This window comes from Streptomyces sp. NPDC001220 (assembly GCF_053597895.1).
Genome location: NZ_JBSFJE010000005.1, coordinates 242508 through 355135 on the forward strand (window position 1 = coordinate 242508; position 112628 = coordinate 355135).

Below are 112628 nucleotides of genomic sequence, written 5' to 3' on the forward strand. Positions count from 1 at the left end.
GGATCGCCGTCGCCCCCGCCACCGGCTGCGCCGACGCCTTCGACCCGCTGCTGCGCAAGGCGCTCGCCCCGGTCGGCTGCCAGCGTCTGATCCGGGCCACCTACACCGACGCCACCCAGAGCTATGTGACGACCGTGGGGCTGCTGTTCACCAAGGCCGAACCGGCCGGGATGACCGCCCTCGCCAAGCGGTTCAAGAACGAGCACCTGGACCGCCGTACCGACCTGATGCCCCTCCCGTACGCCGCCAAGGGCACCGCCGCCGAACGCTTCGGCCGGCACCAGCGCGCCTCCTGGACGATCTCCGTGCTCACCGACGCCCCGGTCGTCGCCTACGCCGTCTCCGGCTGGGCCGACGGCCGCACCGTCGACACCCCGCAGTCCGCCGCCGACGCGGAGGCGTCCGGCGCCACCACGGCCGCGGCCCAGGCCGGCCTCGGCAACGAGGCCCAGGGCCTGGCCGACCGCATCGAACGGCGACTGCGTCAGAACACCGCAGGCCCGGCAACGGAGAAGCCCTCATGAAGCGCCGCGCAACCGGGGCCGCGCTGAGCCTGCTGCTCGCCGGCTCGCTCGCCCTGCTGCCGTCCACGACCGCCTACGCCGACAGCATCCGCGCCCAGCAGTGGGGCCTGTCCGCCCTGCACCTCGACGAGGCCTGGAGGACCACCAAGGGCAAGGGCGTCACCGTCGCCGTCCTGGACACCGGTGTCGAGGCCGACCACCCCGACCTGGTCGGCAATGTCCTCACCGCCAAGGACATGATCGGCTTCGGCGCCAGGCCCGGCGATCGCACCTGGGCCCGGCACGGCACCGCCATGGCCGGCATCATCGCCGGTCACGGCCACGGGGCCGGCGACGGAGAGGGCGTGATGGGGGTCGCCCCGGAGGCCAAGATCCAGCCCGTCCGGGTCATCCTCGAAGACGGCGACAGCGCCCGTGGCAAGGCCCGTTCCACCCGGGGCAACGCCCTCGCCGAGGGCATCCGCTGGGCCGCGGACCACGGTGCCGACGTCATCAACCTCTCCCTCGGCGACGACTCCGACTCCGCGCACCCCGAGCCCAGCGAGGACGAGGCCATCCAGTACGCCCTGAAGAAGGACGTCGTGGTGGTGGCCTCGGCCGGCAACGGCGGCGACAAGGGCGACCACATCTCCTACCCGGCCGCGTACCCGGGCGTCATCGCCGCCACCGCGGTGGACAAGTTCGGCACCCGTGCCGCCTTCTCCACCCGCCGCTGGTACGCGACGATCAGCGCACCCGGCGTCGACATCGTCATCGCCGACCCGGACCACAAGTACTACGAGGGCTGGGGCACGAGCGCCGCCTCGGCCTTCGTGTCGGGTGCCGTGGCCCTGATCAAGGCCGCCCATCCCGGCCTCACCCCGGCCCAGATCAAGAAGCTCCTGGAGTACACGGCCCGCGACGCCCCGTCCGGCGGCCGCGACGACTCCCGGGGCTTCGGCATGATCGACCCGGCGGCGGCGATCAAGGACGCGGCCAGGCTGAGGACACAGAGCCTGACGTCGGCGTCGTACGGCAAGAAGTACTTCGGCCCGGGCCCGGACACGGAGAAGGAGTCGACCAGCGCGACGGACTGGGCGGCCCCCCTGGCAGGCGGCGCGGGCGGCGTGCTGCTGGTGGCGGCGGGAGTGCTGTGGCGAAACCGCCGCCGGTCCGTCTGAATCGCCCTGATCTCTTTGACATACCTCAGAGGAGACGCGCCCCAAAGGGGCGCGGGGAACCGCGCGATCAACCCCCACCGGCCCGCAGCCGCCCACGAACCGCTCGCCCCTCCCCCTACTGCGAAGCCGAAGCCGAAGTGGACGAGTCGGCCGCCGTGAAGGAGCTCACCGCCGCCTTCGCCGCCGCCTCCACCAGCGAGATCCCCCTCGCCTGACTCACCGTCCCCTTGGACAGCACCGCGACCAGATAGGCGGTCCCGTCCACCGTCACCCGCCCGATGCTGTTGACGTCCCACAGCCCGGTCGAACTCCGCGCCAGCCACCCGTTCTTCAGCGCGCACTCCGAACCGTCGGCGGCGGCCGAGACCCCCCACCGCTGGTCGGACTCGACCGTCTTCATCAGGCCCTGGAGATAGGCCTGCGAAGCCGAGCTCAGCTTCGAGTCGTCCCCGAACACCTGCTGCAGCAGGGTGATCTGGTCCGCCGCCGTGGTCTGGGTCAGCCCCCACAGCGGCCCGTCACCGCCCTCGGTGTCCGTCAGTCCGAAGCGCTTGTTCGCCGCGTTCAGACCCGCCGCCTCGCCGATGACGTCCCACAGCTCCGACGCGGACGTGTTGTCGCTGTTCTCGATCATCTTCGTGGCGTACGCCTTCTCCGTCGCCGTCAGATGCCGTCCCGCGTCCTGCGCCTGGAGCAACAGCGTCGCCAGGATGTCGACCTTGACGATGCTCGCGGTGTCGAACGCGGTGTCGCCGTGGACCGCGCTGTCGCCGGAGTCCAGATCGAGGACGGCCGCCGACACCTTCGCCCCGGACGGCACGGTCACCGCCTTCATCGCCGTGCTCAGCAGCGCGTCCCGGTCCACGGCCGGCTCCGTCACGGGTTCCACCGATGCCTCCCCGCTCGCCGAGGCCGAAGTAGGGGAAGAAGAGGAAGAAGAGGAGGGGGGCGTCGGCGGCGCAGCCGAGGATACGGGGCCGCCGTCGCGGGCGTGCGCCTTCACGTACACGGTCCCCGCCGCGGTGACGCCGAGGACGGCGACCGTGGCGAGGGAGACGGAGAGAAGAGCCCGGCGCCGGGGCCGGGCGCGGCGGCGGGCCCGCCGGGATCCTGGGGTGGCTCTGGGGGACTCCATGCCCGCGATGCTCGGGGCGGGGACTGTGCGCTCCGTTTGCCGGACGTTAGAAGGAGGTCAGGGATATCTGAGAATCCCGTGAAAGCGGTGTCGAACCGGTTTCGGGGGCCGCACAACCGCAGCAGCATCCCCCCGATAGGGTCGGGGACCGTGGCGAACAAGAACATTCCCGACTCCGGCTACTCCGCCGACGACGGTTCCGCGGACCCCCGGCTGGCCGCCGCGCTGGCCGCCTGGGCCGAGGACCGTACGGCCGTGGAACCCGTCCTGGCGGCCCTGAAGGGCGCCCGGCTGCTCGTCCCGGTGGTCGCCGTTCTCGGCGAGGTCGAGGAGGACGAGAACGGGCTGCGCCGCGAGAAGACCAGCGACATGGCCGTCCCCACCCTCAAGGCGGGTGCCCGCACCGCCCTGCCCGCCTTCACCTCCACCGAGTCGCTGGCCCGCTGGGACCCGGCGGCACGGCCCGTCGCCGTACCCCTGCACCAGGCGCTCCAGGCCGCCGCGCACGAGAAGGCGGACACGGTGGTGCTGGACCTGTCGGGGCCGGTGCCGTTCGAACTGACCGGGCCGGTGCTGCTCGCGCTCGCGGAGGGGCGGACGACGGCCGATCCGCTCGCCGACCCGGCCGTGATCGAGGCCGTCCGCAAGGTGGTGGCCGCCGAGCCCGCCGTGCGCCGTGCCCACCTCGGACCGGGCCGCACCGACGGCACCCTCGCCCTGGTCCTCGACCCGGCCGCGCCGCCCGCCGAGACCGCCCAGGCCGTCGCCGGGCGGCTCGCCGCCGACGAGACACTGCGGGCCCGCCTGGTACGCGGCGTCGACCTGGCACTGCTGCCGGCCGGGGCCACGCCGCCGGGCGAGCCCTTGTACGTGAGGAACTGACCGCTAGCCGTAGACCGGCCCGGTGTACTTCTCGCCGGGGCCCTGGCCCGGTTCGTCGGGGACGATCGAGGCCTCGCGGAAGGCCAGCTGGAGCGACTTCAGGCCGTCCCGCAGCGGGGCCGCGTGGAAGGAGCTGATCTCGGTCGCGGACGCGTCGAGCAGCCCGGCGAGGGCGGTGACCAGCTTGCGGGCCTCGTCCAGGTCCTTGTACTTGTCGCCCTCCTCGGTCAGACCGAGCTTCACGGCCGCGGCGCTCATCAGGTTGACGGCGACCGTCACGATCACCTCGACCGCGGGGACCTCGGCGATGTCGCGGGTCATCTCGTCGAAGTCGGGCTGACCGGCGTCACCGGTGCCAGGAAGGGGCGTTTCACTCATGACGCACACGATAGGCGCAGCGGGCGCGGGGCTCCGACCTAACCCCGGGACGCCCCAATTGGTCCTCTCTCGGCTTTGCTGCTAACCTTGTGTGACGACCGGCCGAACAGGTATGCCTCACGGCTCACCGACCCGGCCCACAAGTGGAGGCTTCGAACTCCCACCTGACCGCCCTGCCGGGCGGCGGGTCACCGGTCAGACGGTCGCTTTCGCCGCTACGGCGACGGCGTTCCGTCCGATAGTGCGCCCCGCGATCCCCGCGGCGGTGCTCCGGTAGTTCGAGGAGCCCTGCCTGTGATCGTCCGGGGCATTTTTTGTGCTTCGGTGCGGTTAGGTCTTACGAAAAGAGACGTTACGCGGCTGTCCGCCAGACCGTCGCGTGGTGCTACCGAGGAGGATCCATCAGCACCGAGCCCCGCATCAACGACCGGATTCGCGTTCCCGAGGTGCGACTTGTCGGTCCCAGTGGCGAGCAGGTGGGCATCGTCCCCCTGGCCAAGGCACTGGAGCTTGCGCAGGAGTACGACCTCGACCTGGTCGAGGTGGCGGCGAGCGCACGCCCGCCGGTCTGCAAGCTCATGGACTACGGCAAGTTCAAGTACGAGTCGGCCATGAAGGCCCGTGAGGCGCGCAAGAACCAGGCGCACACGGTCATCAAGGAAATGAAGCTCCGGCCGAAGATCGACCCGCACGACTATGACACCAAGAAGGGTCACGTCGTACGGTTCCTCAAGCAGGGCGACAAGGTCAAGATCACGATCATGTTCCGTGGTCGCGAGCAGTCCCGGCCCGAACTGGGCTACCGGCTGCTGCAGCGTCTCGCGGAGGACGTCCAGGACCTCGGTTTCGTCGAGTCGAACCCGAAGCAGGACGGCCGGAACATGATCATGGTTCTCGGTCCGCACAAGAAGAAGACCGAGGCGATGGCCGAGGCCCGGCAGGCGCAGGAAGCCCGCAAGGCCGAAGCCAAGGCCAACCCCGGCAAGTCGCAGAACGCCGCCGAGCTGGAGGCCGACGCCGAGGTCGAGGCCGAGGCGCCCGCCGAGGAGCCTGCCGAGGCGTGATCCCGGGGCAACCGCCCCAGGTCAGCACCCAGGGGCGCAAGCCTCAGGATGTAACCGATACAAGAGCGACGTTCCACCGTGCCCGGTTTCGCGACCGGGCACCGGAGCGCCATCGACGAGGAGATAACGGCGCTATGCCGAAGAACAAGACGCACAGCGGTGCCAGCAAGCGCTTCAAGGTCACCGGCTCCGGCAAGGTCCTGCGTGAGCGCGCCGGCAAGCGCCACCTGCTCGAGCACAAGTCGTCCCGCGTGACGCGTCGCCTCACCGGCACCGCCGAGATGGCCCCGGGCGACACCGCGAAGATCAAGAAGCTTCTCGGCAAGTGACGCACGGGCGCCGGCCGGCGCCCTGAAGTCAAGATCCGGGACCCAGTCGTTTCCGGGCCGCGTGAGTCCAACCGCGGCCCCGCTACAAGGAGTTAACAAGTGGCACGCGTCAAGCGGGCAGTCAACGCCCACAAGAAGCGCCGGGCGATCCTCGAGGCGGCCTCCGGCTACCGCGGTCAGCGTTCGCGCCTGTACCGCAAGGCCAAGGAGCAGGTCACCCACTCGCTGGTCTACAACTACAACGACCGCAAGAAGCGCAAGGGCGACTTCCGTCAGCTGTGGATCCAGCGCATCAACGCCGCTGCCCGCGCCAACGGCATCACGTACAACCGCTTCATCCAGGGTCTGAAGGCCGCGAACGTCGAGGTCGACCGCAAGATCCTGGCCGAGCTGGCGGTCAACGACGCCGGCGCGTTCGCCGCGCTCGTCGAGGTCGCGCAGAAGGCGCTGCCGGCGGACGTCAACGCGCCGAAGGCCGCGTGACGCTGACGCTGGCCTTGGCCGACGTGACTGAGGGACCCGCAGGCTGAATGGCTTGCGGGTCCTGTTGTTGCCGTCGCGAGTTCTTTGTTCGGCTGCGGGCCGGTGGGGGCTTGTCGCGCAGTTCCCCGCGCCCCTTACGAGGGCGCCTTTCGCCGCGTTTCTCGGAAAGTGATCCAGACATGCCCAGCCCCGAGCTGATCTCTCCCCGTTCCGTGCGTGTTGCCGCTGCTCGGCGGCTTGGCAAGCGGAACTTCCGGGGGAAGGACCGGCTGTTCCTCGCCGAGGGGCCGCAGGCCGTCCGGGAGGCGGCCGGGCATCGGGTCGACGGGGCGGCGACCCTCGTCGAGCTGTTCGCGACCGTCGAGGCCGCGGAGCGGTACGCCGACATCGTCGGGGCGGCCCGAGACGTCGGCGCCCGGATCCACCTCGCCTCCGAAGAGGTCATCGCCGACATCTCCACCACCGTCACCCCGCAGGGACTGGTCGGTGTCTGCCGCTTCCTGGACACCCCGTTCGAGGACGTCCTCGCCGCCCGCCCGAAGCTCGTCGCCGTCCTCGCCAACGTCCGCGACCCCGGCAACGCCGGGACCGTGCTGCGGTGCGCCGACGCGGCCGGGGCCGAAGCGGTCGTACTGACCGACGCGTCCGTGGACCTGTACAACCCGAAGGCCGTGCGCGCCTCCGTCGGGTCGCACTTCCATCTGCCGGTCGCCGTCGGGGTGCCCGTCGAGCAGGCCGTCGCCGGGCTGAAGGGCGTCGGTGTGCGCATCCTCGCCGCCGACGGCGCCGGAACGGACGACCTCGACGACGAGCTGGACAAGGGCACCATGGGCGGGCCCACGGCCTGGGTGTTCGGGAACGAGGCCTGGGGGCTCCCCGAGGAGACCCGCGCGCTGGCCGACGCCGTCGTGCGCGTTCCGATCCACGGGAAGGCCGAAAGCCTGAACCTCGCCACCGCCGCCGCCGTATGTCTCTACGCAACGGCCCGTGCACAGCGTGCCTCCGGAGGGTGCCGTTCCGTCACCGAGAGCTAGTAGGGTGACCAGCTCGGGGGCCTGCTGCGCCGTCTGAGAGGTGGAGTACGGGGATGAGTGTCGGCACCAGCAACGCGCCGGGCGGCCGTGGTACCGGACGTGTGCCCGCACCCCGGCAGGGCGACCTCACCGGGCTCGGCATCGACCCCGACGAACTGCCCGACGGCCTGGTGGTCGCCGACGAGCACGGCATCGTCGTCTGCTTCAACGCCGCCGCCGCCCGGATCACCGCCACCGCCCCCGCGGACGCCCTCGGGCAGCGGCTGGAGAAGGCCCTGCCCTTAGAGGACCTGGAGGGCAGGCGCTGGTGGCAGCTCACCGATCCCTACGGCGGCCTCGCCATCCGGGTCGGCCAGCCGGAGCGGAACCTCCTGCTGCCCGGCGGCCGGGAGGTGCTGGTGTCCGCCACGTACGTACGCGCCGAGCCGACCGGTCCGGTCCGCCGGGTCGTCGTGTCGCTGCGGGACACCGAGGCCCGCCGCCGCACCGAACGCAGCCACGCCGAGCTGATCGCCACCGTCGCCCATGAGCTGCGCTCCCCGCTGACCTCCGTCAAGGGGTTCACCGCCACCCTGCTCGCCAAATGGGAGCGTTTCACCGACGACCAGAAACGGCTGATGCTGGAGACGGTCGACGCGGACGCCGACCGGGTCACCCGGCTCATCGCCGAACTGCTGGACATCTCCAGGATCGACAGCGGACGCCTTGAGCTGCGCCGGCAGCCCGTCGACATAGGCGCCGCCGTCGGACGGCACATCCAGGCGTACGTCACCGCCGGTCAGCCCGCCGACCGCTTCCTGCTCCGCATCGAGCAGCCGCTGCCCGACCTGTGGGCCGATCCCGACAAGGTCGACCAGGTCCTCAGCAACCTCATCGAAAATGCCGTGCGGCACGGCGAGGGAACCGTCACCATTGACGTCACGCCGTCGGCTTCCCCCCGCGAAGGGGAAGACCTCGACAACACGGCCACGTCGGTCACCGTGAGCGACGAGGGGCCAGGCATCCCGGAGGAGTCCATGAACCGCGTCTTCACCCGCTTCTGGCGGGGCAGCAAGCGCGGTGGCACCGGCCTCGGGCTGTACATCGTCAAGGGCATCGTCGAGGCCCACGGCGGCACCATCACCGTCGGACGCGCCGCGAGCGGCGGCGCCGAGTTCCGATTTACGTTGCCCGTGAGCGCGCCGGCGTATCTCGCCTGACGGCCCACGGGCTCTTCGTATACCTCCACCCCGTTAGACTCGGCCTTTGGCACCTTTGTGTCCTTCTCACGGCCCACCAACGGTCTCGGGGACCATCCGCCAGCCAATCGGAAGCACGGGAAGAGATGTCGGCACCCAATAAGTCGTACGACCCTGTCGAGGTCGAGGCGTTGAAACCGGACGAGATCGAGCGCATGCGGGACGAGGCGCTCGCCGCCTTCGCCGCCGCGGACTCCCTCGACGCGCTCCAGGAGGCGAAGGTCGCCCACACCGGCGGCACGTCCCCGCTGGCCCTCGCCAACCGCGAGATCGGCGCCCTGCCCCCGCATGCCAAGGCCGCCGCCGGGAAGCTGGTCGGTCAGGCCCGTGGCGCCGTGAACAAGGCCCTCGCGGGCCGCCAGGAGGAACTGGAGGCCGAGCGTGACGCCCGGGTGCTGGTCGAGGAGGCGGTGGACGTCACACTGCCCTACGACCGTGTCCCGGCCGGCGCCCGCCACCCGCTGACCACCCTGTCCGACCGCATCGAGGACATCTTCGTGGCCATGGGCTACGAGGTCGCCGAGGGCCCACAGGTCGAGGCGGAGTGGTTCAACTTCGACGCCCTCAACATCGGCCCGGACCACCCGGCCCGCGGCGAGGCGGACACCTTCTTCGTACAGGGCCCCGAGGGCGGCACCGAGTCCGGCGTGGTGCTGCGCACCCACACCTCCCCGGTCCAGATCCGCTCGCTGCTCGACCGCGAGCTGCCGGTCTACGTGATCTGCCCGGGACGCGTCTACCGCACCGACGAGCTGGACGCCACCCACACCCCGGTCTTCCACCAGGTGGAGCTGCTCGCCGTCGACGAGGGCCTGACCATGTCCGACCTCAAGGGCACCCTGGACCACATGGTCCAGTCGCTGTTCGGCGAGGGCATGAAGACCCGGCTGCGGCCGAACTTCTTCCCCTTCACCGAGCCCAGCGCCGAGATGGACATGCTGTGCTACGTCTGCAAGGGCGAGTCCGTCGGCAACCCCGACCGGCCCTGCCGTACCTGCTCCTCCGAGGGCTGGATCGAGCTGGGCGGCTGCGGCATGGTCAACCCGCGGGTGCTCACGGCCTGCGGTGTCGACCCGGAGAAGTACAGCGGCTTCGCCTTCGGGTTCGGCATCGAGCGGATGCTGATGTTCCGCCACAACGTCGAGGACATGCGAGACATGGTCGAGGGTGACGTCCGGTTCACCCGGCCGTTCGGGATGGAGATCTGATGCGGGTCCCGCTTTCCTGGCTGCGGGAGTACGTCGACCTGCCGGCCACCGAGACCGGCCGTGACGTGCAGGCCAAGCTGATTTCGGGCGGTCTCGAGGTCGAGACCGTCGAGCAGCTCGGCGACGGCCTCAAGGGCCCCCTGGTCGTCGGCCGGGTGCTCACCATCGAGGAGCTGGAGGGCTTCAAGAAGCCGATCCGCTTCTGCACCGTCGACGTCGGCACGGCCAACGGCACGGGTGAGCCCCAGGAGATCGTCTGCGGCGCCCGCAACTTCGCCGTCGGCGACAAGGTCGTCGTCGTCCTGCCGGGGGCCGTGCTCCCCGGCGGCTTCTCGATCGCCGCGCGCAAGACGTACGGCAAGACCTCCCACGGCATGATCTGCTCCAGCGACGAGCTGGGGATGGGCTCCGACGGCACCCACGGCATCATCGTGCTGCCGCCGGAGACCGAGGTCGGCAAGGACGCCATCGAGCTGCTCGAACTGGTCGACGAGGTCCTGGACATCGCCGTCACCGCCAACCGCGGCGACTGCCTGTCGCTCCGCGGTGTGGCCCGCGAGACCGCCATCGCCTACGGCCTGCCGCTGCGCGACCCGGCGCTGATCGACGTGCCGGGACCGAACGCCTTCGGCTACCCGGTCCAGGTCGCCGACCCGCTCGGCTGCGACCGCTTCACCGCGCGCACCGTCACCGGGCTGAGCCCCGAGGCCCGCTCCCCGATCTGGCTGCAGCGCCGGCTCCAGAAGGTCGGCATGCGCCCGATCTCGCTCGCCGTCGACGTCACCAACTACGTGATGATGGAGCTCGGCCAGCCGCTGCACGCCTATGACCGCTCCCTGGTCCAGGGCACCATCGGGGTCCGCCGCGCGGCCGAGGGCGAGAAGATCGTCACCCTCGACGGCGTCGAGCGGAAGCTGCACGCCGAGGACCTGGTGATCACCGACGACCGCGGTCCGATCGGCCTCGCGGGTGTCATGGGCGGCGCCAACACCGAGATCGCCGACCACGAGGACACCGAGAACGCCACCTCCGACGTGGTGATCGAGGCGGCCCACTTCGACGCCGTCGCCATCGCGCGTACGGCCCGCCGTCACAAGCTGTCCTCCGAGGCCTCCCGCCGCTTCGAGCGCGGGGTCGACCCGCAGGCCGCGGCCGCCGCCGCGCAGCGCACGGTCGACCTGCTGGTGCTGCTCGCCGGCGGCACCGCCGAGGCCGGCGTCACCGAGGTCATCGCGCCCTCCGCGCCGCACACCATCACCGTCGCGGCGAACCACCCGGACAAGGTCGCGGGTGTCGAGTACGGCCGGGAGACCGTCGTCCGCCGTCTCCAGGAGGTGGGCTGCGACGTCTACGGGCAGGACGAGCTGATCGTCTCCGTGCCGTCCTGGCGGCCCGACCTCCTCGAACAGAACGACCTGGCCGAAGAGGTCATCCGCCTGGAGGGCTACGAGAACCTGCCCTCCACGCTGCCCAGGCCGCGGTCCGGCCGGGGCCTGACCCACCGTCAGCGACTGCACCGCCGGGTCGGCCGCGCGCTGGCCGGCGCCGGCTATGTCGAGGCGCTGAACTACCCGTTCGTCAGCGAGCAGGTCTTCGACCAGCTGGGTCTGGCCGCCGACGACCCGGCCCGCCGCGTCGTCCGGCTCACCAACCCGCTCAACGACGAGGAGCCCGCGCTGCGCACCTCGCTGCTGCCGGGGCTGCTCGGCGCGCTGCGGCGCAACGACGGGCGGGGCGTCCACGACCTGGCGCTGTTCGAGACCGGCCTGGTCTTCCTCCCGCGTGAGGAGCAGGGCGTCGCCGGTCATCTGCCGGTCGACCGCCGCCCGACCGACGAGGAGATCGCCGCGCTGGACGCCGTGCTGCCGGAGCAGCCCCGGCATGTGGCCGCCGTCCTCGCGGGCGCCCGCGAGCAGGCCGGCTGGTGGGGCGACGGCCGTCCGGCCGACTGGGCCGACGCGGTCGAGGCGGCCCGTGCGGTGGCCCGGGAGACCGGCACCGAGCTGATCGTGCGCTCCGGCCAGTACGGGCCGTGGCACCCCGGCCGGTGCGCCGAGCTGCTGGTCGTCGCCGACGGCACCGAGCGGGTCGTGGGCCACGCCGGTGAGCTGCACCCGCGGGTGGTCAAGACGTTGGGGCTGCCCGCGCGCACCTGCGCGATGGAGCTGGACCTGGACGCGCTGGAGCAGGCCGGCGACGGCACGCCGCAGGCGCCGAGCATCTCGACCTTCCCGGTGGCCACGCAGGACGTCGCCCTCGTGGTGGACAAGCCGGTACCGGCCGTCGAGGTCGAGGCCGCGCTGCGCGACGGCGCCGGTGAACTGCTCGAAGGCATCCGGCTGTTCGACGTGTATGTCAACGACGAGCAGCTCGGTGACGGGAAGAAGTCGCTGGCGTACGCGCTGCGGTTCCGGGCCGCTGACCGGACGCTGACCGTGGACGAGGCGTCGGCCGCGCGGGACGCGGCGGTCGCCCTGGCCGGGGAGCGTACCGGAGCGGTGCTGCGCGGCTAGGCGCCGTGGGGACTGCGCGTTTCGGCCGGGTGCGGGTTCCGTCGTGGCTGGTCGCGCAGTTCCTCCCCCAGCCTTCGGCCGGGGGTACCCCCAGCGCCCCTGAAGGGGCGCGTCCATGAGGGCGTTCACACGTCCTGCTACCTGCATAAATGCGGGTGTCCTGTGGATGGTCACTCATTTGGGTGAGATCCAACCCGGACATGGCCCTGTCGGGGCATGCCGTCGACAGAATCGGACCGGCCTTTCGGGGTCGGTCCGTCTGTTCTGTCAGGGCCTACTTGGGGGCCATCGGCATGATCCGCATCAAGGCTGGGGTTCCCCACAGAAGGCGGCCCCGGACCAGCTCTCGGCCCTCGCGCTGCGCGCTCACCATGGGGTTGCCCACGGTGTGGGGCGCCGTCGCGGTCTCGTACAAGTTCGGATGCCCGCTGGCCGAGCAGAACGGGCTCGGCGCGCGCATCGTCACCAGCGCCGTGTTCTTCGCGGTCGGCACCGGGCTGATACTCCATGTCCGGCGGGCCCTGCTCCGGGAGCTACGGCAGGTCCGCAAGGTGGCCGGCGCCGCGCAGAGCGTGCTGCTGCGGCCGCTGCCGCCCCGTCTCGCCGGGCTGAACGTCGCCGCCGCCCAGCTCTCCGCCGACCGGGGCGCGGCCATCGGCGGTGACCTCTACGAGGCGGTCGCCACCGAGCACGGCGTACGGGTCGTGATGGGCGACGTACGCGGGCACGGACTGGCCGCCATCGGCACCGTCGCCGCCGTCCTCGGCAGCTTCCGCGAGGCCGCCCACGACGAACCCGAACTCGGCCGGGTCCTCGGCCGGCTGGACCGCGCCCTGGCCAGACACCTACGAGAACGAGCCAGGGCGGAACACCCCGCCGGCGGCCAGGACCCGGACAACCCGGTCGCCGAGGAGTTCGTCACCGTACTTCTTCTGGAGATCACGGGAGACGGCGAGCTTCGGGCGATCAACTGTGGCCATCCATGGCCGTATCTGCTGAGCGGGCAACGGGTCACGCCGGTGTCCCGAGCCGAACCGCTGCCACCTCTCGGCCCGTTCCCCCTCCCGACGGATCTGGCCACCACCGACTGCGGCCACCTGCGCCCCGACGATTCCCTGGTCCTCTACACGGACGGCGCGGAGGACGCGAGAGACACGAAAGGCCGCTTCTTCTCCCTGCCGCAGGCCCTGACAGAGGCGGTACGAGACCGCCCGGTCTCCCCGCAGGCCATCCTCCGCACTGTCTTCACCGCTCTGCTCCACCACACCAACGGCCGCCCGACGGACGACATCGCACTCCTTGTGCTGAACAACGGACGCGCACAGCAACGCACCTGTCTGGGGGCGCGGGGAACTGCGCGAGCAACCACGACGCACCCGCAGCCGACGACGCACGGCTAGCCCCCGACGTCGGCCGAGCCGACGGCCAGGCCACCGCACTGTACGAGGGGGGAGCCGGCGGCCCGGCCGGCCTCTTGCGAGGCAGTTCAGTCAACCGGCCCGACACACTCCGCAACAGCGCGCGTACGCTGCGGATTCGCGCACTCCGTTCACACCCCGTGTGAACACCCACGCACTACGCTGACGGCACCAGGCCACTCGGGGGGCATCCATGCAGCCCAACTCTCTGCTCGACGCGATCCTGGACGAGGCGGGGATCTCGCACGCCGGGCTCGCCGCCCACGTCAACCAGGCGGGCCGGGCCCGCGGACTCTCGCTCCGTTACGAACACACCGCCGTGGCCCGCTGGTTGAAGGGCCAGCGGCCGCGCGGCCAGGTGCCCGACCTGATCTGCGAGGTGCTCGCCGCCCGGCTGCACCGCACGGTCACCCTCGACGACATCGGCCTCGGGGTGCCCGGCGAGCCCAGCGTCCCGCACACCACCTCGCTCTCCGGGTTCGTCGAACGGGCCACCGCGCTGTGGCGGTCCGACGAACAGCAGCGCCCGCACATACTCGGCGCCCCCGCCGTCACCGGCACACCCGCCGTGATGCCGGTGTGGGAGTGGGAGAACCCCCCTGAGGACGTGGACGTCTCGCGCGGCGGCCGGCACCGGGTCACCCCGGCCGATCTGGAGATGCTGCGGGCCGCCCGCGCCCACTACGAGCAGATGTACCGCAAGGCCGGCGGCATGGCGACCCGCACCCGGGTCGTCGGCTTCCTCAACGCCGAGGCGGCTCCGCTGCTGCGCGGCAGCTACACGGACGCGACGGGGCGTCAACTGCACCGGGCGACCGGTGGGTTGGTCGCCATCGTGGGGATCTGCGCCTACGACTCCGATGCGCACGGCCTCGCGCAGCGCTACTTCCATCAGGCCCTGCGTCTTGCGAAGGCGAGCGGCGACCGGGGGCTCGGTGCTTATGTCATCGCGCTCCTCGTCAACCAGGCGCTGTTCATGCGGGAGTTCCGGCAGGCCGTCGCGTTCGCGGAGGCCGCCCTGCGCGCCGCCGGCAAGCACATCACCCCGGCGCTCGCCTCCGACCTCTATGCGATGCAGTCCAAGGCGTACGCCCACCTCGGCGACGGTACGAGCGCGCTGTCCTGCATCCGGCGGGCGGAGGCGGCCGCCGAACGCATCCGGCGGGGCTATGAACCCGACGAGACCGGCTATGTCCAACCCGGTCTGGTCAACGTGCAGGTGGCCGAGGCGCTGCTCAGTCTCGGCGAGCTCGCCGCCGCCCGGGAGCACGCCGCGGCCGCCGTCGACAACCCGGCCCACGACCGGGGGCGGGTGCACCGGCTGGCCATGCTCAGCACCATCGAACTGCGCCAGGGAAACGCGGACAACGCGGTGGCCACGGCCGTGCAGATGGCCGAACAGGCCCGCGGAATGGAGTCCCAGCGACTGCGCGACAGACTCCGCGCGGTGCGCGAGCACCTGGTGCGCAGCGGTTCGGCCGGTACCGCCGAGGCCGCGGAACTCATCGACAGCGCACTGCGCGTACCGCTGTAGACCACACCCCCGTCGAGCGAGGCGCACTGTAGGCCTGAGGAGTCCCTGCTGCGATATTGCCACTTACTCGGCGGAAGGTGGCAGAACCGTGCAGTGGACGAAACTGAACGAACAAACTGTGTATGAAAACCGCTGGTTCAGCGTCAATCTCGCAGATGTCGAGCTGCCGGACGGCCGGCACCTCGACCACTTCCTGATACGGCTGCGGCCCGTGGCCGTGGCCACGGTGGTCAACGAGGCGGGTGAGGTCCTGCTCCTGTGGCGCCACCGTTTCATCACCGACAGCTGGGGGTGGGAACTCCCGGCCGGGGTGGTCGAGGACGGCGAGGACATCGCCGTCGCGGCCGCCAGGGAGCTGGAGGAGGAGACCGGCTGGCGGCCGGGAACCCTGCACCACCTCATGACCGTGGAGCCGTCCAACGGCCTCACCGACGCCCGGCACCACATCTACTGGTCCGACGAGGGCGAGTACCTCGGACACCCCGTGGACGACTTCGAGTCGGACCGCCGGGAGTGGGTCCCGCTCAAGCTCGTCCCGGACATGATCGCCCGCGGGGAGGTCCCGGCCGCCAACATGGCGGCCGCGTTACTCCTGCTGCATCACATGCGCCTCACCGGCGACTAGTGGGCCAGTGCCTGCCAGACGGTGACGACGAGGGCGCCCAGCGCGGTGAGCGCGGCGATCGAGGGCAGGGGCCAGCGGGCGTTCTCCAGCAGGGCGAGGCGGGTGTTCAGGTCGTCCAGCTCCTTGGCCGTCTCCTTGGTGCGGTGACTGAGCAGGTTCAGCCCGCCCTCGACCCGGGCGTAGGCCACATCGAGGCGGCGACGTAACTCTGCGAGTTCTCCTTGGACCACGGGATGCTCTGGTTCGGTGGCCACGGGTCCACTCCTTTGCGTAGTCGAAGATGTCGTTCCGCATCCCTTTGCATGCGCATGAAGAGTGAACTCGCCTGGTGAGCGCGTGGGGAGAGTGTGCGCAGGGCATATGCGTGCCCGGAGTGCACACGGTGTGTGAAAGACGCGGGCCCGGCACCGATGCCGGTGCCGGGCCCGTGGAGCATCGCTCCCTGTAGTCAGCGGGGGTGTGTTCAGCCGTACGTGTAGAAGCCCGAGTTGGTCTTCCGGCCCAGCCGGCCCGCCTCGACCATGCGCTGGAGCAGCGGGGGAGCGGCGTACAGCGGCTCCTTGTACTCGGCGTACATGCTGTTGGCGATGGAGACGATGGTGTCCAGGCCGATCAGGTCGGACAGCTTCAGCGGACCCATCGGGTGGGCGCAGCCCATCTCCATGCCGTTGTCGATGTCCTCGCGGCTCGCGATGCCGGACTCGAACATCCGGATGGACGAGAGCAGGTACGGCACCAGCAGCGCGTTGACCACGAAGCCGGAGCGGTCCTGGGCGCGGATCGCGTGCTTGCCGAGCACCTTCTCGGCGAAGACCTGGGCGCGGCTGATGGTGCCCTCGGAGGTGGTGAGCGCCGGGATCAGCTCGACCAGCTTCTGCACCGGGGCCGGGTTGAAGAAGTGGATGCCGATCACATGGTCGGGGCGGGAGGTCGAGACCGCCAGCTTCACCAGCGGGATCGAGGAGGTGTTGGAGGCCAGGATCGCGTCCGGGCGGCTCACCACCTGGTCGAGCACCTGGAAGATCTCCGTCTTCACCTGCTCGTTCTCGACGACGGCCTCGATCACCAGGTCGCGGTCGGCGAACTCGCCGAGGTCCGTGGTGAAGCTCAGCCGGGCCAGCGTGGCGTCCCGCTCCTCCTCGCTGATCTTGCCGCGCTCGGCGGCCTTGGCCAGGGAGTTGAACAGCCGGGTACGGCCGATCTCCAGTGCCTCGCCGGTGGTCTCGGCGACCTTCACGTCCAGGCCGGAGCGGGCGCACACCTCGGCGATGCCCGCTCCCATCTGGCCGCAGCCCACGACTCCGACCTTCTCGATGTCGGTCACATCGTCCCCTTCGCTGATCTACGGGCGGGCGGCAGCACCTCCGGATCCGGTGCCTGCTCCGTTCGTGCACGTTACCCGTAAGTATCGATGATCGATCGTGCGGGTGCGGGCATCCTGTGGCGCGGAGGCGATCCGTGACCGCGCGGATCCGGAGAGTTAGAGGGTCTCACGATGGCACAGGTGTCTCGCAGGGCGTTCGCGGTGGCGGCGCTGTCGACGCTGACCCTGGCGGCACCGGGGGTGACGGCCACGGCCCGGCCCCGGCGCGCGGCCACCGAGATGCGGGGCATGTGGCTGGCGACCGTCTCCAACCGTGACTGGCCCTCGCGGACCGGGCTGTCGGCCTCCGCTCAGCGCAAGGAACTGACCACTCTCCTCGACAAGGCGGTCGACTACCGGCTCAACACGGTGATGTTCCAGGTGCGGCCCACCGCCGACGCGTTCTGGCCCTCGTCCCACGAGCCCTGGTCCCAGTACCTCACCGGCACCCAGGGCAAGAACCCCGGCTGGGACCCGCTCGGGGTGGCCGTCCAGGAGGCGCACGCCCGGGGCCTGCACCTGCACGCCTGGTTCAACCCCTACCGGATCGCCAACAACACCGACCCGGGCAGGCTGGTCGCCTCGCACCCCGCCCGCAAGCACCCGGACTGGGTGGTGGCGTACGGCGGCAAGCTCTACTACAACCCGGGCATCCCGGCCGTGCGCGCCTTCGTACAGGAGGCGATCCTGGACGCGGTCGCCAAGTACCCCGTGGACGCCGTCCACTTCGACGACTACTTCTACCCGTACCCGGTGGCCGGCCAGACCTTCGACGACGACGACGCCTACGACACCCACGGCGCCGACTTCTCCTCCCGGGCGGCCTGGCGCCGGGACAACATCGACAAGCTGGTGACCGAGACCGCCGCCGGGATCAGGAAGCTCCGGCCCGGCACCCGGTTCGGGATCAGCCCGTTCGCGGTGTGGCGCAACGCCACCACCGACTCCCGGGGCTCGGACACCGAGGCGGGCGTGGAGACGTACGACGACCTGTACGCGGACACCCGGAAGTGGGTGCAGAAGAACTGGATCGACTACATCGTCCCGCAGGTGTACTGGCAGATCGGCAACACGGCCGCCGACTACACCAAGGTCGTCGACTGGTGGGCGGGGGTGGCCAAGGGGTCCGGCACCCGGCTCTACATCGGTGAGGCGCTGTACCGGGCCGGAGCCAAAGGCGAGCCCTCGGCCTGGCAGAACCCGGCCGAGCTGTCCAAGCACCTGACCCTGGCCGCCCAGTACCCGCAGGTCGGCGGGCACGTGTACTTCGCGGCCCAGGACGTGGCCGCCGATCCGGTCGGGGCGCTGTCACGGGTGGTCGCCGACCATTACCGGCAGCCGGCACTCCCGCCGAGCTGACCGGCACGCGGCCGGCGACCCCTCGCCGCGGCCTACAGTTGCGGATGGGTCTCCTGGTGCCTGACCTGGCAGTCGGGACCGGGGGACATGATGGCCTCGTGGCCGTCCTCGAAGCGGACCCGGTAGGGCGGATTGCCCTCGGGACCCAGTACCTGGACGACTTCCGAGACCTGGTCGTGCTGGCCGACCACCCTGCCGTGCTGGACAAGCTGGTCGCCCTCGGATGCACGCATCTCCAGGGCCTCCTCACGATCGCGATCGTTGGGTGACGGCGATGCACACGAGCACGGCGGCGGCCGTGAGTGGAGCGGCCGCGGTGAGGTGCTCGCCCAGCAGCAGCACCGACCACACCAGTGTGAGCAGCGGCTGGGCCAACTGCAACTGGCTGGCCTTCGGAATGCCGACCGCCGCCATGCCCCGGTACCAGACCACCAGACCCAGGAACTGCGAGCCCACCGCCACCCACAGCACACCGGCCACACCGTGGATGTTCCAGATGACCGGCTCGTACGACAGCGCGAGCACGGCGGCCGGCACGGTCAGCGGCAGGCAGCCCACCAGCGCCCAGCCGATGACCTGCCAGCCCGGCATGACCCGGGCCAGCCGGCCGCCCTCGGTGTAGCCGGCCGCGCACACCACCAGCGCCGCGAACAGATAACCGTCGGCGGTGGTGAGCGCCCCGCCGCTCTGGGCGACGGTGAAGGCCAGCACGGCCGCGGCACCCGCCAGGGCCGCCGCCCAGAAGGTGCGGGAGGGGCGGATGCCCGTGCGCAGGGCCGAGAAGAGGGCGGTGGTCAGCGGGAGCAGGCCCACCACGACGGCCGCGTGCGAGGTGGTGGAGGTCTCCAGGGCGAGCGTCGTCAGCATCGGGAAGCCGAGCACGACGCCGGCCGCGACGACCGCCAGCCCCGCCCAGTGCCGGCGCTCGGGCAGTCGTACCCGAAGGAACAGCAGGCAGCCGCCAGCCAGGGCCGCCGCGAGGACGCTGCGCACCGCCACCAGCGCCCAGGGCCCGAAACCCTCCAGGCCCCAGGCGGTGGCCGGGAAGGTGAGGGAGAAGGCGACGACACCGAGCGCGGCCTGCAGGGTGCCGGCCCGGTGGGAGGCGGGGGCGGCCGGGGGAGTGCCGACCGCTATCGAAGTCGGCTCGATAGCGCTACTCTGTACTCTCATGCAAGAGCGTAGCAGTGTCCTTGAGCTGGCGGAACAGCTGCGGCGAGACCTCGACCGCTACTCTCCGGGAGGAAAGCTCCCGTCGAGCCGGGCGCTCGTCGAGCGGTTCCGGGTGAGCCCGGTGACGGTCTCCCGGGCGCTGGCCCAGCTGGTCGCGGAGGGGCTGGTCGTCACCCGGCCCGGCGCCGGCGCCTTCAAGGCCAGGCCGCGTGCCACGGCCGAGCCCATCGGGGACACCTCCTGGCAGGAGGTGGCGCTCAGCGCCGACGGCGCCCTCGACGTCGTCCCGCGCACGGTCGACGCGTCCGGGGTCACGGTCTGTCTCGCCGTCCCGCCGCCCGGTGTGCTGGAACTCAGCGGCGGCTACCTGCACGCCTCCCTGGAACCCGAACGTGCGATGGCGGCGGCCCTGGCGAGGGCCGGCCGGCGGCCCGGCGCCTGGGGGCGGCCGCCCCTGGACGGGCTGCCGGAGCTGCGCGAATGGTTCGCGAGGGACATCGGCGGCGCGGTGACCGCCGCCGAGGTGCTGATCGCGAACGGCGGCCAGTCCGCCCTCGCCACCGCCCTGCGCGCGCTCGCGCCGCCCGGCGCCCCGGTCCTCGTCGAGTCCCCCACCTACCCCGGAATGCTCGCCATCGCCCGCGCCGCCGGACTGCGGCCGGTCCCGGTCCCGGTCGACCCCGACGGGGTGCGCCCCGCCCTCCTCGCCGACGCGTTCCGCGCCACGGGCGCACGGGTCTTCGTCTGCCAGCCCCTCTTCCAGAACCCGACCGGCGCCGTCCTCGCGCCCGACCGCCGCGCGGAGGTGGTGCGCATCGCGCGCGAGGCCGGCGCGTTCGTGATCGAGGACGACTACGTACGACGGCTGGTCCACGCCGACGCGGGCCCGCTGCCCCGCCCGCTCGCCGCCGACGACCCCGACGGAGTCGTGGTCCACGTCGGCTCACTGACCAAGGCCACCTCGCCGAGTTTCCGGGTGGCCGCACTCGCCGCCCGCGGACCGGTCCTCGAACGCCTGCGTGCCATCCAGATCGTCGACACCTTCTTCGTCCCCCGCCCCCTCCAGGAGGCAGCCCTCGAACTCGTCGGCGCCCCCGCCTGGCCACGCCACCTGCGCGCCCTGTCGGCCGCGTTGAAGACCCGCCGGGACACCCTCACCGGCGCCCTCTCCCACCACCTGCCCGAACTGGCCCTCCCGCACATCCCCTCCGGCGGCTACCACCTCTGGCTCCGCCTCCCCGAGGGCGTCGACGACGCGACCCTGACCGCCGCCGCCCTGCGCGCGGGCGTCGCCGTCACCCCCGGCCGCCCCTACTTCAGCGCCGAACCCCCGGCCGCGCACATCCGCCTGAGCTTCGCGGCGGTCGCCGGGACGGGGGAGCTCCTGGAGGGCGTACGACGACTGCGGACGGCCTGCGACGAGGTGCTGCGGCCCGGACCCTGAAAGCCCGACCCCGAGATCCAGGATCTGAAACCCGATCGACGCCGGTGCGGCCGACCGGCGAGGATCCCCCCATGAACGACGCACCCAGCCTCCCCGAGGGCTACGAGTTCTCCGCCGAAACCGACCGGCTGGACGTCGAACGCGTCCACCACTGGCTGTCCACCGACGCCTACTGGGCGACCGGCCGCCCGCTGGAGCAGCACCGGCGGGCGATGGCGGGCTCCCTCAACTTCGGGATGTACGACACGGTCACCGGGGCGCAGGTGGCCTACGCGCGCGTGGTGACCGACCAGGCGCTGTTCGCCTGGCTCGCCGATGTGTACGTCGACCCGTCGGTGCGCGGCAAGGGTGTCGGCACGGCGATGGTCGGGGCGATCCGCGAGCACCTGCGGCCGTACGGGATCCGGCGGGTACTGCTCGCCACGCACGACGCCCACGGGGTCTACGAGAAGCTCGGATTTGCCCCGCTCGAACACCCGGACCAGTGGATGGCGCTCTACTACGAAGCGGCGAAGTGACATTCCGGTTGACTTGTCGGACACCTCCTGACCATTGGGTAACGTTTCCCCCACCTCGCGCAATTCACGTATCAAGAGCCCTTGACCTGCGCACTTGAGCGTCACACCATCGCCGCATGTCACTTCGGGTCACGTTCGTCGCGGCCGCGCGCAGCTCACCGTTGCTCGCGGAGCGCTTCGAGGACGCCCGCCCCCTGGACCAGGCGGGCTGGGACGAGGTGCAGCGCGTCGCCGCCGACCTGCTACCGCTCGCGGCGGCCGAGCTGCGCTACTGTTCGCCGACTCCGCGCAGCCGCGCGACCGGCGAGGGTCTGGGGTACGCTCCGCTGGTCCAGCTCGCCCTGCGCGACTGCGACATGGGCCGCTGGCGCGGACTGACGCTGGGCGAGGCGATGGCCAGGGAACCGGACCAGGTGGACGCCTGGCTCTCGGACCCGCGCGCCACCCCGCACGGCGGCGAGTCGCTGCTGTCGTTCATCTCCCGGGTCGGCGGCTGGCTCGACACCCGCCCGGTGGACGACGGCGGCCGGATCGTCGCCGTCGCCGAGCCGTCGGTGATCCGCGCCGCGCTCGTCTACGCCCTCAAGGCGCCGCCGTCGACCTACTGGAACATCGACGTGCGCCCGCTGTCCACGACCACGGTCACGGGCCGCGGAGGCCGCTGGAACCTGCGGTTCGACGTGTCACCGGCTCAGGCCACACGCACCTGAGCGCTCCGCCGCAACCGCCGGACCACGCGGCCGGTCGTGCGTCGCGCTGTGGTGGCCGGTCGTGCGTCGCGCTGTGGTGGCCGGTCGTGCGTCGCGCTGTGGTGGCCGGTCGTGCGTCGCGCTGTGGTGGCCGGTCGTGCGTCGTGCCGTGGTGGCCGGTCGTGCGTCGCGCTGTGGTGGCCGGCCGTGAGCCATGCCGTGCCCATGTGACGATGGGCCGGTGCCGGTGCCGGTGCCGGTGCCCGTGCCCGTGTCGGATCCGCTTGTCCGGTCTCAGGCCCGGCGTACGTAGTCGGTGGTCAGGAGCAGGTCCTTCGCCGGGCCGCCGACCCGCCAGACCGTGCGCCAGTGGTCGGCGTCCCGGACGGTGAACTCGCCCCGGTAGAGGTCGGCCGCGCACGGGTGGTCGGCGACATACCGCCCCGAGGCCAGGTCCAGCTCGTGGAAGGGCCGCCCGTCGGCGAACCGCACGTCCGCCGTCCCGGGCCGCGACCCCGGCAGGAACCGCAGCGTGCGCTCGGCCGGCCGCGCCACCCCCTGCCAGGTGAACGTCCCCGACTCCTCGTGCAGCAGCCCGCCCCCCTCCAGCGCCCGGAACACGGTGGCCCCCTCGAACCACCCTTCGTCCCCGCTCGTCAGGTCCCGCACGGTCCGCTCGACACGCCACCGCCCGGCCAGATGCGCGAGCACATCCGCCACCGGCCAGAAATCATCCACGGTCATGTCTTCGGTCATGCCTTCGGTCATGGCTTCTTCGGGCGCGGGGAACCGGTCGGCGCCTTGCGCTCGGCCTGCTGCCGGATCTCGTAGTGCGAGGCGTGGCCGGTCGCCCGGAACGCCTCCTCGTACGCGGCCAGCGCCCCGCCCAGCCCGCCCCCCGCCGTGCCCCGGCGCCGGATGTACCGCGCGAGAGCGGTGAAAGCCGTGAGGACGACGGCCAGTCCGGCGATCACGAACAGGTACGGCAGCAGCGTCTGCATGCCCCGACCATACGCCCGCCGTGTCACCCGGCCCGGGGCCGGCCGGCGTCCGCCCCATTGACGCGCTCATGCCCCGTACCTATCTTTCCGTTCGAAGTGCTGACAGCTGCCCGATATTTCGAACCTGATTGACCTCGGTTGCGCCTGGCCCCTCCAGGCCAACCCCTCCACGAGCCGCGGAGTATCCATGTCACGCACCAACCGCACCCGGCTGAGACTCGGCCTCGGAGCAAGCGCTTTCCTGCTCGCGGCGGGCCTGATCCCGGCCCCCGCCCACGCCGAGGACGTCACCGACTACGCGATCACCGTCGACCCCGCGGCCCAGGGCGCCAGGATCGACAAGACGATGTACGGCGTCTTCTTCGAGGACATCAACCGCGCCGCCGACGGCGGCCTCTACGCTGAACTCGTCCAGAACCGGTCCTTCGAGTACACGGCCGACGACAACACGTCGTACACCCCGCTCACCGCCTGGACGGTCACCGGCACCGCCCGGGTCGTCGACGACTCCGGCCGTCTCGACGACCGCAACCGCGACTACCTCTCCCTGTCCGCCGGTTCTGCCGTCACCAACTCCGGCTACAACACCGGCATCCGGGTCGAGGACGGCAAGAAGTACGACTTCTCGGTCTGGGCCCGCGCGGCGGGCCGCACGACCCTCACCGTCGGCCTGTCGGACGCCGGCGGCACACTCGCCACCGCCCGCCGGGTGGCCGTGCGGAAGAACGGCTGGGCCCGGTACAGGGCGACCTTCACCGCGACCCGTACCAGCTCCGCCGGCCGCCTCACCGTGGCCACCCCGGACGCGGCCGCGCTCGACATGGTCTCCCTCTTCCCGCGCGACACCTACCGGCACGAGCCCAACGGCCTGCGCAGGGACCTCGCGGAGAAGATCGCCGCCCTGCACCCGGGCTTCGTCCGCTTCCCCGGCGGCTGCCTGGTCAACACCGGCTCGATGCAGGACTACAGCGCGGCCTCCGGCTACCAGCGCAAGCGGTCGTACCAGTGGAAGGACACCGTCGGCCCGGTCGAGACGCGCGCCACGAACGCGAACTTCTGGGGCTACAACCAGTCGTACGGCCTCGGCTACTACGAGTACTTCCGCTTCGCCGAGGACATCGGCGCCATGCCGCTGCCCGTCGTCCCCGCCCTGGTGACCGGCTGCGGCCAGAACAAGGCCGTCGACGACGACGCGCTGCTGAAGCGGCACATCCAGGACACCCTCGACCTCGTCGAGTTCGCCAACGGCCCGGTGACCAGCGAGTGGGGCCGGAAGCGGGCCGAGATGGGCCACCCCAGGCCCTTCCACCTCACCCACATCGAAGTCGGCAACGAGGAGAACCTCCCCACCGAGTTCTTCGCCCGCTTCACGCGGTTCCGGGCCGCCATCCAGGCCGCGTACCCGTACATGCAGGTCATCTCCAACGCCGGCCCGGACGACTCCGGCACCACCTTCGACACGGCGTGGCAGCTCAACAAGGACGCCAAGGTCGACATGGTCGACGAGCACTACTACAACAGCCCGCAGTGGTTCCTGCAGAACAACGACCGCTACGACTCCTACGACAGGAGCGGACCCAAGGTGTTCCTGGGCGAGTACGCCTCGGGCGGCAACGCATTCAAGAACGGACTCGCCGAAGCCGCCTACATGACCGGCCTCGAACGCAACGCGGACGTCGTCAGGCTCGCCTCCTACGCGCCGCTGTTCGCCAACGAGGACTACGTCCAGTGGAGCCCGGACATGGTGTGGTTCAACAACCACGCCTCCTGGGACTCGGCGAACTACGAGGTCCAGAAGCTCTTCATGAACAACGTCGGCGACCGGGTCGTCCCCTCCACGGCCACCGGCACCCCCTCCCTGCTCGCCCCGATCAGCGGAGCCGTCGGCCTGTCGACCTGGAACACCAGCGCCGCCTACGACGACGTCAAGGTGACCGACGCCGACGGGAACACCCTGCTCAGCGACGACTTCTCCGGTGACGCCTCCCGGTGGACCCACTCCGGCACCGGCAGCTGGAGCGTCGAGGACGGGCAGTACGTGGAGAGCTCGGACACGGCCGAGAACACCATGGTCTCGGCCGGCGACCCCTCCTGGCACGACTACGACCTGCACGTGAAGGCCACCAAGAAGTCCGGCAAGGAGGGCTTCCTCGTCGCCTTCGGCGTCAAGGACACCGGCACCTACTACTGGTGGAACATCGGCGGCTGGAACAACACCCAGACCGCGGTCGAGCAGGCCGTGGACGGCGGCAAGTCGACACTGGTCGCCAAGCCGGGGTCGGTGCAGACCGGCCGGACCTACGACGTCGACATCAAGGTGCGGGGGAGGCGGGTCACCCTCTCCCTCGACGGGCAGGAGTGGGGCGGCTTCACCGACGACAAGCCTGCCGAGCCGTTCCGGCAGGTCGTCACCAGGGACGAGAAGACCGGCGACCTGATCGTCAAGGTCGTCAACGCCCAGTCCGCGGCGGCCCGTACGGCCGTCGACCTCGGAGGTGCCGAGGTGTCGAGGAAGGCGAAGGTGATCACGCTCGCGGCGGCGCCGGACGCGGTGAACACCGAGACGTCCACCGCGGTCGCCCCGGTCACGTCCACCTTCACCGGAGTCGCCGACCGGTTCACGTACACCTTCCCGGCGAACTCCGTCACCTTCCTGCGGATCAGGCAGAGGTAGCCCCCTGCGCGGGCTGCTGCCCGACCGGCAGCAGCCCACGCTCGGCGAAGACCTTCTTGGCGACCAGGGTGGCGTTGAGCGCCTTGGGGAAGCCGCAGTACCCGGCGGAGTGCAGCAGCGCCTCGACGATCTCCTGGGGAGTGAGTCCCGCGTTCAGGGAGAAGTTGATGTGCACCTCCAGCTGGGGCTCGCAGCCGCCCAGCGCGGTGAGCATGCCCAGGGTCACCAACTGCCGGTCACGCGGCACCAGTTCGGGCCGGGAGTAGATCTCCCCGAAGCCCCAGGCGACGACCTGGTGGCCCAGCTCGGGGCTGATGTCGGCCAGCGACTCCAGGACCCGCTCCCGGAGCCCGCCGTCGACCTGGCTCATGACCTCCAGACCGCGGGCGAAACGCTCGTCACGGGTGGTGCTCTCGCTCGTGTCAGCTCGTGCGTCCATGGGGAGAACGCTAGGAGTTGGAGCGTGCTCCAGGTCAAGCCCGCTTCGCGATCAGCCCCTGACGCGGATGGTCTCCGCCGCGGCCCGCAGCTCGCCGAGCACGGTCCGTACCGCCCTGCGGGCCGTGCGCTCGGGGCGGTGGAGCGCGTCGATGTGGCGGTGGGCCTCGATGCCGGCGAGGGGCCTGAGGGTGACGCCCGGGTGCGGGCGGGACGTCCAGCGGGGCATCAGGGCGATCCCGCCGCCCGCGGCGACCAGCTCGGCGACGACCGAGATCTCGTTGACGCGATGGACGATGTCGAGCCGGTGCCCGGCCGCGGCGGCGATCGCCTCGACGGTCGCGAGCAGCGGAAAGCCGTCGTGCACGGTGATCCAGGGCTCGCCGGACACGTCCCGCGCGGTCAGGGCGGTCCGCGCGGCCAGCGGGTGGCCGGCCGGCAGGGCGATGTCGAGGGGTTCGCGCAGCAGCGGGGTGGCCGCGGCGGTCCGCGGCCAGGGCGGCGCGTGGTCGAGACGGTGGGCGAGGACCAGGTCGTAGGCGCGGGTCAGGGGCGGGAAGTCGGCCTGGGCCACGTCCTCGTCGTGCAGGGTGATCCTCGGGGAGCCCGGGCCGCGCACCTGCCGCAGCAGCAGCGGATAGAACGCGGCGGCCCCGCTGTGGAAGGCCGCCACCGACACCGTGCCCTCGGGCTCGTCGACGTACTCCTCGACGGTGTGGCGGGCCCGGGCCAGTGCCGTCTCCACCCCGATCGCCGCGTCGGCCAGGGCCTGCCCGGCCGCCGTGAGCACCAGCCGGCGCCCGGCACGCTCGGTGAGCGGTACCGGCAGGGACCGCTGGAGCAGGCGCAGCTGCTGCGAGATCGCCGAGGGCGTCACCCGCAGCGCCTCCGCGACCGCCGTGACGCTGCCCAGTTCGCCCAGCTCCCGCAGGACGCGCAGCTGCCGTTCGTCCATGGCGTGAGTGTAGCTCTACTACAGGGTTGGTTGAGCAGGTCGTCGTTTACTTCAAAGTCCTGGCCAGGGATCGTGAACGGCATGCCGCACACCCGTCGTACCGATGGGGTGCTCCTGGCTCTCGCCGTCGTCTGGGGCTCCAGTTACCTGACGGCGAAGACGGCCACGGACACCCTCCCCGTGCTGATCGTCCTGTTCCTGCGCTACGCCATCGGCGCCGTCGTCTGCCTCGTCGCACTGCGCGGGTTCGGCTCGCTCACCCGGGACGAGAGGCGGTACGGGTCGCTCCTCGGCCTCACCCAGGCCGCCGTCCTCGTCCTGGAGACCTACGGTGTCGCCCACACCAGCGCCGGGAACGCGGGCCTGATCATCAGCCTGACCCTCGTCCTCACCCCTGTCCTGGACCGCGGGCGGCTGCCGGGGAGGTTCTTCCTCGCCGTCGGAGTGTGCGTCGTCGGCGTCGGGCTGCTGGTGTCCGGCAACGGGCTGCGCGCCCCCGGCGCCGGTGATCTGCTGATGCTCGGGGCCGCGGTGGTCCGGGCCGGTCATGTGGTGCTGGTCGGGCGGGTGACCGCGGGCCGGGCCGTGCGCCCGTTCCCGCTGACGGCCGTGCAGACCGCCGTCGGCGCGGTCCTCTTCCTGGGGCCGGCGGTGCCCGGACTGCCGGCGCTCGCCAGGACCGGCGCCGTCACCTGGGCCGAGCTGGTCTACCTCGCCCTGTGCTGCGGCCTGCTCGCGTTCCTCGCCCAGACCTGGGCGGTGCAGCGCACCTCCGCCACCCGGGCCAGTCTGCTGCTGGGCACCGAACCGGTGTGGGCCCTCCTGGTCGGCGTCGGCCTCGGCGGCGAACGCCTCACCGCCCTCGGAGTGCTGGGGGCCGTGCTGATCGTCTCGGGGACGTACTGGGGCCAATCCGTCGAACGCGCCCATCGGGCGGACTCCCCGGAGGCGGTGCGCGATACGGCCCTTCCTCACGCCGACACAGGCCTGCCACAGGCGCGTTAACCAGAAAAACATCTTCCAGAAATCTTTAGTTCCCTTTGAAGTCGCGAATTCTTTCCGCACTCGCACGCGGATTCGGAATTCGACGTATTACTTCATAGGTGAGGCACAACCATCAGGTACATCTACCCGTCTAAGTCGGCGAAACACCGACCAGCGGGGAGTAACACCCCCCGTTTTTCTCTGGGGGCCGCACACAATGAATCGCACGACCCTGACCGGGCGCGAACAGGGGGTGAAACCGGCGGGGGGCGAAGAGCGGGAGTCCGGACCCGCGCGACGGCCCGACGCCGATCCGCGCCGGGCGGCAGCCCTGCTCGCGGCGCTCCTCACCGCCGTCACCCTCTGCGCGGCCGACGTCGTGGCCCGCAGCTACCCCTTCGGCGCCCACACCCGCGACGTCAACGACCTCGGCAACCAGTACGTGCCCTTCCACGCGCACCTGTGGGACCTGCTGCACGGCAGGGCCGACGGCGGGATCGTCTTCAACTGGCAGTCCGGTTACGGCTCCAGCTTCCTGCCGGACATCGGCACCTATGTCAGCAGCCCGTTCGCCCTGCTGGTCGGGGTGTTCCCGCGCGACGAGATCGACCTCGCGGTGTATGTGATCACCGTGCTGAAGACGGCGGTCGCCGGTGCCGCCATGGCCTGGCTGCTGCTCACTCTGCGCCGGGGCCGCTGGTGGGGAGCCGGGATCCTGGGCGCCTCCTACGCCCTGTGCGGCTGGAGCCTCGCGCTCGCCTCCTTCAACCCGATGTGGCTCGACGGGCTGATCGCACTGCCGCTGCTCTGCCTGGTCGGCGAGTGGGCCACGGCCGGCCGGCGCCCGCTGCTCAGCGTGCTGATCGTGGCACTCGCCTGGACCGCCAACTTCTACACCGCCTACATGGCCACCCTCGGTGCCGCCCTGGTGCTGCTGCTCCGGCTGGTCCTCGCCGAACTGCCGTGGCGGCGGGCACTGGCGGTGGTCGGCCGGGCCGCGGTCGTGGTCGGGCTCGGGGTCGGTCTGGCCGCGCCGCTGGTGATCGTCGTCTACTCCGGCACCAAGCACGCCTACCCGGGCCGCGAGGGCCACTTCGCCCCGGTGGGGGCCGACGACCTGTTCGCCCGGCTGCTGCCGACCACCTACAGCTACAGCTCCCCGGCCCTCTACGTCGGCATCACCGCGCTGGTGCTCGCCCTGGCCCTGCCCTTCCACCGGAAGGTGCCGGTCCGGGTGCGGGCGGGCTGGACGGTGCTGGTGCTCGCCGTGGGCCTGTCCCTGCAGTGGGCGCCGACCAGCCTGGCCTGGCACGCCTTCGCCGCCCCCAACGGCAGCTCCTACCGGCAGGCCTTCGTGTTCTGCGCCCTGCTGGTCATAGCGGCTTGGCACGCCCTTGCCTACGGGCTGCCGGACCGGCGTGCCCTGGGTGCGGCCGCCGTGCTCCTGGCCCTGGTCGGCGCCGTCGCCAGCCGCAGCGCCCTGACCCAGCAGCACTCCCACCACACCTGGCCGGTGGTGCTGCTCGCGGTCGCCGGTGCCCTCGGCGGACTCGCGCTCCTGAGTCTCAGGGACGGCCGGCCCGTCCTCGCCGCACTCGCCGCGGTGCTGCTGGTCGGCGCCCAGTTCGGCGAGGCCGCCGCCACCTCCGCCGTGGCCACCCACATGCGCCTCAGCCAGATGGACGACTACGCGCCCTGGGGAGACCGCCAGCAGCGGGAGGCGGACGCCGTGGCCGAGGCCGACGCCTGGCCGAAGTACCGCACCGAACCCGGCCGCGAACAGACCGTCGCCAACGACCCGATGATGGTCGGCGGCCAGGGCTCCCAGTACTACAGCAGCCTCACCTCCGACGTCCTCAGCCGTACCCTCACCGCGCTCGGCGGCGGCTGGACCTCGCGCGGCCGCAGCCTGCAGAGCCTCGACAACCCGGTCACCGACGCGGTCTTCTCGGTGGGCGCCCGGGTGCACAACCCGCCGGACCCGCACCAGAAGTGGCTGCCCCAGGGCGGCGGCCCGTCGACCGTCACCCGCGAGGACGTCCCGCCGCTGGTGACCGTACGGCCCACCGCCCCGCGCACCACCCCGGCCTCGTTCGGCCCCTCGCCGTACCGCAACCAGGAACTGCTGCTCGGCACCCGTGTCTACACCCTGCCCCGCACCACCCTCAGCGGTGCGCGCAAGGGCGACGAGGCGCGCGGGCTGCTGGTCGACGGAGCGCAGACGCTCACCGCGCGCTGCCAGGCCGGCACCGAGGCGTTCCTGTGGGCGCCGCACTACTCCGGTACGGCACAACTGGCCAGCGGCGGGGAGCGGCGGCTCTACCGGTCCGACGCCCAGGGCACGAAGATCGCCGCGATGCAGCCGCTCGGCACGGTACGCGCCTCGGGGCAGGTGCGGATCGACCTGAAGCCCGACCGGCTCGGCCGGGTCCCGGCGCAGGGCGCGGTCGGCTGCCTCGACACCGGCGAACTACGCGCCGCCGTACAGCGGTTGAAGGCCACGGGGGCGACCGAGGTGACCGTCTCCGGCGGCACCCTGCACGCCCGCCTCCCCGCGGGCAGCACGGGAACCGCCGTCGTGGCCGCCCCGCGCATCGCCGGCTGGCGCTGCTCCGCCGGGGGCGACGAGGTCGCGGCGGGCGAGTTCCACGGCCTGATCGCCGTCCCGCTGGGCGCCTCGGCCACCAGTCTCACCTGCACGTTCCACCCGCCCGGCCTGCGCCTGGGCACGGCCGTCGGCGGCGCCTCGCTGCTGACCCTGATCCTGCTCGGCATCTTCTCGGCCGTGCGCCGCAGAACCGCCGTCCGCTCCGGCGAGCGCACGACCACCGCCCACTGACCCGTCCCCAGGGGAGAAACCCATGCTGATATCGATCGTCGCGCCCTGTTACAACGAGGAAGACGTCATCGAGCGCTTCCACGAGCAGGTCCAGAAGATCGCCAACGAGCTTCTGCCGCTCGGTCACGACATGGAGTTCGTGTACGTCGACGACGGCAGCCGGGACAGGACGCTGTCCCTGCTCAGCCAGATCGCCGACGGCGACTCGCGCGTCCGGTACGTCTCCTTCAGCCGCAACTTCGGCAAGGAGGCCGCCCTGCTCGCCGGCCTGAAGCACGCCACCGGCGACGCCGTGATCGTCATGGACGCCGACCTCCAGCACCCGCCGTCGCTCATCAAGCGCATGGTCGAACTGCGCGGCGAGGGCTACGACCAGGTCATCGCCAAGCGCACCCGGCAGGGCGACCGCTTCACCCGCACCTTCACCGCCCGCCTCTACTACCGGCTGATCAACCGGCTCGTCGACGTCGAACTCGTCGACGGCGTGGGCGACTTCCGGCTGATGTCGCGCCGGGTGGTGGACGCGATCGTGGACCTCACCGAGTACAACCGGTTCTCCAAGGGCCTGTTCGCCTGGGTCGGCTTCCCCAGCACCACCTTCGAGTACGAGAACGCGGTGCGCGAACACGGCTCCAGCTCCTGGTCGTTCCGCAGCCTGCTCAACTACGGCCTCGACGGGCTGCTCTCCTTCAACAACCGCCCGCTGCGCGCAGCGCTCTACCTCGGCATGACCCTGCTGGCCCTGGCCGGCGTGTACACGGCGTGGATCGTGGGCGGAGCGATGATCAACGGCGTCCAGACGCCGGGCTATGTCACCATCATCACAGCCGTCACCGCCCTGGCCGGCGTACAGATGATCATGCTCGGGGTCATCGGGGAGTACACCGGCCGGATCTACTACGAGGTCAAGGGGCGCCCGCACTTCCTGGTGAAGGCGACGAACGTGCACCGAACGGAAGACCGCACCCGCGGCACGACGAAGGACCTCATCCCCTGATGCCGAACGCCCTGACGACCACCGGACCCACCCGCCCGATATCGGGCCAGATCATCACCTTCGCGGTGATCGGGGTCATCAACACGGCGACGTACTACGGCCTCTACCTGCTGTTCCTGATGTATTTGCCGTACCTCGCCGCGCATATTCTCGCGTTTCTGCTGAGCATGATCGGTTCGTTCTTTCTCAATGCGAAGTTCACTTACCGAATACGGCCCACCTGGCGTAAGTTCCTGCTGTTCCCGCTGACCAACGCGACGAATTTCGTGATCACCACGGTGGGGGTGTACGTGATCGTCGACGTCCTGCACGCCGGCAGCAGGTTCGCTCCGCTGATGGCGTCGGCGGCGGCGATTCCGGTGACTTTCGTGGTGTCGCGCTGGGTCATGCTCCCGAAGGTGGAGGCGGCATAGGGAGGGCGAGCGCCTCCTCGACGAGGACGCCGAGACCGCGGGTATGCGGTGGCTCCGTTGCATAAAAGTGCAGAGAACCGTATAGTCATGCCATCCAGAGGAGGATGGACATGGCGGTACGTGCGGCGGTTGCCGGAGCGAGCGGATACGCGGGCGGAGAGGTCCTGCGACTGCTCCTCGCACACCCCGAGGTCGAGATCGGTGCCCTGACCGGCAACTCCAACGCCGGGCAGCGCCTGGGCGGGCTCCAGCCGCACCTGCTGCCGCTGGCCGACCGCGTGCTGGCGGAGACGACCCCCGAGGCCCTCGCCGGGCACGATGTCGTCTTCCTCGCCCTGCCGCACGGCCAGTCCGCCGCCGTCGCCGAGCAGCTCGGCCCCGACGTCCTCGTCGTCGACATGGGCGCCGACTTCCGCCTCGAGGACCCGGCCGACTGGGAGCGCTTCTACGGCTCCCCGCACGCCGGTACCTGGCCCTACGGCCTTCCCGAACTGCCGGGTGCCCGCGCCGCGCTGGAGGGGTCCAGGCGCATCGCGGTACCCGGTTGCTACCCCACCGCCGTCTCGCTCGCCCTGTATCCGGCCTACACGGCCCAGATCGCCGAGCCCGAGGCGGTGATCGTCGCCGCGTCCGGCACCTCCGGCGCCGGCAAGGCGGCCAAGCCGCACCTGCTGGGCAGCGAGGTCATGGGCTCCATGTCGCCGTACGGCGTCGGCGGCGGCCACCGGCACACCCCCGAGATGATCCAGAACCTCAGCGCGGTCGCGGGGGAGCGGATCGCCGTCTCCTTCACGCCGACCCTCGCGCCGATGCCCCGGGGCATCCTCGCCACCTGCAGCGCCGCGGCGAAGAGCGGCGTGACCGCCGAGTCCGTCCGGGCCGCCTACGAGAAGGCCTACGCCGACGAGCCCTTCGTCCACCTGCTCCCCGAGGGGCAGTGGCCCGCCACGGCGTCCGTCTACGGTTCCAACGCCGTTCAGGTACAGGTCGCATACGACGAGGCCGTCGGCCGCATCATCGCGATCAGCGCCATCGACAACCTGACCAAGGGCACCGCGGGCGGTGCCGTCCAGAGCATGAACCTCGCCCTGGGTCTCCCCGAGACCACCGGGCTGACCACGATCGGAGTTGCGCCGTGAGCGTGACGGCAGCGAAGGGATTCACGGCCGCGGGCATCGCGGCCGGGATCAAGGAGAACGGCAACCCCGACCTGGCCCTCGTGGTCAACAACGGACCCCGCCGTGCCGCCGCGGGCGTCTTCACCTCCAACCGGGTGAAGGCCGCGCCGGTGCTGTGGTCCGAGCAGGTCCTCAAGAGCGGCCAGGTCTCGGCCGTCGTCCTCAACTCCGGCGGCGCCAACGCCTGTACCGGCCCCAAGGGCTTCCAGGACAGCCACGCGACGGCCGAGAAGGCCGCCGAGGCACTGGGGCGCGGTGCCATCGAGGTGGCCGTCTGCTCGACCGGTCTGATCGGCGTCCTGCTCCCCATGGACAAGCTGCTCCCCGGCATCGACACCGCCGCCGCCCAGCTGTCCGAGCACGGCGGCGAGAAGGCCGCCATCGCCATCAAGACCACCGACACCGTGCACAAGACGTCCGTGGTGACCGACGAGGAGGGCTGGACGGTCGGCGGCATGGCCAAGGGCGCCGGCATGCTCGCCCCCGGCCTCGCCACCATGCTGGTCGTGCTCACCACGGACGCCGTCGTCGACAGCGAGGTCCTGGACAAGGCGCTGCGGGCCGCCACCCGGACCACCTTCGACCGCGTCGACTCCGACGGCTGCATGTCCACCAACGACACCGTGCTGCTGCTCGCCTCCGGCTCCTCCGGGATCGCCCCGGGGTACGAGGAGTTCGCGGAGGCCGTACGGCAGGTCTGCGACGACCTCGGCCAGCAGCTGATCCGGGACGCCGAGGGCGCCAGCAAGGACATCAGGGTCGAGGTGGTCAACGCGGCCAGCGAGGACGACGCCGTCGAGGTGGGCCGCTCCATCGCCCGCAACAACCTCCTCAAGTGCGCCATCCACGGCGAGGACCCCAACTGGGGGCGGGTGCTCTCCGCCATCGGCACCACCAGGGCCGCCTTCGAGCCGGACCGGCTCAACGTCGCCATCAACGGCGTCTGGGTCTGCAAGAACGGCGGCGTCGGCGAGGACCGCGAGAAGGTCGACATGCGCTACCGCGAGGTGCACATCGTCGCCGACCTGGCGGCCGGCTCCGAGACCGCCACCATCTGGACCAACGACCTGACCGCCGACTACGTCCACGAGAACAGCGCTTATTCGTCATGAGTACTACGCGCAAGCACACCGCGCTGCCCAAGGCGCAGACCCTCATCGAGGCGCTGCCCTGGCTGGTCCGTCACAACGGCAGGACCGTCGTCATCAAGTTCGGCGGCAACGCCATGATCGACGAGGACCTGAAGGCCGCCTTCGCCCAGGACGTCGTCTTCCTGCACCACGCCGGCCTCAAGCCGGTCGTCGTGCACGGCGGCGGCCCGCAGATCAGCGCCGCCCTCGACAAGCACGGCATCGTCAGCGAGTTCAAGGCCGGGCTCCGGGTCACCACCGAGGACGCCATGGACGTCGTACGGATGGTGCTCGCCGGGCAGGTCCAGCGCGAGCTGGTCGGCCTGCTCAACCAGCACGGACCGCTGGCCGTCGGGCTCACCGGCGAGGACGCCCACACCATCACCGCCACCAGGCACCGGCCCGAGATCGACGGCGAGTTCGTCGACATCGGGCGGGTCGGCGAGATCACCGCGATCGACACGGGCGCGATCGAGGCCCTGCTCGCCGACGGCCGGATCCCGGTCGTCTCCTCGATCGCCCGCTCCCAGGACGACAGCGATTCGAGGCATGTCTACAACGTCAATGCTGATACGGCGGCTGCGGCACTCGCTGCTGCGCTGGGCGCCGAGACCCTCATGGTCCTCACCGACGTCGAGGGCCTTTACGAGGACTGGCCGAACTCCGACGAGGTGATCAGCCGTCTCACCGCTTCCCAACTGGAGAAGCTGCTGCCGGAGCTGAGCTCCGGCATGGTGCCGAAGATGGAGGGCTGCCTGCACGCCGTACGCAACGGCGTCACCACCGCCCGCGTCATCGACGGCCGGGTCCAGCACTCGATCCTGCTGGAGATCTTCACGGACGAAGGCATCGGCACGATGGTCGTGCCCGACGAGCAGGAGGGGAAGCAGTCGTGAGCAACCAGGAACTGGCCACCCGGTGGCAGGGCGCGCTCATGAACAACTACGGCACCCCGCGGCTGCCCCTGGTGCGCGGCGAGGGCGTCAAGGTGTGGGACACCGAGGACCGGCAGTACTACGACTTCGTCGGCGGTATCGCCACCAACGCGCTGGGCCACGCCCACCCGGCGATCGTGGAGGCCGTCAGCGGGCAGATCGCCGCCCTCGGCCACATCTCCAACTTCTTCATGGCCGAGCCCACCGTCACCCTCGCCGAACGGCTGCTGCAGCTCTTCGGGCGCGACGGCAGGGTCTTCTTCTGCAACTCCGGCGCCGAGGCCAACGAGGCCGCCTTCAAGATCGGCCGGCTGACCGGGCGGACCCACATGGTCGCCACCGACGGCGGCTTCCACGGCCGTACGATGGGCGCCCTCGCGCTCACCGGGCAGCCCGCCAAGCAGGACCCGTTCCGCCCGCTGCCCGCCGACGTCACGCACGTGCCCTACGGCGACGCGCAGGCGCTGGCCGCCGCCGTCACCGAGGACACCGCCCTGGTCGTCATCGAGCCCGTGCAGGGCGAGAACGGCGTGATCGTCCCCCCGGCCGGCTATCTCAAGGCGGCCCGCGCGATCACCGCCGCCACCGGCGCGCTGCTCGTCCTCGACGAGGTGCAGACCGGCATCGGCCGGACCGGCACCTGGTTCGAGTACCAGGCCCACGAGGGCGTGCTGCCCGACGTCGTCACCCTCGCCAAGCAGCTGGGCGGCGGACTGCCGCTCGGCGCGACGGTGGCCTTCGGCCGGGCCGCCGACCTCCTCCAGCCGGGCCACCACGGCACGACCTTCGGCGGCAACCCGGTCGCCTGCGCCGCCGGGCTCGCCGTTCTCGACACCATCGAGAACGAGGGATTGCTGGAGAACGTCAAGCGGCAGAGCGAGAAGTTGCGGGACGGAATCGAGGGCCTCGGCCACCGGTTGATCGATTATGTCCGGGGCGCGGGTCTCCTCCTGGGTATCGTGCTCACCGAGCCGCTGGCAGCGCAGGTGCAGCAGGCGGCTCAGGAGGCCGGGTTCCTGGTGAACGCGCCCGCCCCGGACGTCGTTCGGCTGATGCCCCCGCTGAACCTCCGCGACGACGAGGCGGACGCGCTGCTCAGTGCCCTGCCCGGCATCCTCGACGCAGCGAGCGGGGACGGACGATCCGGAGAATGAGACGACGATGAGCCACGCGCAGGAGTTCGACCAGTCCGGCGGGGCGGGGCCCGCGGTACCGCAGACCCGGACCGCCCGGCACCGCCGGATCGTGGACATCCTCAACCGGCAGCCGGTGCGCTCGCAGAGCCAGCTCGCGAAGCTGCTCGCCGACGACGGGCTGACGGTCACCCAGGCGACGCTCTCCCGGGACCTCGACGAGCTGAACGCGGTGAAGATCCGCAACACCGACGGGGAGCTGATCTACGCGGTGCCGAGCGAGGGCGGTTTCCGTACCCCGCGGGCGCCGCTGGGGGAGTCGGCGAAGGAGGAGCGGATGCGGCGCCTCTCCCAGGAACTCCTGATCTCCGCGGAGGCGTCGGCGAACCTGGTCGTCCTGCGGACCCCTCCGGGGGCGGCGCAGTTCCTCGCGTCCGCGATCGACCAGGCGGAGCTGCAGGACATCCTGGGGACCATCGCGGGAGACGACACACTGCTGCTCATCAGCCGTGAGCCCACCGGCGGACAGGCCCTCGCGGACCACCTGCTGCGCCTGGCCCAGAACGGCCACTGACCCGCGTGCGGGGCCCGGCCCGCCGACGGACAATGGGCATGTGATCTTCCGCGACGGGCGGACAGGCGGGAGAGCAATCCCCTGGCGGCCGTCGAACGTATACAGAGGTGTGTCGGGATTCCGGTTCCCTGTCGGCCGCCTCCCGGACGAGGCTCTGCTGTCCGGGCTGGCCACCGGAGATCCGGAGCTCGCTGTGATCTTCGTACGGAGGTTCCAGCACCGGGTCTTCGGCGTCGCCATGGCCGTCACCGGGGACCAGCAGCTCGCCGAGGACATCGCCCAGCAGACCTTCGAGCGCGCCTGGCGGCATGCCCAGATCTACGACTCGCGCCGCGGCTCGGTCGCGACCTGGCTGACCACCATCGCGCACAACCTCGCCGTCGACGCCGTCCGCGCACGGCGGACCGAACCGATGGCACCCGAGGACCTCGACCCCCTCCTCGACGCCGTCACCGAGACCCCCGAGCGGTGGGCGCTGGCCGACGAGGCCTCCACCCAGCTCCGGGCCGCACTGGCACGGCTGCCGCGGGAACAGGCCAGGGCCCTGATGATGGCAGGCATATACGGCATGACCGCCCAGCAGATCGCCGACGTGGAGAAGATCCCGCTGGGCACCGCCAAGACGCGGATCAGAGCGGCGATGGCCAAGCTCCGCACCGCACTCGCGTCTCCGAAGCGAGGCGACCATGTCCAGTGACGCGCACTGCGAGAAGCTGCGGGAGGTCGGCGCCGAGCTGGCGCTGGGCGTACTGCCCGGCCGCGAGCGGGCCGAAGCCGTCGCCCATCTGGACGGGTGCGCGGACTGCCGGGAGTACGTACGCCAACTGACCGGGATCGGCGACCGGTTGATCGGCCTGTTGCCGGACGGCACACCGCCGCCCGGCTTCGAGACCCGGGTGGCGCGCAGCCTCACCGAGCAGGCGGCGGGACCCGAGGGGCAGCGGCCGACCGCCCGCGCCCCCCGCAGCTGGCGCAGCCACGCCCGGCGGGCCAGGCTGCGGCTCGCGGCGGTCGCCGCCACCCTCGCCGTCGCGGTCGGGTTCGCGGGCTGGGCGATCGGCAGCGCGGTCGAGGGGGCCGTCACCGCTTCGCCCACCGTCGAGTCCGAGCCCGTACTGGTCGGGGACATGACCCCGGCCGGCGGCGGGCAGCCCGTCGGCGAGGTGTACGCCCACCCCGGCAGCCCCGGCTGGATCTTCATGTCCGTGGCCCTCACCGGCACCCCGTACACCGGCAAGGTCACCTGCCTCCTCGAACGTGCCGACGGCGCCACCGTCAGGGTCGGCGAGTTCCCGCTGCGCGCCGGACGCGGCAACTGGGGCGTGGCGGTACCCGTCGACCTCACCCAGTACACCGGCGCCCGTCTGACCTCCCCCGCCGGCACCGTCCTGGCCACCGCCGAGCTGCAGAAGGGCAAGGTGGTGGCCCCGCGGACGTGAACCGCCCGCCTCGAGTACGCACCGGAAGACCCGCACCGGTACTCGAGGCGCCGTGCATGCCGAGCCGGCCGGTGGGCGTGAGCTGCGCCGGCGCGAGGTGACCGGCGACCGGCCGGGCGCCCGGCACCGGCCGCGAAGCTCCGCCCGTGAAGGTTCATGTCAGCGCGGCGCCCGCGCAGTGCCCGCGGGGTTCACGGCAGCGCACCGCCCGTGCTCGTGTCCGCGGGGTTCACGGCAGCGCGCCGCCCGTGCTCGTGCCCGCGGGGTTCACGGCAGCGCGCCGCCCGTGCTCGTGCCCGCGGGGTTCACGGCAGCGCGGCGCCCGTGCTCGTGTCCGCGGGGTTCACGGCAGCGCGGCGCCCGCGCTCAGCCGGTGCAGCCGGGCGTATGCCCCCTCCCGTCCCAGCAGATCCGCGTGGGCGCCGTCCTCGACGACCCGGCCGCGGTCGAGCACCACGATGCGGGTGGCGTCGCGGACGGTCAGCAGGTTGTGGGAGATGACGACCGTCGTCCGTCCGGCCATCAGCCGGCGCAGCGGGTCCATGATCCGTCGGCCCGACCGCACGTCCAGCCCGGCCGTCGGTTCGTCGAGGAGGAGCACCGGCGCGTCCCGGATCATCGCCCGGGCGATCGCCAGCCGCTGGCACTGTCCGCCGGAGAGCGTCCGGCCGCGCTGCCCGACGAGCGTGTCGTAGCCCTCCGGCAGCCGCTCGACGAACTCGTGCGCGTCCGCGGCCCGCGCCGCCGCGACGATCTCCGCCTCCGTGGCCCCCGGCCGGCCGTAGGCGATGTTGTCCCGCACGGTGCCGTGGAAGACCAGCGTCTCCTGCAGCACCACCGCCACGCTCTCCCGCACGCCGGACAGACTGAGTTCGCGCAGGTCGGTCCCGTCCAGGCGGACCGCGCCCCGGTCGGGGTCGTAGAACCTCAACTGCAGCTTCGCGAGCGTGGACTTGCCCGCTCCGCTCGCCCCGACCAGCGCCAGCGTCTCCCCGGGCGCCACGTGGAAGGAGACGCCGGACAGCGCCCAGGCCGCCGTACCGGGATAGCGGAACCACACCCCGTCGAACTCGACGTCACCGTGCGCCCGGCGGATCCGCCGGGCCCCCGGCGCTTCGGTCACCTGGGGCCGCTGGTCCAGCAGTTCGATGATCCGTTCCGCCGATGCGGAGGCCGCGTAGAAGGTGGTGCCGAGCCCGGACAGGCCGTGCACCGGGCTGTACAGCTTGCCGATCAGGGCGAGGAACACCAGCAGGCCGCCGAGGGTGAGCTGGCCCTGCGCCAGCTTCCAGGTGCCGAGGCCCAGCACCGCGAGACTGCCCGCCACCTCGATGAACTCGACGACGGGTCCGTACACGGCACGGATCCGTGCCGAGGCCATCGCGGCCCGGAACCTGCCGACGTTCTCCCGGTCGAACCGGCGCCCCTCCCACTCCTGCCGGTTGTACGCCTGCACCAGCACCACGTTGCCCAGCGACTCCTCGGCGATCGCGCTGAGCGAGCCGCCGCGCCGCCTGCGCTCCCGTGACGCGTCCTTGATCAGCCGGGAGAAGTGCCGGGCGGAGCCCCAGAACAGCGGCACGATGACGAGGGCGAGCAGGGTCAGGTCCCAGCGCAGGTAGAACAGCAGACCGACGAAGACACCGAGGCGGATCACGTAGTACAGGGCGTCCGCCACGCCCGAGAGCAGGAACGTCTCCACGGCGTCGACGTCGCCCGTGACCCGGGAGAGCACGTCCCCGAGCCGCCGGCGCTCGAAGAAGCCCAGCGACAGCCCCTGGACGTGCCGGAAGACATCGGAGCGCAGCGACAGCAGAAACCGTTCGCCGACCCAGGTGGACGTCACGTCGTCGGCGAAGCCCAGCACGCCGGAGCAGACGACGAGACCGAGACAGGCCGGTACGACCCACAGGAACGGGCGCAGATCCCGGGGGACCAGCACGTCGTCCACGACGATCTTGAACAGCCAGAGTTCCGCCGCGTCGACGACCGGGGCGGTCAGGCTCAGCAGGACGACGGGCACCAGCCAGCGGCGGCCACCGCGGGTGTACGGCCAGAACCGCCGGAACACCTCGCGTGGGGAGACCGGGGGAGCGGCCGCGACCACGATGCCGGAGGGATCGCCGGCCGGCAGCGGACGCCGTGGCACGTGCGCCATGACAGGGTTCCTCGGAAACCGCCGGCGGAGCGGACCGGCTGACCCGGTTTCCGGTCCGCTCCGCCTTCAGGTGTGGTCAGTAGTGGTCGTGCCCGTGCCGGTCGCCGTGGTCGTGCCGGTCACCGTGGCGGTCGTGGCGGTCGCGATCGTGGTCGTGGTCGTGCCCGTGGTCGTGGCCGTGCCGGTCGTTGTGATCGTGGTCGCGGTCCCGATGGTTGAACGGCATGAGGTTGCTGAAGACGGCCATGGTGTTCCTCCTGAAACTTGCTTCACAGGGGGTACGGCCGGGAGGGGCGTTGGGATGGCGTTTTACGGGACGAATCTGAAATACCTCGCGGCGGAGTCCGACTGTCGATCGGCTGCGGGTGGTTCGTGGCTGGTCGCGCAGTTCCCCGCGTCCCTACGGGGCGCTGCCCAGTCGCCCCCTTCCCCGGCTGCTCGGCTGCCGGCGGGCGTGCCGCAGGGCGGCACGGGCGGGCGCGGCGGCACCCGGCAAGCGCCGGTGAGCGCCGGTGAGCGCCGGTGAGCGCCGCGGCGAGCGTCCCTACCCCCCACCTCAGCCCAGACGGGCGGCCAGCCCCCCGGTGCAGCGCACCTCATCGCCCGCGGTGATCAACAGCCCCTCCACACCCGGCAGCGACTCCAGCCAGGCCAACCCGGCCCGCGACCCCATCGCGAACGCCGCCGTGGCCCAGCAGTCCGCCCAGGTCAGACGGGGGCCGACCACCGTCACCGCCACCAGGTCGGTCACCGCCGACTTTCCGGTCCGCGGGTCGACGATATGGGCGCCCCGCTCCGCCGTACCGGACGTCGCCACCGCCAGCTCGTCCACCCCCGCCGCCGTGATCACCGCCGCCAGCCCGCCCGGCCTGAGCGGATCGGCGATGCCCACCCGCCATGCCCGGGTGGGCTCGGGTGCGCCGAACATCTGGACGTCGCCGCCCCCGTTCACGCTCACCCCGGTCACCCCGGGCACCCGCGCCAGCGCCCGCGCCGCCCGCTCGACGGACCAGCCCTTGACGATGCCGGTGGGGTCCAGGCTCCCCCGGTAGCGGGTGCTGAACCAGTCGTCGCTCACCCGCTCCGCCTCGGCGGCGAGCTCCAGCACCTCGGACACCGAGGGGTCGCACTCCGCGAGGCCGATCTCCTCCCGCGCCAGCCTGGAGACCTGGCTGTCCTCGCGGTAGGTGCTGAACACCTCGTCGACCCGGTGCAGTCCGGCGACCGCCTCGTCGAGGGCGGTCCGTACGGCATCGGGATTCCCGCCACGGACGTCGAAGGAGAAGACGGTCCCCATGACCTCCTCCGCATGACGTACCGCGGCGTGAGCCTCCGCGTCCGCCACCGTCTCAGCCACCGGCCTGGTCCAGCGCCGACTGCAGCGACTGCTTGTAGCCGGTGCTGGTGTAGGTGGCTCCGGAGACCGAGTCGATGTTCGCGTTCCCCGCCGCCACCGCCTCCTGGTTGAGCTTCGGTACGGACAGCGCGGTCTTCTGGTCGCTGGTGCCGCCCTTGGGCGCCTGGACGGCCTCCGCCTTGGTGATCTTTCCGCCGGAGACGGTGATCCGGACCTGCACCGGACCGTACTGGGTCTGCGCGACCTGCCCGGTCACCGTCCTGGCCTGCGCCTGCGCGGAGCCGGAGGAGCCCGACGAGGAGCCGGAGGAACCCGACGAGGAGCCGGTCGCGCCCGCCGTCGCCTTCATCCTGTCCAGCGCCGACTGCAGGGACTGCTTGTAGCCGGTGCTGGTGTAGGTCGCGCCGGAGACCGAGTCGATGTTCGCGCTCTGCGCGGCCACCGTCTCCTTGTTCAGCTGCGGCACCGACAGCGCGGTCTTCTGGTCGCTGGTGCCGCCCTTGGGCGCCTGGACCGCCTCGGCCTGCGTGATCTTGCCGCCCGCGACGGTCAGCCGCACCTGCACGACCCCGTACTGGGTCTGGGTCGCGTCACCGGTGACGGTGGTGGCGCCGGCGGCCCCGGTGCCGCCCTGCGGCGACTCCTGGCCCGCCGCCGCGGCCGAGGGGGCCGCGCCCGCCGCCGACGCGGACGCCGGGTCGGACGACGGCTTCAGCGACAGCAGCAGCACGACACCGGACACGGTCGCCGCGGTGGCCAGCACCACCCGCCGGATGGGGTGACTCTTCCTCATCGTTTCCGAACTCCCGATTCCCTGGATTCCGTGGTCCCGTCGCTCACATCTCGAACGACTCGTGATGGATGCGGCGGGCGGGAACCCCCGCGCCGCGCAGCGCTTCGTACACTCCCTGCGCGAACCCGGGCGGGCCGCACATGAAGACGTCGTGGTTGTCGATGTCGGGGATCTTCCGCTGGAGGTTCTCCGCGGAGATGTCCGGCCGCTCGCCCTCCGGGCTGTTGACCGCGTACATCAGCCGGGCCCCGCGCTCGTTGGCGATCTTGGCCAGTTCGTCCCAGAGCGCCAGGTCCTGCGTGGTGTTGGCACGGTAGAGCAGCGTCAGGTCGCCGGCGGCGCCGGGCAGCGTCTCGAACAGCGCCCGCATGGGCGTGATCCCGACGCCGCCCGCCACCAGCAGAACCTTGCCGCGGCTGCGCCGGGACGCGGTCATCGCCCCGTACGGCCCCTCGGCCCACACCTTGGTTCCGGGCCGAAGTTCGCGCAGCCGCGCGCTGTGGTCGCCGATCGCCTTGACGGTGATCCGCAGCATGTCGGGGCGGGGCGCCGCCGACAGCGAGTACGGGTGCGAACTGAACCGCATCCCGGGGGCCATGAACCGCCAGCGGAAGAACTGGCCGGACTGCGCGCCCATCCGGTGCAGCTTGCGCCCGCCGATCAGCACCGACACGATGCCCGGCGTCTCCTCGATGACCGCCTCGACCCGCATCCGGTGCCGCAGGTTGAGCCGGATCGGGGTGAGGATCCGGTACCAGACGACCAGCGCGGTGACGGCGCCGTACAGGCCGTACCAGAAGGTCTTGGCGATCGGCGTGAGGGCGAAGTCGTTGCCGGTGGTGATCTGGTGCCAGAAGGTCAGGAACACCGCCGCGTACGTGAGCAGGTGCACGTGGTACCAGGTGTCGTACGGCATCCTGCGCCGGACCGGGCCGACCGAGGTGAGGCCGATGACCACGAACAGGCCGGTGCCGATGGCCGCCTTGCCCATGTCGGGGAGCTGGTTGATGGAGTCGATGGTCTGCTGGACGATGTCGTTCAGCGTCTTGCCGGCCTGCAGGGCATAGCCCCACATGATGAGGAAGACGTGCGCGAAGACCAGGCAGAGGGTGTAGCGGCCGCTCATCGCGTGCCAGCGGGCGACGCGGTCGGAGCCGACCCGCCGCTCCAGCGCCGGCACCCGGGCCATCTGCAGCACGACGAGCGCCATCAGGTACCCGGCCAGCAGCCCGGTGATGCGGCCGGCGTTGAGGATCTTGCCGTTCTGGTCGGCGATGGACGGGGTGTTGTGCCACCACAGCCACAGCACGGCCGCCGCGCCCGCCCATACGGCGAGGAGCAGCGGTACGGCCGGGGAGCGGCGCGGGCGGATGCGGCGCATCGTCTGGCGGCGGGCGGCACGTCCGCCTGCGAGCGTGGTGGTCACGGTTCCTCCGTGGGGACTTGACCCTTGGCCCACAGATACGTGCGGCACAGCCTGAGTGTTCAGAGACCCGCCGAGTCCAGCGCGGACTGGAGTGACTGCTGGTAACCCTCGCTGGTGTAGGTGGCCCCGGAGACGGTGTCGATCCGCGCGCTCTGTGCCGTCAGCGCCTCGCTGCGCAGCTGCGGCAGGGCGTAGTCGTTGATCTGCTGGTCCCGGGGGTTGTCCTGCGGGTACTGGAGCGCGGTGACGTCGGTGATCTTCCCGCTCTTGATGGTCACCCGCACCTGGACGGGGCCCCAGCGGGTCTGGACGGTGTCCCCGGTGACCGTCCTGGTACCGGTGGCGCCGCCCGACCCGCCGGGTGCGGCGCTCGCACTGCTCGACGGGGCGGGCGCCGCCGACTCCGTGACCACGGTCGGGGCGGTGTGCGGCTTCAGCGCCAGCAGCATCACCATCCCGCAGACGGTGGCGGCGCTCGCCAGCGTGATGCGGCGCAGGGGCCGGTTCTTGCTCAGTGCGTGCACGGCGGGGGCCTCACAGCTCGAAGGACTCGTGGTGGATACGGCGGTCGGGCACCCCGGCGGCGCGCAGCGCCCCGTACAGCTCCTCGGCGAAGCCGTGCGGACCGCAGAGGTACACGTCGTGTCCGGCGAGACCGGGGACGGCCGCCCGCAGTGCCTGTGCCGTGAGGGCGGGGCGTTCCCCCTGCGGGCCGTTGAGGGCGTACAGCACCTGGGCCCCGCGCCATCGTGCGATCGCCTCCAGCTCGCCGCCCAGCGCGAGGTCCTGCGCGGTACGTGCCCGGTAGAGCAGCGTGACCTCGCCGGGCAGCGTCTCGAAGAGCGCCCGCAGCGGGGTCACGCCGACGCCGGCCGCGATCAGCAGGGTCCGGTGGCCGGTGGCCCGGTCGGCGGTGAGGGAGCCGTACGGGCCCTCCGCCCACACCCGGGTGCCGGGGCGCAGCAGCGACACGGCCGCGCTGTGGTCGCCGAGTGCCTTGACGGTGATCCGCAGCAGATCGCCGCGCGGCGGCGCCGAGAGCGAGTACGGCGTCGACGTCCAGCCCATGCCGTCGCCGCCGAGGAACCGCCAGCGGAAGAACTGCCCGGCCCGCGCCCCGAGTTCGTCGATCCGCCGGCCGCCCACCACGACGGAGTACACGCCCGGCGCCTCCTGCCGCACGGACTCCACCCGAAGCCGGTGCCGGAGGTTGAGCCGTACCGGAGCCAGGATCCGGAACCACCCGACCAGGCCCGCGACCCCCAGATACAGCGCGTACCACAGGGCGGTGGCGACCGGCTTGCCTTTGAGGTCGTTGCCGAGCGCGAGCTGGTGGCCGAAGGCCAGGAAGACGGCCGCGTAGGTGAGGAGGTGGACGTAGTACCAGAACTCGTGACTGGTACGGCGGCGCACCGCCCGCACCGAGGTGACCCCGACCGCGAAGAGGATCACCGTGCCGGCCGTGGCCTTGAGCATCTCCGGGTAGTGAAGGACGACATCCACCGTCTCGTGGACGAGCGAGGCGTGGTCCTGGGCGGCGTACCCGGTGAGGATCAGCGCGACGTGGACGACCAGCAGACAGACCGTGTACCGGCCGGCCATCGCATGCCAGCGGGCGACCCGGTCCGAGCCGATCCGCACCTCCAGCAACGGCACCCGGGCCATCAGGCCGACGAGCACCGCACAGGCGTACCCGCACAGCAGCCCGGCGATCCGGCCGGCCCCGGTCAGCCAGCCCGCCGCACCGACGACCGAGCCGGTGTCCGACCACCACAGCGCGAGCACGGCCGCCGCCCCCGCCCACACCACGGCGAGCACGGCGGCGGCGGGGGAGCGGCGCGTGGCCACGGGCACGGCCGGGGCCGTACGCCGTTCGTCCACGGTCGTCATGAGTCGGGTCCTTTCTCCGTCCGGTGCAGTCACTGTGCAGGCCGAACCTCTGAGCGACCTCTCAGTGGCCCCGGCTCAGCCGACTCAGAGCAAACTCAGAGGACCAGGGGTCACCGCTCCCCGTCCGCAGGGGTGATGCTGGTAGACGCGATGAACACCACCCGTTCCGGCCGCCCCGCCCTCACCCGACCCGACGGCACCCCGCTCCGCGTCCTCGTCGTCGACGACGACCCCGACCTGGCGGAGGTGCTCACCGGCGCCCTGCGCTACGAGGGCTGGGAGGTCCGCGAGGCCGGCGACGGCGCATCCGCGCTGGCCGCGGCCCGTGAGCTGCTGCCGGACGCGGTGGTCCTCGACGTGCTGCTCCCGGACACCGACGGCTTCGCCGTGCTCCGGTCGCTGCACCGGGTCAAACCGGACGTCTGTGTGCTCTTCCTCACCGCCCGGGACGCCGTGGAGGACCGGATCGCCGGTATCACCGCGGGTGGCGACGACTACGTCACCAAGCCCTTCAGCCTGGAGGAGGTCGTCGCCCGGCTGCGCGGACTGCTGCGCCGCGCCGGCATGGCCCGCCAGCCGGACGAGGGACCCCGGCTCGTCGTCGGTGACCTGACCATGGACGAGGAGGCCCGTGAGGTGAGCCGGGCCGGCGAACTGATCGAGCTCTCCCCGACCGAGTTCGAACTCCTCCGCTTCCTGATGCGCAACCCGCGCCGCGTCCTCAGCAAGGCACAGATCCTGGACCGGGTGTGGTCCTACGACTTCGGCGGCCGCGCCCATGTCGTGGAGCTGTACATCTCCTACCTGCGCAAGAAGGTGGACGCGGGCCGCGAGCCCATGATCCACACGGTCCGCGGCGCGGGCTACGTCCTCAAGCCGGTGACCAGGTGAGACTCGTACGACAGCTACGACAGCTACGACAGCTACGACAGCTACGGCAGCTACGACAGCTACGACAGCCAGGCCGGCTACGGCGCCTGCCCCGCCCCCGCACCCTGCGCGCCCGCCTCACCGCCGGCCTGGTCGTCCTGCTCGCGCTGAGCTGCGCGGCCGTGGGCGTCGCGGCCGTGGTCGAGCTGAACGGCTTTCTCACCGGGCGCCTGGACCAGCAGCTCCAGCAGACCGGGCCGAGTTTCCCGCAGTCCCTGGAACACGGCACGTACAAGCCCAGTGACCGCGACGGCGACGAGCACGGCGACACCCGGCGCCAGGCCGCCGGCACCTTCGGCGCCCGCCTCCTCAACGGCCGGGTCACCAACGCGGCCCTGATCCCGTCCGGCGCCGACCCCGACCTGACCGTCGGCCTCACCGCGGCGGACCGCGCGGCCCTCGCCCGGCTGCCGGTGGACGGCAGGGCGCACACGGTCCCGCTCGCCTCGATCCACGACTACCGGCTCCTGGCCTGGACCGGCCGCGACGGCGACGTCCTGATCACCGGGCTCCCCCTGGAACCGGTCCGGGCCACCGTGCACCGCCTGGAACTGGTCTGCGCCGCCGTCTTCGGCCTCGCCCTGGCCGTGACCGGGGTGGCGGGCGCCCTCTGGGTCCGCTGGTCCCTGCGTCCCCTGAGCCGTGTTGCGGCGACGGCCACCCGGGTCAGCGAACTCCCGCTCGCCAGCGGCGAGGTGGCCCTGCCGGCCCGGGCGCCCGGCTCCGATCCCCGAAGCGAGGTCGGGCGGGTCGCCACCGCCTTCAACCGCATGCTGGGCCATGTCGAGGACGCGCTGACGAAGCGCCACGCCAGCGAGGAACGCCTCCGCTCCTTCGCCGCCGACGCCAGCCACGAACTGCGCACCCCGGTCGCCTCGGTCCGCGGCCACGCGGAACTGGCGCTGCTCCATCCGGGCCCGCTGCCTCCCGAGATCACCCGGGCCCTGGAGCGCATCGCCGCCGAGTCCTCCCGGATGGGCGAGATGGTCGACGATCTCCTCCTGCTGGCCCGCCTGGACGCGGGCCGCCCGCTGGAACGGCACCCGGTCGACCTCACCCGCCTGACCCTGGACGCGGTGACGGACGCCCGCGCCACGGGCCCGGACCACCGCTGGACCCTGGACCTGCCCGAGGAACCGGTGACGGTGCCGGGGGACACGCACCGCCTGCAACAGGTGCTGGCCAACCTGTTGGCCAACGCGCGTCTGCACACGCCCGTGGGCACCAAGGTGACGGTGACGCTGGAGACGGACGGCGGGACGGCGGTCCTCCAGGTCCACGACGACGGCCCGGGCATCCCGGCAGACATCCAGCCGGGCGTCTTCGAACGCTTCACCAGAGCAGAACACCGCCGCCGCGCGGACGCCTCCGGCGGGGGAGCGGGCCTGGGCCTGTCGATCGTGGCGGCCGTGGTGGAGGCGCACGCAGGGACGGTCGCCCTGGCAAGCGCCCCGGGATCAACGACGTTCACGGTCAGGCTCCCGCTCGGGTGAGCCGGTCAGGACCGGTTCCCCGGTGCTACCGCGGGCCGTCGCACCCATCGACGGGCACCACGGGCACCACCGTCGTCAGTACCGGGTGATCGCCGTGGCCCCGCTCGCGGTCCCGATGGCGATGTGCGGCGCCCGGGAAGGATCCGCCCACCGCAGGATCTCCCGCATCGTGTCCAGGGGTACCGACACGCAACCGGCGGTGGCGCCCTGCCCGTTGACATGCAGGAAGATCCCGGCACCCCGCCCCCGCACGGGCCGCTCGTAGTTGAACCCGATCACCAGCGCGTGCGCGTACGGCGTGGTGTACGACGACAGCTGTTCCGACTCGGCGGCACGGCAGTCGGCCGGCAACGGTTCGACCCAACGGTTGTAGGAGGTCGAGTCGTTGTCCTCGCACCACCACGAATCGGCCTTCACCGCCCGGTAGTCGACGGAAGTCCCGGCCGGCGCCGGCTGGATGCCGAACCCGAAGGGAACGTCGTACAACCCCGTCGGGGTCGTGTTCGTACCCTGCTGCCGCTGGGCTCCCTCGACCAGACCCTTCGCCCCGAACCGGGCCGGGGCCGACCCGGCCTGCGCCCACTGCCCGTCCCGGCGCTCCCACCAGGTCAGAGTCCCCGAGACCGAATTCAGCGCGGAGGCCTCCGCGGTGATCAGCTGGTCGCCGCCGCCCGTGTCGGCCATACGCGCGGGCAGCGGCGCGGCGTCCCCGCCCCCCGGTGCCGCGCCGAGCAGCAGCAGGGACGCGGTGACAAGGGTGACGACGATGCCTGGACGCATGGCTCAGACGCTAGACGGCGGCAGCGGCAACGGCAGCCCGGGTAGGCCATCCAGGCTCACCGCGATGTGGTCCTTCTTCTCGAAGTACGCGCTCAGCGAGGCGTCGTCCTCGCGCGCGAAGCGCCTCCCGTGCAGGTCGCGGTCGGCGTCGTACGCCATGTAGGGGACGGCGTAACCGCAGGTGTCCCGGACGAGTTCGGCGTGCACGACGATGATCGCGCGCAGGCCGTGCGGGGTGGGGTCGATGCCGGGGAAGCGGGTCAGCAGTTCGCCGAAGCGCGGATCGTCGCGGAAGACCGGCTCGCCGCGGCCGTGCACCCGCACGATGTTCGGCGGGCCCTGGAAAGCGCACCACATCAGGGTGATGCGGCCGTTCTCCCGCAGGTGGGCGATGGTCTCGGCGTTGGAGCCGGCGAAGTCCAGGTAGGCCACGGTGTGTTCGTCGAGCACCGCGAAGGAGCCCTTGAGGCCCTTGGGGGAGAGGTTGACCGTGCCGTCGCCCGCGAGCGGGGCGGTGGCGGTGAAGAACAGGGGCTGTTCCTCGATGAACGTGCGGAGCCTGCCGTCGATGCGCTCGTAGGTCTTTCCCATACCAGGGAATTATCGGCGCGTTTCCTTCGGGCGGCCGAGCAATTCCGGCATCCGGACGCCACGGTCGGGCCCAGGCCTTCGGACACCACTGTGGCCGCCCCGGCCGGCGCTGTACACGGGGCGGCCACAGCTGCCTGTCACGTCACTTGGTGAGCGTGCAGGCGGCCAGGGAGTCGAGACCGGCCGGCTTGGCCGACGTACGGCCGATCGCGATCGCGATCCGGTCGATGGTCGACTTCCGCTTGTCCGCCAGGGGGCCGAGGATCGCGTTGTTCACGAAGTTCGGGCCGCCCTGGCCGACCGTGGTCCGAAGCCGGTTGTCGGCCTCGTCGATCTGAGTCTGGAGCAGGGTGAGGTTCCGGTCGACCTCCGCCTGCGCGGACGCGGGGATCGCCGGCAGCCGCGAGGCGACGTCCGGGCAGCTGATCGTGCCCACCGCGGAGCCGCTCGTGCCGGTGCCGCCGGTCGACTGCTGCTGGGTGGCCGCCGTGCTCGGCGTGGCCGAGGCCGTGCCCGCCGCCGTACCGCTGCCGGTGTTCGTGCCGCTGCCGGTGTTCGTGCCGGTCCCGCTCGCGTTCAGGGCGCAGGGCGCCAGCGCGTCCAGGCCGGTCGGCTTGGCGGCCGTCCGGCCGATCGCCGTCGCGATCCGGTTGACGGTCGCCACCCGCTTGTCCTTGAGGGGGCCGAGGATCGCGTTGTTCACGAAGTTCGGCCCGCCCTGGCCCACCGTGTCGGCGAGCCGCTTGTTTGCCTCCTGGATCTGCGTCTGGAGGAGCGTGAGGTTGCGGTCCACCTCGGCCTTCGCGGAGGCGGGCACCGCGGGCAGCCGCGAGGCGACGTCCGGGCAGGTGATGGTGGAGGGCGAGGCGGCGAGGGTGCGCGCATTGCTCGTGCCACTGCTCTTGTCGGGCGTACCGGCGAGGGCCGAACCGGCGATGACCGCACCGGACAGCGCCACGGCGGCGGCACCGCCGATGAGTGCGACGCGACGCTTGTTGTACTTCGGAAGAGCCCTGGACATGCGGATGCCTCACTTGGGTCAGAGGTGGGTTTACAAAGGCGGCGCCGGCGTTCAGGCATGGGTACGAGAAAGCGGTTTCGTTTGTTCAAACCCCTTTCATAAATCTCCGATGCGGCCCGGAAGGGCGCCGTGACCGGAGCGGGCCGGATTGACGAATCATGCAGAGCTCTGCATACTCATGCATAGCCAGAAGATGTACGTGAGGAGGGACCCATGACCGAGCGCGTCGTACTCGCCTACTCGGGCGGGCTGGACACCTCCGTCGCCATCGGCTGGATCGCCGAGGAGACGGACGCCGAGGTCATCGCCGTCGCGGTGGACGTCGGCCAGGGCGGCGAGGACCTGGACGTCATCCGCAAGCGCGCGCTCGCGTGCGGCGCGGTCGAGGCCGAGGTCGCCGACGCCAGGGACGAGTTCGCCGAGGAGTACTGCCTCCCGGCGATCAAGGCCAACGCCCTCTACATGGACCGCTACCCGCTGGTCTCCGCCCTCTCCCGGCCGGCGATCGTCAAGCACCTGGTCGCCGCCGCCCGCAAGCACGGCGCCACCACGGTCGCCCACGGCTGCACCGGCAAGGGCAACGACCAGGTCCGCTTCGAGGCCGGCATCGTCGCCCTCGCCCCCGACCTGACCTGCATCGCCCCGGTCCGCGACTACGCGATGACCCGCGACAAGGCCATCGCCTTCTGCGAGGCGAAGCGCCTTCCGATCGCGACCACCAAGAAGTCCCCGTACTCCATCGACCAGAACGTCTTCGGCCGCGCCGTCGAGACCGGCTTCCTGGAAGACATCTGGAACGGCCCGATCGAGGACATCTACGAGTACACCCAGAACCCGGCCGTCCCGCGCGAGGCCGACGAGGTGGTCATCACCTTCGAGGCGGGTGCCCCGGTGGCGATCGACGGCAAGCCCGTCACCGTGCTCCAGGCGATCCAGGAGCTGAACCAGCGCGCGGGCGCCCAGGGCGTCGGCCGCATCGACCTGGTCGAGGACCGGCTCGTCGGCATCAAGTCCCGCGAGGTGTACGAGGCGCCGGGCGCCATCGCGCTCATCACGGCCCACCAGGAACTGGAGAACGTCACCGTCGAGCGTGAACTCGCCCGCTACAAGCGGCAGGTGGAGCAGCGCTGGGGCGAACTCGTCTACGACGGCCAGTGGTTCTCCCCGCTCAGGCGCGCCCTGGACGGCTTCGTCGACGAGGCCAACCAGCACGTCACCGGCGACATCCGGATGACCCTGCACGGCGGCCGCGCGGTCGTCACAGGCCGCCGCTCTGCGTCCTCCCTCTACGACTTCAACCTCGCCACCTACGACACCGGCGACACCTTCGACCAGGCCGCGGCCAAGGGCTTCATCGACATCTACAGCCTGTCGTCGAAGATCGCCGCGCAGCGCCGACTGCGGGCGTAGCCCGACGCGGCCTCGCCCGAGCAGTAGCGTGACAACCGCCTCCCCGTTCATGGCCGGGGAGGCGGCGCCACATCCGTATCTCTCTAGGAGCAACGCAAGTGAGCAGCAACAGCGGTGACGTTCGGCTCTGGGGCGGCCGTTTCGCCGACGGTCCCGCCGAGGCCCTGGCGAAGCTGTCCGCGTCCGTCCACTTCGACTGGCGGCTCGCGCCCTACGACATCGCCGGTTCGCGTGCCCACGCGCGCGTGCTGCACAAGGCGGGCCTGCTCACCGAGGACGAACTGACCCGGATGATCGAGGGCCTCGACCAGCTCGAAGCCGACGTCGCCGCAGGCACCTTCATCGGCACGATCGCCGACGAGGACGTGCACACCGCCCTGGAACGCGGCCTCCTGGAGCGCCTCGGCCCCGACCTCGGCGGCAAGCTGCGGGCCGGCCGCTCCCGCAACGACCAGGTCGCGACCCTCTTCCGGATGTACCTCCGGGACCACGCCCGGGTGATCGGCGGCCTGATCGCCGACCTCCAGGACGCCCTGACCGGCCTCGCGGAGGCCCACCCGGACGTGGCCATGCCCGGCCGCACCCACCTGCAGCACGCCCAGCCGGTGCTCTTCGCCCACCATGTCCTGGCCCACGTCCAGTCCCTGTCCCGGGACGCGGAGCGGCTGCGCCAGTGGGACGAGCGCACGGCCGTCTCCCCGTACGGCTCCGGCGCCCTCGCGGGCTCCTCGCTCGGCCTGGACCCGGAGGCGGTGGCGAAGGACCTCGGCTTCGAGCACGGCAGCTCCGCCAACTCCATCGACGGCACGGCCTCCCGCGACTTCGTGGCGGAGTTCGCCTTCATCACCGCGATGATCGGGGTCAACCTCTCCCGGATCGCCGAGGAGATCATCATCTGGAACACGAAGGAGTTCTCCTTCGTCACCCTGCACGACGCCTTCTCCACGGGCTCCTCGATCATGCCCCAGAAGAAGAACCCGGACATCGCGGAGCTGGCGCGCGGCAAGTCCGGTCGCCTGATCGGCAACCTGACCGGCCTCATGGCCACCCTCAAGGCCCTGCCCCTCGCCTACAACCGCGACCTCCAGGAGGACAAGGAGCCGGTCTTCGACTCCTGCGACCAGCTGGAGGTCCTGCTCCCCGCCTTCACCGGCATGATGGCCACCCTCACCGTCAACCGCGAGCGCATGGAGGAACTGGCCCCGGCCGGCTTCTCCCTGGCCACCGACATCGCGGAGTGGCTGGTCAAGCAGGGCGTCCCGTTCCGCGTGGCGCACGAGGTGGCGGGCGAGTGCGTCAAAGCGGCCGAGGCCGAGGGCAAGGAGCTGGACGAACTGACCGACGACCAGTTCGCGAAGATCAGCGCCCACCTGACGCCGGAGGTGCGGACGGTCCTCAACGTCCCGGGCGCCCTGGCCTCACGCAACGGCCGGGGCGGCACGGCGCCGAGCGCGGTGGCGGTGCAACTGGCGGAGATCAAGGTGAACGTGGCGGCCCAGCACGAGTGGGCCTCCGCCAAAGACAAGCGGTAGGGGTCGCCCCGTCAGGGGCGCGGGGGACTGCGCGATCAGCCCCCACCCACCCGCACTCGCCGACGCACCGCACCCCCCGAGCTGAACGGCGAACCAAAGGTCATCGCGGGTTACGTTGGTCGACAGCACGACGCAGCCGACCGAAACGGAGCCCGCGATGCCCTTCGCCCGACTGGCAACAGCAACAACTCCCACCTGCCACATCGGCCTCGGCCTCGCCGCGGTAGGTCGCCCCGGCTACATCAACCTCGGCCGCGAGGAGGACCTCGGCGAGGACCGCAGCGTCGACGCGCTCCGCACCCGCACGCACGAACTCCTCGACGCCGCCTACGCCCAGGGCGTCCGCTACTTCGACGTGGCCCGCTCCTACGGCCGCTCCGAGGAGTTCCTCGCCGACTGGCTGAACGCCCGCCCCGACGCCGTCGCCGACGTGGTCGTCGGCAGCAAATGGGGCTACACCTACACCGCTGGCTGGTCCGCGGACGCCGAGACGCACGAGGTCAAGGACCACAGCGTCCAGACCTACGACCGCCAGCGCGCCGAGACCGCCGAACTCCTCGGCGACCACCTCGACCTCTACCAGATCCACTCGGTGACCCCGGACAGCCCGGCCCTCACCGACAAGGAACTGCACGCCCGCCTCGCGGAAGCGGCGGCCACCGGCCTCACCGTCGGCTTCTCCACCAGCGGCCCCGCCCAGGCCGACGCCATCCGTGCCGCCCTCGCCGTCACGGTCGACGGCGAGCCCCTCTTCCGTACCGTCCAGTCGACGTACAACGCCCTGGAGACCTCGGCCGGACCCGCCCTCGCGGAGGCGCACGACGCCGGACTGACGGTGATCGTGAAGGAGGGCATGGCCAACGGCAGGCTGGCCGCCCCGCACGCCCCCGACACGCTGCGGGCCGTGGCCGAGGAGACCGGTCTCGGCTCCGACGCCGTGGCCCTCGCCGTCGTACTGCGACAGCCCTGGGCCGGAGTGGTCCTGTCCGGCGCGGCGACGCTCACCCAGCTCGTCTCCAACCTGCACGCGGCCGCCGTCGACCTCGACGAGGACCAGCTGACCCGCCTCGCCGCCCTGGCAGAGGAGCCGCACGCCTACTGGGAGCGCCGCGGCAGCCTGCCCTGGCACTGACGCGAGACCACCCCTGACCAGCCTCCTGTGACTCACGCATGCCCAGGATGAGACAGAGGTGTCTCACATGGGTTAACCTTGTCTCATGGCCCTCGATCGTGAGCAGGTGCTGCGCAGCGCAGCCGCGTTGCTGACCCGCAGATCCACCGCGACCATGGACGAGGTCGCCAAGGCCGCCGGGATCAGCCGGGCCACCCTGCACCGGCACTTCGCGGGCCGGGACGCGCTCGTGCGCGCACTGGAGGCGCTCGGCATCGAGGAGTGCGAGGCGGCCCTGGACGCGGCCCGCCTGGACGAGGGCCCGGCGGCCGAGGCCGTGCACCGCCTGGTCCGCGAGATCGAACCGGCCGCCGGGCTGCTGGCCTTCCTCTACACCGAGAACCAGCTGTTCGAGGGCGAGCAGCAGAACCAGGGCTGGACCCGGATCGACGACCGCATCGCGGCCCTCTTCCGGCGCGGCCAGCAGAGCGGCGAGTTCCGTATCGACCTCACCCCCGCCTGGCTCACGGAGGCCCTGTACGGCCTGCTGGCCTCCGCCGCCTGGGCGGTGACGGAGGGCAGGGTCGCCCCCAAGGACTTCACCCACATGATCGTCGAGCTGCTGCTCGGCGGTGCACGACGAAGAGAGGAATCATGACCAGCACCGTGCGGCCGGCGTTCGCCACGGAGACGGAGGAGAAGCGGCCGGGCCGCTGGCTCGCGCTCTCCGTCCTGGTGCTCGCCGTGCTGCTCGTGGCCGTGGACGCGACCGTCCTCGGTCTCGCTACCCCCTACATCAGCGAAGACCTCGAGCCCTCCGGCACCCAGCTGCTGTGGATCGGTGACGTCTACTCGTTCGTCATCGCGGGACTGCTGGTCTCCATGGGCAGCCTCGGCGACCGCATCGGCCGCAAGCGGATCCTGCTCGGCGGCGCGACCGCGTTCGGCGCGATATCCGTCCTGAACGCGTACGCGACGACCCCCGGGACGATGATCGCGGCCCGCGCCCTGCTGGGCGTCGCAGGCGCGACCCTGATGCCCGCTACCCTCGCCCTGATCCGCAACCTCTTCCACGACCCGCGCGAGCGCAGCCTCGCCGTCGGCATCTGGGGCGCCACCGCCTCCGCCGGTACGGCCGTCGGCCCGATCGTGGGCGGTTTCCTGCTCGAACACTTCTGGTGGGGCTCGGTCTTCCTGATCAACCTGCCGGTGATGGTGGTCCTGGTCCTCGTCGGCATCAGGACGCTCCCCGAGTCCCGCAACCCCGACCCCGGTCCCTGGGACCTGATCAGCGTCGTCCTGTCGCTGGTCGGCATGATCGCGGTCGTGTACGCGGTGAAGGAGGCCGCGACCCACGGCCTCACCGGAGTCACCGCGGCCACCGCCCTCCTCGGCACCGCGGCCCTCTACGGCTTCGTCCGCCGCCAGCTCACCCTGCCCAAGCCCCTGCTGGACATGCGGCTGTTCCGCGGGCGCGGCTTCAGCGGCGCGGTCCTCGCCGACCTGCTGACCGTGCTCGGCATGTCGGGCCTGGTGTTCTTCCTCTCCCAGTACCTGCAACTGGTCCAGGGCAGGCATCCGTTCGAGGCGGGCCTGGCCGAACTCCCGGCGGCCGTCGGCGCGGTGGCGGCGGGCCTGGTGGCCGGCCGGGTGGCCCGCCGTCACTCGGTGCGCGCGGTGGTCTCCGGTGGCCTGGCCGCCGTCGGCGTGGCCCTGGCGGCCCTGACCACGCTCTCCCAGTCCACCGGCTATCCGGTCCTCGGCGCGGCCCTCCTGGTGGTCGGCGTCGGCGCCGGCTTCTCCTTCACGGTCACGGCGGACGTGATCCTCTCCAGCGTCCCGAGGGATCAGGCCGGCGCCGCCTCGGCGGTCTCCGAGACGGCGTACGAACTGGGCGCGGCCCTGGGCATCGCCCTGCTCGGCTCGATCGTGATGGGCGTCTACCGCGGCTTCCCGGGCCCGGCGGGCACCCCGGCCGCCGCCCACGAATCCCTGGGCGCGGCGGTGCAGGCGTCGACGGGCATGCCCCCGCAGACGGCGGCCGAGATGCTGGCGGCGGCCCGGGACTCCTTCGTCCACGGCCTGCACCTGGCCTCGGGCGCGGGCGCCGCGGTCCTGCTGGCGACGGCGGTGGCGGCCTGGTTCCTGCTGAAGGGGCAGAAACTGGAAGGCGCTTTGTCGGCGTGAGGCCTCACTTCTGGTAACCGAGCACCGTCATCATCCCGCTCTCCGAGTGGTACTGGTTGTGGCAGTGCAGCATCCACAGCCCGGGGTTGTCGGCGTCGAAGTCGAGCACCAGCTTGCGGTGCGGCAGCACGATCGTGGTGTCCTTCCGGGCTCCCGCCGAGTTCAGCCCGGTGACCGAGAACGTGTGCCCGTGCAGATGCATCGGATGCCACATGTCGGTGGCGTTGATGAGCGTCAGCCGCACCCGCTCACCGGCCCGCACCGCATGCCGCTGCCGCACGTCGTACGTCTTGTGGTCGAACCCCCAGTCGTACCTCTCCATCGTGCCCGTGATCCTGATCCGCAGGTCGCGGTCGGGCTTCCGGTCGTCCATGCGGACGGACTCGGCCGGCAGCAGGCGGCGGGCCGGCACGATCTCCCGGTCCAGCTCGTTCGGGCGGACATCCGGCGACGGAAGGTTTCTTCCGTTGTTGGTGCGGAGGAGCGCGAGCGCCTTGCCCTTCTTGCCCTCGGCGAGTGCGACGAGCGGGAAGACGCCGTCCTTGGCGGTGACGAGGACGTCGTACCGCTCGGCCATGCCGACGAGCAGGGCGTCCGTCGTCTTGTGCTGCACCGGGTAGCCGTCGGTGTGGGTGACGGTCATGGGGTGGTCGCCGAGCGCGACCCGGAACGCCGTCTCGGAGCCCGCGTTGATGATCCGGATCCGGATGCGGTCACCGGGGCGGCAGCGGAAGACGGAGGGGTCGGTGCGCAGCCGTCCGTTGGCCAGGTAGTGGGGGTAGGCGACGTTCCCGCCCTCGCCGTGCAGCATGCTGCTGTGGGAGTCGCGCAGCACCCGGTCGGGGCCCGTCCGCGTCTTGGTCTTGGTCTTGGACTTGGACGGTGCCGGGGACGTGCCCGCCGACCGGCGCGGGCTCGGGCTGCCGGGGCCGGGCCCCATGCCCATCCCCATGTGCATCGCCATGGAGCCGCCGGGCTTGAGCTGGTCGAGCACCTGCTCGGGGTTGGAGCCGTCGATGTCGTCCACCCAGTCGTCCAGGACGACGACCCACTCCTTGTCGTAGGCGAGGGGCTCCTTCGGGTCGTCGACGATGAACGGCGCGTACAGGGCACGGTCGGGCTGCATGCCGACGTGCGAGTGGAAGAGATAGGTGCCCGGGTGGGCGGCGACGAAGCGGTAGACGAAGTCCGTCCCCGGCGCGATGGCCGGCTGGGTCAGGTCCGGAACGCCGTCCATGTCGCAGCGCAGCCGCACCCCGTGGGCGTGCAGCGTGGTCTTCTCGGTCAGCCGGTTGCTGACGGTCAGGCTCAGGACGTCACCGGTGGTGACACGCACCAGCGGACCCGGAACCGACTCGTTGTAGGCCCAGCTGTGCACCGACCGCCCGCCCAGGTCCAGCATGCTCTCGGCGGCCGTGAACGTGACCATGCGGACGGGGCCGGAGCCGCGCTTCCGCTCGGCCGCGAGCACCTCTGGATCCGACGGGTTGACGAACCCCTTGGGTCCCTGCGGGACGAAAGCCGCGGTCCGGGCCGTGTGCTGCGGGCCCGGACGCGAGGGGGAGTCGGAGTCGGAACAAGCAGCCAGGAGCCCCGCGCCGGCGGCAGCGAACGGAGCACTGAGCAGGGTACGCCGAGAAGGTTTCTGCATGTCTGAATAAGACATGCTGTGTGCTCATATGGCCGGTAAATGCGGCGGAATGACCGGAGTGTCGGGCCAGATTCCACCGCCAGGCGGACGTGGACAGATGTCAGGCGGATGGCAGACAGAAGGGCACGGACCTCAGGTCCGTGCCCCTGCGCCGAAAGAGTGTCAGGCGGCCTTCGCCTTCGTGGCGTACATGTCCACGTACTCCTGCCCGGACAGCCGCATGACCTCGGCCATCACCGAGTCGGTCACGGCCCGCAGTACGTAGCGGTCCCGGTCCATCCCCTCGTACCGGGAGAACTCCATGGCCTCGCCGAACCGGACGGTGACCTTGCCCGGCCGCGGGATGCCCGCGCCGCCCGGCTGCAGCTTGTCGGTGCCGATCATCGCGAACGGCACCACCGGCGCGCCGGTCATCAGCGTCAGCCGCGCGATGCCGGTACGGCCCCGGTACAGCCGGCCGTCGGGGGAGCGGGTGCCCTCCGGGTAGATCCCGAAGATCCGGCCCTCGTCCAGGACCCGCTTGCCGGTCATCAGCGCCGCGACACCGCCGCTCGCGCCGTCCCGGTCCACTGGGATCATGCCGACGCCGGTGAAGAACCAGGCCATCAGCCGGCCCTTGAAGCCCTTTCCGGTGACGTACTCGTCCTTGCCGATGAAGAACACCTGCCGCTTGCTCACGAGCGGCAGGATCATCGAGTCGATGAACGTCAGGTGGTTCCCGGCGAGGATCACCGGACCGTCCCCCGGGATGTGCTCCACGCCCTCCACCTGGGGGCGGAACATCAGGCGCATGATCGGTCCGAGCACTGCCTTGATGAACGCGAAGCGGGACAACGGGTCCTCCGATGTCGAGGGGCGGTATGAGTATGTGCAGGTGAGGACATTACTCGCGGCTCCCTGGGGAGCGCACATCGAGGACCGCCGGTTCACCGAGGTCTTACGCACTGTTGACGCGGGTTTACCTGCGGTGCCGCCCGGGAGACAGCTTGCGGCGCGGCCGCGACGATGTGACGGAAGTCGCCGACGGACCGTCATGACGCGCCGTCCATCAGCCATACGGAGTCATCCGGCAGTTGGGCCGGCGGTCTCCCTTCGGTCACGTCCGCAGCCCTACGATCAGCCGGCATCGAAGGGCGAAGGTCAGGAGAGCGCTCATGGACACGAACGGCTCGAACGAGCGGACACAGGTGAACGGCATGACCGGACGGCGGGCACTGCTCGGCGCCGCGGTGCTCGGCGCCGGCGGGGCGGTCCTCGGACTGCCCGGCGCCGCCAGAGCGGCCGAGGCGAGGCAGTCCGGCCACGGCGGCCTGAAGAGCCTGCCGAAGCCGACGATCATCGGCCACCGCGGCGCCAGCGGCTACCGCCCGGAGCACACCTTCGGCTCCTACAACCTGGCCCTCGACCTCGGTGCCGACATAGTCGAGGCCGGCGACCTCGTCCCCACCAAGGACGGCCACCTGGTCTGCCGCCACGAGCCGGAGATCGGCGGTACCACCGACGTCGCCGACCACAAGGAGTTCGCCGACCGCAGGACCACCAAGGTCCTGGACGGCATCCCCACCACCGGCTGGTTCACCGAGGACTTCACGCTCGCCGAGCTGAAGACGCTGCGCGCGATCGAGCGCATCCCGGCCAACCGCCCGCACAACACGCTCTACAACGGCCACTGGGAGATCCCCACCTTCGAGGAGGTCCTCAAGTGGCAGGACGAGCAGACCCGCAAGCGCGGCAAGCAGGTCTGGATCTACCCCGAGACCAAGCACCCCACCTACTTCCGCAGGCTGGGCCTCGGCCTTGAGGAGCGGGTCGCCAAGCTGCTGCGCAAGTACGGCAAGGACAAGCGGAACTCGCCGGTCATCCTGCAGTCCTTCGAGCCGACCAGCATCCAGCGCCTGAACACGCTGCTCGACAACCCGCTGGTCGTCCTGCTCTCCGCGGCGAACACCCAGCCCTACGACTTCGTCGCGACCGGCGACCCGCGCACCGTCGCCGACCTGATCACGCCGAAGGGCCTGCGCGAGATCGCCGGCTACGCGCAGGGCATCGGCCCGACCCTCGACCTGGTCATCCCGAAGGACGCGAGCGGCAACTTCACCGCGCCGAGCACGCTGGTCGCGGACGCGCACAAGGTGGGCCTGGTCCTGCACCCCTACACCATGCGCAACGAGAACCCCTTCCTGCCGCCGGCCTACCGCAAGGGCGGCGACGTCACCGCGTACGGCGATGTCTTCCCGGTCTTCCGCACGTACTTCGAGACCGGTATCGACGGAGTCTTCTCGGACAACGCCGACACCGCGGTCCTGGCCCGCGACGCCTTCGTCAACGGCTGAGCCCCCGCACCCCGTTCGGGGTGACTCCCGGCCGCCCCGGCAACCTGTCCCGGGGCGGCCGCGTCGTTCCGCACATGACGGACGACCTGGTTGCCGCCCTGGGCCCCCTGCTCACCGCCGAGGCCTCGGCCGAGGCGTATGCCTGCGGCAGCGACCCCGGCGACCTGGAACAGGCGGTCTGGCTCCGCCTCCTGGAGCGGCTGGCGGCCCACGGGCCGCCCCGGGCCCCCGAGGACTGGCTGCGCAGAGCCGTCCGTGCCGAGTCCCGCCGCACCCGCCGTACGACACGCCATGAACGCCCCGACGGCACCGATCCCGCCGACCACGCCACCCCCACGCCCGAACAGCGCGTCCTCACCGCCGCCCACCGCCGTGCCGTGCGCGAGGCGGTCGCCCGCCTCCCCGGCCGCTGCCCCCGACTCCTGCAGGCCCTGCTCTCCCCGAACGACCTGACATACCGGGAGATCGCAGGGGAGTTGGGTATCTCACAGGGCAGTCTGGGACCGGAACGTTCCAGATGTCTGGGATGTCTGCGCCGTTTGTTGACGCCGGAGGTTGCGCCCCGCGAAGCGCGGGGATAGGAGTGAGAACGACAGGCGATCAGGTGAGCGGGAGGCGTGCGCACATGGGCATGAGCGTGACCATCTCGGTGGCGACCGAGCAGGACGCAGAGCAGATCTTCAGGCTCCAGTACCTGTGCTTCCAGAGCGAGGCGGCGCTGTACGGCAACTACCGCATCGACCCGCTCGTCCAGAGCCTCGACTCGGTCCGCCAGGAGGTCGCGTCCGACTGCGTCTTCGTCGCCCGACTCGGCGAGGAGGTCGTCGGCTCGGTCCGCGGCTCGGTCACCGAGGACGGCGCCGCCGCCATCGGCAAGCTCTGCGTCCACCCCCGTCTGCAGGGCCACGGCATCGGCGCGCGGCTGCTGCGCGCGGCCGAGTCGGCGCTGGTCGAGGAGCGCGGCGCCAAGAGGTTCCGCCTCTTCACCGGCCACCGCAGCGAGGGCAACCTCCGCCTGTACCGCCGCGTCGGCTACGAAACGGTGGGCACGTCGAAGGGCGCGGACGGCGTCCCGATGATCGTCCTGGAAAAGCCGGCCGGCACCTATGCAACGACGGCTTGACAGCTGACCCAGGGGCGCGAGGAACTGCGCGACCGGCCACGATGCACCCGCGGCCGCGCACGTTCCTCAGGCCGGGTCCCCCTTGGCGCCCTTCCGCAACCAGTACAACGCGGAGATCGGCAACAGCACCGGAATGAACACGTACCCCATCCCGTAGTCCGACCACACGGTCGCGTCCGGGAACGCGGAAGAGTCGACCAGGGTCCACGTGCCCACGATCAGCACCCCGGCCAGCTCGGCGGCGCAGCACGCCTGCGCCACCCTGCGTGCCGTCTCGCCGCCCCGCACCAGCGTGTACGTGATGAACCCGTACACCACCCCGGCGACCGCCGACAGCGAGTACGCGAGCGGCGCCCGGTCGAACCCGGTCGCGATCTGGTACGCGGATCGCGACACCGCCCCGACGACCATCACGCCGTAGAACCACACCAGAAGCGTGCCCGGCCCACTGGTGAGCCGCTTCGGCCTCTGCTCCACGGTCGTCATCTCACCCTCCCCAGATGTCATAGAGCCGCACCTCCAGCACGGCCAGCACCACACCGCCCGCGGCGACCGTCACGGAGCCCCACCGGGTCCGCTCGGCCAGCGACATGAACCCCGCCGCCGGGACGCACGCGAACGCGCCCAGCAGATACGCCACGAAGATCGTCGTACCCTGCGCCGGCTTGTCGCCCCGGGCCAGCAGCACGATCCCGGCCGCCAGCTGGATCACCGCCAGCACCGACACCACGGCCATCCCGATGAAGTGCCAGTCCTTCGTCGGCTGGTCCCGGTACGCGGCCCAGCCGCACCACGCGGCGAGCAGCAGTGCGGCGACTCCGGTCACCAGCAACAGGGCATTGAGCATGCGGTGACCTTATTACGGCGGAAACGGCCGCACGCCGTCGCCCCTGCCGTACACCGTAGGGTCTAGACCATGACGATCCACGCACAAGCCCTGCTTTTCGACAACGACGGCACCCTGGTCTCCTCCCTCGACTCCGTGGAGCGCTGCTGGACCCGCTGGGCGGCGGAGTACGGCGTCACCGAGGAGTTCGCCCGAGTCGAACTGCACGGCCGGACCGCCGCGGACATCGTCGCCGACCTGGTCCCCGCCCACCTCGTCCCGGAGGCCGTCGCCCGGGTCGAGCAGCTGGAGGTGGAGGACGTCCCGGGCGGCGGCGTCCGGCTGCTCCCCGGCACCACCGCCCTCCTCGACTCCCTCCCCGCCGACCGCTGGGCCGTCGTCACCTCGGCCACCCGCCGGCTCGCCGAGGCCCGCCTCGACGCGGTCGGGATACGGCCCAAGACGCTGATAGCCGCCGACGACATCACCCGCGGCAAGCCCGACCCCGAGCCCTACCTCCTCGCCGCCCGCCGGCTGGGCGTCGACCCGGCCCGCTGCGTGGTCTTCGAGGACGCCCCGGCCGGGCTCCAGGCCGGCCGCGCGGCCGGGATGACCACCGTGGCGTTGGCCACAACCCACCCCGCGCGGGAGCTGGACGCGGACCTCGTGGTGGAGGACCTCTCGGCCCTGTCGGCGCTGGTCACCGACCACCTCGTCGAGATCTCCGGGCGCCGCTGACGGGCGTCCGCCGCTGTCCAGCATGCGGACAGCGGCGGCCTGTCAGGACCGTAGGTCTGGTTTACTGATCGCATGACCACGACGAGCGACCGCACCCCTGCGACCGAGGCGACCATGACGCCCGGTGCTCGTTGTATGTGTCGAATGTGCGCCTTCTAGAGGGCCCCCGCACCACCCCAGAGCCTCGCGCCCCGAAGCGAGCCGCCGCCGTGGCCTGTCCGTACGCCCCGCGCCGTATGTGACCCGGCTGCCCCGCGCACATTTTCCCTCCCGTACCAGGGCACACCCACGCCCGCGTACTCAACAGTGATGGAATCCCAGTGATCACCACAACGGGCCTGACGAAGATCTACCGGTCCCACCGCTCCCACGGCCGCGAGGTCACCGCCCTCGACGGCGTCGATCTGCACGTCCGCGAGGGCGAGGTGTACGGCGTGATCGGCCAGTCCGGCGCCGGCAAGTCCTCGCTCATCCGCTGCGTCAACCTCCTGGAGCGCCCCACCGCCGGCACCGTGACGGTCGACGGCCAGGACCTCACCGCCCTCGCCGGGCGCGGCCCCCGGGCCGGCCGGGAGCTGCGGCAGGCGCGCAGCCGTATCGGCATGGTCTTCCAGCACTTCAACCTGCTCTCCACCCGGACCGTCCAGGACAACGTCGAGCTGCCGCTCGAAATCCTCGGCACGTCAGGGAAGGAACGTTCCCGCAAGGCGCTGGAGCTGCTCGACCTGGTCGGTCTCGCCGACAAGGCGAAGGCCTACCCGGCCCAGCTCTCCGGCGGCCAGAAGCAGCGCGTCGGCATCGCCCGCGCACTCGCCGGCGACCCCAAGGTGCTGCTCTCCGACGAGGCCACCAGCGCCCTCGACCCGGAGACCACCCGCTCCATCCTCCAGCTGCTGCGCGACCTGAACCGGCAGCTGGGCCTGACCGTCCTGCTCATCACGCACGAGATGGACGTGGTGAAGTCGATCTGCGACTCGGCCGCCCTCATGGAGAAGGGGCGCATCGTCGAGTCCGGGACCGTCAGCGAGCTGCTCGGCACCCCCGGCTCCGAGCTGGCCGCCGCGCTGTTCCCGGTCGGCGGCGAGGCCTCCGGCGACGACCGTACCGTCCTCGACGTCACCTTCCACGGCGAGGCCGCCACCCAGCCGGTCGTCTCCCAGCTCTCCCGCACCTACAACATCGACATATCGATCCTCGGTGCCGCCATCGACACCGTCGGCGGCCTCCAGATCGGCCGGATGCGCATCGAACTGCCCGGCCGCTACGAGGACAACGTGGTGCCCATCGGCTTCCTGCGTGAACAGGGCCTGCAGATCGACGTGGTGGGCCAGGAGCCCGCGCTGGTGAAGGAAGGTGCCAAGTGAGCTGGTCCGAGATGCAGCCGCTGCTGTCCCAGGCGTGTTGGGACACCCTCTACATGGTCGGCTGGTCCACGCTGATCGCCGTCGTCGGCGGACTCCCGCTCGGCGTCCTGCTCGTCCTCACCGACCGCGGCGGACTGCTCCAGAACGTGCTGGCCAACAAGGTCATCGGCCAGATCGTGAACATCGCCCGCTCGATGCCCTTCATCATCCTGATGGTCGCGCTGATGAACTTCACGCGCTCGATCACCGGGACGACCATCGGCCGTGAGGCGGCCATCGTGCCGCTCGCCATCGGCGCGATCCCGTTCTTCGCCCGCCTGGTCGAGACGGCTGTCCGCGAAGTGGACGGCGGGCTCGTAGAGGCCGTGCAGTCGATGGGCGGCAACACCTGGACCGTCGTACGCAAGGTCCTCGTGCCCGAGTCGCTGCCCTCGCTGATCTCCTCCACCACGACCACGATCGTCGCGCTCATCGGTTACTCGGCCATGGCCGGCACGGTCGGCGCCGGCGGGCTCGGCGACATCGCGATCCGCTACGGCTACCAGCGCTTCGAGACCGAGCTGATGTGGATCACCGTGGCGATCCTCGCCGTCGTCATCTCGCTCATCCAGTTCGCCGGCGACTACGCGGCCCGCTCCCTGCACCGCCGCGGCGGTGCGTCCGGGCCCGTGCCGAAGCTGCGGCTGCTGAAGGCCGCCACGGCCACCGGCAAGTCCGTCTGAGCCCCTTCCGCACCCCTTCAGATTTCCCCGCACCACCCATCGCGGGGTCGCTCCACCCTTAAGGAAAGGCACTTTTCGTGCGTAACACCGCCAAAATCACCACCGCCGTCCTCGCCGCCGGAGCCCTCACCTTCGGGCTCACCGCCTGCGGCTCGGACAAGGACTCCGCCTCCGGCTCCGCCGACTACAGCGGCCCGCTGGTCGTCGCCGCGAGCCCGACCCCGCACGCCGAGATCCTGAACTACGTCAAGGACAACCTGGCGAAGAAGGCCGGACTCGACCTGGAGGTCAAGGAGTTCCAGGACTACATCGTGCCGAACACGGCGACCGAGGACGGCTCGGTGGACGCCAACTACTTCCAGAACCAGCCGTACCTCGACGACTTCAACAAGAAGCGCGGCACCCACATCGTGCCCGTCGTCACGGTGCACCTGGAGCCGCTCGGCCTCTACTCCCACAAGGTCAAGAGCGCCGACGCGCTGAAGAGCGGTGCGACCGTCGCCGTCCCGAACGACGCGGTGAACGAGGCGCGTGCCCTCAAGCTGCTGGCCGCCAACGGGCTCATCACCCTCAAGGACGGCGCCGGCACCGAGGCGACCCCGCAGGACATCGCCAAGAACCCGAAGAACCTCCGGTTCAAGGAGGTCGAGGCGGCCCAGACCGCACGCTCCCTGGACGACGTGGACGCCGCGGTGATCAACGGCAACTACGCCATCTCCGCCGGTATCAAGCCCGCCAAGGACGCCCTCGTCCTGGAGTCCGCGAAGAACAGCCCCTACGGCAACTTCCTCGCGGTGAAGAAGGGCAACGAGAAGGACCCGCGGGTGAAGAAGCTCGCCAAGCTCCTCACGTCGCCCGAGGTCAAGAAGTTCATCGAGGACAAGTACCAGGGCTCGGTCATCCCGTCCTTCTGATCGTTCCTCCGGTCGGCTTCACGACGGCTGATAAACGTCTTTCCGACGGCACGTATACGGCGTATCGCCACGCACGGGGTCCACTCGCTCACCGCGGGTGGGCCCCGTCGTGCCGTTCAGTGGTTTCATGCTGCATGCTGGGCAGTTCGCACGCCCTGAAGGATTTCCGAAGGTTACGGAGTGGCGCATGACTAGCACCTTCCCCAACATCTCCATCAGCACGGAGCGGTTGGTGCTGCGTCCTCTCGACGAGGACGACGTGCCCGCCCTGGCCGAGATGATGAACGACGAGCAGGTCGCGGCCTGGACCGACGTGCCCCAGCCGTTCACCGAGGACGCGGCCCGGAACTGGATCACCGAGTACGCCCCCGCCGAACGCACCGACGGCCGGGGCCTTGACCTCGCGGTCACCGAGTTCCTCACCCAGCGCCTGGTCGGCGTCATCCAGCTCTCCAAGACCAACTGGCACATCCGGTCGACCGAGTTGTCGTACATCATCGCCCCCTGGGCCCGCGGCGAGGGCTACGCCTCAGAGGCCGCGCTCGCCACCGCCCACTGGCTCCTGGGCGACCAGAAGCTCGAACGCATCGAGATCCGCACCGCCGCCGACAACACCGCCTCCCAGCAGGTGGCCCAGAAGATCGGCGGTATCAGCGAGGGCGTGCTGCGCAACGCCTGCATAGTCCACGTCCGCACCGAGGACGGCACCTGGGCGGACGTGCGCACCGACTTCATCGTGTGGAGCCTGCTCCCGGAGGACCTGGAAGGCGCCGGCGAGGAACTCGCCGAGAGTGGCGGCTTCACCTCCTGGAACTGACGCCGACGGGACTCGCCCCGTCGCGCGCCGGACAGCTCCACCAGGTACTCTCACTGAGCCCGTCCGCGGGCCCGGACCCTGACGACCTGCGAAAACCCTGGAGACTGACGACGATGGCCGACCGGGTCACGGTGATCGGCTGGGACGGCTCGCCGCTGACGGCCGCGGGACGAGGCGCGCTCGGCGCCGCCACGCTCGTCGCGGGCGCGGCCCACCATCTGGCCCTCCCCGAGGTGCCACCGACCGCCGAACGCATCCGCCTCGGCAGCGTCGCCCTCGCCGCCCGCCGCATCGCCGGCCACCGCGGCACCGCGGTGGTGCTCGCCGACGGCGACCCCGGCTTCTTCGGTGTCGTACGGACCCTGCGCGCGCCCGAGTTCGGCCTGGAGGTGGAGGTCGTCCCCGCCGTCTCCTCGGTGGCCGCCGCCTTCGCCCGCGCCGGCATGCCCTGGGATGACGCGCAGGTGGTCGTCGCACACCCGCGCACCCTGCGACGCGCCGTGAATGTGTGCCGCGCCCATACCAAGGTCGCCGTCCTCACCTCACCCGGCGCCGGCCCCGCCGAACTCGGCCTGCTGATGGAGGGCGTCCACCGCACCTTCGTCATCTGCGAGGAACTCGGCACCGACCGCGAGCAGGTCAGCGTCGTCACCTCCGACAAGGCCGCCGACCACACCTGGCGCGACCCCAACGTCGTCATCGTCATCGGCGGGACTTCCGCACCGGTGCCGGCGGGTGAGGGCGGCGGCTGGATCGCCGGCCGGGACCCGTCGGCCGGCCCGCGTGGCTGGGTCCAGCCCGACGCGGAGTACGGCGAGGGAGTCGCGCTCGGCGAAGGGGAAACGGATCTGCTGAGGTCCGCCCAACTCGCCCGGCTGGGCCCCCGGGTGGGGGACCTCGTCTGGGACATCGGCTGCGGCAGCGGCGCGTTCGCCACCGAGGCGGCCCGCGCCGGGGCCGCCGTCATCGCCGTCGACCGGGACCTCGCGGCCTGCGTCCGCAGCGATGCGGCCGCCCGCAAGTTCGGGGTCCAGCTCCAGATCGTGCACGGCGGCGCGCCCCACGTGCTGGAGAACCTGCCCGAACCCGACGTCGTCCGGGTCGGCGGCGGGGGAGCGGCCGTGGTCAACGCGGTCGCCGACCGCCGCCCGCAGCGCATCGTCACCCACGCCGCCACCAGAGACGCTGCCGAACTCGTCGGACGCGACCTGACCGAGCACGGATATCAGGTCGAATGCGCCCTGCTGCAGTCCGTCGAACTCGACACCAGGGCCTGGACGGAGACCGAGCGGAACGTCGCTTTCCTGCTCAGCGGCGTCCTGCCCGAGCGCGCCCCGTGATCCTGTTGTCATACTGCGCGCGGTAGGCTGGCCGATCGCTGCACCGCACCGGTGGCCCGGAAATTCGTTCGTCAATATCCGGAAAACGCGCCCCTTTTGGGACGGGTGTGGTACGGCAGAACCGGGGACGCGCAACGTGGCGCAGTCCACAGCGGGCTGTCGCGGATCACGCTGTCGCGACGGTCGAACGGCCGGGACAATGCCACTGAATGGCTTTGTCGCCTTTTCCGGCGGGTCGTTCGTGCCGCTGGGCACGCACGCTCGTTCTCACTGTGGGGCGGTCGGTGCGCCGCCCCGAGTGAGCTGGTCGTAGAAGGCACTAACCGATGGGCGAGGGGTACGCATGACGGACACCGGCCAGGTCCCGGGCGAGGGACTGCCGGAGAGCGCAGGCATGGTGGAACAGCCGGGCGTTCCCGCGCACGGCGCGTACACCTACCTCTCCGAGTCGCCCGCCGAGGACGAAGACCTGCTGCTCCCGGGCGCCCAGGGCGCCTGGGGCAACGAAGTGCCGCCGCCGGCCCCGGAACCGGTCGTCGAGACCGTCCACGAACCCGGCCCGCACGAGACGGACGGCCGGGACAGCGGCTCGGTCGACCTCACCGCCGTCCGGCTGCCCAGCTCGGTACCGGCGTCCCCGATCCTCTCCGTGCCCCACGACCCGGCGGCCGCCCCGGCCCCACGCCGACCGCTGCACCTCGGTCCGCCGATCCCCGACACCTCCGCGAGCCCGGTCCGCTCCCTCGCCGACCGGGGCCCGGCCGACACGCCGGCGTCCCGGCAGCCCGGCCTGCCGACGGCCGGACCCGAGTACCTCGACGCCCAGCCGCCGCGCGAGGCCGCGCCGCAGTCCGCCGCGCCCTGGGGTGCGGCGCAGGCGGTCCCGCAGGCGGCGCCGGTGGCACAGGTGGCCGCACAGGCCCCGGCTGCGGAAACGGTTGTTCCGGCACCGGAGACGGTTCCTTCCGCGACCTCCGCCGCCGTTGCGGCTCCCACGGCCTTCGCGCCGGGGTCCGCGCTGACGGACGTCGCGGGTGTCGCGGCCGAGCAGCAGGCGCCGGCGGGTCTCGGGATGTGGCCCGAGAACGCGTACGGCCCGGAAGGCGTGGCCCAGCCGGTCGACGGGGGCGTTCCGGTGCCCGTGGCCGAGCCGGTGGTGCCGCAGGTCGCCGAGGCTCCGGACGGTGCTCAGGGGACCGTGACGAGTGCGGTGCCGGAGGCCGCGCCGGTGGTCGCGGAGGTTCCGCAGGGGGTGCAGGTTCCGCACGCTTCGGGGGCCCCGGACGCCCGGGAGATTTCGCAGGGGCAGGACACGGTGCCCGCGCCCGGTGCCGGGCCGGTTCCCGACGCCGTGGCCGAGCACGAGGCCGTGCCCGTGGCGGAGGCCGCGGGTCCGCTCATGGCGGCGACGGTTCCGGAGCCGGCCGCCCAGGCCGAGCCGGTGCGCCCCGAGCCGGTGCACCCCGAACCGGTGCACCCCGTGCCACCGGTCGCGCCGGAGCCGCAGGTCGCGGAGCCTGTCGTGCCCGAGCACGTCGTGCAGCCCGTCGTGCCCGCGCAGGTCGTCGAGGCCGCCGCGCCCGAGCAGGTCGTGGAGACCGCCGTGCCCGAGTCCGTTCCGGCGGCGGAGGCGGTCGCCCCCGAGCCAGCCCGCACCCCGGAAGCCGTCCTGGCCGAGGCCGGTCAGCCGGTGGCCACCGCGACGCCCGTGCCGGTGCAGCCCGAGGAGGCCGTCGCCGAGGCGCCGGCCCCGGCATCCCCGGTCGCCCCCGCGGCAGTCGCCGAGGCCCCGGAGCCGCTCGCCTCCGCCACCCCGGAGCCGCTCGCTCCCGCCGCCCCGGAGCCGCTCGCTCCCGCCGCCCCGGAGCCGCTTGCTCCCGCCGCCCCGGAGGCCGAGCACCTCGCGCCGTCCGCGCCGGACGCCGTGGCGCCGCCGGTCCCGGCCGAGTTCCCCGCGGCAGCCGTCGTACCGCCGATGGAGACCGCCACCGCCCTCGAGGTCCCGGAGATTCCCGAGCCGCTGCCGGTCCAGCCCCTCGCCGGCCCCCAGACGCAGGGCACCCCGCCCACCCCCGCGGCTCAGCCGGAGGAGACCCCGGCGGCCCAGGGGGAGTCCCTCGCCCCGGCCGTTCCGACGGAGCCCGCGCCGGCCCAGCCCCTGGGCGAGTTCGTCGCCGTCGACGGCCAGGTGCCGACCACCCCGCACCTCGCCCCGACCCCGCCGCACCCGCTGATCCTCCCCGCCCAGGACCAGGGCGAGAACACGCCGGAGCAGGTCGCCACCGTCCCCGCGCCCCGCGAGGCCGAGCCCGGCCCCGTGGCGGAGCACCACCCCGATGTCGTACAGCACGCGGAGGACCTGGAGACCAGGGCCGCCGACCAGGAAGAGAGCACGGCCCCCGTGGCAGAAGCACGTCAGTCCACCGGCCCGGCCGCGCCCGCCTACGACGACGCCGAGCGCGAGGCGGTTCTCAAGGTCATGCGCGAACGCCGTGACATCCGCAACGGCTTCCGCGGCGACCCCATCCCGCACGAGGTGCTGCTGCGGGTCCTGGAGGCCGCCCACACCGCGCCCTCCGTCGGCCACTCCCAGCCCTGGGACTTCGTCGTCATCCGGTCCGCCGACACCCGGCGCAGCATGCACGAACTGGCCATGCGCCAGCGCGACGCCTACGCCAAGTCCCTCCCCAAGGGCCGTGCGAAGCAGTTCAAGGAACTGAAGATCGAGGCCATCCTCGACACCCCGGTCAACATCGTCGTCACCGCCGACCCGACCCGCGGCGGCCGCCACACCCTCGGCCGGCACACCCAGCCGCAGATGGCGCCGTACTCCGCGGCCCTCGCCGTCGAGAACCTCTGGCTCGCCGCCCGCGCCGAGGGCCTCGGCGTCGGCTGGGTCAGCTTCTTCGACGAGCGGGAGATGGTCCGCGCGCTCGGCCTGCCCGAGCACCTGGAGGTCATCGCCTACCTCTGCGTCGGATACGTCGACGAGTTCCCGGACGAGCCCGAGCTGATGCAGGCCGGCTGGTCCAAGCGGCGCCCGCTGTCCTGGGTGGTGCACGAGGAGACGTACGGCCGCCGTGCCCTGCCCGGCGAGGACCCGCACGACCTGCTTTCCGAGACCGTCGCCGGGATCCGCCCGCTGGACGCCAAGGCGCTCGGCGAGGCCTGGGAGCGGCAGAAGCGGATGACCAAGCCGGCCGGTGCGCTCGGCATGCTGGAGATCATCTCCGCCCAGCTGTCCGGCCTGTCCCGGCAGTGCCCGCCGCCGATCCCGGAGCCCGCGGCCGTCGCGATCTTCGCCGGCGACCACGGGGTGCACGCCCAGGGCGTCACCCCCTGGCCGCAGGAGGTCACCGCCCAGATGGTGGCCAACTTCCTCGGCGGGGGAGCGGTCTGCAACGCGTTCGCGTCCCAGGTGGGCGCCGAGGTGTGCGTGGTGGACGTCGGCGTCGCCTCCGAACTCCCGGCGACGCCCGGCCTGCTGCCCCGCAAGGTCCGCGCGGGCACGTCCGACATGACGACCGGCCCGGCCATGACCCGCGAGGAGGCCAAGCAGGCCATCGAGGTGGGCATCGAGACCGCCCGCGATCTGGTGGCGGCCGGCAACAAGGCCCTGCTCACCGGTGAGATGGGGATCGCCAACACCACGGCGTCCGCCGCGCTCATCTCCGTCTACACCGGGGCCGACCCCGCCGAGGTCACCGGCCGTGGCACCGGCATCAACGACGAGACCCTCGCCCGCAAGACCGAGGTCGTCCGCCGCGCCCTGGACCTCCACCAGCCGGACCCGGCCGATCCCATCGGCGTCCTCGCGGCGATCGGCGGCTTCGAACACGCGGCGATGGTGGGCCTGTTGCTCGGTGGCGCGTCCCTGCGCACCCCGGTGATCCTGGACGGCGTCAGCGCGGGCGCCGCGGCCCTGGTGGCCCGCGCGATCGCGCCCGAGGTGCTGGCCGCGTGCATCGCGGGCCACCGCAGCGCGGAGCCCGGCCATGTCGCCGCCCTCAACAAGCTGGGCCTGCGCCCCCTGGTCGACCTCGACCTCCGCCTGGGCGAGGGCACGGGCGCCCTGCTGGCCCTCCCACTGGTCCAGAGCACGGCACGGGCGATGCACGAGGTGGCCACGTTCGACTCGGCGGGCGTGACCGAGAAGTAGCGGGACCGTCCTGCGCCGACGGAAAGCGAACGGCGGCCTGCGCGGCGCCGCCCGGACAGGGACCCACCCCTGCCCGGGCGTCCGACCACACCCCACCCGGTCCTCCCACACCGACAACATGCCGCCGCGGCCCGGACGCGCCGTCCCACGGGGACATCAACCGGGTCGTGGTCCGGGCGGTTGGTCTTGTGGGGCGTCGGCTGGATCGTGGCCTGGAGGGTTCGTTCTGTGGGGGCGTCGGCCGGGTCGTGGTCCGGGCGGTTGGTCTTTTGGGGCGTTGGCTGGATTGTGGCCTGGAGGGTTCGTTCTGTGGGGGCGTCGGCCGGGTCGTGGTCCGGGCGGTTGGTCTTGTGGGGCGTTGGCTGGATTGTGGCCTGGAGGGTTCGTTCTGTGGGGGCGTCGGCTGGATCGTGGCCTGGACGGTCCGTCCTGCGGAGGCTGGCACTTCGTCCTGCGCGGGTGTTGACCGCACGGTGGTCTGGGCGGTTCGTCGCGCGGGGGCACGAACCGGATCGTGGTCCTGGCGGTTCGTCGCGCGGGGGCGCCAACCGCTTTGTGGTCCGTGGGCAGGCGTTCCGCAGGGCGGAACGGGTGGGCACGGACCACGCACCCGCACCCGGCCACCCTGCCCAGCCCCCGGACACCTGAGTCGCCGCAACTCAGCGCCCCGTAAAATCTGCACGTCAGGGCATCGAACCGCCGCCACACCTGGGAGTCGCACCCTCATGGCCGAACACCCCGCCTACCCCGTAGGCCTCCGCCTCACCGGCCGCAAGGTGGTCGTCCTCGGCGCAGGCCAGGTCGCCCAGCGCCGCCTCCCCGCGCTCATCGCGGCCGGCGCCGACATCACCGTCGTATCCCCCGAGGCCACCCCCTCCGTCGAGGCCATGGCGGACGCCGGCGAGATCACCTGGGTGCGGCGCCCCTACCAGGACGGCGACCTCACCGAGGCCTGGTACGCCCTCATCGCCACCAGCGACCCCGACGCCAACACCGCCGCCTCCGCCGAAGCGGAACGGCACCGCGTCTGGTGCGTCCGCTCCGACGACGCCGACCGGGCCACCGCCTGGACTCCGGCCACCGGCCACAGCGAGGGCGTCACCGTCGCCGTGCTCACCACCGACGCCCGGGGCCGCGACCCCCGTCACACCGCCGCCATCCGGGACGCGGTCGTGGAGGGCCTGCGCGACGGCACCCTCGTCGCCCCGCACCACCGCACCCGTCACGCGGGCGTCGCTCTGGTCGGCGGCGGTCCGGGCGACCCCGACCTGATCACGGTGCGCGGCCGCCGCCTGCTCGCCGAGGCCGACGTGGTGATCGCCGACCGCCTCGGGCCCCGCGACCTGCTCGCCGAACTCCCGCCGCACGTCGAGGTGATCGACGCCGCGAAGATCCCGTACGGCCGCTACATGGCCCAGGAGGCCATCAACAACGCCCTGATCGAGCACGCCAAGCAGGGCAAGTCGGTGGTACGACTCAAGGGCGGCGACCCCTACGTCTTCGGCCGGGGCATGGAGGAGGTCCAGGCGCTCGCCGAGGCCGGGATCCCCTGCACGGTCGTGCCCGGCATCTCCAGCTCGATCTCGGTGCCGAGCGCGGCCGGCATCCCGGTCACGCACCGGGGCGTCGCACATGAGTTCACCGTGGTCAGCGGCCACGTCGCGCCGGACGACGAGCGCTCGCTCGCCGACTGGCCGTCCCTCGCGAAGCTCACCGGGACCCTGGTGATCCTGATGGGCGTCGACAAGATCGGGCAGATCGCCCAGACCCTGGTGGCCCACGGCAAGTCCCCGGACACCCCGGTCGCCCTGGTGCAGGAGGGCACGACAGCCGCCCAGCGCCGGGTCGACGCGACCCTCGCCACGGTGGCGGCGGTGGTCCGCGCGCAGGACGTGAAGCCCCCGGCGGTCATCGTCGTCGGCGAAGTCGTGAACGTCGGCCCGCACCCGTCCGCCGGAGAGCAACCGCACCCGTCCGCCGGAGAGCAACCGCACCCGTCCGCCGGAGAGGCACCGCACCCGTCCGCCGGAGAGGCACCGGCGTAACCCCGGGTAACACAACCCGTTCCAGCCCGTTGGCACCACACCCAGGACAAGGCAGTATCACCCTGTGGCCGATCTCATCACCGTCGAGGATCCCGACGACCCGCGCCTGCGTGACTACACGGGCCTGACCGACGTCGAGTTGCGCCGCAAGCGCGAACCGGCCGAAGGCCTGTTCATCGCCGAGGGCGAGAAGGTCATCCGCAGGGCGAAGGACGCGGGCTACGAGATGCGTTCGATGCTGCTGTCCGCCAAGTGGGTCGACGTCATGCGCGATGTCATCGACGAACTCCCGGCCCCCGTCTACGCGGTCAGCCCGGAGCTCGCCGAGAGGGTCACCGGCTACCACGTGCACCGCGGCGCGCTCGCCTCCATGCAGCGCAAGCCGCTGCCGACGGCCACCGAACTGCTGCGTACCACGCGCCGGGTCGTGGTCATGGAGTCGGTCAACGACCACACCAACATCGGCGCGATCTTCCGCTCGGCGGCGGCCCTCGGCATGGACGCGGTGCTGTTGTCCCCCGACTGCGCCGACCCCCTCTACCGCCGCAGCGTGAAGGTCTCGATGGGGGCGGTCTTCTCCGTGCCGTACGCCCGTCTCGACACCTGGCCCAAGGGGCTCGACTCGGTCCGCGAGGCCGGGTTCACGCTGCTCGCCCTCACCCCGGACGAGAAGGCCCGCAGCCTCGACGAGGCCGCGCCGCACCGGATGGACAGGGTGGCCCTGATGCTCGGCGCGGAGGGCGACGGCCTCTCCACGCAGGCGCTGGTCGCCGCCGACGAATGGGTCCGCATCCCGATGTCCCACGGCGTCGACTCCCTCAACGTCGGCGCGGCTGCCGCGGTCGCCTTCTACGCGGTGACCACCGGCCGCCCGCAGGCGTAGGAGCTGTCACTCCCTGAGGGCGGCCGACTTCGCGGGTACGCCCCCACCGGGCACGCCCATTCCGTGCGCGGGTCCGGAGCAGCCCTGGGCCAGCGCGATCCCCAGCGCCACCAGCAGGGTCACCACCACGAACACGAAGAGCCGCTGACGCAGCAGCCTCGGGTTGGCCGGACGCCGTCCGGTGCCCGTGGGGCGCGGCGCCGGTCGCCCGGTACCGCTGCGCGGCCCCGGCCGGTTCCCGTTGGTGTTCCCCGGCCGGGTGCCGTTGCCATGGCCGCGCGGAGCCGGCATGGGGCGCGCGCCACCCGGACGGGACGGCACACCGCCGTTCGCCCGTGGGCCGCTGCCGCCGCGCGAGGGCGCGTTGCCCCGCACCGGCGTGCCCGGCGAGGACTGCGGCGGCCGCCGCTGGGCGCGCTGCGGCTCCGGGTAGGTCTCGGCGAGCCGTCCGGTGGGCCGGTCCGCCTCCGCGGCTCGCGGCGCCGGCGGCCGTACGTCCGGCAGGCCCTGCGCCTCGCGCGCGGCGATCTCCTTCAGCCGGAGCGACAGCTGCAGCGTGCTCGGCCGGTCCTCCGGGTCCTTCGCCAGGCAGGCCCGCACCAGCGGGGCGAGCGCGTCCGGCACCCCGTACAGCTGCGGCTCCTCGTGGACCACGCGGTAGAGCATCACCTCGGAACTGCCGTGCCCGAAGGGCGAGTCCCCGGTCGACGCGTACGCCAGGGTCGCGCCGAGCGAGAACACGTCGGTCGCCGGGGTGACGGCCGCGCCGCGCACCTGCTCGGGCGCGAGGAACCCGGGGGAGCCCACCGCCGTACCGACATGGGTGAGGGTGGAGGCCCCGGTGGCCCAGGCGATGCCGAAGTCGATGATCCGCGGCCCCTTCGGGGACAGCAGGATGTTGGACGGCTTGAGATCCCGGTGGACGACGCCGGCCTCGTGCACGGCGACCAGGCCCTCGGAGAGCGCCGCCCCGACCGCCGCCGCGTCCGCCGCGCCCAGCGGGCCGTCGTCGGCGACCTTGTCGTGCAGCGAGGGACCGGGCACGTACTGGGTGGCGAACCACGGCCGCTCGGCCTCCAGGTCCGCGGCGACCAGCCGTGCCGTGCAGCCGCCCCGGATCCTGCGGGCCGCCGAGACCTCACGGGCGAAACGCGACCGGAACTCCTGGTCCTCCGCCAGATCCGGCCGGATCACCTTCAGCGCGACCCGCTGCCCCTTCTTGTCGGAGCCCAGGTAGACCACGCCCATCCCGCCGGCGCCGAGCCTTCTGTGAAGCCTGAACGAGCCGACGACGCGCGGGTCCTCGCGCCTCAGGCGCATCATCGCCATGTTCATCCCCGCTGCCCGGTCCGTGTGACGTGGCACAGCTTACGTTTCCACGGCCGCCCGCGCGCAGAGGCCGCGCCCTCTCGGCCCGACGGATTGTCAGTGCCGGGTGCGAGACTTGAGGAGTGGTCAGGAAGGCGCCGGTATCGGCTCCTTTGAGCATCCGTCTGCGCCAACAAGCCGTCACAGAAGGGGGATTGAAGCTGTGAAGGGTGACCGAGTGGAGATAGTCGTCGACGCCGGCGACACGACCCGTACGTACGAGGTGGTGGCCAGCAGGGCGGGCCGCCGGGTGGAGACGGCGGTACGACGAGGGGTGGTGGAAGTGAGCGAAGTCACGCGAAACGGCAGTGTTGTCCGTACGGCCCGTTTCATGGCGACCCGGGTCCTGGCCCTCGTCGAGCAGCCGGTACCCCGCGAGGACAGCTCGGAAAAACCGGGAAGGACCGGGCACCCCCTCCGGGAAGACCCGGAGGCCTAGGACGAGGTGTAGGACCCCGTCTCCACCCAGGGGAGTAGACCGCAGGTCACGGCTCATCCTCTCGGAGGCCCGTGATTCGGTACGAGGGCATGACGTCCCCGAGGTGGCCCGCGCCTAGATTTGAGGTCAAGCGGCGGGTGCAGCACTCGTCCCCCGAGGTCAGACACCCGCCGCTGCCAAGACAACTGAACGGTCAGGAGAGGGACCATGGCTCTTACGGCACAGCGGACACACACCACCCGCCCCCGCCGGCAGGGCCGCCGCCACCCCCTGGTGGCGACGCTGATGGCCCTTCCCCTGGCGGCCCTGCTCCTGCTCGTCTTCGACGGCTGGGAGACGGTGGCCACACAGGCGTCGTCCGTGGGAGTGATGCTGGGGCGCTGAGCGGCGACCCCAGGCCCGGAAGAGCGGTTCGGGCGGGGACATCCACCCATGAAACCCCGTGGGGACGGGGGTGCGGCGGACGGCAAAAATGCCGGCGCAGCTGGGGAGCTGCGCCGGCATTGCTTTTTTTGCGGTGCGCACGGCTTTTGCGGTGCGCACGGCCGAAGTGCACCTGCGGCCCGGCGGGGACCGATCGCGCAGTTCCCCGCGCCCCTTACGGGGACACAGCTGCGGGCAGACGTGCCGCGGGGCGGCACGGGTGGGTGCGGCGGCACCCCCGCAAGCGTGGGCAAGCGGCACCCCGGTACCCCGGCCTCCACCCCGCCCGACCATGAACCCCGCCCCAGCACACCCGCGTACGCTCGGGGCAGCATCCGCACCCCCGGGGGACCCTTGACCACCGCAGACGTCATACCGCAGCTGACCGTCAAGGTCAGAGCCGCCGCCCACCCGGACGCGACGCCCTGCCACTGCGGCGCCACCACCACCCTCGCCCACCGCCCCGACACCACGGTCCTCCGGCACGCGGAAACCGTCGCCAAGGCCCACGCCCCCGGCACCGACCCCACCGCCCTGGCCCGCCGCCTGGCCACCGCCGCCCATCTCCCCGACGTCTTCCTCGCCCCGCTCACTCCCGTCCCGGCGACCGTGCTCGGCACCCGCCCGGTCACCCTCTGGCCGTACGGCCGACCCGTGGACCCCGACGCCCCGGAGGCCGCCCCCTGGGAGGCCGCCGCCACCCTCCTCGCCCGTCTCCACCGCACCCCACCCCTCCCCGGCACGCCTCCGATGCGCGGCCCCGCCAAGGCGACCCAGGCGACAGCCCGCCTCCGCGAGGCGCTGGCCGCCGCTCCGGGCCACCCCGCCGCCCCGCCGGTCCTCCGCGCCTGGTCCGCGCTGCCCGCCTGGGCCCGCGCGGAGGCCCCGATGCCCGGCACCCGTACCCTCTGCCACGGCGATCTGCACCTCGGCCAGCTGGTCCGGCACCCGGCGCCGGACGGCCCGTGGCGGCTCATCGACGTCGACGACCTGGGCGTCGGCGTGCCGGCCTGGGACCTCGCCCGCCCGGCCTCCTGGTACGCCTGCGGCCTCCTCCCGCCCGAGGACTGGACCCGCTTCCTGACCGCCTACCGCGCGGCCGGCGGCCCGGCCGTACCGGAGGGCGGTGATCCCTGGCCGGCCCTGGACGTTCCGGCCCGCGCCCTCACCGTCCAGACCGCCGCCCGCTACCTCGCGAAGGCTCTCGCGGCGGACCGCGCCCTGGACGAGGTCGAGCAGTCCTTGATCGACGCTTGTGCCCGGATGGCCCCGGAATGACCCCCTTGTCGCTCCCGACCGACCCCGCTCCCCGCCCGGTTGGCCCTCGATTTCCCGAAGTAGGGTGCAACCGACCGGGGTCGGACGGAGTCTGTCCTGGGAGAACGCGAAGCATTTTTCACCGGCGAGGAGTTGAGCCGACCATGCAGTGTCCGAAGTGTCATGCGCCGATGCACACCTACAACCGCAACGGCGTCCAGATCGAGCAGTGCAGCGGCTGCCGGGGCATCTTCCTCGACTACGGCGAGCTGGAGGCGCTGACCCAGATGGAGGCCCAGTGGTCGAAGCCGGTCCCGCCGGCCCCGCAGGCCTACCCGGCACCGCCCGCGCCGGCCTGGGGCGCCCCGCAGCAGCACCATGGCGGTCACTACGGCGGCCACGGCGGGCACCACGGCGGTCACCACGGCCACAACAAGAGCTGGGCCCACATGCTCTTCTCCAGCTGAGCCCGACGCGCCCGGCACCTGTGCCGGGCGCAACGCGCAGCCCCTGGCACACGAAGAAGCCCCGACCGTCGCAACGGTCGGGGCTCTCTGCGGTGTGGACGATACTGGGATTGAACCAGTGACCTCTTCCGTGTCAGGGAAGCGCTCTCCCGCTGAGCTAATCGTCCTCGGGACCGCGATCCGAAGATCACGGGCACTGCGTGCGCGATACTGGGATTGAACCAGTGACCTCTTCCGTGTCAGGGAAGCGCTCTCCCGCTGAGCTAATCGCGCGGGGTCAGATCCCCGGTCCTTCGACGAGAGCGACGAAGGGGGCGAAGATCCAGTGGACGATACTGGGATTGAACCAGTGACCTCTTCCGTGTCAGGGAAGCGCTCTCCCGCTGAGCTAATCGTCCTTGGAGGTGGAGACGGGATTTGAACCCGTGTAGACGGCTTTGCAGGCCGTTGCCTCGCCTCTCGGCCACTCCACCAGGAGTGTAGGGGATCGGGAAGATCCCTACTTCCTTCGAGCGGACGACGAGGCTCGAACTCGCGACCTCAACCTTGGCAAGGTTGCGCTCTACCAACTGAGCTACGTCCGCCTGTCGTTTCGGTCCGCTCTCGCGGCCCGGCGACGTGTTGAACTCTAGCGGATTCCCGGGCCAGTACAAAAACGCGTTTGCGCAGCGTGCTGCGCCGGTCCCGGCGGACGACGTGGTCAGGGCCCCCTTGACGACATGCCCGGGCCACCCCCACGACACCCGCCATAGACTCGACGACGTGCTCCATCACCCTCCTCTGGCCCGCTTCGGCACACGGCTCGCCACCGGTCTCCTCGATGTCACCAGCGACCCCACGGCTCTCGACAGCACCGGTTTCTGGGCCGTCTGCGCGGACTTCGAGGGCCGGCTGACCTGCGCCCGGTTCGGCGACGTACGCGAGGAACCGGTGCCCGCGCCGGTGCCGGGGCGGTGGCGGGGTCCGGCCGCCGGCGACTGGACGTCGTCCCTCGACCGCGCCGCGTACACGAGGGCCGTGGAGCGGATCCGTACGCACATCGCGGCCGGCGAGGTGTACCAGGCCAACCTGTGCCGTGTGCTGTCCGCGCGCGTCGCCCCGGACGCCGACGTCGACGCCCTGACCGCGCTGCTCGCCCGCGGCAACCCGGCGCCGTACGCCGGAACGATTCGGCTGCCGGAGCACGGCGTGGAGATAGCCACCGCCTCGCCCGAGCTGTTCCTGCGCCGGGCGGGGCGGAGCGTGGAGAGCGGGCCCATCAAGGGCACCGGCCGTACCGAGGCGGACCTCCTGGAGAAGGACTACGCCGAGAACGTGATGATCGTCGACCTGGTCCGCAACGACATCGGGCGGGTCTGCGTCGCCGGCACGGTGACCGTCCCCGACCTGTGTGCCGTCGAGAAGCATCCCGGGCTCGTCCATCTGGTCTCCACGGTCCGGGGCGAGCTGCCCGTGGAGGCCGGCTGGGCCGAGTTGCTCGCCGCGGCCTTCCCGCCCGGATCCGTCACCGGCGCGCCGAAGTCGAGCGCCCTGCGGATCATCGAGGACCTGGAGACCGCGCCCCGCGGCCCGTACTGCGGCGGCATCGGCTGGGTCGACGCCGACCGGGGCGTCGGTGAGCTGGCCGTGGGCATCCGGACCTTCTGGATCGACCGGGACGCGGGCGAACTGCGGTTCGGTACCGGGGCCGGGATCACCTGGGGGTCCGACCCCGAAGGTGAATGGCGGGAGACCGAGCTCAAGGCCGCCCGGCTGCTCGCGGTAGCGTCGGGTACGTACGACGTGAACGAAGGGGAACCCCGGTGAAGATCTGGCTGGACGGCGGGCTGCAGGACGCCGAGTCCGCGCGTGTCTCCGTGTTCGACCACGGGCTGACGGTGGGAGACGGCATCTTCGAGACGGTGAAGGCGACCGAGGGCCGGCCCTTCGCGCTCACCCGGCACCTCGACCGGCTGACCCGGTCGGCCCGCGGCCTGGGCCTGCCCGACCCGGACCACGACGAGGTGCGCCGGGCGTGCGAGGCGGTGCTGGCGGCCAACCCGATGCCGCTGGGCCGGCTGCGCATCACCTACACCGGCGGCCACGGCCCGCTCGGCTCCGACCGCGGTGACCGCGGACCCACCCTCGTGGTCGCCGTGGGGGAGACCGGCCGCCGCGCCGACTCCACCGCCGTCATCACGGTCCCCTGGACCCGCAACGAACGCGGCGCGGTCACCGGCCTGAAGACCACCTCGTACGCCGAGAACGTCCTGGCCCTGGCCCGCGCCCGCGAACACGGCGCCTCCGAGGCGCTGTTCGCCAACACCGTCGGACAGCTCTGCGAGGGCACCGGCTCCAATGTCTTCGTCGTCCTCGACGGCGAGATCCACACCCCGCCGGTCGCCTCCGGCTGTCTGGCCGGCATCACCCGCGCCCTGACCGTCGAGTGGGCCGGCGCCAAGGAGACCGACCTGCCGCTGGACGTCCTGGAGCGTGCCGACGAGGTCTTCCTCACCTCCACCCTGCGCGACGTCCAGGCCGTGCACCGGGTGGACGACCGCGCGCTCCCCGGCGCCCCCGGCCCGGTGACCGTCAAGGCGATGCGGATCTTCGACGAGCGGTCGGGCGAGGACCTGGATCCGTAGGAGCCCCCTCTTAATTGGGCTGACGCGGGAGTCCGCGGCGGGTAGAACACCTCTGATGACCACCACCCTGCGGCCGACCGAGCCGCTTCAGCACGAAGCCGACGGGACGCGTTCACGCCGGTACCAGGTATGTGTGAACAGCCGTCCCGTCGGCGCGATACACCTCGGCGTCAGCCCCCGCTTCGGCAACTCGGTGGGCCGGATCCTGGACCTGCGCATCGAGGAGCCGGACCGCCGACGAGGCCGGGGCACGGTCGCCGCGCTCGCCGCGGAGGAGGTGCTGCGCGGGTGGGGGTGCACGCGGATCGAGGCATCGGTGCCCGCGGGGGCGGAGGCGGCGCTGCAGGCGGCGACCGTCCTCGGCTACCTCGTACGCAACCGCCACATGGAGAAGCCGCTCGGCGACACCGCGCCCGGACTGCCCGCGGGGAGCCGGGGGCGGCCCATGAGCCCGGCGGAGTTCGGCTCCTGGCAGGAAAAGCACGCGGAGGACTACGCGCGGAGCTGGATCGAGCGCGGGGTGCCCGAGGCCGAGGCCAGGGCCAAGGCTCTGCGGGACACCGCCACCACGCTGCCCGACGGCCTGGTCTCCCCGGGAATGGTCTTCAGCGTCCTGGAGCACGAAGGGACCGCGGTCGGCACGCTCTGGACGGGCACCCGGGAGGACAGGGCCTTCGTCTACAAGGTCGAGACCGACGCGCGCCACCGGGGCAGGGGGCACGGCCGCACGCTGATGCTCCTGGCGGAGGCGCAGGGCGTTGCGGCCGGCCGCTCCGCCATCATGTTGAACGTCTTCGCGGGCAACACCCCCGCCGAGCGGCTCTACGAGTCACTCGGCTACGAGACGATCACCTACCACCTGTACAAGAATCTGCTCTGAAAGCCGCTCCGGCACCGGCTGTGGGGTCGCGGCCGTGGGGTCACTCCCGCTCGGCCAGCAACCGGTCCGCGATCTCCGTCACCCGCTCGCGCAGGCCCTCCTGGCTCTTGCCGCCGTCGAGGCGTTCGCCGCCGATGACGTAGGTCGGGGTGCCGGTCACGCCGATGGCCTGCCCCTCGGCCTGGTCGGCGTCGACGATCAGGATGTGCCGGCCGTCGACCAGTGCGGTGTCGAACTCCTCGGCGTCCAGGCCCAGTTCACGGGCCACCTCGACCAGGAACGGCTCGCCCTCGCGGTCCAGCTCCGCCACTCGGCCGAGGACCGCCTCGACGTACTCCCAGCCCTTCCCCTGCTCCAGAGCCTCCTCGGCGGCCTGTGCGGCGGCGAAGGAGTGCTTGTGCTTCTCCAGCGGGAAGTGCCGCAGCCGCAGCTCCAGCCGGTCGCCGTACCGGGCCCGCAGAGCGCGGAGGTCGTCCAGGGCGCTGCGGCAGTCGGGACACTGGAGTTCGCACCAGACGTCGAGGACCGGGGCGTCGGCGCGCGCGGGGGAGTCGTTCATGGCGACCAGTCTTCCAGGCCGGACTCCGTCGACCCAATCGTGACGGTGGGCGGCGGCCGGTGGCCGGCTGTCATCACCGCTCGTACCTGGGGTGGAGACGACCCGGAGAGGACCCCGAGATGCCCCTGATTGTCGGGCCTGGGCATGGATCGCACGGGCCGGGCGGTGCACGATGGAGGGGGCGCGACGCAGCGCGTGTCCGTCGCCCCGCCCGATCGAGCCCGCCAGGAGGACCGGATGATCGCCGAGACAGTCTGTTCCGCCGCGTCCGCCGCGGGCCTGGGCATCGCCGTGGTGACCGCCTACCGCAAGCGGTACCTGTCGGCGGCCCGTATCGCCGCCTACTCGCTGGTGCCCGTCGGCCTGGTCATGACGGGAGTGGTCGGCTGGCTCGCCGACACGGCGTTCAGCCCCACCGCCTGGGCGGGCTTCGGCGTGCTCGGTGCGGCCTGGGCCCTGTTCGCCTCCACGCGTGCCGTGGAGCGACGGCGTGGTTCCACCCGGGCCGAGCGCAAGGCGGCCGCCCGGGGCGAGCGACGGGACGCCGTCGCCCCCACCGCCTCGGCACCGTCGCTGGCTTCCGCCACCCGCCCGGCGGCCAAGCCCGCGGGGGCGCCCCGTGGTACCGGCTCGGGTGAGGACTTCAGCGACATCGAGGCCATCCTCAAGAAGCACGGAATATGACGCTCCGCGAGGGCGGGCCCCACGCGGGCTTCCGTACGGCGGCCGGCGCCGCGTCGCGCCGGTCCGACGCTGTTCAGACGGGTCACGGGCGGATGCGTATGACAATCGCATGAGGCATTGAAACGACACAGTACGGCTACGGCGCGCGCGGAAGCGTTCAGTGTGCGAGCGCAAGTGAACCGGACATCACGGAATTCGGCGAACTCCCGCCCATTCCGGGCGTGTTGATCGCGCGGCGGATGCTCGCTGGGTCATCATCGCCGCGAGATGCTGGACACGAAACAGAGCGAGGCCGTGCCGCCGAAGGACGAGCCGCGCGGTTGCCTTTTCGCCCTTTCCCAGCCACCGCTGATGATCTTCCTTGCGGTGATCGGGTGTCTGCTCCTCATGGCTGCGCTGCACGACCTGCTGTGGCTGTGAGCCGTACCCGCCCGTCCCGGCGCCACCCGCCGGGACAGGCGTCGGCATCGACGAACCCCGACGGCGGACCGTACGACCGGCCCCTGGTCTCAGCCCTTCCGGGCTTCGGGCCTCCGTCGGCACCTGCCCCGGGGATCAGCCCGCCGCCTCCTTGCGACGTGCCCGGTAGGCGGCGACATGCAGCCGGTTTCCGCAGGTCCGGCTGTCGCAGTAGCGGCGCGAGCGGTTGCGGGAGAGGTCGACGAAGGCGCGCCGGCAGTCCGGGGCCTCGCAGCGCCGCAGCCGCTCCTGCTCCCCGGCGACGACGAAGAACGCGAGCGCCATCCCGCAGTCGGCGGCGAGGTGGTCGGCCACCGAGGCGCCCGGCGCGAAGTAGTGGACATGCCAGTCGTAGCCGTCGTGGTCCGTGAGCTGGGGAGTGGTGCCCGCGGCCGCGACCAGTTCGTTGATCATCCCTGCGGCGGTCCGGGCGTCCGGGGCGGCGAAGATGCCCGCGAACCGTCCGCGGACCCTGCGCACCGCCGACAGGTCGAACTCCGAGAGCACGCCCACACCGCTCATGTCGTGGTTTCGTACGAAAACCTGGAGCGCCGCGACATCGGGCAGTCCGTCCGGCGCCGTGTCGTCCTCCGGCGCGGTGTTCACCAGGTCCACCACGGCGTCTAGGGAACACCGGGTGTCGTGGGTGATCAGCACGTTTCGCTCCCTGGCCTGGGGGTCGGGCGGGCGCCCGCCGATGGTGGCCGATCGTAGCGACATACGGCTCCACCGCACCGTGCTCTGCCCCACTCGTCGCTGCCCTCTAGAACGCGCGGCGCCCGGCGGTGGTTCCCGGGCACACGGACACACCGGCGCCGCCCCGTGACCGATCGATCACGGTGGCGGCGCCGGTGCTGCCGTATGCGGTTGTCTAGGCCCGAGCCGTCTCCCCGAGTGGACGGCGCCGGGCGGCTTGCAGGGGCGTTGCCCTAGCTCTCCGCCAGAATGTGCGAGAGCTCCTGATCGAGATCGAAGTGCCGGTGTTCCGTGCCGGGCGGCACGGCGGCGTCAGTGCGCTTCAGGAAGGACTCCAGAGCCCGCGCCGGGGCTTCGAGCAGGGCTTCGCCCTCCGGAGAGCTCAGGGCGATGCACACGACGCCCTGACCGTGACTGCGGGACGGCCAGACGCGGACGTCGCCGGTGCCGGTGGGGCGGTGCAGCCCCTCGGCGAGGAGGTCGCGGGCGAACACCCACTCGACGGTCTCCTCGGCTCCGGTGTGGAAGGTGGCGTGCACGGCGTAGGGGTCGGCCGTGTCGTACCGCAGGCCTGCGGGGACAGGCAGGGAGGACTCGCTCGACACAACGAGGCGCAGGTGCAGCTCGCAGCTGACCGTGGTGTTCATAAGCGCCAGGGCCTTTCGCTCAGTGTGCGCTCGGGGATTCGCACGTCGGCGAAATCGACATGCCACCTACGGTGCCGTTGTAAACCCCTCTGAGTGTTTTGCGTGTGTTTACGTAACTCTTCCGGCCGAGAACCTCGGCGCGATCTACGACCATTCCGGTGACCGGAATCGCTCGGGTAGGGTTTGGTCGTATGAATACGGGGAGTAACGAACCGGGCGAGGCTGCCGTGGCCTCGGACGGGAGCGAGGTGGACGGGACGGAGGCGGACGGGGCGCGCGACGAGCGGGGGCTCGGATCGCGGGCGCCTGAATTCGTCAAGGCGCGCCGGATGCTGCACCTGAGCTGGCAGGTCGGGGTCTTCGCGGTCGGCCTGGCGGTGGTGGGCGCGGGCGTCGTCCTGCTGCCGTTGCCGGGGCCCGGCTGGGTGATCATCTTCGCTGGCATGGCGATCTGGGCGACCGAGTTCGTCTGGGCCCAGCTGGTGCTCCGCTGGACCAAACGCAAGGTCACCGAGGCGGCCCAGAAGGCCCTCGACCCCAAGGTGCGCCGCCGCAACATCACGCTGACGGCGATCGGCCTGGTGATCGTGGCGGGGCTGGCCGGGATCTACCTCGCCAAGTTCGGCATAGTGATGCCCTGGAAGATCGAGGAGTGACCCGGCCGACGGCCGCGGGCCCCCGGCGACTGGTCGGGGGCACCCCCTGACATGGGGTAATGTTCTTCCTGCGTCCGGGCGATTAGCTCAGTGGGAGAGCGCTTCGTTCACACCGAAGAGGTCACTGGTTCGAACCCAGTATCGCCCACCCGGAACCACGGCCCACCTGCGAGAGTGCAGGTGGGCCGTGGTCGTTCACGGGCCGGGGAGGGCGCTGGGGGAGCCTCGGCGGCCACACCGGCCTCGTGACGGCCCGCGGTGCGTCTGCTGTGCCCCGATGGGCCGGCGAGGCGGGTGAGGCGTGTGGGGCCGACTCCGCCGCGCTCCGCGTCGCGCGAGGGCTTTCCCGGCGTCCGGGGTGGCGTGTACGAACACGGTCGGTACGCGGCCCTCGTGGCATCGCGCGGCGACCGATCGCACACGCGGGGTATCGCGGAAGTCGCCGGTGATCTGCGCGGCAAGCCCGCTGGGCGAGGCCGGAGGGGGCGTGTCGGGGGCGAAGCGCTCGGAGGAATCGGCCCGCGCCGCCGGTTCGGCGCCGTGAGAACCGTTCGTTCACGACCGTTCCCCACCACTCTCGCCGCCGACCAGGCCGAGCCATCGCCGGGAGACGAATCCGCAGCGCCCACCCCGAACCCTCGCGGCCCCCGCAACGTCCCCTCGTCCCGACCCACCCGCCGACTCCGCCTTCCGGCCGCGCTGTCCGGCCCTGCTGTCCGGCCGCGCCCTCTCTGGCCCGGCCCTCCGGTCGCGCTCTCTGGCTCTGCTTTCCGGGCGCGCGCTCCGGTCGCGTGCCCTGGCCCCCCGCCCTCCCCAGCCCGCCCGTCGAGGTCAACTCGTCAAGGCCAACTCGTCAAGCTCGACCAGCCGAGGCCGACCCGTCGAAGCCAACCCATCGAGGCCGACTCGTAACCCTCGCCCCCGTCGGTCACTTCGCGTTCGGCCGCCCGACCGTGCGCCCCTCACCTGCGGCGTCGCCCGGCCGGCGGCCCCCGTGTCCGTACCCCGGCGCGCCGCTCCGCCGCCTCCGGCCGCAAGAAATTTCTGTCCGAATCATTGACGCCTCACCGGCCCCTCCGTAACTTGTGCCAGCAAGCGCTTACTTGAAACGATTCATGCAGGCGTCGGCGACGCTGCGGGGAGGGGCCCGACTGTGGGAACGAGCAGGAACATGGAGCGGCGGACCGTCCTGAAGGCGGCCGGGGCCTCGGCGGCCGTGCTCGGGCTCGCCGCGACGACCGGCTGCGGAGGCGGAAGTGGTTCCGGGGACGGGACGGTGACGATCCGTTACTCGTGGTGGGGTGCCGAGGAACGCGCCACGAAGATCAATCAGACCATCAGGCTCTTCGAGAAGAAGTATCCGAAGATCAAGGTCAAGACGGACTTCCAGACATATCAATCGTTCTGGGAGAAGTTCCAGACCCAGGCCGCCGGCGGAAATCCTCCGGACGTTTTCCAAAATGCCGTCACCTTTCTTCGGAAGTACGACAAGCGCGGAATTCTCCTCGACCTCAAGTCTCAGGTTCAGGCAGGCAATCTGAGCCTGGATCACTTCCGGGCCGGCGTCACCAAGGTCGGCGAGGTGGACGGCAGGCAGCTCGGAATCCCGGTCGGTTCCAACACCATGGCGCTCGTCATCGACAAGAAGGTGTTCGAGAAGGCCGGCGTCGAACCGCACGCGGGCTGGACCTGGGACGACTACTTCAAGGCCCTGAAGACCATCCACGACAGGACGAAGGTCGCGGGGGACACCGGCTACTTCGCCATCATGTACCTCTACGACCTCTACCTCCGCCAGAACGGCAAGGCGTTCTACACCGAGGACGGACTCGGCTTCGACAAGGCCGACCTGACGGAGTGGTGGGCCGACGGCTACAACCGTGTGAAGGCCGGCATCGTCACGGACCCGAAGGTCGTCGCCCAGGACGCCCCCAAGTCGTCCCTCTCGGCCGGGCACGGCGCCTCGGAGTTCACCTGGGACAACTTCACCGTGCGCTACTCGTCGGAAGGTGACAGCACCTACGGTCTCGCGCCGATCCCGACCGTGGACGGCAAGCACACCGGGCAGTACCTCGCCTCGCTGATGCTGAGCGCCTCCGCCCGTACCGCTCACCCCAAGGAGGTCGCGCAGTTCATCGACTTCATGGTCCACGACCCCGAGGTCGGCAAGATCATGGGATACGACCGGGGCATCCTCGCGAGCACCGAGCAGTACGCGGCGTTCAAGCCGACCGACGCGGTGAACAAGGAGATCGCGCAGTACGAGGACGACACCGCCAAGGCGGGCGTCCTCGGCACGATCACCCCGCACCCCTCCGGTGCCGACACCATCGAGGCCGCCTTCCTGCGTATCGGCGGCGACCTCGGACAGGGCAAGACGAAGGTCGCGGACGCGGTGAAGCAGTTCTTCACCGAGTCCGAGGCCGCGTTCCAGGCCTGATGGGACCTGCCGTGACGCTCGTCAAGGACTCCCTGCCCGCCGCGCACGGGACGCGTTCGGCCGACTCCGCCACCACGGGGCGGCGGCCGGGCCGCCGGCGCGAGAACCTCGCCGGCTACCTCTTCATGTCCCCGTGGATCGCCGGCTTCCTGCTGCTGACCGCGGGACCGATGGTCGCCTCGCTCTACTTCGCGTTCACCGACTACAACCTCTTCAACACCCCGAAGTGGGTCGGGTTCGACAACTTCACCAAGATGTTCGACGACCCCCGCTGGCAGAAGTCGGTGGAGGTGACCGCGAAGTACGTGGTGATCGGCACCCCGCTGAAGCTGCTGCTCGCCCTCGGCGTGGCCATGCTGCTCGCCCAGAGCCGGCGCGGCCAGGCCTTCTACCGGGCCGCCTTCTACGCCCCCTCGCTGATCGGCGCGAGCGTCTCGGTGGGCTTCGTGTGGCGGTCCCTGTTCTCCGACGGCGCGGTCGTGGACCGTGGCCAGTCGTTCTTCGGCGGGCACGTCGGCGGCTGGGTCGGCAACGCCGACTGGGTGCTGTACTGCCTGGTCGCACTGACCGTGTGGCAGTTCGGCGCACCCATGGTCATCTTCCTGGCGGGCCTGAAGCAGGTCCCGAAGGAGTTGTACGAGGCGGCCGAGATGGACGGCGCCGGGCCGCTGCGGAAGTTCTGGAACATCACCCTGCCGATGATTTCGCCGGTGCTGTTCTTCAACGTGCTTCTGGAGACCATCCACTCCTTCCAGATCTTCGGCTCGGCCTATGTCGTCTCCAACGGCACCTGTGGACCGGCCGACGCCACGCTCGTCTACACCTGCTACCTCTACGAGCAGGGCTTCAAGAACGCCCAGATGGGCTTCGCCGCCGCGATGGCCTGGATGCTGCTGCTCGCCGTCGCCCTGGTGACAGCCGTCCTCTTCTGGTCCCAGAAGAAATGGGTGCACTACGAGGAGGCCGCCCGATGAGTTCCCCCGCTCTCTCCCGCAGGCGCACCGGCTCGCTCGCCTGGCACCTGGGCGCCCTGCTGATCCTCGCCGTCATCCTCTATCCGGTGGTCTGGGTGATCGGCGCCTCGTTCAAGCCCAGCAAGGACATCATCAACAGCCTCCAGCTGCTGCCGTCCCACCCGGTCCTGTCCAACTTCAAGGGCCTCGCCGCCGGCATCGCGGACATCTCGATCTGGACCTTCTTCCAGAACTCGCTCTTCTACGCCCTCGGCGCCGTCGTCGGCGTACTCGTCTCCTGCTCGCTCACCGCCTACGCCTTCGCCCGGATCCGCTTCGCCGGCCGCAACCTGCTCTTCTCCCTGATGATCGGCACCCTGCTGCTGCCGTACCACGTGCTGCTGATCCCGCAGTACGTGATGTTCCAGAAGCTGGGCTGGATCAACACCTACACCCCCCTGCTGATCGGCAAGTACCTCGCGACCGAGGCCTTCTTCGTCTTCCTGATGGTGCAGTTCATGCGGAACCTGCCCCGGGAGCTGGACGAGGCGGCCCGGCTCGACGGCTGCGGGCACTTCCGCATCTACTGGTCGATCGTGCTGCCGCTGTGCCGGCCCGCCCTGATCACCAGCGCGATCTTCACCTTCATCAACGCCTGGAACGACTTCATGGGCCCGCTGATCTACCTCAACGAGCCCGGCAAGTACACGGTCTCGCTGGGCCTGATGATGTTCCGCGACTCCGACGGCGTGGCCGCCAACTACGGCGGGATGATCGCCATGTCCCTGGTCGCGCTACTGCCGGTGCTGCTGTTCTTCCTCGCCTTCCAGCGCTATCTGATCGACGGAATGGCGACCTCCGGACTGAAGGGCTGAGGCCGTGGCCGAGGACGTACGGGCGAAGTCCACCGCCTTCTCCGACCGCTTCGGCGTCTTCGCCGAATGCCTGCTCACCGGCGTCTGGATCGCCGTCGCCTCCCTCGGTGTCGTCACCTACCCGGCCGCCTTCGCCGCCGGCGCCCGGCACCTGCGCCGCCGTACCGGGCAGGTGGGCGGCGGGTGGCGGGAGTTCGTGAGCGACTTCCGGGCCGCCCTGTCCGGCGGCTGGCTGGTCGGGCTCACCGGGTGGGGTGCGGTCGCCGCGGCCTGGGTGGATGTCCAGGCCGTCCGGGCGGGGCTGCCGGGCGGCCCGCTCGTCGGAGCCGTCGGCCTGTTCGCGGTGATCGGCCTCGCCGTGGCGGGGCTGCGCGCGGCGGCCGTCTGGGCGCCCGGCGACCGCTGGCGCACCCTGCTCGCGGCGGCCGGCCGCCGTACCGTCCTCGACCCCGGCGGATCCTTCCTGCTCGTCGGGGGAGCGGTCCTGGTGGCCGGTTCCGCCCTGCTCATCGCGCCGCTGGCGGTGCCCGTGCTGGGCGCCGTCGCGGCGGCGGCCGTCGCCGTGGAAGAGCGCCACCGGCGCGACCGCTGACCGGCCACGTACCAGGGGCGGCGCCCGTCCGGCGTCGTCCCCCTGTCTGTCATGCCCCTGACCATCCCGCACTCGCACGGAAAGGAAGGCGGACGATGTCTCCCATCCCCCGCAGGTCCCTCCTCAAGGCGGCCGCCGTCGCCGGTGCCGCCGCCCGGTTCAGCTGGGCGCTGGGCGCCGAGGACGCGCAGGCCGCGCCCGGAGCCGAGGCCGCCGACGCGGACCCGGTGACCCTGGACTGGCTGGAGGACGGCGGTCTCGGCGCCGCGCCCGGCTCGACCGTCGGGGTGCCCTGGCCGATGGGCGCGTTCCGGGAGGGCCAGACCTTCGCGCTGACGGACGAGGACGGCGAGGACGTGCCCGTCCAGTCCTGGCCGATCGCCTACTGGCCGGACGGCTCCCTCAAGTGGACCGCCCACGCCGTGAGTTCGGGCAGCGGAACGCTCACGCTCGCGCCGGGAGACGCGGTGGCGCCCGACAGGAAGGTCACCGTCTCCACGGGCGGCGGGACCGTCGACGTGTCCACCGGCGTGATCTCCGTGAAGATCGGCAAGAACGGCTCGACACTCGTCAAGTCGGTCACCCGGGGCTCGACGGAGATCGCCAGGAACGGGCGGCTCGTCCTCGTCCGCCAGCCCGAGATCGAGGACGAGGACCAGGGCACGGTCAGGACCGAGCGCTTCGACGGCGCCATCGACGCGGTGACCGTCGAACAGCAGGGGCCGGTCCGCGCCGTCGTCCGCATCGACGGCAAACACCGCAAGGGAAAACGGAGTTGGCTGCCGTTCTCGATCCGACTCTACTTCTACGCGGGCGCCGACTCCTTCCGGATGGTCCACACGATCACGTACGACGGCACCCAGGAGCCGGGCAAGGCGAGCGGCGACTTCATCCGCGGGCTCGGGGTCCGTTTCAGCGTGCCGATGCGCGACGAGGCGTACGACCGGCACATCCGCCTCGGCGGTGAGGGAACGGGCCTGCTGCGGGAGGCCGTCCAGGGCGTCACCGGGCTGCGCCGGGACCCGGGCGCGGCCGTGCAGGCGGCCCAGTACGCGGGGCAGCGGCTGGCCGACCCGTCCACCTGGGACCAGCGGGTCACCACCCGCCTCCAGTACATCCCGCACTGGGGTGACTACACCCTCGCCCAGCTCTCCGCCGACGGCTTCACCCTGCGCAAGCGCACGAAGAAGGGGCACGGCTGGATCGCGGCCGGCGGCGGCAAGCGGGCCTCCGGCTTCGGGTACGTCGGTGGCGCGAGCGGCGGATTCTCCTTCGGGCTGCGGGACTTCTGGGAGAAGTTCCCCGCCCAGCTCGACATCCGCGACGCCCACACCGACGAGGCCGAGGTCACCCTCTGGCTCTGGTCGCCCGAGGCCCAGCCGATGGACCTGCGCTTCTACCACGACGGCATGGGCCAGGACACCTACGCCGAACAGCTCGAAGGCCTTGAGATCACCTACGAGGACTACGAGCCCGCATTCGGCACCCCCTACGGCATCGCCCGCACCTCCGAACTCCTCTTCTGGGCCAACGAGTCGACGCCCGCGCCGGAGACCCTCGCCCGGCAGGCCGAGGCCGTACGGACGCTGCCCCAGCTCACCGCCCCGCCCCGGCAGCTCATCGGGGCCAAGGTCTTCGGCCCCGGCCTCTACTCCGAGCCCGACCGCTCCACCCCGGCCAAGGCGAAGATCGAGGACCATCTCGACTTCCTCTTCACCTACTACAAGGACCAGGTGGAGCAGCGCCGTTGGTACGGCTTCTGGGACTACGGCGACTTCATGCACACCTATGACACCGTGCGCCACCAGTGGCGGTACGACGTCGGCGGCTACGCCTGGGACAACTCCGAGCTCTCGCCCGACCTGTGGCTCTGGTACGCGTACCTCAGAAGCGGCCGCTCGGACATCTTCCGGTTCGCGGAGGCGCTCACCCGGCACACCGGCGAGGTGGACGTCTACCACCTCGGCCAGTGGGCCGGCCTCGGCACCCGGCACGGCGTCCAGCACTTCGCGGACAGCGCCAAGCAGCAGCGCATCTCCAACACCACCTACCGGCGCTTCTACTACTTCCTCACCGCCGACGAACGCGTCGGCGACCTCATGGCCGCCAACGTCGACTCCGACGAGACCTTCCTCGTCCTCGACCCGCTCCGCAAGATCCGCACCGACCCCTACACCCCCGACCGGCACGCCCTCTCCATCGGCTTCGGCACCGACTGGAGCGGTCTGGTGTCGGCCTGGCTCACCGAGTGGGAACGCAAGGGCCCCAAATGGGAGAAGGCCAGGGCGCGGGTGCTGTCGACCATGGAGGGCATCGCCGCCCAGCCCAACGGCTTCGTGCAGGGCAGCGGCCTCTACGACCTCGACACCGGCGAGTTCGCCACCGCCGCCGCCCCGGTCGTCTCCGTGTCCCACCTGTCGGCGGTCTTCGGCCTCAACGAACTCTGCGCCGAACTCATCCACCTGGTCGACATGCCGAAGTTCAACGAGGTGTACTTCGACTACTGCCGCTACTTCAACGCCACCAAGGCCGAACAGGCGGCACGCTACGGATCCAACTTCGGGACCCTGCTGCTCTTCCAGGGCCACTCGAGGCTCGACGCCTACGCCGCCGTACAGACCGGTGACGAGACGCTCGCCAGGCGTGCGTGGACGAAGTTCTACAGCTCCGACGGCTATACGGAGTCCTCGCCGTGGAAGACCGAGCCGCTCTCCGGGCCGGTCACGCTCGTCGCGGGGAGCGAGGCGAGCTGGGTGTCCTCCAACGACACCGCGCTGTACGGGCTCGCGGCCATCGAGAACCTGGCCCTGCTGGGCGACAAGATGCCGTCGTAGCGGGTGAAGGGGGAGCGCCGTCGCACGGGCGGCGGCGCTCGCACCCACGAGTGTGGTCCGGGTCACTCTGCGCGGCATGAGTATGCGTACTCAGATCGACCCGCCGGGCAGACTCCGCCCATGGACTGGACCCACTACCGCTTCCGCAGTCTGTGGCCGCTGCCCTTCGGGGGCGCGGCCGTCTACCAGGCCCTCGAACGGGTCGAGGACTACCCGCGCTGGTGGCCGCAGGTCCGCACGGTCAGCCGGCTGAACGACATCACCGGCATCATCACCATCCGCTCGGTCCTGCCGTACGACATGACGTTCACCGCACGCGAGACCCTGCGGGACCCGGGGGCCGGCGTGCTGGAGATCGCGATGAGCGGTGACATCGAGGGCTGGGCCCGCTGGACGATCACCGCCGACGGCACCGGCACCCTGGCCCGCTACGACCAGGTCGTCGACGTCGGCAAGCCGCTGCTGCGCCGACTGGCCGTCCCCGGGCGGCCGTTCTTCCGCGCCAACCACCGGCTGATGATGTGGTCGGGACGGCGGGGACTGTGCAGGCACCTGCAAGCGGTTTGAACGAAGCCCGCCGGTCCCTGTATCGTTCACTGCGTTCCCGGGCGATTAGCTCAGTGGGAGAGCGCTTCGTTCACACCGAAGAGGTCACTGGTTCGAACCCAGTATCGCCCACCGGGAAAAAGCCGGTCTGCACCAGCAGACCGGCTTTTCTGTGTCCAAGGGGGGCTCATGAGCGGTGGGGAAGGCAAGAGACCGGGACGACGGGGGAAGGTGACGTCCATACGGCGGCGCAGGGTGAGGTCGCTGATCGTCGTCGTCATCGTCCTGGTGGTGTTCGGCGGGATCGCCGCCGGCGCCCAGGCGCTCTCGAACAAGGAGCGCGTCACCTCGATGTGGGTCGGTGCCGAGATACGCGCCGACGGAAGCGCTCGGATCACCGAGGTCATCGACTACGACTTCGGCCACTCGGGCGGCTCGCACGGCATCTTCCGGGACGTGCCGGGCGATCCCTTCATGGACGACGAGAACCTGCACGTCACCATGGACGGCCACAAGGTCTCGTACGAGGACACGTACGGCGACTACTACGAGGACGAGAAGGGCAAGCGGGAAATCGCCGACCGGCTGAAGATCGGCGATCCCGGCCGTCTGGTCAGCGGAATCCACCGCTATCGCATCCAGTACGTGCTCCCGGACGTGGTGAAGGGCCGCAAGCTCGCCTGGGACGCCGTCGGCACCGGCTGGAAGGTCGACCGGGCGGATGTCACGATCCATGTCGTGGACACGCACGGGCTCACCGGAGTTCGCTGTGTCCGGGGCACCGGGGACGACGGGACGCCCTGTACGGCCGAGCAGAGCGAGCCGGGCCACCTCGTCGTCGAACTCGACAGGTTGAGCGGCCACGAGGGCCTCACGCTCTACGCCACCGCCGACAAGGCCAGGACCGCCACCGGGGCGGCACTGCCCGCGGCACCCACCGGCAAGGCCGTCGGTACGAGCCTGCCGCACCCGATGCGCACCGGCGGGCTCTTCCTCGCCGCCGCGCTGGCCGCCGTCGCGCTGACGGTGTGCGCGCTGCGCCTCCTCGGGCGCGACCGCCTCGTGGAGGACGGCGGCCGTGAGCGGCGCTTCGCGGTCGGACGGCTCAGCCGTAAGGTCACCCCGTCCGCGACACCGCCCGACGAGCTGACCCCGGCGCAGGGCGGCATCCTGCTCGCCGAGACCGTCGAGGACCGGCACCGGGTGGCGTGGCTGCTCACCGCCGCGGCCGACGGCCATCTGAGCATCGGGGGCGGCGACAAGCGCCCGACCCTGCGACGGCTCGACCGTGAGGGGGAACCGGTCGACCGGGAGATCAAGGACATCCTCGGCACGATGTTCGGCGGCCGCAGCAGCATGACCCTCGGGATGCGCGACGCCCCGTTCAGGTCGGGCTGGGGCAGCCTCTTGACCCGCTTGTCCAACTGGCGTGCGGACAGCGGGCTGTGGGACGTCGACGCCGCACGTCGCGCCGCCGTCGCCGGAAGGGCCGGCCTGATCTCGGTGCTGGTCGGCTTCGCCCTCGTGATCACCGGAGGTGTCCTCACCGGCCGTCGTACCGCCGCCGGATGGCCCGTCGTGCTCGCGGCCGCCGTCGTCACGGGTGTCGGTCTGGCGCTCACCGCACGCGGGTGGGAACTGGAGCGGCGCACCCCGCGCGGTGCCGCTCTCCGGCTCCGGGTCGAAGCCTTCCGGCGCTACCTGGCCGACCCGTCCACCTGCCCCGGTGAACTGCCCGTCGCCGAGCGGGCGGACCGGTACACGGCGTGGGCCGTGGCCCTCGGTGTCGAATCCGCCTGGGAACAGGCCGTCGGCGCCTCGACCTCGACGGCCACGGCTCGGCGGCGTTCCTCCCTCGACTTCACCGACGTCCTGCTCGCCGCCGTCGTCCTCTCCGCGGCCAGCCCGCCCTCCAGCTCCGGTGGCGGCCGCTCCGGTGGTGGCGGTTCCTCCTCCTCCGGCGGCGTCGGCGGTGGCGCCGGCGGCGGAGGAGGCGGCTCCTGGTGACGTCGAGGTGGGGCGCCGGGTGGCCGGCGCCCCGCCCCTCACGCTGCCGTCGGCAGTTCCGGCCGTAGCGGCCAGTACGTGTTCACCGTCTCCGGTGTGCCGCTGCGCGCGAACCAGGCCTGCAGCCCGCGTGCCTGCGCCGCGTGCCACGTCGTCTGCAACGTGTGCAGCTCGGCGGGGCTCAGGCGCTCCAGCCGGGCCGCGAACCGGCGGCCCAGCGCTCGTATCAGATCCAGCGAGGCCAGTGCGTCGGCGGCCGCGTCGTGCGCGCCCTCCAGGGTGACCTCGTAGTGCGCGCAGAGGTCGGTCAGGGTGCGACGGCCCTTGCGGTAGCGGTCCAGATGCTTGTCCAGGACCCGCGGATCGAGGACGAGCAGGGGGCTCGTCTCGAACCAGCGGTCCAGAGCGGACGCCCGGTGCCGCCGCAACTCGCGGTCCAGGAGCGTCAGATCGAACGGCGCGTTCATCACCACCAGCGGGCGGTGCATCGCCGCGTGCTCGGCCAGTTCCTCGGCTATCTCGTACATCACCGGCGCCGGCCAACGGCCGTTGCGCTGCAGGTGTTCGTCCGTCAGCCCGTGCACCGCCGTCGCCGCTTCCGGCACCGGCATGCCCGGGTTCACCAGCCAGCGGGTCACCCGGGGTCGGGTGCCCGGGGCGTCCTGGACGACGACCGCGGCGGACACGATGCGGTCGGTCTCCACGTCCACGCCCGTGGTCTCCGTGTCGAAGGCCGCCAAGGGCCCCTCGTACCAGCACGTCATGCCAATACAACTCCTCGTTCACCCACGGCAGCTGACGTTCCGTCTTCTGCCCGTTTGGTGATACCCGGGCCGTTTGCGGCGTACGCCGGAAGGACACAACAGGAGTGCGGGTCTTTGCAGTTCAGCGGCCCGCCACGGGGAAACTCTTTGGCTGGGAAGGCTATTGGTCATGGCGATAGCGCAGCCCGAGCGGGGCGGGCTGCTGCCCGAACGCACGGGCCCCCATCGCGGCACACTCGCCACCACCGCCTGCATGGAGACTCTGCAGGTGGGCTATCTGCACGCCGTCGCCGCGGCGGCCGGCTGCTCGCTCTCGCAGCCGTTCCCGGACAACGGCATCGACTGGCACGTCAGCCACGGCTCGCCCGGGCACACCGTCGACGACGAGGTGACCATCAAGGTGCAGCTCAAGTGCACGTACCAGATCGCACCCAACCCGCCGGGACGTTTCTTCTCCTTCACGCTGGACAACGACCACCTGCGCAAGCTCGCCCGCACACCGGTGTCGGTGCACAAGATCCTCGTGGTGATGCTGGTTCCGCGCTCCCAGGACGACTGGCTGCGCGCCAGCCACGACCGGCTCGATCTGCGCCACTGCTGCTACTGGGTCAACCTGGCAGGGCACCCGATCACCGGCCGGAACCGCACCACCGTGCGGATTCCGACCTCGCGCATCTTCGACGACCGGGCGCTCTGCGAGATCATGACGCGGGTCGGGACGGGAGGACGACCATGAGGCACCGTCCGTACGAGGAGCAGCTGAGGGAAGTCCGGCCGCATCCGGTGGACCCCCACTGGAACCGTCCTCCCGAGCCCACCGAGGTCGACCCCGCGGTGCTCGGCGCCCTGCTGCGCCGGCACGGCTGGCAGCGGCGCGGGGGAGCCCCGGGGCGTTACGGCCGCTGGACCCCGCCCGGGCCGGGCAACACCGGCACCAGCCTGCTCGTACCGGAGAGCCGCGCCTTCCCGGACAGTGACGATCTGCTCGGGGAGGCGCTCACGGCTCTCGTGCGCAGCGGTACGCCCGCCGCGCGTGAGGTGCTGGTCGGGCTGGCGGTGCCCAGCGACGAGATCCGCTGGTGGCGGGATGTGCCGAGCGGGCCCGCGGACGTCACGCCCTGGACGGTCGAGGAACAGCTGCGCACCGCGGCCCGCGGGACCCTGCTGGCCGGCGCGCTCGCCACGCGCGCGCGTGCCGGTTACTACGGCGCCCGGCACAAGCGTGCGGCCGCCGCCCTGCTGGAGTCCGTCCTCGTCGGCTCGGCGGAGGGCGGCCGCGGCCTGACCGCCTTCGTGCCCGTCGGCACCGGGCGGCCCCTCGCCGTCCGCCTCCACCAGGCCCTGTACGCCGCCCGCGAGGCCATCGACTACCAGCGGGCCACCGGTGGCATGGACGCCTTCGACGGAGCCGTCGAGGCGGGTGTGAGCCGCGAACTCACCGACGCCCTGGTCACGCTCGTGCGCGGCACCGAGGGCGCCCGGATCTCCGTCGAGTGGGCACCGGGCGCCGGAGTCCCCGACGACTGCGCGGCCACCGCCGAGCCCGTCGAGTTCTCACCCGGCGACCTGCCCGTGCTGCGCGAGGCCGGCGCCCGCTTCCTGCGCGACGAACCCTCCGTACCCGTCCGGATCACCGGCACCGTGGTCCGGATGCGCCGCTCGGAGCCGCGCGGCGAGGGCGCGGTACGGCTGCGGGTCATCGCCGGCGCCGAGGTGCCGTACGTCCGGGTCACCCTCGACGAGGAGGACTACCGGATCGCCGGGCAGGCCCACCTGGTCGGGCTTCCGGTGCGGGTGCACGGGCGGCTGGAGAGCCGGGGCGGCTTCCGCCGGCTGTCCGGCGCCTCCGGGGTCGTACCGGTGCAGGTGGACGAGGCCGAGCGGGACCGTCTGGTGAAGTCGCTCCAGGAGAACCTCGACTTCTTCGAGGAGGCGTGCAGCGGCGACGACTGCGACTGACCGAGGACCGTGGGTAACCGTTTAGCGGTCGGCGGGGCCGGGTCGGTACGATCCGGTATTGCGCGCGCTCCTGGTATGGCGCCGCGTTCACCTTCAGGCAGGAGAGACCGGTGTCAGACGTCCGTGTGATCATCCAACGCGATTCCGAGCGGGAAGAGCGCGTGGTGACGACGGGGACTACGGCCGCCGAGCTCTTCGCCGGCGAGCGCTCGATCATCGCCGCGCGCGTGGGCGGTGAGCTCAAGGACCTCGCGTACGAGCTGACGGACGGCGAGACCGTCGAGGGTGTCGAGATCTCCTCGGAGGACGGTCTGGGCATCCTGCGCCACTCCACCGCGCACGTCATGGCGCAGGCCGTGCAGGAGCTCTTCCCCGAGGCCAAGCTGGGCATCGGCCCGCCGGTCAAGGACGGCTTCTACTACGACTTCGACGTCGAGAAGCCCTTCCACCCCGATGACCTCAAGGCCATCGAGAAGAAGATGCAGGAGATCCAGAAGCGCGGGCAGAAGTTCTCCCGCCGCGTGGTGACCGACGAGGCCGCCCGCGAGGAGCTGGCGAACGAGCCGTACAAGCTGGAGCTGATCGGCCTCAAGGGCTCGGCGTCCAGCGACGACGGCGCGGACGTCGAGGTCGGCGCCGGTGAGCTGACGATCTACGACAACCTGGACGCCAAGACCGGCGAGCTGTGCTGGAAGGACCTCTGCCGCGGTCCCCACCTGCCGTCCACCCGCCTCATCCCGGCCTTCAAGCTGATGCGCAACGCGGCCGCCTACTGGCGCGGCAGCGAGAAGAACCCGATGCTCCAGCGCATCTACGGCACCGCCTGGCCGTCCAAGGACGAGCTGAAGCAGTACCTCGACTTCCTCGCCGAGGCCGAGAAGCGCGACCACCGCAAGCTGGGGAACGAGCTGGACCTGTTCTCCATCCCGGAGCAGATCGGCTCCGGGCTCGCGGTCTTCCACCCCAAGGGCGGCGTCATCCGCCGGGTGATGGAGGACTACTCGCGCCGCCGGCACGAGGAGGAGGGCTACGAGTTCGTCTACACCCCGCACGCCACGAAGGGGAAGCTCTTCGAGACGTCCGGGCACCTGGACTGGTACGCCGACGGCATGTACCCGCCCATGCAGCTCGACGAGGGCGTGGACTACTACCTCAAGCCCATGAACTGCCCGATGCACAACCTGATCTTCGACGCGCGCGGCCGTTCCTACCGTGAACTGCCGCTGCGGCTCTTCGAGTTCGGGACCGTGTACCGCTACGAGAAGTCGGGTGTCGTGCACGGCCTCACCCGGGCCCGCGGCTTCACCCAGGACGACGCGCACATCTACTGCACCAAGGAGCAGATGGCGGAGGAGCTCGACAAGACGCTCACCTTCGTCCTGAACCTGCTGCGCGACTACGGCCTCACCGACTTCTACCTGGAGCTGTCCACCAAGGACCCGGAGAAGTTCGTCGGCTCCGACGAGGTCTGGGAGGAGGCCACGGAGACGCTCCGCGCGGTTGCCGAGAAGCAGGGCCTCCCGCTCGTCCCCGACCCGGGCGGCGCCGCCTTCTACGGCCCGAAGATCTCCGTGCAGACCAAGGACGCCATCGGCCGCACCTGGCAGATGTCGACCGTGCAGCTCGACTTCAACCTGCCCGAGCGCTTCGACCTGGAGTACACCGCCGCGGACGGCTCCAAGCAGCGCCCGGTGATGATCCACCGTGCCCTGTTCGGCTCCATCGAGCGGTTCTTCGCGGTTCTCCTGGAGCACTACGCGGGCGCCTTCCCGGCGTGGCTGGCGCCGGTCCAGGCGGTCGGCATCCCGATCGGCGACGGACACGTCGAGTACCTGCAGAAGTTCGCGGCCGAGGCCAAGAAGAAGGGCCTGCGGGTCGAGGTCGACGCGTCGTCGGACCGGATGCAGAAGAAGATCCGCAACGCCCAGAAGCAGAAGGTGCCCTTCATGGTCATCGCGGGCGACGAGGACATGACGGCCGGCTCGGTCTCCTTCCGCTACCGCGACGGCTCGCAGGAGAACGGCATCCCGTTCGAGGAGGCCATCGCCAAGATCGCGCAGGTGGTCGAGGAGCGGACCCAGGTCTGATCCCGCACCCCGGCCGGAGGCCCTCGGAGATCACTTCTCCGGGGGCCTCTTCTCCGTCCCGCCCGCCAGCGCGTCCTCCTCGCCCTCCAGGGCGAAGCGCTGCAGCAGCATCGAGGAGAACGAGCCGGTGACCGCGCCGAGCAGGGCGACCCCGCAGGCCATCAGCCCCGCCGCGATGGTCCGGCCGAGCGTGGTCACCGGGGTGACGTCCCCGTACCCCACGGTCGAGAGGGTCGAGCAGGTCCACCACACGGAGTCGCCGAAGGTGCGGATCGTCGCGTTCGGCGCGCCGCGCTCCGCCTGGTAGACGGCGAGTGCACCGGCGAAGCCCAGCAGGGCGATCGACAGGGTCGCGTAGGACATCACGCGGGCCTGCAGCGCGAGCCGGGGATGCCCGTGCCTGCGCTGCATCGCCTCGTAGGTACGCACGATCCGCACCGGCCGCATCAGGGGCAGCAGCAGCACGAGCGTGTCCAGCCACTGCCGTCGTACGAAGCGCGGGCCCTCACCGCTGATCCGCCAGCGCACCGCGTAGTCGACGGCGAACAGCGCCCACGCCCCGTAGGTCAGCGACAGGAACAGGTCGTGCACGCCCCTGGGCAGTCCGGGCGCCAGCACATGCACCGCGTACGCGCCCAGGAAGACCAGGGACGCGATGCCGAGCGGAAGGTCCGTCCCCCGCTTCCAGCGGTCCAGGCGGCTCTCGTCGTCCATCCGCCCAGCTTCGCCGCCCGGCGGTTTCCGCTGGCCCCGGCGACACGCCGCGAACGGGCGAAGCCATATGCTGCCTAGCATGACGAGTGAGCCGGAGCAGCAGATCGGAGTGGGGACGCAGGACGCGTTCCAGCGCCTGTGGACGCCCCACCGGATGGCCTACATCCAGGGCGAGAACAAGCCGACCGGCCCAGGCGCCGAGGACGGCTGTCCCTTCTGCTCGATCCCGGCCAAATCCGACGAGGACGGGCTGATCGTCCGGCGCGGCGAGCACGTCTACGCGGTGCTCAACCTCTACCCGTACAACGGCGGCCATCTGATGACGGTCCCGTACCGCCATGTCGCCGACTACACGGACCTGACCGGCCCGGAGACGGCCGAACTGGCCGAGCTGACCAAGCAGGCGATGACCGCGCTGCGCACGGCGTCGGGCGCGCACGGCTTCAACATCGGCATGAACCAGGGCACAGTGGCCGGCGCGGGCATCGCGGCCCACCTGCACCAGCACATCGTCCCCCGCTGGGGCGGCGACACGAACTTCATGCCGGTGGTGGGCCACACCCGGGTGCTGCCCCAGTTGCTGGCGGACACCCGCAAGATGCTGGCCGAGGCCTGGCCGACGGCGGCGTGACCAGCCCGTCCGGCGTTTGCGGACGAGGCCGTTCAGGCCGAAGCGGGGGTGCGGGGGCGGCAGCCCCCGGGCGGCGCTCGCGACCCCCTCTTCGGCTCTGCCGCCGGAGGCTCACGCGTCGTACTTGTCCGCCTTCTTCGGTGACGCGTCCTGGACCGCTCCGCTGAGGTTCCCCGCCCGCGAGTTGAACTTGTCGATGTCGACGTCGTGTTCCTTGAGGACACTGAGCGCGGCCCGGTGCACGGCCCGGAGTATCGGCGTGGCAGCGCGCAACGCGTCGTCGGCCATGAAGCGGTGGTCCCAGGGCTGGTCGGCCCAGGCGTGCCGCAGTCCGAACGGCTCGGGCAGGCCTATGGAACCGCCGAGCCACTTCAGCAGCGGCGGGTACCAGCTGACGGCGGCACGGGCGCCGAGGCGGACCACCTCGTCGGGGGTGACCAGCGGCAGCTTGACGGTCCGGGTCTCCCAGAACCGCACGGTCTTGGCGACCGTCCTGGTGGGGGCCTCGGGCTTGCCGTTGAACAGGCCGTTGACCGGGCCCAGCGCGTGTCCGGTGACCTCGATGCGGAGGGTCTCCTTCAGCACGGTCACGGTCGCCATCATCGTGATGATCAGGTCGCCGTTCCACAGGTACGGCCACTGCACGCCCAGGTAGTGGCGTTCGCCCTTGTCGAAGTGGTTGCTGTTGCAGATCCGCTCCACGTCGGCGGGCCCCACCTTGTAGTCGGTCCCCTCGGGCCTGGACACCGCCTTGGCGCCCGCTCCGACATGGGTGACGATCCAGTGCTTGACCTGGGGTTCGGGGAAACCGCCGGTCTTCAGGTGCTGCCGGTGCAGCACGCTCAGCTCCTTCTCGATCTCCCGGACGACCGTCCAGGCCCGGAACTCATGGACGCCCTTGACCGGGTCGAGCGGGACCAGTTCCTCCGCGAGCACCCAGGAACCCCAGCGGGTGCCCATGCCGAGTATGCCCTTGGTGCCGGCGTAGAAGACCGCGTTGGACTGCTGCTCGGCGCTGAGCCGGGCCAGTGACTGGCGCAGCTGCTCGGCCGCGGCCTGGTCGGGGCTGGTCGGCACCGCCTCGGGGACCTTCGCGCCGACGCTGCCGCCGGAGAGCAGACCGTCCCAGGCCGCGCGCAGGTCCCTCGCGGTGCTCTCGCAGAGCCGCTTGGCCAGATACCAGCCGACGACCGGCAGCACGACGCAGCCGCGCGCGTACCAGCCCCAGAAGCCGGCGAGCGGCATCCGGATCAGGAAGATCACCGCGAGCACGCCGACGGCGGCCAGCAGGGCGCTGCCGAGCCCGGAGACCCGCTTGTCGCCGGCCTTCAGCATGGACGCGCGGAGCTGGAAGACCAGCAGCCAGACCACCAGGCCGGGCAGGAACAGCACGCCGCACAGGAGCATGACGGCGGTCAGCCGCTGGTCGCGTTCCTTGCGGATGCGGTTGGCCGCCAGGCAGTGCTCGACGACCACCTGGGGTTCGCTGCCGAAGGACTGGATCAGCGGTTTGCGGTCGACGCCCAGCATGCGGTCGATGACCGCCTGGGAGTACGCCTCACCGAAGTTGGGCCGGAAGATCTTCGCCCACTTGCGGCCCGCGTTGACCGTGGACTGGTGCCACTCGTTGTCGGCCTTCTTGATCTCCTCCATCGGCGTGTCCCGGTAGGCCGCCGAGGCCAGGGCATAGGTCGGGGCCTGCGCCTCGCCGCCCGGCCTGGGCACCTGTGGCCCGAAGAAGTCCTCGAAGCTCATTCCCGCCCCCACTTGCCGCCGTCCCGCTCCTGCGGCCTTCCCGACTTCCGTACTCCGCACACCTGTTGATCAAGTACTCAGGGTATCCCCGGCCACCGACAACCGTCGGCGGACGGCCGAAGCCGTCCGCCGAACACCCTTGTCGCCGACTGCGGCAACTCGTCGACCATCCCGACTATGAGGCGACTACGAGGCCTCCTTGACCTGTTCGCGAATTTTCTCGGCGATCTGCGGTGGCATCGGCTCGTGGCGGGCGTACGCGCGGCTGAAACGCGCCGTCCCGTGCGACAGCGAGCGCAGGTCGACCGCGTACCGGCCGATCTCGAACTCGGGCACCTCGGCCTTGATGAGCGTGCGCCCGCCACTGGTCTGCTCGGTGCCGAGGACCCGGCCGCGCCGTCCGGACAGGTCGCTCATCACCGCGCCCACGTAGTCGTCGCCGACCAGCACGGACACCTCGGCAACCGGCTCGAGGAGATGGATCCTGGCGTCCGCCGCGGCCTCCCGCAGCGCCAGCGCGCCCGCCGTCTGGAAGGCGGCGTCGGAGGAGTCCACCGAGTGCGCCTTGCCGTCGAGCAGGGTGACCCGCACGTCGACCAGCTGGTAGCCGGCGGCGACCCCCTTGGTGGCCTGCGCCCTGATGCCCTTCTCGACGGACGGGATGAACTGCCGGGGTACCGCGCCGCCGACCACCTTGTCGACGAACTCGATGCCGGAGCCGCCCGGCAGCGGCTCCACCTCGATCTCGCAGATCGCGAACTGCCCGTGCCCGCCGGACTGTTTGACGTGCCGGCCGCGCCCGGCGGACTTGCCGGCGAACGTCTCCCGGAGGGACACCTTGTGCGGTACGACGTCGACCTGGACGCCGTACCGGCTGCGCAGCCGTTCCAGGGCGACGTCCGCGTGCGCCTCCCCGAGGCACCACAGCACCACCTGGTGGGTGTCCTGGTTCTGTTCCAGCCGCATGGTCGGATCCTCGGCGACCAGGCGGGACAGGCCCTGCGAGAGCTTGTCCTCGTCCGCCTTGCTGTGTGCCTGGATGGCCAGCGGGAGCAGCGGGTCGGGCATCTCCCACGGCTCCATGAGCAGCGGGTCGTCCTTGCCGGAGAGGGTGTCCCCGGTCTCCGCGCGGCCGAGCTTCGCCACGCACGCGAGGTCACCGGCGATGACATGGGTGACCGGGCGCTGCTGCTTGCCGAACGGCGTGGACAGGGCGCCGATCTTCTCGTCGACGTCATGGTCCTCGTGGCCGCGGTCGGCGAGGCCGTGCCCGGAGACATGGACCGTCTCGTCGGGGCGCAGGGTGCCGGAGAAGACCCGGACCAGCGAGACCCGGCCGACGTACGGGTCGGAGGCGGTCTTCACCACCTCGGCGACCAGCGGGCCGCCCGTGTCGCACGGCTTGATGTCACGCGGCTCGCCGTCGATGGTGGTGACCCCCGGCGTGGGGTGCTCGAACGGGGTCGGGAACCCGCCCGTGACCAGCTCCAGCAGTTCCACCGTGCCGAGCCCCTGGCGGGCGCCGTCGGTGGCCGGGGCGGCGGCCAGCACGGGGAAGAACGCCCCGCGTGCCACGGCCCGCTCCAGATCCTCGATCAGCGTCTTGAGGTCGATCTGCTCGCCGCCCAGATAGCGGTCCATGAGCGTCTCGTCCTCGCTCTCCGAGATGATCCCCTCGATCAGCCGGTTGCGGGCCTCGTCGATGTCCGGCAGCTGGTCGGGCCCGGGCTCGGACTCCTTGCGCTCCCCGGAGGAGTAGTCGAACAGCTTCTGCGTGAGCAGCCCGACGAGACCGGTCACGGGTGCGTGCCCGTCCGGACCCTGCGGGCCGTGCAGCGGCAGGTAGAGCGGGAGGACGGCGTCGGGGTCGTCCGCGCCGAACGCCTCGGCGCACACCCGGGTCATCTCCTCGAAGTCCGCGCGGGCGGCCTCCAGGTGCGTGACGACGATCGCCCGGGGCATCCCGACGGCGGCGCACTCCTCCCACACCATCCGGGTCGAGCCGTCCACCCCGTCCGAGGCCGAGACGACGAAAAGGGCCGCGTCCGCCGCGCGCAGACCGGCCCTCAGTTCACCGACGAAGTCGGCGTATCCCGGGGTGTCCAGGATATTGATCTTGATTCCGTTCCAGTCGACCGGTACCAGTGACAGCTGTACGGAGCGCTGCTGCCGGTGCTCGATGTCGTCGTAGTCCGAGACCGTGCCGCCGTCCTCCACCCGGCCCGCCCGGTTCACCGCTCCCGCGGTCAGCGCGAGAGCCTCCACCAACGTGGTCTTGCCCGATCCGGAGTGGCCGACCAGCACCACATTCCGTATGGACGCGGGGTGGTCGGCCGCTGTAGCCCTGCCGGCGGCTCCGGGGTGTTCCTTGACCTTGTCGCCCATGGCTATGCCTCCCGTGCACGGTGAGGTCTGTGTGGGCGCGGGCGAGCATGGCGGGCCGCGTGCGGTGGCGGCTCCGATGGCGCCCGCGGTTATTCGAGCTTTCCACTCCCGTCACGGTGCGTCCATACGAAGGACGTGATCGTGCCCACGGGGTCCTCCGCGCGCCGCCACCGGTGCCCTCCGCGCACACCGCCACCGGTGGCCTCTGCGAGTGCCCACCCGTCGCCCACACGCGCGCGTGGCTACGATGGGCCAGCCGGGGTGGCCAGCAGGGGCCGCACGGCGCAACGACCGTCGGGAAGGCCATGCTGAACAAGTACGCGCGTGCATTTTTCACGCGTGTCCTCACACCGTTCGCCGCGTTTCTCATCCGCCGGGGTGTGAGCCCGGACACGGTCACGCTCCTCGGCACGGCCGGAGTGGTCGCGGGCGCGCTGGTCTTCTTCCCCCGGGGCGAGTTCTTCTGGGGCACGATCGTGATCACACTGTTCGTGTTCTCGGACCTGGTCGACGGAAACATGGCCCGCCAGCTGGGCCGCACCAGCCGCTGGGGCGCCTTCCTGGACTCCACCCTGGACCGGGTCGCCGACGGCGCCATCTTCGGCGGCTTCGCCCTCTGGTACGCGGGCAACGGCGACAACAACGTCCTGTGCGCCGTCTCCATCTTCTGCCTGGCCAGCGGCCAGGTGGTGTCGTACACCAAGGCGCGCGGCGAGTCGATCGGGCTGCCGGTGGCCGTCAACGGTCTCGTCGAGCGCGCCGAGCGCCTGGTGATCTCGCTGGTGGCGGCCGGTCTGGCCGGTCTCCACAAGTTCGGTGTGCCGGGCATCCAGATCCTGCTCCCGATCGCCCTGTGGGTCGTCGCCGTCGGCAGCCTGGTCACCCTCGTCCAGCGGGTCGTCACGGTCCGCCGGGAGTCCGCCGAGGCGGAGGCCGCGGCCGAGCGGGAGAAGGCCTCCCACGGGAGCGAGGCCGGGCAGTGACCGCCGCCGACCGGCTCACCGACGGTCTGTACGGGCTCGGCTGGAGCACCGTCAAGAGACTCCCCGAGCCGGTCGCCGTGCGCCTCGGCCGGACCGTCGCGGACCTCGCCTGGCGGCAGCGCGGCAAGGGCGTCGAGCGCCTGGAGTCCAACTACGCGCGCGTGCTGCCCGACGCGAGCCCGGAGCGGCTGCGCGAGCTGTCGCGCGCGGGCATGCGGTCGTACCTGCGCTACTGGATGGAGTCCTTCCGGCTGCCTGCCTGGAGCGAGGACCGGGTCCGGACCGGTTTCGCGCCCAAGGACGTCCACCACCTCACCGACGGCCTCGCCTCCGGCCGGGGCGTGATCATCGCCCTGCCGCACCTGGCCAACTGGGATCTCGCCGGCGCCTGGGTCACCACCGAGCTGAAGACACCGTTCACCACGGTCGCCGAGCGCCTCAAGCCGGAGACGCTCTACGACCGTTTCGTCGCCTACCGCGAGAGCCTCGGCATGGAGGTCCTGCCGCACAGCGGGGGCTCCGCCTTCGGCACCCTCGCCCGCAGGCTCCGCGACGGCGGCCTGATCTGCCTGGTCGCCGACCGTGACCTGTCCGCCTCCGGAGTCGAGGTGGACTTCTTCGGCGACAAGGCCCGGATGCCGGCCGGACCGGCCCTGCTGGCCCAGCAGACCGGCGCGTACCTGCTCCCGGTGACCCTCTGGTACGACGACACCCCCGTCATGAAGGGCCGGGTGCACGCGCCGATCGACGTCCCCGAGTCAGGTGACCGGGAGTCGAAGACGTCTGTCATGACACAGGCGCTGGCCGATGCCTTCGCCACCGGGATCGCCGACCATCCGGAGGACTGGCACATGCTCCAGCGGCTGTGGCTCGCCGACCTCGACCCCGCGGAGGGACCGTCGTGAGGATCGGCATCGTCTGCCCGTACTCCTGGGACGTGCCGGGTGGCGTCCAGTTCCACATCCGCGACCTCGCCGAGTACTTCATCCGCCTCGGCCACGACGTCTCCGTCCTCGCCCCGGCCGACGACGACACCCCGCTGCCGCCGTACGTCGTCTCGGCGGGCCGCGCGGTCCCGGTGCCGTACAACGGCTCGGTGGCCCGCCTCAACTTCGGCTTCCTGTCCGCCGCGCGGGTGCGGCGCTGGCTGCACGACGGGGCGTTCGACGTGGTCCACATCCACGAGCCGGCCTCGCCCTCCCTCGGCCTGCTGACCTGCTGGGCCGCGCAGGGCCCGATGGTCGCGACCTTCCACACCTCCAACCCGCGCTCCCGCGCGATGATCGCCGCGTACTCGATCCTGCAGGCCGCCCTGGAGAAGATCAGCGCCCGGATCGCGGTCAGCGAGTACGCCCGCCGGACGCTGGTCGAGCACCTCGGCGGGGACGCGGTGGTCATCCCCAACGGCGTCGACGTCGACTTCTTCGCCGAGGCCGAGCCGCGCCCCGAGTGGCAGGGCGACACCATCGGCTTCATCGGCCGGATCGACGAGCCCCGCAAGGGCCTGCCGGTGCTGATGAAGGCGCTGCCCGAGATCCTCGCCGCCCGCCCGCAGACGCGTCTTCTGGTGGCCGGCCGCGGCGACGAGGAGGCCGCCGTCGAGTCCCTGCCCGCCGAACTGCGCTCCCGCGTCGAGTTCCTCGGCATGATCAGCGACGAGGACAAGGCCCGCTTCCTGCGCAGCCTCGACCTGTACATCGCGCCCAACACGGGTGGCGAGAGCTTCGGGATCATCCTGGTCGAAGCGCTCTCCGCCGGGGCACCCGTCCTCGCCTCCGACCTCGACGCCTTCGCCCAGGTCCTGGACCAGGGAGCGGCGGGCGAACTCTTCGCCAACGAGGACGCGGACGAACTGGCTCAGGCGGCGGTACGGCTTCTGGCGGACCCGGAGCGCCGGGCCGCGCTGAGCGCACGCGGCAGCGTGCACGTGCGCCGCTTCGACTGGTCGACCGTGGGCGCGGACATCCTGTCCGTCTACGAGACGGTGACCGCGGGCGCGGCGGCGGTGGCGGCGGACGAACGCCCGGGGCTGCGGGCCCGGTTCGGGCTGGCGCGGGACTAGCCGCTCCGCCGGGAGTGCCGTCCGACGGCCACAACGCCGTCGTGGCCGGTCGCGCTCGCGCGGCGGTAGCCGCATGCGGGATACGGCCCGCGCCCCTTCGGGGGCGCTCCCGCGGGCGCGTCCTATAGCGTTCCGCCCGTGACCGCAACGCTCATCTGGACCCTCTGGATCCTCGCCGCCCTCGTGGTGATCGGCCTGTACCTGAGCTGGACCGCGGGACGGCTCGACCGGCTGCACGCGCGTATCGACGCCGCCCGCGCCGCCCTCGACGCCCAGCTGCTGCGGCGCGCCTCCGTCGCCCAAGAGCTGGCGACCGCGGGGGTGCTGGACCCCGCCGCGTCGATCGTGCTGTACGAGGCCGCGCACGCCGCCCGGCAGGCCGAGGAGGACCAGCGGGAGGTCGCCGAGAGCGACCTGAGCCAGGCCCTGCGCGCGGTCTTCGAGCATCCGCAGCAGGTCGAGGAGGTCCGTGCGGCCCCCGGCGGCGAGGCCGCCACGAGCGAGCTCGCCGAGGCCGTGCGCCGGGTGCCGATGGCCCGCCGCTTCCACAACGACGCCGTCGGCGCGGCCCGCCGGCTGCGCGAGCACCGCAAGGTCCGCTGGTTCCGGCTGGCCGGCCACGCCCCCTTCCCGATGGCCTTCGAAATGGACGACGAGCCGCCCGCCGCGCTGGCGGACCGTGGCGCCGGACCGGCCGCCTGAGCTGCGGCGGGCCGGTCCCGGCAGGCCAAAAGGATCCACCGGCTTGCCATTGGCCCTTGCTGTGGACTGGTCCACTCGCGTTTCCTCGGTGTTTGCAGAAACCCTCTTTCACCCAGTGAGGTCACCCGTGTCCACCTTTGAGAACCAGGCCCCCGAGACCGGCACCGCCCGCGTGAAGCGCGGCATGGCCGAACAGCTCAAGGGCGGCGTGATCATGGACGTCGTCACGCCGGAGCAGGCGAAGATCGCCGAGGACGCGGGCGCCGTCGCCGTCATGGCCCTGGAGCGGGTCCCGGCCGACATCCGCAAGGACGGCGGAGTGGCCCGGATGTCCGACCCGGACATGATCGAGGGCATCATCGAAGCCGTCTCCATCCCGGTCATGGCCAAGTCCCGGATCGGCCACTTCGTCGAGGCCCAGGTCCTCCAGTCGCTCGGTGTCGACTACATCGACGAGTCCGAGGTCCTCACCCCGGCCGACGAGGTCAACCACTCCGACAAGTGGGCCTTCACCACCCCCTTCGTCTGCGGTGCCACCAACCTCGGCGAGGCGCTGCGCCGGATCGCCGAGGGCGCGGCCATGATCCGCTCCAAGGGCGAGGCCGGCACCGGCAACGTCGTCGAGGCCGTCCGCCACCTGCGCCAGATCAAGAACGAGATCGCCCGCCTGCGCGGCTACGACAACAACGAGCTGTACGCCGCCGCCAAGGAACTGCGCGCCCCGTACGAGATCGTCAAGGAGGTCGCCGAGCTCGGCAAGCTCCCGGTGGTGCTGTTCTCCGCCGGCGGCGTCGCCACCCCGGCCGACGCGGCCCTGATGCGCCA

General features: G+C 71.4%; 104 protein-coding genes, 7 tRNA genes and 2 pseudogenes (2 of these 113 cut by a window edge). 76 read left to right on the forward strand and 37 right to left on the reverse strand.

Translation table 11 applies throughout. The features are described from left to right. Window positions 1-524 carry the final stretch of a hypothetical protein gene (locus tag ACWDGI_RS14545; RefSeq protein WP_450758871.1) on the forward strand. 637 nt of this gene lie to the left of the window's left edge, so 524 of the gene's 1161 nt are visible here — the last part of the coding sequence; the start codon falls outside the window, past its left edge; it ends in the stop codon at window positions 522-524. Next, window positions 521-1684: a type VII secretion-associated serine protease mycosin gene (gene mycP, locus ACWDGI_RS14550; protein WP_450758873.1), complete on the forward strand. Its 1164-nt coding sequence runs from the start codon at window positions 521-523 to the stop codon at window positions 1682-1684. Before ACWDGI_RS14545 ends, mycP begins: the two co-directional genes overlap by 4 nt. 115 nt (window positions 1685-1799) lie before the next feature. Here the strand turns inward: mycP and ACWDGI_RS14555 are convergent, their stop codons facing one another. Beyond that, the gene (locus tag ACWDGI_RS14555) at window positions 1800-2819 is read right to left on the reverse strand and encodes a serine hydrolase (RefSeq protein ID WP_450758875.1); all 1020 of its coding nucleotides are present in this window, start codon (window positions 2817-2819) and stop codon (window positions 1800-1802) included. A gap of 150 nt (window positions 2820-2969) precedes the next feature. Between ACWDGI_RS14555 and ACWDGI_RS14560 the strand changes: the two genes are divergently transcribed. Next, the gene (locus ACWDGI_RS14560) at window positions 2970-3701 is read left to right on the forward strand and encodes an SseB family protein (RefSeq protein WP_450758877.1); all 732 of its coding nucleotides are present in this window, start codon (window positions 2970-2972) and stop codon (window positions 3699-3701) included. 3 nt (window positions 3702-3704) lie between these two features. On the opposite strand, the gene ACWDGI_RS14565 is transcribed toward ACWDGI_RS14560, so the two are convergent. Continuing rightward, window positions 3705-4079 (reverse strand): DUF1844 domain-containing protein, encoded by a 375-nt coding sequence (locus tag ACWDGI_RS14565; protein ID WP_351700433.1) that lies wholly within the window; start codon window positions 4077-4079, stop codon window positions 3705-3707. A gap of 401 nt (window positions 4080-4480) precedes the next feature. On the opposite strand from ACWDGI_RS14565, the gene infC reads away from it, so the two are divergent. The 10 genes from infC to ACWDGI_RS14615 all read left to right on the forward strand — a co-directional run bounded on the left by infC (window position 4481) and on the right by ACWDGI_RS14615 (window position 15525). Further along, the gene (gene infC / locus ACWDGI_RS14570; RefSeq protein WP_450759303.1) at window positions 4481-5143 is read left to right on the forward strand and encodes a translation initiation factor IF-3; all 663 of its coding nucleotides are present in this window, start codon (window positions 4481-4483) and stop codon (window positions 5141-5143) included. A 134-nt stretch (window positions 5144-5277) separates the two neighbouring features. Further along, on the forward strand, window positions 5278-5472 hold the full coding sequence (gene rpmI / locus ACWDGI_RS14575; RefSeq protein ID WP_351320349.1) for a 50S ribosomal protein L35: 195 nt from the start codon (window positions 5278-5280) through the stop codon (window positions 5470-5472). A 99-nt stretch (window positions 5473-5571) separates the two neighbouring features. Next, window positions 5572-5955 carry a 50S ribosomal protein L20 gene (gene rplT, locus ACWDGI_RS14580; RefSeq protein ID WP_018549117.1) on the forward strand — a complete coding sequence of 128 codons (384 nt, stop codon included), beginning with the start codon at window positions 5572-5574 and terminating at the stop codon, window positions 5953-5955. Window positions 5956-6134: 179 nt separating this feature from the next. Beyond that, a complete protein-coding gene (locus tag ACWDGI_RS14585; RefSeq protein ID WP_450758880.1) occupies window positions 6135-6989 on the forward strand; it encodes a TrmH family RNA methyltransferase in 855 nt (284 codons plus the stop codon). Window positions 6990-7042: 53 nt separating this feature from the next. After that, window positions 7043-8188 (forward strand): ATP-binding protein, encoded by a 1146-nt coding sequence (locus ACWDGI_RS14590; protein WP_450758882.1) that lies wholly within the window; start codon window positions 7043-7045, stop codon window positions 8186-8188. A gap of 125 nt (window positions 8189-8313) precedes the next feature. Then, complete coding sequence (pheS, locus tag ACWDGI_RS14595) at window positions 8314-9435, forward strand: phenylalanine--tRNA ligase subunit alpha (RefSeq protein WP_450758884.1); 1122 nt, start codon at window positions 8314-8316, stop codon at window positions 9433-9435. Beyond that, on the forward strand, window positions 9435-11948 hold the full coding sequence (gene pheT / locus ACWDGI_RS14600) for a phenylalanine--tRNA ligase subunit beta (RefSeq protein ID WP_450758886.1): 2514 nt from the start codon (window positions 9435-9437) through the stop codon (window positions 11946-11948). The genes pheS and pheT overlap by 1 nt, the downstream gene beginning before the upstream one ends. Before the next feature lie 293 nt (window positions 11949-12241). Continuing rightward, window positions 12242-13348 carry a PP2C family protein-serine/threonine phosphatase gene (locus ACWDGI_RS14605; protein ID WP_450758888.1) on the forward strand — a complete coding sequence of 369 codons (1107 nt, stop codon included), beginning with the start codon at window positions 12242-12244 and terminating at the stop codon, window positions 13346-13348. Window positions 13349-13559: 211 nt separating this feature from the next. Further along, window positions 13560-14900, forward strand: a complete 1341-nt coding sequence (locus ACWDGI_RS14610) for a transcriptional regulator (RefSeq protein ID WP_450758890.1) — start codon at window positions 13560-13562, stop codon at window positions 14898-14900. An 88-nt stretch (window positions 14901-14988) separates the two neighbouring features. Then, window positions 14989-15525 carry an NUDIX hydrolase gene (locus ACWDGI_RS14615; RefSeq protein WP_450758892.1) on the forward strand — a complete coding sequence of 179 codons (537 nt, stop codon included), beginning with the start codon at window positions 14989-14991 and terminating at the stop codon, window positions 15523-15525. On the opposite strand, the gene ACWDGI_RS14620 is transcribed toward ACWDGI_RS14615, so the two are convergent. Further along, window positions 15522-15779: a hypothetical protein gene (locus tag ACWDGI_RS14620; protein WP_351700458.1), complete on the reverse strand. Its 258-nt coding sequence runs from the start codon at window positions 15777-15779 to the stop codon at window positions 15522-15524. The genes ACWDGI_RS14615 and ACWDGI_RS14620 overlap by 4 nt on opposite strands. 209 nt (window positions 15780-15988) lie before the next feature. Then, on the reverse strand, window positions 15989-16849 hold the full coding sequence (locus tag ACWDGI_RS14625; protein ID WP_450758894.1) for a 3-hydroxybutyryl-CoA dehydrogenase: 861 nt from the start codon (window positions 16847-16849) through the stop codon (window positions 15989-15991). A 171-nt stretch (window positions 16850-17020) separates the two neighbouring features. Between ACWDGI_RS14625 and ACWDGI_RS14630 the strand changes: the two genes are divergently transcribed. Beyond that, entirely contained in the window at window positions 17021-18247 is a 1227-nt protein-coding gene (locus ACWDGI_RS14630) for a glycoside hydrolase family 10 protein (protein WP_450758896.1), read from the forward strand. 32 nt (window positions 18248-18279) lie between these two features. Here ACWDGI_RS14630 and ACWDGI_RS14635 read toward each other — a convergent pair whose 3' ends face one another. Both ACWDGI_RS14635 and ACWDGI_RS14640 read right to left on the reverse strand, forming a co-directional pair. Then, window positions 18280-18480, reverse strand: a complete 201-nt coding sequence (locus tag ACWDGI_RS14635) for a DUF1918 domain-containing protein (protein ID WP_384992251.1) — start codon at window positions 18478-18480, stop codon at window positions 18280-18282. Between the two features lie 13 nt (window positions 18481-18493). Then, a complete protein-coding gene (locus tag ACWDGI_RS14640; protein WP_450758898.1) occupies window positions 18494-19420 on the reverse strand; it encodes a DMT family transporter in 927 nt (308 codons plus the stop codon). Between ACWDGI_RS14640 and ACWDGI_RS14645 the strand changes: the two genes are divergently transcribed. From ACWDGI_RS14645 to ACWDGI_RS14655, 3 genes are all read left to right on the forward strand, one after another. Next, a complete protein-coding gene (locus ACWDGI_RS14645; RefSeq protein ID WP_450758900.1) occupies window positions 19419-20864 on the forward strand; it encodes an aminotransferase-like domain-containing protein in 1446 nt (481 codons plus the stop codon). The two genes, ACWDGI_RS14640 and ACWDGI_RS14645, sit on opposite strands and share 2 nt — an antisense overlap. 71 nt (window positions 20865-20935) lie before the next feature. After that, window positions 20936-21382, forward strand: a complete 447-nt coding sequence (locus ACWDGI_RS14650; RefSeq protein ID WP_450758902.1) for a GNAT family N-acetyltransferase — start codon at window positions 20936-20938, stop codon at window positions 21380-21382. 116 nt (window positions 21383-21498) lie between these two features. After that, window positions 21499-22092: a histidine phosphatase family protein gene (locus ACWDGI_RS14655; RefSeq protein WP_450758904.1), complete on the forward strand. Its 594-nt coding sequence runs from the start codon at window positions 21499-21501 to the stop codon at window positions 22090-22092. Between the two features lie 273 nt (window positions 22093-22365). On the opposite strand, the gene ACWDGI_RS14660 is transcribed toward ACWDGI_RS14655, so the two are convergent. Both ACWDGI_RS14660 and ACWDGI_RS14665 read right to left on the reverse strand, forming a co-directional pair. Then, on the reverse strand, window positions 22366-22809 hold the full coding sequence (locus ACWDGI_RS14660; RefSeq protein ID WP_450759305.1) for a DUF6314 family protein: 444 nt from the start codon (window positions 22807-22809) through the stop codon (window positions 22366-22368). A gap of 26 nt (window positions 22810-22835) precedes the next feature. Further along, entirely contained in the window at window positions 22836-23072 is a 237-nt protein-coding gene (locus ACWDGI_RS14665; RefSeq protein ID WP_450758906.1) for a hypothetical protein, read from the reverse strand. A gap of 187 nt (window positions 23073-23259) precedes the next feature. On the opposite strand from ACWDGI_RS14665, the gene ACWDGI_RS14670 reads away from it, so the two are divergent. Beyond that, entirely contained in the window at window positions 23260-25746 is a 2487-nt protein-coding gene (locus tag ACWDGI_RS14670; RefSeq protein ID WP_450758908.1) for an alpha-L-arabinofuranosidase C-terminal domain-containing protein, read from the forward strand. Here the strand turns inward: ACWDGI_RS14670 and ACWDGI_RS14675 are convergent. Both ACWDGI_RS14675 and ACWDGI_RS14680 read right to left on the reverse strand, forming a co-directional pair. Next, complete coding sequence (locus tag ACWDGI_RS14675; protein ID WP_450758910.1) at window positions 25733-26185, reverse strand: carboxymuconolactone decarboxylase family protein; 453 nt, start codon at window positions 26183-26185, stop codon at window positions 25733-25735. The genes ACWDGI_RS14670 and ACWDGI_RS14675 overlap by 14 nt on opposite strands. 51 nt (window positions 26186-26236) lie before the next feature. After that, window positions 26237-27139: a LysR family transcriptional regulator gene (locus ACWDGI_RS14680; RefSeq protein WP_450758912.1), complete on the reverse strand. Its 903-nt coding sequence runs from the start codon at window positions 27137-27139 to the stop codon at window positions 26237-26239. Window positions 27140-27220: 81 nt separating this feature from the next. Between ACWDGI_RS14680 and ACWDGI_RS14685 the strand changes: the two genes are divergently transcribed. The 11 genes from ACWDGI_RS14685 to ACWDGI_RS14735 all read left to right on the forward strand — a co-directional run bounded on the left by ACWDGI_RS14685 (window position 27221) and on the right by ACWDGI_RS14735 (window position 38761). Beyond that, window positions 27221-28144 carry a DMT family transporter gene (locus ACWDGI_RS14685; protein ID WP_450758914.1) on the forward strand — a complete coding sequence of 308 codons (924 nt, stop codon included), beginning with the start codon at window positions 27221-27223 and terminating at the stop codon, window positions 28142-28144. A gap of 196 nt (window positions 28145-28340) precedes the next feature. Beyond that, window positions 28341-30962, forward strand: a complete 2622-nt coding sequence (locus ACWDGI_RS14690) for a YfhO family protein (RefSeq protein WP_450758916.1) — start codon at window positions 28341-28343, stop codon at window positions 30960-30962. Between the two features lie 22 nt (window positions 30963-30984). Next, window positions 30985-31959 carry a glycosyltransferase family 2 protein gene (locus tag ACWDGI_RS14695; protein WP_450758918.1) on the forward strand — a complete coding sequence of 325 codons (975 nt, stop codon included), beginning with the start codon at window positions 30985-30987 and terminating at the stop codon, window positions 31957-31959. Next, the gene (locus tag ACWDGI_RS14700) at window positions 31959-32372 is read left to right on the forward strand and encodes a GtrA family protein (protein WP_450758920.1); all 414 of its coding nucleotides are present in this window, start codon (window positions 31959-31961) and stop codon (window positions 32370-32372) included. The genes ACWDGI_RS14695 and ACWDGI_RS14700 overlap by 1 nt, the downstream gene beginning before the upstream one ends. A 110-nt stretch (window positions 32373-32482) precedes the next feature. After that, window positions 32483-33511: an N-acetyl-gamma-glutamyl-phosphate reductase gene (gene argC, locus ACWDGI_RS14705; protein WP_450758922.1), complete on the forward strand. Its 1029-nt coding sequence runs from the start codon at window positions 32483-32485 to the stop codon at window positions 33509-33511. Then, entirely contained in the window at window positions 33508-34662 is a 1155-nt protein-coding gene (argJ, locus tag ACWDGI_RS14710) for a bifunctional glutamate N-acetyltransferase/amino-acid acetyltransferase ArgJ (RefSeq protein ID WP_450758924.1), read from the forward strand. Before argC ends, argJ begins: the two co-directional genes overlap by 4 nt. Further along, window positions 34659-35576, forward strand: a complete 918-nt coding sequence (gene argB / locus ACWDGI_RS14715) for an acetylglutamate kinase (RefSeq protein ID WP_450758926.1) — start codon at window positions 34659-34661, stop codon at window positions 35574-35576. Before argJ ends, argB begins: the two co-directional genes overlap by 4 nt. A 38-nt stretch (window positions 35577-35614) precedes the next feature. After that, window positions 35615-36769: an acetylornithine transaminase gene (locus tag ACWDGI_RS14720; protein WP_450759306.1), complete on the forward strand. Its 1155-nt coding sequence runs from the start codon at window positions 35615-35617 to the stop codon at window positions 36767-36769. A gap of 7 nt (window positions 36770-36776) precedes the next feature. Beyond that, on the forward strand, window positions 36777-37322 hold the full coding sequence (locus ACWDGI_RS14725) for an arginine repressor (protein ID WP_450758928.1): 546 nt from the start codon (window positions 36777-36779) through the stop codon (window positions 37320-37322). Window positions 37323-37431: 109 nt separating this feature from the next. Further along, complete coding sequence (locus ACWDGI_RS14730; RefSeq protein WP_450758930.1) at window positions 37432-38019, forward strand: RNA polymerase sigma factor; 588 nt, start codon at window positions 37432-37434, stop codon at window positions 38017-38019. Next, window positions 38009-38761 carry a zf-HC2 domain-containing protein gene (locus ACWDGI_RS14735; protein WP_450758932.1) on the forward strand — a complete coding sequence of 251 codons (753 nt, stop codon included), beginning with the start codon at window positions 38009-38011 and terminating at the stop codon, window positions 38759-38761. Before ACWDGI_RS14730 ends, ACWDGI_RS14735 begins: the two co-directional genes overlap by 11 nt. Window positions 38762-39104: 343 nt before the next feature. Here the strand turns inward: ACWDGI_RS14735 and ACWDGI_RS14740 are convergent, their stop codons facing one another. From ACWDGI_RS14740 to ACWDGI_RS14770, 7 genes are all read right to left on the reverse strand, one after another. Further along, the gene (locus ACWDGI_RS14740) at window positions 39105-40919 is read right to left on the reverse strand and encodes an ABC transporter ATP-binding protein (protein WP_450758934.1); all 1815 of its coding nucleotides are present in this window, start codon (window positions 40917-40919) and stop codon (window positions 39105-39107) included. A gap of 76 nt (window positions 40920-40995) precedes the next feature. Beyond that, entirely contained in the window at window positions 40996-41166 is a 171-nt protein-coding gene (locus tag ACWDGI_RS14745; protein WP_450758936.1) for a hypothetical protein, read from the reverse strand. Window positions 41167-41475: 309 nt separating this feature from the next. Further along, window positions 41476-42276 carry an FAD:protein FMN transferase gene (locus ACWDGI_RS14750; RefSeq protein WP_450758938.1) on the reverse strand — a complete coding sequence of 267 codons (801 nt, stop codon included), beginning with the start codon at window positions 42274-42276 and terminating at the stop codon, window positions 41476-41478. After that, window positions 42269-43069 carry an FMN-binding protein gene (locus ACWDGI_RS14755; protein WP_450758940.1) on the reverse strand — a complete coding sequence of 267 codons (801 nt, stop codon included), beginning with the start codon at window positions 43067-43069 and terminating at the stop codon, window positions 42269-42271. Before ACWDGI_RS14755 ends, ACWDGI_RS14750 begins: the two co-directional genes overlap by 8 nt. Window positions 43070-43112: 43 nt before the next feature. Next, entirely contained in the window at window positions 43113-44495 is a 1383-nt protein-coding gene (locus tag ACWDGI_RS14760) for a ferredoxin reductase family protein (protein ID WP_450758942.1), read from the reverse strand. 59 nt (window positions 44496-44554) lie between these two features. After that, window positions 44555-45019 carry an FMN-binding protein gene (locus ACWDGI_RS14765; RefSeq protein ID WP_450758944.1) on the reverse strand — a complete coding sequence of 155 codons (465 nt, stop codon included), beginning with the start codon at window positions 45017-45019 and terminating at the stop codon, window positions 44555-44557. A gap of 10 nt (window positions 45020-45029) precedes the next feature. Next, the gene (locus ACWDGI_RS14770; RefSeq protein ID WP_450758946.1) at window positions 45030-46385 is read right to left on the reverse strand and encodes a ferredoxin reductase family protein; all 1356 of its coding nucleotides are present in this window, start codon (window positions 46383-46385) and stop codon (window positions 45030-45032) included. Between the two features lie 150 nt (window positions 46386-46535). On the opposite strand from ACWDGI_RS14770, the gene ACWDGI_RS14775 reads away from it, so the two are divergent. Together ACWDGI_RS14775 and ACWDGI_RS14780 are read left to right on the forward strand one after the other, a co-directional pair. Continuing rightward, on the forward strand, window positions 46536-47276 hold the full coding sequence (locus tag ACWDGI_RS14775; RefSeq protein ID WP_450758948.1) for a response regulator transcription factor: 741 nt from the start codon (window positions 46536-46538) through the stop codon (window positions 47274-47276). An 86-nt stretch (window positions 47277-47362) separates the two neighbouring features. Next, window positions 47363-48808: a sensor histidine kinase gene (locus ACWDGI_RS14780; RefSeq protein WP_450759308.1), complete on the forward strand. Its 1446-nt coding sequence runs from the start codon at window positions 47363-47365 to the stop codon at window positions 48806-48808. Between the two features lie 75 nt (window positions 48809-48883). Here the strand turns inward: ACWDGI_RS14780 and ACWDGI_RS14785 are convergent, their stop codons facing one another. The 3 genes from ACWDGI_RS14785 to ACWDGI_RS14795 form a co-directional block, all read right to left on the reverse strand. Beyond that, window positions 48884-49588, reverse strand: coding sequence for a L,D-transpeptidase family protein (locus ACWDGI_RS14785; protein ID WP_450758950.1), 705 nt, complete (start codon window positions 49586-49588; stop codon window positions 48884-48886). A 3-nt stretch (window positions 49589-49591) separates the two neighbouring features. Then, window positions 49592-50179: a pyridoxamine 5'-phosphate oxidase family protein gene (locus tag ACWDGI_RS14790; protein ID WP_450758952.1), complete on the reverse strand. Its 588-nt coding sequence runs from the start codon at window positions 50177-50179 to the stop codon at window positions 49592-49594. Between the two features lie 142 nt (window positions 50180-50321). Beyond that, window positions 50322-51200, reverse strand: a complete 879-nt coding sequence (locus tag ACWDGI_RS14795; protein ID WP_450758954.1) for a hypothetical protein — start codon at window positions 51198-51200, stop codon at window positions 50322-50324. A gap of 213 nt (window positions 51201-51413) precedes the next feature. Between ACWDGI_RS14795 and ACWDGI_RS14800 the strand changes: the two genes are divergently transcribed. From ACWDGI_RS14800 to ACWDGI_RS14820, 5 genes are all read left to right on the forward strand, one after another. Beyond that, entirely contained in the window at window positions 51414-52610 is a 1197-nt protein-coding gene (locus ACWDGI_RS14800; protein ID WP_450758956.1) for an argininosuccinate synthase, read from the forward strand. Between the two features lie 98 nt (window positions 52611-52708). Next, on the forward strand, window positions 52709-54142 hold the full coding sequence (gene argH / locus ACWDGI_RS14805; protein WP_450758958.1) for an argininosuccinate lyase: 1434 nt from the start codon (window positions 52709-52711) through the stop codon (window positions 54140-54142). 157 nt (window positions 54143-54299) lie between these two features. Continuing rightward, entirely contained in the window at window positions 54300-55274 is a 975-nt protein-coding gene (locus ACWDGI_RS14810; protein WP_450758960.1) for an aldo/keto reductase, read from the forward strand. Between the two features lie 85 nt (window positions 55275-55359). Then, window positions 55360-55911 carry a TetR/AcrR family transcriptional regulator gene (locus ACWDGI_RS14815; protein ID WP_450758962.1) on the forward strand — a complete coding sequence of 184 codons (552 nt, stop codon included), beginning with the start codon at window positions 55360-55362 and terminating at the stop codon, window positions 55909-55911. Next, window positions 55908-57440 carry an MFS transporter gene (locus ACWDGI_RS14820; RefSeq protein WP_450758964.1) on the forward strand — a complete coding sequence of 511 codons (1533 nt, stop codon included), beginning with the start codon at window positions 55908-55910 and terminating at the stop codon, window positions 57438-57440. The genes ACWDGI_RS14815 and ACWDGI_RS14820 overlap by 4 nt, the downstream gene beginning before the upstream one ends. A gap of 4 nt (window positions 57441-57444) precedes the next feature. On the opposite strand, the gene ACWDGI_RS14825 is transcribed toward ACWDGI_RS14820, so the two are convergent. Further along, the gene (locus ACWDGI_RS14825) at window positions 57445-59091 is read right to left on the reverse strand and encodes a multicopper oxidase family protein (RefSeq protein ID WP_450758966.1); all 1647 of its coding nucleotides are present in this window, start codon (window positions 59089-59091) and stop codon (window positions 57445-57447) included. A gap of 162 nt (window positions 59092-59253) precedes the next feature. Then, entirely contained in the window at window positions 59254-59925 is a 672-nt protein-coding gene (locus ACWDGI_RS14830; RefSeq protein ID WP_450758968.1) for a lysophospholipid acyltransferase family protein, read from the reverse strand. A 320-nt stretch (window positions 59926-60245) separates the two neighbouring features. Here ACWDGI_RS14830 and ACWDGI_RS14835 point away from each other — a divergent pair, with 320 nt between their 5' ends. From ACWDGI_RS14835 to ACWDGI_RS14845, 3 genes are all read left to right on the forward strand, one after another. Next, entirely contained in the window at window positions 60246-61424 is a 1179-nt protein-coding gene (locus ACWDGI_RS14835; RefSeq protein ID WP_450758970.1) for a glycerophosphodiester phosphodiesterase, read from the forward strand. Window positions 61425-61498: 74 nt separating this feature from the next. Continuing rightward, entirely contained in the window at window positions 61499-62005 is a 507-nt protein-coding gene (locus ACWDGI_RS14840; RefSeq protein WP_450758972.1) for a sigma-70 family RNA polymerase sigma factor, read from the forward strand. A gap of 44 nt (window positions 62006-62049) precedes the next feature. Beyond that, complete coding sequence (locus tag ACWDGI_RS14845; protein WP_351700595.1) at window positions 62050-62547, forward strand: GNAT family N-acetyltransferase; 498 nt, start codon at window positions 62050-62052, stop codon at window positions 62545-62547. Between the two features lie 66 nt (window positions 62548-62613). On the opposite strand, the gene ACWDGI_RS14850 is transcribed toward ACWDGI_RS14845, so the two are convergent. Together ACWDGI_RS14850 and ACWDGI_RS14855 are read right to left on the reverse strand one after the other, a co-directional pair. Next, entirely contained in the window at window positions 62614-63054 is a 441-nt protein-coding gene (locus ACWDGI_RS14850; RefSeq protein ID WP_450758974.1) for a hypothetical protein, read from the reverse strand. Next, window positions 63035-63394 (reverse strand): hypothetical protein, encoded by a 360-nt coding sequence (locus ACWDGI_RS14855; protein ID WP_450758976.1) that lies wholly within the window; start codon window positions 63392-63394, stop codon window positions 63035-63037. The genes ACWDGI_RS14850 and ACWDGI_RS14855 overlap by 20 nt, the downstream gene beginning before the upstream one ends. 69 nt (window positions 63395-63463) lie before the next feature. Between ACWDGI_RS14855 and ACWDGI_RS14860 the strand changes: the two genes are divergently transcribed. From ACWDGI_RS14860 to ACWDGI_RS14900, 9 genes and pseudogenes are all read left to right on the forward strand, one after another. Next, window positions 63464-64111, forward strand: a complete 648-nt coding sequence (locus ACWDGI_RS14860) for an HAD family hydrolase (protein ID WP_450758978.1) — start codon at window positions 63464-63466, stop codon at window positions 64109-64111. A gap of 320 nt (window positions 64112-64431) precedes the next feature. Further along, window positions 64432-65475, forward strand: coding sequence for a methionine ABC transporter ATP-binding protein (locus ACWDGI_RS14865; protein WP_450758980.1), 1044 nt, complete (start codon window positions 64432-64434; stop codon window positions 65473-65475). Beyond that, window positions 65472-66197: a methionine ABC transporter permease gene (locus ACWDGI_RS14870; protein WP_450758982.1), complete on the forward strand. Its 726-nt coding sequence runs from the start codon at window positions 65472-65474 to the stop codon at window positions 66195-66197. Before ACWDGI_RS14865 ends, ACWDGI_RS14870 begins: the two co-directional genes overlap by 4 nt. Window positions 66198-66274: 77 nt before the next feature. After that, complete coding sequence (locus tag ACWDGI_RS14875; protein ID WP_450758984.1) at window positions 66275-67111, forward strand: MetQ/NlpA family ABC transporter substrate-binding protein; 837 nt, start codon at window positions 66275-66277, stop codon at window positions 67109-67111. Window positions 67112-67298: 187 nt separating this feature from the next. Continuing rightward, the gene (locus tag ACWDGI_RS14880; protein ID WP_450758986.1) at window positions 67299-67928 is read left to right on the forward strand and encodes a GNAT family N-acetyltransferase; all 630 of its coding nucleotides are present in this window, start codon (window positions 67299-67301) and stop codon (window positions 67926-67928) included. A gap of 113 nt (window positions 67929-68041) precedes the next feature. Further along, window positions 68042-69268 carry a precorrin-6y C5,15-methyltransferase (decarboxylating) subunit CbiE gene (gene cbiE, locus ACWDGI_RS14885; protein ID WP_450758988.1) on the forward strand — a complete coding sequence of 409 codons (1227 nt, stop codon included), beginning with the start codon at window positions 68042-68044 and terminating at the stop codon, window positions 69266-69268. A 343-nt stretch (window positions 69269-69611) separates the two neighbouring features. Beyond that, window positions 69612-73427 (forward strand): nicotinate-nucleotide--dimethylbenzimidazole phosphoribosyltransferase, encoded by a 3816-nt coding sequence (cobT, locus tag ACWDGI_RS14890; protein ID WP_450758990.1) that lies wholly within the window; start codon window positions 69612-69614, stop codon window positions 73425-73427. Between the two features lie 725 nt (window positions 73428-74152). After that, a pseudogene (cobA, locus tag ACWDGI_RS14895) lies at window positions 74153-75382 on the forward strand (uroporphyrinogen-III C-methyltransferase); the annotation flags it as partial. Between the two features lie 154 nt (window positions 75383-75536). Continuing rightward, window positions 75537-76355 carry a TrmH family RNA methyltransferase gene (locus ACWDGI_RS14900; RefSeq protein WP_362565237.1) on the forward strand — a complete coding sequence of 273 codons (819 nt, stop codon included), beginning with the start codon at window positions 75537-75539 and terminating at the stop codon, window positions 76353-76355. Between the two features lie 6 nt (window positions 76356-76361). On the opposite strand, the gene ACWDGI_RS14905 is transcribed toward ACWDGI_RS14900, so the two are convergent. Next, window positions 76362-77690 (reverse strand): protein kinase domain-containing protein, encoded by a 1329-nt coding sequence (locus tag ACWDGI_RS14905; RefSeq protein WP_450759310.1) that lies wholly within the window; start codon window positions 77688-77690, stop codon window positions 76362-76364. 196 nt (window positions 77691-77886) lie between these two features. Between ACWDGI_RS14905 and ACWDGI_RS14910 the strand changes: the two genes are divergently transcribed. From ACWDGI_RS14910 to ACWDGI_RS14925, 4 genes are all read left to right on the forward strand, one after another. Continuing rightward, window positions 77887-78162, forward strand: coding sequence for a hypothetical protein (locus tag ACWDGI_RS14910; RefSeq protein WP_450758992.1), 276 nt, complete (start codon window positions 77887-77889; stop codon window positions 78160-78162). Window positions 78163-78369: 207 nt separating this feature from the next. Continuing rightward, window positions 78370-78546, forward strand: coding sequence for a hypothetical protein (locus tag ACWDGI_RS14915; protein ID WP_046726640.1), 177 nt, complete (start codon window positions 78370-78372; stop codon window positions 78544-78546). Window positions 78547-78939: 393 nt separating this feature from the next. Then, window positions 78940-79863 (forward strand): phosphotransferase family protein, encoded by a 924-nt coding sequence (locus ACWDGI_RS14920; protein WP_450758994.1) that lies wholly within the window; start codon window positions 78940-78942, stop codon window positions 79861-79863. A 143-nt stretch (window positions 79864-80006) separates the two neighbouring features. Next, the gene (locus ACWDGI_RS14925) at window positions 80007-80309 is read left to right on the forward strand and encodes a TFIIB-type zinc ribbon-containing protein (RefSeq protein WP_365796536.1); all 303 of its coding nucleotides are present in this window, start codon (window positions 80007-80009) and stop codon (window positions 80307-80309) included. Between the two features lie 95 nt (window positions 80310-80404). Here ACWDGI_RS14925 and ACWDGI_RS14930 read toward each other — a convergent pair. The 5 genes from ACWDGI_RS14930 to ACWDGI_RS14950 form a co-directional block, all read right to left on the reverse strand. After that, window positions 80405-80476, reverse strand: a tRNA-Val gene (locus tag ACWDGI_RS14930). A gap of 34 nt (window positions 80477-80510) precedes the next feature. Then, window positions 80511-80582: transfer RNA gene (locus tag ACWDGI_RS14935), tRNA-Val, on the reverse strand. 53 nt (window positions 80583-80635) lie between these two features. Further along, window positions 80636-80707, reverse strand: a tRNA-Val gene (locus ACWDGI_RS14940). Window position 80708: 1 nt separating this feature from the next. After that, a tRNA-Cys gene (locus ACWDGI_RS14945) sits at window positions 80709-80782 on the reverse strand. 38 nt (window positions 80783-80820) lie between these two features. Beyond that, window positions 80821-80893 (reverse strand) — tRNA-Gly (locus tag ACWDGI_RS14950). A 178-nt stretch (window positions 80894-81071) separates the two neighbouring features. On the opposite strand from ACWDGI_RS14950, the gene ACWDGI_RS14955 reads away from it, so the two are divergent. From ACWDGI_RS14955 to ACWDGI_RS14965, 3 genes are read left to right on the forward strand one after another with little or no spacing between them, the layout of a single operon-like run. Further along, entirely contained in the window at window positions 81072-82115 is a 1044-nt protein-coding gene (locus ACWDGI_RS14955) for a chorismate-binding protein (protein WP_450758996.1), read from the forward strand. Then, window positions 82112-82933 (forward strand): aminotransferase class IV, encoded by an 822-nt coding sequence (locus tag ACWDGI_RS14960; protein ID WP_450758998.1) that lies wholly within the window; start codon window positions 82112-82114, stop codon window positions 82931-82933. Before ACWDGI_RS14955 ends, ACWDGI_RS14960 begins: the two co-directional genes overlap by 4 nt. Window positions 82934-82988: 55 nt before the next feature. Further along, window positions 82989-83813, forward strand: coding sequence for a GNAT family N-acetyltransferase (locus tag ACWDGI_RS14965; RefSeq protein WP_450759000.1), 825 nt, complete (start codon window positions 82989-82991; stop codon window positions 83811-83813). A 40-nt stretch (window positions 83814-83853) separates the two neighbouring features. Here ACWDGI_RS14965 and ACWDGI_RS14970 read toward each other — a convergent pair whose 3' ends face one another. Beyond that, window positions 83854-84372 carry a DsbA family protein gene (locus ACWDGI_RS14970; RefSeq protein ID WP_450759002.1) on the reverse strand — a complete coding sequence of 173 codons (519 nt, stop codon included), beginning with the start codon at window positions 84370-84372 and terminating at the stop codon, window positions 83854-83856. A gap of 237 nt (window positions 84373-84609) precedes the next feature. On the opposite strand from ACWDGI_RS14970, the gene ACWDGI_RS14975 reads away from it, so the two are divergent. After that, complete coding sequence (locus tag ACWDGI_RS14975) at window positions 84610-85056, forward strand: hypothetical protein (RefSeq protein ID WP_450759004.1); 447 nt, start codon at window positions 84610-84612, stop codon at window positions 85054-85056. Between the two features lie 267 nt (window positions 85057-85323). Next, window positions 85324-85476, forward strand: coding sequence for a hypothetical protein (locus tag ACWDGI_RS14980; RefSeq protein ID WP_352219917.1), 153 nt, complete (start codon window positions 85324-85326; stop codon window positions 85474-85476). 135 nt (window positions 85477-85611) lie between these two features. Here the strand turns inward: ACWDGI_RS14980 and ACWDGI_RS14985 are convergent, their stop codons facing one another. Both ACWDGI_RS14985 and ACWDGI_RS14990 read right to left on the reverse strand, forming a co-directional pair. Continuing rightward, entirely contained in the window at window positions 85612-86172 is a 561-nt protein-coding gene (locus ACWDGI_RS14985) for a CGNR zinc finger domain-containing protein (protein WP_360490296.1), read from the reverse strand. Between the two features lie 272 nt (window positions 86173-86444). Continuing rightward, a complete protein-coding gene (locus tag ACWDGI_RS14990; RefSeq protein ID WP_004002642.1) occupies window positions 86445-86858 on the reverse strand; it encodes an SsgA family sporulation/cell division regulator in 414 nt (137 codons plus the stop codon). A gap of 191 nt (window positions 86859-87049) precedes the next feature. On the opposite strand from ACWDGI_RS14990, the gene ACWDGI_RS14995 reads away from it, so the two are divergent. From ACWDGI_RS14995 to ACWDGI_RS15040, 10 genes are all read left to right on the forward strand, one after another. After that, complete coding sequence (locus ACWDGI_RS14995) at window positions 87050-87514, forward strand: TIGR02611 family protein (RefSeq protein ID WP_450759006.1); 465 nt, start codon at window positions 87050-87052, stop codon at window positions 87512-87514. 76 nt (window positions 87515-87590) lie between these two features. Next, window positions 87591-87662: transfer RNA gene (locus ACWDGI_RS15000), tRNA-Val, on the forward strand. Window positions 87663-88667: 1005 nt separating this feature from the next. Beyond that, the gene (locus tag ACWDGI_RS15005; protein ID WP_450759008.1) at window positions 88668-89954 is read left to right on the forward strand and encodes an ABC transporter substrate-binding protein; all 1287 of its coding nucleotides are present in this window, start codon (window positions 88668-88670) and stop codon (window positions 89952-89954) included. Between the two features lie 11 nt (window positions 89955-89965). Further along, window positions 89966-90928, forward strand: a complete 963-nt coding sequence (locus tag ACWDGI_RS15010) for a carbohydrate ABC transporter permease (RefSeq protein WP_450759010.1) — start codon at window positions 89966-89968, stop codon at window positions 90926-90928. After that, on the forward strand, window positions 90898-91782 hold the full coding sequence (locus ACWDGI_RS15015; protein ID WP_450759012.1) for a carbohydrate ABC transporter permease: 885 nt from the start codon (window positions 90898-90900) through the stop codon (window positions 91780-91782). The genes ACWDGI_RS15010 and ACWDGI_RS15015 overlap by 31 nt, the downstream gene beginning before the upstream one ends. A gap of 4 nt (window positions 91783-91786) precedes the next feature. After that, window positions 91787-92374: a hypothetical protein gene (locus ACWDGI_RS15020; RefSeq protein WP_450759014.1), complete on the forward strand. Its 588-nt coding sequence runs from the start codon at window positions 91787-91789 to the stop codon at window positions 92372-92374. Between the two features lie 95 nt (window positions 92375-92469). Then, window positions 92470-95208 (forward strand): exo-rhamnogalacturonan lyase family protein, encoded by a 2739-nt coding sequence (locus ACWDGI_RS15025; protein WP_450759016.1) that lies wholly within the window; start codon window positions 92470-92472, stop codon window positions 95206-95208. A gap of 120 nt (window positions 95209-95328) precedes the next feature. After that, window positions 95329-95775, forward strand: a complete 447-nt coding sequence (locus tag ACWDGI_RS15030; protein ID WP_450759018.1) for an SRPBCC family protein — start codon at window positions 95329-95331, stop codon at window positions 95773-95775. Window positions 95776-95814: 39 nt separating this feature from the next. Continuing rightward, a tRNA-Val gene (locus tag ACWDGI_RS15035) sits at window positions 95815-95886 on the forward strand. A 57-nt stretch (window positions 95887-95943) separates the two neighbouring features. Further along, window positions 95944-97761, forward strand: a complete 1818-nt coding sequence (locus tag ACWDGI_RS15040; protein WP_450759020.1) for a DUF2207 domain-containing protein — start codon at window positions 95944-95946, stop codon at window positions 97759-97761. A gap of 38 nt (window positions 97762-97799) precedes the next feature. Here the strand turns inward: ACWDGI_RS15040 and ACWDGI_RS15045 are convergent, their stop codons facing one another. Further along, window positions 97800-98525: an exonuclease domain-containing protein gene (locus ACWDGI_RS15045; RefSeq protein ID WP_450759022.1), complete on the reverse strand. Its 726-nt coding sequence runs from the start codon at window positions 98523-98525 to the stop codon at window positions 97800-97802. A 169-nt stretch (window positions 98526-98694) separates the two neighbouring features. Between ACWDGI_RS15045 and ACWDGI_RS15050 the strand changes: the two genes are divergently transcribed. The 3 genes from ACWDGI_RS15050 to thrS all read left to right on the forward strand — a co-directional run bounded on the left by ACWDGI_RS15050 (window position 98695) and on the right by thrS (window position 102571). Beyond that, entirely contained in the window at window positions 98695-99261 is a 567-nt protein-coding gene (locus ACWDGI_RS15050) for a DUF4365 domain-containing protein (RefSeq protein ID WP_089103211.1), read from the forward strand. Next, complete coding sequence (locus ACWDGI_RS15055; RefSeq protein ID WP_450759024.1) at window positions 99258-100484, forward strand: hypothetical protein; 1227 nt, start codon at window positions 99258-99260, stop codon at window positions 100482-100484. The genes ACWDGI_RS15050 and ACWDGI_RS15055 overlap by 4 nt, the downstream gene beginning before the upstream one ends. Window positions 100485-100594: 110 nt before the next feature. Further along, complete coding sequence (gene thrS, locus ACWDGI_RS15060; RefSeq protein WP_450759026.1) at window positions 100595-102571, forward strand: threonine--tRNA ligase; 1977 nt, start codon at window positions 100595-100597, stop codon at window positions 102569-102571. A gap of 30 nt (window positions 102572-102601) precedes the next feature. Here the strand turns inward: thrS and ACWDGI_RS15065 are convergent, their stop codons facing one another. Next, window positions 102602-103285, reverse strand: coding sequence for a potassium channel family protein (locus tag ACWDGI_RS15065; protein WP_450759028.1), 684 nt, complete (start codon window positions 103283-103285; stop codon window positions 102602-102604). Between the two features lie 67 nt (window positions 103286-103352). On the opposite strand from ACWDGI_RS15065, the gene ACWDGI_RS15070 reads away from it, so the two are divergent. Further along, window positions 103353-103916, forward strand: coding sequence for an HIT family protein (locus tag ACWDGI_RS15070; RefSeq protein ID WP_450759030.1), 564 nt, complete (start codon window positions 103353-103355; stop codon window positions 103914-103916). A gap of 111 nt (window positions 103917-104027) precedes the next feature. On the opposite strand, the gene ACWDGI_RS15075 is transcribed toward ACWDGI_RS15070, so the two are convergent. Together ACWDGI_RS15075 and ACWDGI_RS15080 are read right to left on the reverse strand one after the other, a co-directional pair. Continuing rightward, window positions 104028-105671, reverse strand: coding sequence for a hypothetical protein (locus ACWDGI_RS15075; RefSeq protein WP_450759032.1), 1644 nt, complete (start codon window positions 105669-105671; stop codon window positions 104028-104030). Window positions 105672-105857: 186 nt separating this feature from the next. Further along, window positions 105858-108056, reverse strand: a complete 2199-nt coding sequence (locus ACWDGI_RS15080) for an elongation factor G-like protein EF-G2 (protein ID WP_450759034.1) — start codon at window positions 108054-108056, stop codon at window positions 105858-105860. 247 nt (window positions 108057-108303) lie between these two features. On the opposite strand from ACWDGI_RS15080, the pseudogene pgsA reads away from it, so the two are divergent. The 5 genes and pseudogenes from pgsA to pdxS form a co-directional block, all read left to right on the forward strand. Then, window positions 108304-109039: pseudogene (gene pgsA / locus ACWDGI_RS15085) on the forward strand (phosphatidylinositol phosphate synthase). Then, window positions 109036-109944: a phosphatidylinositol mannoside acyltransferase gene (locus ACWDGI_RS15090; RefSeq protein ID WP_450759036.1), complete on the forward strand. Its 909-nt coding sequence runs from the start codon at window positions 109036-109038 to the stop codon at window positions 109942-109944. The pseudogene pgsA and the gene ACWDGI_RS15090 overlap by 4 nt, the downstream one beginning before the upstream one ends. Beyond that, a complete protein-coding gene (locus tag ACWDGI_RS15095; RefSeq protein WP_450759038.1) occupies window positions 109941-111101 on the forward strand; it encodes a glycosyltransferase family 4 protein in 1161 nt (386 codons plus the stop codon). Before ACWDGI_RS15090 ends, ACWDGI_RS15095 begins: the two co-directional genes overlap by 4 nt. Window positions 111102-111239: 138 nt before the next feature. After that, on the forward strand, window positions 111240-111803 hold the full coding sequence (locus ACWDGI_RS15100; protein ID WP_450759040.1) for a hypothetical protein: 564 nt from the start codon (window positions 111240-111242) through the stop codon (window positions 111801-111803). 127 nt (window positions 111804-111930) lie between these two features. Continuing rightward, window positions 111931-112628, forward strand: partial view of a pyridoxal 5'-phosphate synthase lyase subunit PdxS gene (gene pdxS, locus ACWDGI_RS15105; RefSeq protein ID WP_450759042.1) — the 5' portion only. 208 nt of this gene lie beyond the right edge of the window; only the first 698 of its 906 coding nucleotides appear in the window; its start codon is at window positions 111931-111933; its stop codon lies beyond the right edge, outside the window.

What these genes read in the sequence shown, in the direction of transcription:
- mycP (WP_450758873.1), top strand. Translation starts at nt 521, where the DNA reads ATGAAGCGCCGCGCAACCGGGGCCGCGCTGAGCCTGCTGCTCGCCGGC.
- ACWDGI_RS14555 (WP_450758875.1), bottom strand. Translation starts at nt 2,819, where the DNA reads ATGGAGTCCCCCAGAGCCACCCCAGGATCCCGGCGGGCCCGCCGCCGC.
- ACWDGI_RS14565 (WP_351700433.1), bottom strand. Translation starts at nt 4,079, where the DNA reads ATGAGTGAAACGCCCCTTCCTGGCACCGGTGACGCCGGTCAGCCCGAC.
- rpmI (WP_351320349.1), top strand. Translation starts at nt 5,278, where the DNA reads ATGCCGAAGAACAAGACGCACAGCGGTGCCAGCAAGCGCTTCAAGGTC.
- ACWDGI_RS14585 (WP_450758880.1), top strand. Translation starts at nt 6,135, where the DNA reads ATGCCCAGCCCCGAGCTGATCTCTCCCCGTTCCGTGCGTGTTGCCGCT.
- ACWDGI_RS14590 (WP_450758882.1), top strand. Translation starts at nt 7,043, where the DNA reads ATGAGTGTCGGCACCAGCAACGCGCCGGGCGGCCGTGGTACCGGACGT.
- pheS (WP_450758884.1), top strand. Translation starts at nt 8,314, where the DNA reads ATGTCGGCACCCAATAAGTCGTACGACCCTGTCGAGGTCGAGGCGTTG.
- pheT (WP_450758886.1), top strand. Translation starts at nt 9,435, where the DNA reads ATGCGGGTCCCGCTTTCCTGGCTGCGGGAGTACGTCGACCTGCCGGCC.
- ACWDGI_RS14605 (WP_450758888.1), top strand. Translation starts at nt 12,242, where the DNA reads ATGATCCGCATCAAGGCTGGGGTTCCCCACAGAAGGCGGCCCCGGACC.
- ACWDGI_RS14610 (WP_450758890.1), top strand. Translation starts at nt 13,560, where the DNA reads ATGCAGCCCAACTCTCTGCTCGACGCGATCCTGGACGAGGCGGGGATC.
- ACWDGI_RS14630 (WP_450758896.1), top strand. Translation starts at nt 17,021, where the DNA reads ATGGCACAGGTGTCTCGCAGGGCGTTCGCGGTGGCGGCGCTGTCGACG.
- ACWDGI_RS14635 (WP_384992251.1), bottom strand. Translation starts at nt 18,480, where the DNA reads ATGCGTGCATCCGAGGGCGACCAGCTTGTCCAGCACGGCAGGGTGGTC.
- ACWDGI_RS14645 (WP_450758900.1), top strand. Translation starts at nt 19,419, where the DNA reads ATGCAAGAGCGTAGCAGTGTCCTTGAGCTGGCGGAACAGCTGCGGCGA.
- ACWDGI_RS14640 (WP_450758898.1), bottom strand. Translation starts at nt 19,420, where the DNA reads ATGAGAGTACAGAGTAGCGCTATCGAGCCGACTTCGATAGCGGTCGGC.
- ACWDGI_RS14650 (WP_450758902.1), top strand. Translation starts at nt 20,936, where the DNA reads ATGAACGACGCACCCAGCCTCCCCGAGGGCTACGAGTTCTCCGCCGAA.
- ACWDGI_RS14655 (WP_450758904.1), top strand. Translation starts at nt 21,499, where the DNA reads ATGTCACTTCGGGTCACGTTCGTCGCGGCCGCGCGCAGCTCACCGTTG.
- ACWDGI_RS14665 (WP_450758906.1), bottom strand. Translation starts at nt 23,072, where the DNA reads ATGCAGACGCTGCTGCCGTACCTGTTCGTGATCGCCGGACTGGCCGTC.
- ACWDGI_RS14670 (WP_450758908.1), top strand. Translation starts at nt 23,260, where the DNA reads ATGTCACGCACCAACCGCACCCGGCTGAGACTCGGCCTCGGAGCAAGC.
- ACWDGI_RS14675 (WP_450758910.1), bottom strand. Translation starts at nt 26,185, where the DNA reads ATGGACGCACGAGCTGACACGAGCGAGAGCACCACCCGTGACGAGCGT.
- ACWDGI_RS14680 (WP_450758912.1), bottom strand. Translation starts at nt 27,139, where the DNA reads ATGGACGAACGGCAGCTGCGCGTCCTGCGGGAGCTGGGCGAACTGGGC.
- ACWDGI_RS14685 (WP_450758914.1), top strand. Translation starts at nt 27,221, where the DNA reads ATGCCGCACACCCGTCGTACCGATGGGGTGCTCCTGGCTCTCGCCGTC.
- ACWDGI_RS14690 (WP_450758916.1), top strand. Translation starts at nt 28,341, where the DNA reads ATGAATCGCACGACCCTGACCGGGCGCGAACAGGGGGTGAAACCGGCG.
- ACWDGI_RS14695 (WP_450758918.1), top strand. Translation starts at nt 30,985, where the DNA reads ATGCTGATATCGATCGTCGCGCCCTGTTACAACGAGGAAGACGTCATC.
- ACWDGI_RS14700 (WP_450758920.1), top strand. Translation starts at nt 31,959, where the DNA reads ATGCCGAACGCCCTGACGACCACCGGACCCACCCGCCCGATATCGGGC.
- argC (WP_450758922.1), top strand. Translation starts at nt 32,483, where the DNA reads ATGGCGGTACGTGCGGCGGTTGCCGGAGCGAGCGGATACGCGGGCGGA.
- argB (WP_450758926.1), top strand. Translation starts at nt 34,659, where the DNA reads ATGAGTACTACGCGCAAGCACACCGCGCTGCCCAAGGCGCAGACCCTC.
- ACWDGI_RS14720 (WP_450759306.1), top strand. Translation starts at nt 35,615, where the DNA reads ATGAACAACTACGGCACCCCGCGGCTGCCCCTGGTGCGCGGCGAGGGC.
- ACWDGI_RS14725 (WP_450758928.1), top strand. Translation starts at nt 36,777, where the DNA reads ATGAGCCACGCGCAGGAGTTCGACCAGTCCGGCGGGGCGGGGCCCGCG.
- ACWDGI_RS14735 (WP_450758932.1), top strand. Translation starts at nt 38,009, where the DNA reads ATGTCCAGTGACGCGCACTGCGAGAAGCTGCGGGAGGTCGGCGCCGAG.
- ACWDGI_RS14740 (WP_450758934.1), bottom strand. Translation starts at nt 40,919, where the DNA reads ATGGCGCACGTGCCACGGCGTCCGCTGCCGGCCGGCGATCCCTCCGGC.
- ACWDGI_RS14745 (WP_450758936.1), bottom strand. Translation starts at nt 41,166, where the DNA reads ATGGCCGTCTTCAGCAACCTCATGCCGTTCAACCATCGGGACCGCGAC.
- ACWDGI_RS14755 (WP_450758940.1), bottom strand. Translation starts at nt 43,069, where the DNA reads ATGAGGAAGAGTCACCCCATCCGGCGGGTGGTGCTGGCCACCGCGGCG.
- ACWDGI_RS14770 (WP_450758946.1), bottom strand. Translation starts at nt 46,385, where the DNA reads ATGACGACCGTGGACGAACGGCGTACGGCCCCGGCCGTGCCCGTGGCC.
- ACWDGI_RS14775 (WP_450758948.1), top strand. Translation starts at nt 46,536, where the DNA reads ATGAACACCACCCGTTCCGGCCGCCCCGCCCTCACCCGACCCGACGGC.
- ACWDGI_RS14785 (WP_450758950.1), bottom strand. Translation starts at nt 49,588, where the DNA reads ATGCGTCCAGGCATCGTCGTCACCCTTGTCACCGCGTCCCTGCTGCTG.
- ACWDGI_RS14790 (WP_450758952.1), bottom strand. Translation starts at nt 50,179, where the DNA reads ATGGGAAAGACCTACGAGCGCATCGACGGCAGGCTCCGCACGTTCATC.
- ACWDGI_RS14795 (WP_450758954.1), bottom strand. Translation starts at nt 51,200, where the DNA reads ATGTCCAGGGCTCTTCCGAAGTACAACAAGCGTCGCGTCGCACTCATC.
- ACWDGI_RS14800 (WP_450758956.1), top strand. Translation starts at nt 51,414, where the DNA reads ATGACCGAGCGCGTCGTACTCGCCTACTCGGGCGGGCTGGACACCTCC.
- ACWDGI_RS14810 (WP_450758960.1), top strand. Translation starts at nt 54,300, where the DNA reads ATGCCCTTCGCCCGACTGGCAACAGCAACAACTCCCACCTGCCACATC.
- ACWDGI_RS14815 (WP_450758962.1), top strand. Translation starts at nt 55,360, where the DNA reads ATGGCCCTCGATCGTGAGCAGGTGCTGCGCAGCGCAGCCGCGTTGCTG.
- ACWDGI_RS14820 (WP_450758964.1), top strand. Translation starts at nt 55,908, where the DNA reads ATGACCAGCACCGTGCGGCCGGCGTTCGCCACGGAGACGGAGGAGAAG.
- ACWDGI_RS14825 (WP_450758966.1), bottom strand. Translation starts at nt 59,091, where the DNA reads ATGCAGAAACCTTCTCGGCGTACCCTGCTCAGTGCTCCGTTCGCTGCC.
- ACWDGI_RS14835 (WP_450758970.1), top strand. Translation starts at nt 60,246, where the DNA reads ATGGACACGAACGGCTCGAACGAGCGGACACAGGTGAACGGCATGACC.
- ACWDGI_RS14840 (WP_450758972.1), top strand. Translation starts at nt 61,499, where the DNA reads ATGACGGACGACCTGGTTGCCGCCCTGGGCCCCCTGCTCACCGCCGAG.
- ACWDGI_RS14845 (WP_351700595.1), top strand. Translation starts at nt 62,050, where the DNA reads ATGGGCATGAGCGTGACCATCTCGGTGGCGACCGAGCAGGACGCAGAG.
- ACWDGI_RS14850 (WP_450758974.1), bottom strand. Translation starts at nt 63,054, where the DNA reads ATGACATCTGGGGAGGGTGAGATGACGACCGTGGAGCAGAGGCCGAAG.
- ACWDGI_RS14855 (WP_450758976.1), bottom strand. Translation starts at nt 63,394, where the DNA reads ATGCTCAATGCCCTGTTGCTGGTGACCGGAGTCGCCGCACTGCTGCTC.
- ACWDGI_RS14860 (WP_450758978.1), top strand. Translation starts at nt 63,464, where the DNA reads ATGACGATCCACGCACAAGCCCTGCTTTTCGACAACGACGGCACCCTG.
- ACWDGI_RS14880 (WP_450758986.1), top strand. Translation starts at nt 67,299, where the DNA reads ATGACTAGCACCTTCCCCAACATCTCCATCAGCACGGAGCGGTTGGTG.
- cbiE (WP_450758988.1), top strand. Translation starts at nt 68,042, where the DNA reads ATGGCCGACCGGGTCACGGTGATCGGCTGGGACGGCTCGCCGCTGACG.
- cobT (WP_450758990.1), top strand. Translation starts at nt 69,612, where the DNA reads ATGACGGACACCGGCCAGGTCCCGGGCGAGGGACTGCCGGAGAGCGCA.
- ACWDGI_RS14905 (WP_450759310.1), bottom strand. Translation starts at nt 77,690, where the DNA reads ATGAACATGGCGATGATGCGCCTGAGGCGCGAGGACCCGCGCGTCGTC.
- ACWDGI_RS14915 (WP_046726640.1), top strand. Translation starts at nt 78,370, where the DNA reads ATGGCTCTTACGGCACAGCGGACACACACCACCCGCCCCCGCCGGCAG.
- ACWDGI_RS14925 (WP_365796536.1), top strand. Translation starts at nt 80,007, where the DNA reads ATGCAGTGTCCGAAGTGTCATGCGCCGATGCACACCTACAACCGCAAC.
- ACWDGI_RS14965 (WP_450759000.1), top strand. Translation starts at nt 82,989, where the DNA reads ATGACCACCACCCTGCGGCCGACCGAGCCGCTTCAGCACGAAGCCGAC.
- ACWDGI_RS14970 (WP_450759002.1), bottom strand. Translation starts at nt 84,372, where the DNA reads ATGAACGACTCCCCCGCGCGCGCCGACGCCCCGGTCCTCGACGTCTGG.
- ACWDGI_RS14975 (WP_450759004.1), top strand. Translation starts at nt 84,610, where the DNA reads ATGATCGCCGAGACAGTCTGTTCCGCCGCGTCCGCCGCGGGCCTGGGC.
- ACWDGI_RS14980 (WP_352219917.1), top strand. Translation starts at nt 85,324, where the DNA reads ATGCTGGACACGAAACAGAGCGAGGCCGTGCCGCCGAAGGACGAGCCG.
- ACWDGI_RS14990 (WP_004002642.1), bottom strand. Translation starts at nt 86,858, where the DNA reads ATGAACACCACGGTCAGCTGCGAGCTGCACCTGCGCCTCGTTGTGTCG.
- ACWDGI_RS14995 (WP_450759006.1), top strand. Translation starts at nt 87,050, where the DNA reads ATGAATACGGGGAGTAACGAACCGGGCGAGGCTGCCGTGGCCTCGGAC.
- ACWDGI_RS15015 (WP_450759012.1), top strand. Translation starts at nt 90,898, where the DNA reads ATGGGTGCACTACGAGGAGGCCGCCCGATGAGTTCCCCCGCTCTCTCC.
- ACWDGI_RS15025 (WP_450759016.1), top strand. Translation starts at nt 92,470, where the DNA reads ATGTCTCCCATCCCCCGCAGGTCCCTCCTCAAGGCGGCCGCCGTCGCC.
- ACWDGI_RS15030 (WP_450759018.1), top strand. Translation starts at nt 95,329, where the DNA reads ATGGACTGGACCCACTACCGCTTCCGCAGTCTGTGGCCGCTGCCCTTC.
- ACWDGI_RS15040 (WP_450759020.1), top strand. Translation starts at nt 95,944, where the DNA reads ATGAGCGGTGGGGAAGGCAAGAGACCGGGACGACGGGGGAAGGTGACG.
- ACWDGI_RS15045 (WP_450759022.1), bottom strand. Translation starts at nt 98,525, where the DNA reads ATGACGTGCTGGTACGAGGGGCCCTTGGCGGCCTTCGACACGGAGACC.
- ACWDGI_RS15050 (WP_089103211.1), top strand. Translation starts at nt 98,695, where the DNA reads ATGGCGATAGCGCAGCCCGAGCGGGGCGGGCTGCTGCCCGAACGCACG.
- ACWDGI_RS15055 (WP_450759024.1), top strand. Translation starts at nt 99,258, where the DNA reads ATGAGGCACCGTCCGTACGAGGAGCAGCTGAGGGAAGTCCGGCCGCAT.
- ACWDGI_RS15065 (WP_450759028.1), bottom strand. Translation starts at nt 103,285, where the DNA reads ATGGACGACGAGAGCCGCCTGGACCGCTGGAAGCGGGGGACGGACCTT.
- ACWDGI_RS15070 (WP_450759030.1), top strand. Translation starts at nt 103,353, where the DNA reads ATGCTGCCTAGCATGACGAGTGAGCCGGAGCAGCAGATCGGAGTGGGG.
- ACWDGI_RS15075 (WP_450759032.1), bottom strand. Translation starts at nt 105,671, where the DNA reads ATGAGCTTCGAGGACTTCTTCGGGCCACAGGTGCCCAGGCCGGGCGGC.
- ACWDGI_RS15080 (WP_450759034.1), bottom strand. Translation starts at nt 108,056, where the DNA reads ATGGGCGACAAGGTCAAGGAACACCCCGGAGCCGCCGGCAGGGCTACA.